We start from the raw sequence: 110701 nt of genomic DNA, 5'->3' as shown, positions 1-110701 counted from the left end.
TAAGAAGTTCCTGGATGGAAGTTATTCTTCCTAAACCTCTGACTACAAGGTCTCCCTCATTTGATATGTAAAATCCCCCCTCCACTATGAGGTTGTTTTTCTTTAAGGCTTCAAGCAGGTCCTCAAAGGTTATACCGTAATACAGGAACTTGTCGGGGTCCGGAATTATGAGGTAAGAGAGCTCGGGTCCGAACTGAACTATTTCCTCCACTCCTCCCACGCTCATGATAAGGGGTCTTATTATCCACCTCTGGTATATGGATTTTAGCTCCTCAAGGCTGTATTTTCCGCTCGTGTCTTTAATGGCATAGAGGAGTATGTTTCCGAGTCCCGTTGAGTTTGGTCCCATAACGGGAACGTATCCCTCGGGAAGTCTCGCTGTCGCGTCGGGAAGCTTTTCCATAACGAGCCTTCTTGCGAAGTAAACGTCCGTTCCCTCCTTGAAGTAAACGGATATGTAAGAGAGACCGGGAAGGGAGACGCTTCTGACGAGTGTAACATCCTTTATCCCGTTCATAACCGACTCTATGGGAATGGTTATCAGGGTTTCCACTTCCTCGGCGGAAAGCCCGGGAGCTTCCGTGTATATGTTCACCTGAACGGGGGTAGGGTCGGGGAATGCGTCTATGGGGAGTTCTCTGAAGCTTTTGACGCCGTAAAAAATAACAACTCCGAGGAGTATAAGGACGAGAAGTCTGTTTTTCAGGATAAATCTGAACATCTTTCCACCTCCTTTAGTGGGCGTGTCCTCCCTCTTCTATTCCGGTGATTTTTGTCTTGAGGAAGTTCGTCCCCTCAACTGCTATCACCTCACCTTCGTGAATACCTTCTATGAGAAGCTCCTTCCCGAGATTTTTAAGTATTACAACCTCTTTCGGAATGAACTTTCCTTCTTTAAAGAGAAAAACAACGTGCTTGCCCTCTATCTCCTTTACCGCGGATTTGGGAACGATTATCCCGTAATCCTTTCCAGTGTAAACCTTCACCTTTACGAACATTCCCGGGAGTAGCTTGTGGTCCTCGTTTCTCGCGGTGCACCTCACCTTAACCTTTCGTGTTTTCTCGTCTACCTCGTGTCCAACGTAATCGGGGGAGCATACAATTCTTTCCCCTTCAACTAATACCTCAAACCTCTTTGAGCTTCTCACTTCTTTTAGCTCCTCGGGAGAGACCCAGGCGTATACCCACACCCTTTCGTGGTTGTGAACCTCGTAAAGGAGTTTATCAATACCTACACCGCTCCCCACAAAGACCTTCTGGGATACGACATAACCCTCACCGGGGGATGTTATTAGTAAGTTCCTTCCCTTAATCTTTCCGAAGCTCCTCAGCTCACCGAGAAGAGCTTCGTAGGTTCCCTTTAAGCTCTCATACCTTGTCTTTGCGTCAAGGTATTCCCTATACCTTATCAGTTTTTGTCTGTATAGCTTTTCATACTCCTTAAAAACTTTTTCTGCAACTATTAGTTCCCCTTTTGTTCTCTCAAGTCTCGTTATAAGCTCCGTTATGTAGGGGGAAAAGACCTCAAGGAGTGGTTCATCTTTCCTCACGTAATCCCCCTCAAACTTGTAAACCTTCCTCACTATTCCCTCTATGGGGCTATAGACCTTATAGGCGGTTTTGGGATATTCCTCAACGGTTGCGGGAAACTCCATTATCTTGCTTGCGGGCTTTTTCTCAACCTTCATAAGCCTTATCCCGAGGAGTTCCATCTGCTCTTTCGTGAGAATTATCTCCTCTTCGTGATGCTCCTTTTCGCCTTCGTGGGCAATAAGTAAGCTTATGAAAACAAAGAGGAAAAGAAACCTCATCTCTCAACACCTCCTATTCTTATGAGCTCGGAGAAGGCTATATGAAACTCCCTGTAGAGGCGTGCTCTCTCCCTCAGGAGCTCAAAGTATCTTCTCTTTACGTCCGTGAGCTCAAGAAGGCTTATAACGTTCAGCCTGTAGCTTTTCAAAGCAAGGGACAGTTCCTTTTCCGCACGGGGAAGGAGAACACTCTCAACGAGCCTTATACTTTCCCTTAAGGTTTTCATACGTGTCAAGGCGTTTTTTACCGAGGTTGAGAGCCTGAGCTCTTCGTTCTTCATCTCGTATAGGACCGCCTCTTTCAACTTCATGTGCCTCAGTATTTCCCCCTGCCTTCTGTATAGGAGGGGAATTTCAAAAAAAAGGCTTACGCGAAAGCCGTAATAACCTTCTTCGCTGTCCTCCATGAGAATGCCGATACTCGGCTGGGGCTTTGAGAGTGCCTTCTCAAGTTCTATCCTTCCCTTCAGGAGTTTCTGAATTATTGCGTATCTGACGACTCTTGGGCTTTTCTTTATGTCGGGAACGTGAACCTCAGGCAGGGTGTAGAGGTTTCCCTTCACATTATCAACTTTCTTCCCCAAAAGTGCCCTTATCTCCTTAAGGGAGCGTTCGTAATCGTTCTCCGAGAGGGAAACACTTATCCTTGCCTCTTCGTAATTCCTCCTTGCCCTCAGAAGCTCAAGCTCGGTCCTCTCCCCTATTCTGTAGGCATTTTTTACAAACTCAAGAATTTCCTCAGATAGCTTCAGGTTCTCCCTCTCCACCTTTAATAGCTCTTTCCTGTATAGGGTCTCGTAAAACCTCCTGTAGAACTCCGAAAAGAGCTCATACCTCCTCGCTGTGTAGTCGTATAGGAAAACCTCCCTCTCGGTTTTCGCAACTCTCAACCTCTTTTCCCTTAATCCCCACAGGGGAACTTTCTGGGAAATTTCAAGAATGTATATGAACCTTCCCGCGGGCTTGAAGTCCTGAGTCGTTGAGAAAAATCCGCTCTCAAATCTGAGCTCCGGATTCGGGAAAGCCTTAGCGGAAATCTCAAGTCCCCTGTAGGACTCAAGGGCCTTCCTCATAGCCCTTAGTTCTGGATTGTTTTCCTCCAAAATTTTTAAGCCTTCCTCAAGGGTGATGCCAAAAGAAAGTCCGAAAACTATTAAAAATACCAAAAGCATGCCTTACCTCCTTAGGGGATTTGGAAACGGTTAAAGGGAGGGAAAAGAATCAGATTAATAGCCTGACGGTTTTATTGGGGTTTTCCCTGAAGGCTATTATTTCTATTGAGGGCTCGCGTTTAAAATTTTTTTTCTTTATTGAGAAACCTAAAAGTATAAGGGGAACTGAAAGATTTAAGGTTATATTCTTTTTGCTTATCAGGTCATCAATATCTATATGAACTTCGCTTTCCGTTAAATTTGTTCCCTCCTGACCGGAGAAATGTAAAAGCTCGTAATGAACTGAGTTCTCATTTTCGTGAACGCAGAGAACGTATAAACCCGAGAGCTTGGTTCCCACAAAAGTTAAAGCAACAAGAATTAATATCAGGGCCCTCAAGGGAAGAACCATTGTAAAAAAATTATATGCTTTCACCAAAGGATTTTGAGACTTTAAAAAGGAGGCTTGAGGAGGGTATTAAGACGGACCTCGGAAAGCTCAGCCTCAAAAGGTTTTCAAGGGGAAGGTTCGTTGAGGAGTTTAACCTTGACCTCTCGGTTGACGGGGAGAGTCTCCTGACCGTTAAGGTTTTCCTCGGGAGAAAGCCCCATTACGGTCCCTGGGCGGAGATATTCGGGATAAGACCGCAGGTTAAGGGAAAGTCTTTCTTTGGTTCCTCCTGCGAGAGGGAGGTTTATAAACTCTTTTCCTCATACTTTCCGAAGATTTTCGTTGAGTATTTTGAGGACAGGGAAACAGCGAAGGAGCTCCAGAGGGGCGTTCCTCCAGCTCTTTCCCGTATGGGATTTGAACTTCTGAAGCTCGGATACACCTACTTCAGGGACTGGTATATACCTGAGGGTCTCATGGAAGGGGGACACAAGATTCAGGCGGAAAAGCCGAGAGACGAAGAGACGAGGGAAAAGCACCTCAGCAGGCTTGAAGAGGAGCTAAAGGCTTTCCTTGAGGGTGAAGGGGACGAATCCCTAAAAGAGAAGGTTCTTGAGAGGTATAATCAATTCAAATGCTTGAGAGGGAAAAGCTAAAAGAGCTCATAAAGAAACGTTCCCTGAAGGTTGCGGACGAGCCCGTTTTCAAGCTCTCTTCGGGAAAGCTTAGCAGATACTACATAGACCTCAAGCGGATAACCTTTGACCCCGAGGGTGCTTACATACTTGGGAAGGTAATGTATGAGACGCTAAAGGAGTTTAATCCCGATGCCTGCGGGGGTCTTACCCTGGGTGCGGACCCCATAGCCTATGCGGTAAGCTTTGTTTCCTTCATGGACTCAAATCCCATAAAGCCCTTCGTTGTGAGGAAGGAGCCTAAAGGCCACGGGATGAAGAGACAGATTGAGGGGCTCCTGAATCCGGGGGAGAGAGTCGCGGTTCTTGAGGACGTGGTGACGACGGGAAGCTCCGCACTAAAGGCAGTAAAGGCTTGCAAAGAGTTCGGTCTTGAGGTTATAGGTGTCTTTGCGGTCGTTGACAGGGAAGAGGGGGGAAGGGAAAACATAGAGAAGGAAGGTGTTCCCCTATACGCACTTTTCAAAGTCTCGGAACTGCTTTAGCTTTTAGATAATGGGATACATATACCTCGTATCCTTCGGAGACGTTGAGGACAGGCTTCTCCTTGCGGATGCGGGAAACATAAAAGAGATATTTGAGCTTGAGGTTAGAGTCGCAACGGTAAAGGCGGACATAAGCGTAGCCTACAATCCCGAGAGGGGCCAGTATCACGCGGGAAGCATTCTCAAATACCTTTCCGGGATTGTTTACCCGAATATGGTTCGGCTCATAGCCCTCGTGGGATTTGACCTTTACGAGGAGGGGCTTAACTTCGTTTTTGGAGAAGCCCAGTATGGGGGAAAGTATGCGGTCGTGAGCACCTACAGGTTAAGGCATCCAGACGAGAAGGTTTTCTTTGAGAGAACCTTTAAGGAGACGAACCACGAACTCGGACACACCTTCGGACTTAAGCACTGCGAGGACCCTTACTGCGTTATGAGTTTTTCAAACAGCATTTATGAGGTTGACAGGAAATCACGGGATTTCTGTCCTAAGTGCAGGCGAAAACTTGATTACGTCCTATCTTATTACCGATGATAGGAAGAGTTTTCAGGATATTCAGGGAAAAGGGCGGTCTCCTCAAGGCATTAGACCTGTGGGAGTGGTATGAGAGCCTTCCCCATAAATACCAGAAGAAGGTTAAACATTACTACTCTGTGAAAACCATAAAGAGCCTGAACTTTCCCTTCAAGGCCAAGCATTTTGATACGGGCGAGATAGAAAACCCCATGTATACCAAGAGAACATTTCTCGGAACCCTTGCCCAGACAGCACTCCTTGAAGGGGATTACGAGTTTGCGGAGTGGCTGTATAACGAAGCCCTGAAGATGGAAGGAACCCCCTACGAGGCCCACCTCATACTGAACGACCTTATACTCCTTGCCCAGAAGCAGAAGGACCTTGAGAAGGTGAAGAAGTACGTCCTGAAGGACGTAGAGCTTTACGAGGAGTATAAAGATGAGCTGAGGGAAAGATGGGGAGGAACCCTACCCCAGATAATGGCCTTTGAGGTTTACGTTTACCTCCTTGAGAGGGAAGGCAAGATTAAGGAAGCCCTTGAGCTCGTGCAGTGGATAAAGAAGGAGGGGATAACCTACCCCTATTACGAACAGGTAAAGGAGAGGCTTCTCTCAAAGCTCAGGGATTCTGGGGAATAATACCCTCTATCTCAACGAGAAAGCTGAAGGGAACGCCGAGACCGCTCACGTAAGCGGTTCCAACCTTAAGGAAGGGAAGCCTTCTGTATATATCCTCCTTGGAGTGTTCAAAGAACTGGGAAACAGCTTCAAGGTCGTTTTTCGTTATGAGCTTGAATATCACCTGAGTGTTCATCTGAGAGAGAACGAACTTGCTTATGTTTGAAGGCCTCTGGGAAACCACAATAAGACCGAGGTTATACTTTCTCCCCTCCATAGCTATCTCGTGAAGAACTATCTGGGCAATGTTCTCCTTTCCGTAGGGGGCTATGCCGACACCCTTCTCGGGAGCAAAGTTATGGGCCTCTTCAACAACTATTAACCTTTTCCTTCTGTCCTCCCTCGCCCTTCTGAAAAGCTCCTTCAGAATGAGACCGACGAGGTTTAACCTGCTCTGGAGTATGTCAAGATTTTTCAGGTTAATAATTTTCAGTTTATTTTCCGAGTTCAGAAGTTCCTCTATCTCCTTTATAACCTGCGGTTGAGCGTTCACGGAATTGCCCCCATACTGGTTTATCAGATACTCAAGCATATTCCTCAGCTCGTCCTTCATGTTTACGGGAAGGAACTGGTAAGCGGTTTCTATAAGCTCCCTCAGGCTTTTATCCCTGTAGGCTATAAGCTTTATATCGGGAATGAGGGACTTCCTAAAGAAGGCAAAGAAGTTCTTTTCCTGTGCGGATTTCTCCTCAAGGACTATACCGCTCACCTTCAGGATTTCCTTAAAGTCATCAACGTCAACGGGAAAGAGAACATTATCAACCTCCGCTTCCTCAACCTCCCTTTTCTCCTTAAGGGGCTCTCCGTATTCTCCGTGAAGGTCCAGAACTACAACCTCAACCTCTTCGGAGAGGTTTCCGAGAAAGTTTCTTACGAAGGTTGTCTTTCCCGAGCCCGTTGTTCCGAGAAGAACCATATGTTGCGTTATCACCTTCTGGGCATCAAGGTAGGTATTTATATCCGAGCCGTAAAGCTTCCCTATGTAAACGGGAATGGACATCTTGTATCCTGCGTGGTTTCTTTTGAAAACCTCGTTTATATACTCCTTCTCCGTTGCGGGAAGTAAAGGCATACCGCTCTCAAGGGAGAATCCCTCGGTTCTGTAAACTTTTTCCTTTTTGTCGTATTCGCATATGAACTCAAGGTTTCCAACCTTGAGGGGAGGCTTTTCCCCCATGTATGCGTAAAGGCTTGCCCTCTTCCAATCCTCGTTCTCACTTCTCATTATCCTGTTTATCACCTCGTTGTTCAGTTCCCTTGACTCCTGAAGGGATACGAGCCTCAAGAGGTAAACCTTATCGTTCTTTTCGGTAGTAAAGTAGCTCTGCTCACTTACTTCTTCAAAGAATATGGCAGTTCCCTCTTTTGAGTTCTTAACGCTCAGCGTAAAACCCTTTATGCCCGTTATATCAAGGGAGGATTCTTTTATTCTCTCAAACTCCTCAAGGAGTTCCTTTACGCTCTCATCCTCTATGAGAACGTTCGTCTCCTCGTTCCCGTCCCTGTGTATTCCCCTAAGCGTTATATTTGAAGAGCCGACAACCCCTATCTTCTCGTCAACAACTAAAAACTTTGAGTGGAGTTTTCTGTTGAGGTAAATCTTTCCTCCCCTTTCCTTAACCGCTATAAAAAAGGAAACGTCCGTTATCTCAAGGTCGGAAAGCTCCCCCGCCCTTACAATAACCTCAATCTCAACCCCCTCCTTAAGGGAGGTAAGTAGCTCCTTAAACGCTTCACCCCTTATCCAGGCTGAGGCCACCTTCAGGCTCTTTTCCGCTTTCCCGAGAACCTCCCTCAGGGTCCCGTAGAGCTCCTCTTTCTTTATTACCTTTATGGTCATAATAAAATTTTATCCCTTATGTAAATAGCTCCAACTAACGCGGAACTAACGCCTCACTAACCCACCGCTAACCCTCACACCCTACCCTCAAAAACAGGAGGTGAGAAAGATGAGCAGGAAAAAACTTCTAACCGCAAGCATATTTTCCCTTGCACTTATTTATGGTTGCGGTGGAGGCGGTGGAGGCTCAATATCCTCTGAAAGCTCATTAACAACTTCTTCCCTTGACCTGTATGCGACCGATGCACCCGCAAACATAGCACGCTTTGAGGTAAAGCTCCACAAGATTGAGCTCTGTAGGGATGGAGCTTGCACGAACACGGAAGTTGTGTTTAACGACAATACTGGGATAACCCTTGACCTTGCGGAGCTTGAAGGTGTTTACCACTACCTCGGAACCGTTCAGGTCCCAAACGAGCGGTTCGTAGGGATGAGACTTGAGGTTTCAAACCAGGGAACCGTTGTTTATGAAGGCCAGCAAAAGAACCTCGTTCTTAAAAACACCCAAAACATAAACTGCGACCAGCAAACGGGAAGGTGTTCCATAGACATCAAAACAAACGTTGACCCGGCCCAGGGGCAGAACCTCGTTGTGGATTTTGAGCTTAATAACTTCCAGTTAGAGTGTAATGATGAATGTAGAGTTGTGCATGTGGAGGTTTCTGCGAGACACGAGGATGAGGAGAGAATAAGGACAAGGGGAAAGATAGAGGCTTACGTGGTAATAGACCCCCAAAGCTTTGATGGAACAATCTCGGTAAGTCCGGAGCTAACCGCAAACATTGAAAGCAACACCCTTTGTAAACTCCCGGACGGAAACTACTTCGGTCAGGACTGCATCCAGGCGATTCAAAACATGCAAGGTCCCGTATGTGCGGAGGTAAAGATTCATCCCGTAAACAGCAGAGTCATTAAACTTGAGCTTGAAGAAGGGGAAGACTGCGGAGAGAGATACGAAGAGGAACACAGAAGAAGGTTCGAAGAAGGTGAAGAGGAAGAACACAACAAAGGTATGATGGAAAGATACGAGATAAAAGTTCCCTTATCGGATATCCAGGTTGATACAACAAACAACACCGTAACGGTAAACGGGACAACCATACAGGTAAGCGATAGAACTTATTGCGAGTTTGACCTTCAGAATGAGCAAGACAGATATCTTGTAGGAACGGATTGCCTTTCAGAGCTCCAGAACCTTCAAGGTCAGAACCTTTACGTTGAGGTTGAATACGTTCAAGGAGAAAACGGAAACTACATAGCCCTTGAGATTGACGTAGATAACGAGGATTAATTCCTCATATCCTAATTTATGATGGTTTTCCTTTTTCTTTTCTTCTTACTTTTGTTCGCTTTTGGGAAAGAGGATATAAGGGAGCTCATAGAAAAGGTTAAGAAAGCTCCTTCCGAGGAGAGATACATACATATGAACAAGTTGAAAATGAAGTTAATGGAGATGTACGAGGAAAAAAGGGAGAAGATAATAAGAAGGCTCTACAGGGAGTTCGGTAGAGAACATCACGAGAGGGAAATCCCCGAAAGGGAAATGTATGAGCACGAAAGGGAAATGGAAAGGGAGATAGAAAGAGAGTATATGCACAGGGAGGAAAGGGAAGAACTTTATGAGGAAATTGAGGAGGAGATTGAGAAGGAAAGGGAGAGATACAAAGAGTTTGGAAGAGAGAGGAGAAAATACCCCCGTCATGAAGGAGAAGAAAGATGGGAGGATTAAAATAGTTTGCTAAAATGCTTTTAGCTTTGGTTTTCGCGGTTTTGGGCTTTGTGTTCGGTTTCACAGACTCAGACCTTGACGGTGTGGAAGACAGCCTTGATAAATGTCCAAATACTCCCTTTTTCGTTCTCGTTGACAGATACGGGTGTCCCGTAAAGGAACTAAGACCGAGGAGAAGGGTAAAGTTCTTCTTCAGAACTGGCTTTTCCCATGCTAAGGATAAAGATTACGAATCAAACAGCGTTTATTACTCCCTTTCCGCAAGTATAAAACCCTTTTACTTTTCCCTTTCCTCAAGGTATTACACCTATGTAAATGGTAAGAGCGGAATGGGAAATATATACCTTTCTGCAACTTACAGAAAATACTTCAAAAACCTCGGACTATATCCGGGGCTCAGGCTAAAGATACCCACCTCTGAAAAGTTCGGGGACAAATACCTTGCTATCGCCCCATCTCTCTACGCTGTATATATACTCAGAAGGAGTGATATATCCCTATACATTGAGAGAACTTTTCGTTCAAATTCTTCCCTGAGGGATACCTGGAGCTTTTCCGCAGGAGCGGGATACGAGTTGAGGAAGCTGTATCTCAATATCTCCCTTGACCTTACCGAATCCTCCGTGAGGAGCAGGTATTACCCATACCTTACCCTCTTCTCCCTTCTGGACCTCACCGATAAGCTTTTCCTCACGCTCACCTTCAGCAAAGGCTTGAGCGAGGAGGCAGTAGATAGAAGCCTTTCTCTGAAGCTTGGTATTAGATTCTGAATGATGAGCGGGAAGATACTTCTCGTTGAAGATGACAGACTTCTTGCGTTAAGCCTCAAGGAGTTCCTTGAAGAGAACGGATACGGGGTTGACCTCGCGTTCAGCTACGAAGAGGCGATAAACAGAATGGAAGAAAACAACTATACTGCCTACATTATAGACGTCAACCTCGGGAACGGAGATGGCATAGAGCTTATAAAGTTTCTCAGGGATATAAGAAACACAACCCCAGCATTAATAATAAGCGCCATGACTGACATACCGACGATAGCGAGGGGGTTTGAGTCGGGAGCGGACGATTACATAAAGAAACCCTTTGACCCCGAGGAGCTACTTGTAAGGCTAAGGGCACGCATAAAGGAGGACAACCTCTGCTACGGGGAACTCATTTACAAGAACGGAAGGTTTTTCCTGAGAGATGAAGAAATTGAGCTGGGGGAGGTAGAGAGATGCATACTCTTAAAACTCCTGAGGAATACGGGAAGAGCGGTTCACAGGGACGCACTCCTTGACTGCATGAAGAACCCATCACCCACGGGGCTGAGGGTGATAATAAACACCCTGAGAAAAAAAACGGGTCTGAATATAAGGTCCGTGAAGGGACTAGGTTATGTTCTTGAGTAGGCTCACGAGCTACGAGAGGGAATCCCTTTTAAAGTCCTTTATTCTCTTCTTTACCGCAATAGAGTTTTTGCTATGCGTTATAACCGCTCTTATGGTGAGCGTAAACCTGAAGGAGCTGAAACACAATATATACCTCAGATTAATCAATTACTCTTACACCTTTAAAGGAAAAGAGTTCCGCATAGAGATAGTAAAGAATGAGGGTAAGAGCTTTTACAGGTTATACGAGGATGAAAAAGGCCTTTACATACTCGTCCCCATACCTGACGTAAAGGAGGACGTTTTAAAGGTGATTTACCCCTCGGAGGAATTTAACGAGAAGAAAAGGGAAGTTTTTAAGAACCACTTGGTTTATCTCTCACTCTTCACGCTTATCAATCTTATTCTATCCCTCATTTTTTCCCTATACTCAATAGCTCCCTTGAGAAAGGCTGTGGAGGTGATGACGGAAATATCAAGGGACGTCGCTCACGATATGAAAACCCCTTTAACGAGCCTCTTAATAAACGTGAAGATATTAAAAAGAAAGTGCGGGGAGGAGTCCTTAAGGAGGATGGAGGAAGCGGTCAACCAGTTAATAGCCCTGAGCGATAACCTCTCCTCTCCCCAGCTTGTTCCCCTAAATACCGACCAATCCGTTAATATAAATGAGATTGTTGAGAGCGTTGTAAAGGACTTCAGGGAATTATACCCTGATATAAAGGCTGAGCTGAACCTGAAAAAGGTGAGTTTGAAGGGAGATTCTTCCGCGGTAAGAAGGATAGTGGATAACGTGGTCTCAAACGCATTTAAACACAACACGGGGAAATGGGTAAGGATAACTCTTGATGAGAAAAAGCTCCTCGTGGAAAACCCATCAAAACCTTTAAAAGATGTAGGGAAAATATTTGATAAGTTTTACAAGGAAACGGACAGGGGAACGGGAATAGGTTTATACGTCGTCAAAAAACTTGCGGAGCTTCACGGTTGGAAGATGAGAGCGGAGTATAAAAATGGGATTTTCAGAATTAGGATAAACTTCAGGTGAATAACCTTCCGAACTCCTCAAGGGGAATATTGGGTTGGGGGTTTATATCAAGGGGAGCGGTTATCCCCCTTTTGAACCTCTCCGCACCCGCGTAAGCTATCATAACCGCGTTATCCGTTGACAGCCTCGGGTGAGGGATGTATAGCTCAAAACCTTTCTCCTCGGAAGCCCTCCTGAAGACCTCCCTCAGCCTTGAGTTTGCGGAAACTCCTCCTACTACGACAACCCTTTTCACACCCGTTTTTTGAATTGCCTTTAAGGTTTTCTTAAGGAGAATCTCAACAACGGTTTCCTGAAAGGAGTAGGCAACGTCCTCTTTTCTCAAGCTTTTCTCCCTTTTCAGGAGGTTTAGAACAGCGGTTTTGAGTCCACTGAAGGAGAAGTTCAGGGAATCGTCGTTTAAAAGGGGCTTGGGAAGCTCGTAGAGTTTTTTACTCTCCTTTGCGAGCCTGTCTATTATAGGACCGCCTGGGTATCCAAGTCCGAGCATCTTAGCGACTTTGTCGTAAGCCTCACCCACTGCGTCGTCAAGGGTTCCTCCGAGAAACTCGTATCTCCCGAAATCCCGAACGAGATAGAGGTCCGTATGTCCCCCCGAAACAATCAGGGCGAGAAAGGGGTAATCAACCTTCCTCTCAAGGAAAACGGAGTAAATGTGACCTTCTAGGTGGTGAACGGGAACGAGGGGTTTGTTAAGCTCGTAAGCGAGGGCTTTCGCAAAGGCGACTCCTACGACGAGGGAGAGTATAAGACCGGGGGTGAGCGTGAAGGAAATAAAGTCTATCTTCTTTATATCAAAATTTGTTTCTTTAAGAAGTCTGTCAAAGAGGGGGAGAATGTTTCTCGTGTGCTCCCTTGCCGAGAGTTCGGGAACAACTCCCCCGAAAGGGGAGTGAACGACAGCTTGGGAGAGGATTATATCCCCTATTACACCCTTCTCGGTGTCGTAAAGGGCAAGGGCTGTCTCATCGCACGAGGTCTCAACCCCTAAGGTAATCATCCCGTTTTTTTAAGCTCTTCCCTTCTCTGGAGAATCTCAATGGCTTTCCTCAGCTGAACGTCTATCTCGGGGAGGAGTATCACCTTCTCCGTATGTCCTTCAAACCTCAGCTGTCTTATTCTCTTGAAGAGCTCGTCCCACGTCTTTTGGTCCATCTTAACGATGATGTCGGGCGTTATTCCCTTCTTGTGTATGAGCCTTCCTTTAGGTGTGTAGTAGTAGGCTATCGTTAGTTTTATTGCGGAACCGTCGTCAAGGGGTATTATGTTCTGAACCGATGCCTTTCCGAAGGTCTTCTCACCCACGAGGGTTGCGAGTTTGTAATCCTGGAGTGCACCGGCGACTATCTCCGAGGCGCTTGCGGAGCCTTTATTTACGAGAAGAACAACGGGGAGGTTATGGGTAAGGGGTTCCCTCTCGGCAAAGTATCTGTGGAGTTCTCCCCTTCTTCCCTTCGTGTAAACTATAAGCTTTCCTTTCGGAACGAAGAGGTCAGCAACGTCAACCGCTTCGGTGAGGAGTCCGCCGGGGTTATTCCTGAGGTCTATTATGAAGCCGTAAACACCTTGTTCCTCAAGGTCTTCCATAGCCCTCTCAAGGCTTCTCGCGGTTCCGCTTGTAAACTGGGATATCTTTATGTAGCCTATTCCCTTGTAGTTTGTAAACTTGACGCTCGGGACCTTTATCCTTGCCCTCGTTATTACAACCTCTATTGGTTTATCAACTCCTTTCCTCAGAATGGTGAGCTTCACCTTAGTTCCGGGCTTTCCCCTTATCTTCTTCACAACCTCCATTAGGGACATGTTAAAGGTGTCCTGGCCGTCTATAGCTATTATCACATCCCCGGGTCTTAGTCCTGCCTTCCATGCAGGCGTTCCCTCTATAGGGGCAACGACTATGGGCCTTCCTTTTTCCATCGTTATCTCAATACCTATTCCCCCGAACTCCCCTTCCGTCTCCTGCATGAACTCCTTATACTGCTCGGGAGGGAAGAAGTCCGAGAATGGGTCAAGGGAGGAGACCATCCCGTCTATAGCCCCGTATATGAGTTTCTTTATTGGGACCTCCTCAACGTATTCCCTTTCAACGATTTTCAGAACCTTTGAAAAGAGCTTGAGGTAAAAATACTTATCCTCTTCCTTGTCCGTATTCTGCCCCAGAATAAAGCCTGTAAAAAAAACGAGAACAATCAACGGGATAAAGGCAACCTTCCTCATTTCTCCTCCTTCCTGAACTGAATTTCTTTTACGTCTTTTATGGTAAAGGAAGCGTTTCCTATATCCGAAACAGCGCTGCAAAAGTAATTGGAAGGAAGCTCAAAAACCTCGGATTTTCCGTTTCTTAGGTGTATCTTCACTATAGCCTTATCCCCGCTAACGTTAATTATCTCCATTTTCTCAACGTTTGTGAGGGAAACCGCATACTCAATGTCCCCCTTCCTTACCTTTATGTAGGATAAACCCTCACAGGTCGGGCTCTTAAGGACGTGTTTAACACCCTTTTTATCCACGACGATTACGTTAAGGTTCTTTACCTCGGGGGGGCTTCCCGTAGGTTCTGCCATCGGAAAGACAAGGGAGAGGAACATAAGGCTTAAAAGTAAGATTCTTCTCATAAGATTTTAGTATATAAAATTTACATGCTGAAGCTTATAGTAAAGAACGGATACCTCGTTGACCCCTCCCAGAACCTTGAGGGAAAGTTTGACATTCTCATAGAGAACGGCGTCGTTAAGGAGATAGATAAAAACATTCTCGTTCCCGAGGCGGAGATTATAGACGCGGATGGGCTAATAGTCTCCCCGGGATTCGTTGATGTACACGTCCACCTTAGGGACCCAGGTCAGACCTATAAGGAGGACATAGAGAGCGGGAGCAGGTGTGCTGTTGCGGGCGGATTTACAACTATCGTATGCATGCCGAACACAAACCCACCCGTTGACAGCCCAAGCGTAGTTAAATACATACTCGGAAAGGCGGAAAAACTCGGGATTTGCCGAGTTCTCCCCGCAGGTGCTATAACGAAGGGGAGGAAGGGAAAGGAGCTTGCGGACCTTTATGCTCTCAAGGAAGCGGGTTGCGTTGCCTTTACGGACGACGGGAGTCCCGTGATGGACAACTCCCTTATGAGAAGGGCTATGGAGATAGCAGTAGAGCTTGATACGGTTATCCTTGACCACTGCGAGGACGATAAGCTCGCCTACGGTGCTGTTAACGAGGGCGAGATTTCCGCACTCCTCGGATTATCGGAAAGGGACCCCTCCGCGGAGGACATACAGATAGCACGGGACGGAATCCTCGCCCACTACACGGGTGCGAGGGTTCATATCCAGCACCTCACGACCTCTTTCGGCGTTGAGCTTATAAAGTATTTCAAGGATAAGGGGGTGAAGATAACCTGTGAAGTGAATCCCAATCATCTCACATTTACGGAAAAAGAAGTTTTAAGAAGCGGAGCTAACGCAAGGGTAAACCCTCCTCTCAGGAAGGAGGAGGACAGAAGGAAACTTCTGGAGGCGGTTAGGGAGGGATTTATAGACTGCTTTGCCACGGATCACGCTCCCCACGCACCCTTTGAGAAGGAGCTCGTTGAGTTCGCATCGCCGGGCATAATAGGGCTCCAGACCGCCCTCCCCATGGCCCTTAACCTTTATAGGGAGGGGGTTATAAGTCTAAAGAGACTTGTTGAGATGTTTACCATGAACCCTGCGAGAATACTCGGGCTTCCCTACGGAACGCTGAAAGTGGGAAGCCCTGCGGACATAACCATATTTGACGTGAACAAGGAGTGGGTTCTCAATGAGGAGACAAACCTCTCAAAAAGCAGGAATACACCCCTCTGGGGAAAGGTTCTGAAGGGTAAGGTGATATACACCATAAAAGAGGGAAGGGTTGTGTATAAAGATAATTAGTCATGGGAATATTTATAGAGGATTTGCTTCACTTCGGAAACCTCATAGACAACGAGGTTGAGGTAGAGATTGAAAAGGAAGCCTTCAAGAAAACCTTTCCCTCCCTTGATTTTGAGTTTGACGAGGGAGTTGTGAAGATAAAGGGAAAGAAGAGGTTTCTCATATTTCCGAAGAAATTTGAGTTCAGGGGAAGGGAGGAGAGCAATAAGGTTTTTAACGAGAGGGAAGGGGACGAGCTTAAGGACTTTGGCGTTTACCTTAAGATGCTCTCCCCGGACGGACTGGAGGAGCTTACAAAGGACAAACACTTTAAAAAAGAAGGAGAATACCTGAAGCTCAGCATTCTTGACGTGTTTAAGAACACTGAAATCTACCAGAAGGTTCCAAAGCAGTTCAGGGATAAGCTTGAGATAACGAAGTATAAGGTAAAGAGGGGAAAGTTTTCCATATTCCTCACAGTGGTAAAGTGATTAATGGGTTGTGCAAACAGAGCAGAGGTCAAAGCTCCTTAAAATCATCTCCGCTTTCAGGGAGCTGTCAAGACCGATTATAGCCTTCTCAGCCACACCCAGGTATTTCTCACACCTCGGGCCAAGATTCCACTGGGAGGGTGTTATTATTTCGTAACTCCTTATTCTTCCCTTCTCTATCTCAACCCTGTGTATGAGGGTTCCCCTTGCAGCCTCAACGATTCCTGTCCCGCTTCCGCTCCCTTCCTTTGGAATTTCTCCTACTGCGGAACGCTCGTTTATATGATTCAGAAGCTCCGTAAGGAGTTCCTCAACCTTCTCAATTATTTCCCACAGCTCAAGAACCCTTGCGGATACACGAACCGAAAAGGAGTCCCCGAAATCGGAAAACATTTTTTCAATCAGGGGATTTTTACAGAGAACTTGTCTTGCAAGGGGACCCGTTTCGTAGGGAAGACCCTTATACCTCACGGGTCTTGAAAGGGTATAAGATGGCGGATTTAAAACCTCAACGAACTTCGGAGAGAACTTAAACCTCCTTCCCCTTTCCCTCTTGTAAGATGGCTTCAGGGTATCTATAAAACCCCCACCGCTGATAAACCTTCCGTAGGACCTTCCCACTTCGTTTAAAGAAAAGTCCTCACAAAGCTCAAGGAATTTACCAAGGTCCCCCTTCAGATTCCCGTAATCTCCCCTTTTTCTGAGTTTTCTAAATTCCTCTTCGCTTACTCCCACTATGCGGGAGAGGAAGAATCTCCTAAAGTTTCTTATAAGAGACTTTGCTTTAAATACCTCTTCTTCCGAAGGCGTTGATGTTACCCCTCCGGGAATTGCGTAAGAGGAGTGGGGCCACTGCCCCGAAAAGAGGGCTATGACCTTTACAACCTCCGAGGATACCTTAACCGCTTCCCTCCATGCACTTCCCGAAAAGGGCTTATACTCGTTGAGATTTTCCTGAAGTTTTAGGAAGTCCGGCATTATGAATAGGTAAAACCACTTTACGTGGTTCTGGAGTATCTCGGTTAACCTCGTTATCCTCCTCAGTATTTCCGCTTTTTTCGGAACTTCCTTTATCCCGAGTGCGTCTTCAAGAGCCTTCACCGTTGCTATGAGGTGGGCGTGTCCGCATATACCGCAAACCCTTGGGTTTATAACCAAAGCATCCATAAAGGGCTTTCCCTTTAAAACCCTCTCTATACCCCTTACCTCGTTAAAAATAATTTTTGCGTCCTTAATCCTCCCCCTTTCCCACTCAAGCTTGAGGGACGCTTCCCCCTCAACCCTCGTCAATACTTTCTTCTCAATCTTCATCTTTCAGCCTTTCGGGTGCAAACATCTTCGCAACGCCCGAGAGCATAATATAACCCCTCTTTGATACACCGAGGGGGAGCTCCGCGGGTATGCCCGCATACTGCCTGGTTTCCCACAGATTCTCACGGGGAAAGTCATACTCCGTGCAACCGAAACAGGGGGTTCCAGCTCTCGTCTTTGAGTTAACTCCGTTCCAGAGGATTGTGTTACAGCTCGCGTGGGTCATGGGACCCCTGCAACCAAAATGGTAAAAGAGACAGCCCTTTTTCTTTCCGAGCTCCTTTGCCTCAACCTTCCACTCAAAGAACTCGTTCCTTGAACACCCCCAGTGGGTTAAGCTCCCGTAGTAATCCCTCGGTCTTCCAAGCTCATCAAGCTCAAGCTTTCCCCTCTTTATCTTGAGGAGAGTTCCCGTAATCCACTCGGGGTTTGCGGGACAACCCGAAAGGTTTATAACGGGATAACCCTTCTTGCTCCTGAACTCCTTACCGAGAAGTCCTCCCTTTTCCTTAAACCTGTATTGAAGACCAGAGATATTTTCTTTACCGAGTGCGGGTACGTTCCCGTAAACTGCACAGTTTCCAACCGCAACGACGTAATCAGCAATCTCGCAAAGCTTTTTTATTCTTTCATCGTCCTTTTTTACCGCTCCCTCAAGGACGAGAACCTCAAGTTTTCCCTTCTTCAAAACTTCATTTACCGCTTCTTCTTCCGAGCTTAGGGAAAAGGAAGGGTGAAACAGTAGGTTAAACTCCTCAAAGATAAGCTCCGCTTTATCGGAACTCAGGAGGGAATGGGTATTTCCGCAACAGGTGAGCCTTTGAATCCAGAGGAGTTCCATGAAAGGTAAGTGGTCGGGGTGACCGGACTCGAACCGGCGACCTCTGGCCCCCCATGCCAGCGCGCTACCACCTGCGCTACACCCCGTCCAGTATTTTTATTATATGCCCTTTTAACCTTTCTTAACAACTCCCTTGAGCTCTTCAAGCTTCCCTTTAAGCCTCTCAACCTCGTCCTCTTCGGATAGACCAAGATAATCAAGGAGTTTCTTAACGCTCACCCACTTCTTCAGAACCATTCCCTGGGTTATGAGCTTCTCAAAGGGCTCGCCGTCCCTTACAAGTCCGATATCCTTTAAGAACTTCTGGAAGAATCTCGCGTAAAGGAGGTGTAAAACAGCGTGTTCTATTCCTCCTATATAAACGTCAACGGGCATCCAGTAATCGGTTTTCGCCTTTGAGAAGGGCTCTTTATCGTTCTTGGGGTCGCAGAACCTGAGGAAATACCAGGAGCTGTCAAAGAAGGTGTCCATGGTATCCGTTTCTCTCCTTGCCTTCCCTCCGCACTTGGGACACTTCGTATTTACAAACTCCTCCGAGGTTTCAAGGGGATTTCCCTGTCCCGTAAACTTAACGTCAAGGGGGAGCTTTACGGGAAGTTCCTCCTCAGGAACGGGAACCATACCGCACCTTTCGCAGTAAACGACGGGAATAGGCGTTCCCCAGTACCTCTGCCTTGATATGTTCCAGTCCCTCAATCTGTAAGATACCTTAAAGTCTCCGAGACCTTTCTCCTTTAACCACGCGGTTATCTTTTTCTTCGCCTCTTCGCTCTCAAGTCCGTTAAAATCACCCGAGTTTATGAGGACCCCCCTTCCCTCGTAAGCTCCCTTATCAAAGTCCCACTCTTCTTCAGGCTTTACGACGGGTTTTATGGGAAGTCCGTACTTTTTTGCAAACTCCCAGTCCCTCTGGTCGTGGGCGGGAACGCACATTATCGCACCCGTTCCGTACTCGTAAAGGACGTAGTTAGCACTCCATACGGGTATCTTCTCCCCGTTTGCGGGGTTCGTAGCGTAAACTCCGAGAAATACCCCCTCCTTTTCCTCTTCCATAGTCCTCTCACGGGTGGACATCTTTTTCATCTTCTCAACGAAGGCCTCAACGTCTCCGTAGCAAACCTTTCCGAGCTTATCGCCTATGCAGGCAAGAACGGGAACGAGGGGGTGTTCGGGTGCAAGAACCATAAAGGTAGCACCGAAAACGGTATCGGGCCTCGTTGTGAACACATCTATGTAAATTCTTTTTTCCTTTAATGCGGTCTCTCTTAGCTCCTCGGGAATGCAGTCCATAAATTTTTCGGGTTCTTCAAGCTCAACGTAAAACCTGATTAAAGCTCCCTCGGAACGTCCTATCCAGTTTCTCTGCTGGGCTATAACCCTTTCGGGCCACTTTCCCTCAAGTTTCTTTAAATCCTCAAGGAGTCTATCCGCGTAAGCGGTAATCTTTAAAAACCAAGAGGGAACTTCCTTCTGAACTATCGGCGTTCCGCACCTCCAGCACTTTCCTTCTATTACCTGCTCGTTTGCTAAAACCGTCTGGTCGTGGGGACACCAGTTCACCTTTGCGGTCTTCCTGTAGGCTATTCCCCTCTCAAGCATCTTCAGGAATATCCATTGATTCCATTTGTAGTATTCGGGGTCACAGGTCGCTATCTCCCTCTCCCAGTCGTAGGAAAAACCGAGCATCTTTAACTGATTCTTCATGTAGGAGATATTCTCGTAGGTCCACTTTGCGGGGTGTATGCCGTGCTTTATCGCTGCATTTTCCGCAGGAAGTCCGAAGGCGTCCCAACCCATAGGGTGTAGAACATTTTTCCCCCTCATCCTCAAATATCTCGCTATGGCATCCCCTATGGTATAGTTCCTCACGTGTCCCATATGGATTCTTCCGGAGGGGTAGGGGAACATCTCAAGGACGTAAAACTTATTCGGCTTTCCCTCTTGGGCTTTAAATACTTTCGCTTCTTCCCAGCGTTTCTGCCACTTTTTTTCAATCTCTCTCGGATTGAAGGCTTTCATGGGTTTTTATGGGGAGGGTGACGGGACTCGAACCCGCGACACGGGGATCCACAGTCCCCCGCTCTACCAACTGAGCTACACCCTCCTCCAGATTTTTTAATTATAGAACTACTTGAACCACTTTTCAATGACCTTCTCCGCTACGTTCTCGGGAGTGAAACCGAAGTACTCAAACAGAACGCTTCCGGGGGCAGACTTACCGAATTCATTAAGACCTATTACAAGTCCATCTTCGCCCACGTATTTATACCAGCCCGTATCCCTTCCCGCTTCAACGACGACCCTTCTTTTTACCTCAGGAGGGAGAACGCTTTTCTTATAGTCTTCGGGCTGTTCATCAAAGAGCTCACAGCAGGCCATATTAACGACCCTCGTCTTTATACCCTTCTCCTCAAGGAGCTCCTTAGCACCAAGGGCGACCTGAACTTCGGATCCCGTCGCTATGATTATGACGTCAGGCTTTCCTTGGGTATCCGCTATTACGTAAGCCCCCCTTCTGACACCTTCGGGAGATGCGTACTTCTTCCTGTCTATGGTTTTTACCTTCTGCCTCGTGAGGATTATGGCGGTAGGTCCGTTTTTTCTCTTCAGGGCTATCTCCCAGGCGTATTTAACCTCGTTTGCGTCCGCGGGTCTCACGACCCAGAGGTTTGGAATGCTCCTTAAGCTCCAGAGCTGTTCAACGGGCTGGTGGGTTGGCCCGTCTTCGCCGAGTCCTATTGAGTCGTGGGAGTAAACGAATATAACTTGGAGGTTTGCGAGGGCTGCGGTTCTTATGGCAGGTCTCATGTATTCGGAGAATATTAGGAATGTTCCCCCGTAAGGGAGTATTCCCCCGTGGTAAGCCATGCCGTTCAGGATTGTTCCCATGGCGTGTTCTCTCACCCCGTAGTGGATATTCCTACCGTGGGGTGTATCCGCTTCAAAGTCGGGATACTTTTTAAGAATCGTATTTACGGACTCCGAGAGGTCCGCGGAACCCCCAATCAATGTGGGTATGTAATCCGCCATAACGTTTAAAACCTTTCCCGAGGCCTTTCTCGTTGGCATATCCTCCTTAAACTCTTCCACCTTATCAAGCCACTCAAGGCTCCATTCCTTATTCAATACCCTTTCAAAGGTCTCGGCAAGTTCTGGGAACTTCTCCTTATACTCTTCGTATAGCTTGTTCCACTCCTCTTCAAGCTTTGCCCCTTCAACTACCTTCCTTCTCGTGTGCTTTAATACCTCTTCGGGAACGTAAAACTCCTCAAGGGGCCAGCCGAAATTCTTCTTAGTTTCCTCAACGACATCCTTTCCCATGGGCTTTCCGTGAACTTCCGCGGTATCCTGGAGGGGAGTTCCGTATCCTATGTGGGTTCTCACGGAGATAAAGGTTGGCTTATCGGACTCCTTTGCGCTCTTTATCACCTCTTCAAGGAGTTCAAGGTTGTATCCATCCTCTATGTGGAAAACCTCCCATCCGAGAGCCTCAAACCTCTTTAAAACGTCCTCGCTCCAGGCGAGCTTAGTATCCCCGTCTATCGTTATATGGTTGTTATCCCATATGGCTATCAGCTTGTTCAGTTTGAAGTGTCCCGCAAGGGCTGCAGCCTCGTAAGATACGCCCTCCATGAGGTCTCCGTCGGATACGAGAACGTATGTATAGTGGTCAACGATGGGATAACCCTCTTTGTTGAAGATAGTTGAGAGGAACTTTTCCGCTATAGCCATTCCCACCGCATTACCGAATCCCTGTCCCAAGTTTCCAGTCGTCGCCTCAACGCCGGGAGTGAGCCCGTATTCGGGGTGTCCGGGGGTTTTGCTGTTGAGCTGTCTGAAGGCCTTTAGGTCGTCAAGGGTGAGGTCAAAACCGAACAGGTATAGAGCCGAATACAGCATCGCGCACCCGTGTCCCGCTGAAAGTATAAACCTGTCCCTGTTGAACCAGTTGGGGTTCTTGGGATTGTATCGCATTATCCTGTCGTAGAGGAGGTAGACTATGTGGGAAGCTCCGAGGGGCATGCCGGGGTGTCCCGACTTTGCCCTCTCAACCATATCAACGCTCAGAAAACGCATAGTATTAATGACGAGGCTGTCTATCTCGCTTTTGGTTTTAAAGAGCTGTGGCATAGTAAAAATATTTTAGGAAAATTTTAATAAAATAAAACTATGAGCCTCAGGATTTACAACACACTTTCGGGAAAGGTTGAGGAGTTTGTTCCGATAGACCCTCCAAAGGTTCTCATATACACCTGCGGTGTTACCGTTTACGACGACTCCCACGTGGGACACGGAAGGAGTCTCATAGTTTTTGACGTATTCAGGAGGTTCCTGGAACACCTCGGTTATAAGGTTAAGTTCGTAAGGAACTTCACGGACGTTGATGACAAGATAATAAACAGGGCAAAGCAGGAATGCACCGACTTCATGACAGTAGCGGACAGGTATATAGCCAGATACTACATAGATATGGAAAACATAAGGGTTAGACCCGCTGACGTTGAGCCGAGGGTAACGGAACACATAAAGGAGATAATAGAGGTTATACAGAAGTTGATAGATAAGGGATACGCTTACGTCGTTGAGGGGGACGTTTACTTTTCCGTAAAGAAGTTCAAGGATTACGGAAAGCTCTCAAAAAGGGATGTGGAGGAATTAATAGCGGGAGCACGTATAGAGCCTTCCGAAAAGAAGAGGGACCCCCTTGACTTTGCCCTATGGAAAGCATCAAAGGCGGGAGAACCCGCCTGGGACTCCCCCTGGGGAAAGGGAAGACCCGGATGGCATACCGAGTGCGTTGCGATGGTGTTCAAGCACCTCGGGGAGACAATAGACATTCACGGAGGAGGTCTTGACCTCGTTTTCCCCCACCACGAGAACGAGATTGCCCAGGCGGAAGCCATAACGGGAAAGCCCTTCGCCCGCTACTGGATGCATAACGGCCTCGTGACTGTCGGCGGTCAGAAGATGTCAAAATCCCTCGGGAATTACGTAACCTTAAGGGAGGTTTACACCAAGTATCACCCCGACGTTCTCAGACTCCTCGTTCTCTTCACCCATTACAGAAGCCCCCTTGACTTTTCCTGGGAGAAGATGGAGGAAACCCTTAAAGCTTACGAGAGACTCAAAGGAGCCATAGAGGATTACGAACTCCTTAAAAAGCTTAAGGTGGTTGAGGAAAGCGAGGGAGGAACTCATCCTCTTTACGACCACGTTAAGGATTTTGAAGAGAAGTTTTACGCATCCCTGAGCGATGACTTCAACACACCTGAAGCCCTCGCCCACGTTTTCGGACTCGTTACCGAGCTTAACAAGGTAAAGAATAAGGCTTTTTCTGAGGGGAAGATAACGAAGAGTGAGCTTGAGGCTTACGAGTTTGCCTCAAAATCCCTGCTTAACACTATGAAAAAGATATTCGGACTTCTTGAGGACCTATACCCCGAGTGCAAGGTTGAGAGGGTTGTTGAAAAAGAGCTTGAAGCGGGAAAGGTTTACGACGAAAAGTTAATAGAGATACTCATAGAAGCGAGAAACATAGCGCGAAAGGAAAAGGTTTTCAAGATTGCGGACTACATAAGGGATAAGTTAAAGGAGCTCGGCATTATTCTTGAGGATACACCCGCGGGAACTAAGTGGAAGGTGAAAAGGGAAGGGGGTTAGAAGCCGAAGGTCGTTGGTATATCCATGTTTACATCTTTCACTTCCTTTATCTGAGGGAATCTCTGCTTTAGAACCCTTTCTATACCCGCCTTCAGGGTTAATACGGACATTCCACATCCCGAACAAGCACCGACGAGCCTTACAAGAACCGTTCCGTCTTCCTGAACATCTACGAGCTCAACGTCTCCGCCGTCAAATCTCAGAGCGGGCCTAATCTCGTCAAGAACCTTCTCAATCTCTTCCCTGCTCGGCATCTTGGCTTCCTGTTGTTGGAGCTCTTCCTTTCTTTCTTCAGCCATACTCACTACCTCCTTTTTCAAGGAATTTAATTAAGATAACGTAATAAAGATATGCTAAAGGTCATCATTTTTCTAAGAGTGCGGAAAGGAAGAGGACCGTATCCCTCCTGTAGGCTTCCCTCTCGTTGGGAAAATCCCTCCTGTAATGGGTTCCCCTGCTTTCTTTCCTCTCAAGGGCTCCCTCAACGGTGGCAAGGGCAACGAGAAGTATATCAAAGAGCTGTCTGTTTTGAGGAGAAGGCTCCCAGGAACGGGCTTCTTCAATCCATCTGAGAATCCTGTTTTTTGCTTCCCTTAACTCCCCCTCTTCCCTCTCAAGACCTACCTTTTCCCACATTAATTTTTTCAGTTCTTCAACGCTGAAAGAGGGATTCTTATCACCGCTTCTCTCACTTTTGAAGTGTTTATTTTCCTTTTTTAAAAGCTTCAGCTCAAGGGCTACCTGGTATGCGGTCCTGCACCCGAAAACGATTCCCTCAAGCAGGGAGTTTGATGCTAGCCTGTTAGCCCCGTGAACGCCCGTGCACGAGCACTCGCCGACTGCATAAAGTCCCTCTACGCTGGTCCTTCCCCTGTCGTCAACCTCAACGCCCCCTATGTAGTAGTGGGCTGCGGGTATAACCGGGACGGGCTCCCTGTAGGGGTCGTATCCCCTCTCTCTCAGGAACTTGTAAATGGTTGGAAACCTCTCCTCAAGCTTTACTCCCTTTTTTACTATGGGCCTGAAGTCAAGGAATACCTTTCTTCCTTCCTTTAGCTCCCTGTATATGGCACGGGAAACCTGGTCCCTGGGAAGGAGCTCGTTTACGAACCTTTCTCCCCTTTCGTTTATCAGTATCGCACCCTCTCCCCTAACCGCTTCCGATATGAGGAGGTTTGAGTTCTTCAAAACGGTAGGGTGAAACTGAACAAACTCGGGATTTTTCACGTTTGCTCCGCTCCTCAGGGCAAGCCCTATTCCGTCTCCTCTCACCTTTGTAGGATTTGAAGTAAAGTAATACATTGATGCAGCACCGCCCGTTGCGAGAATCACGATAGGTGTTCTTATAAACTCAAGGGAGTTATCCCGCAGGAATACAAGTCCTTTAACGCTGTTTTCGGAAACTATTAACTCCTGGAGTTCCCCCTCAATTATGGGAATTCTTAGCTCCCTTACCCTCTTTAGGAGTTTTGTGTATATCTCCCTTCCCGTGAAGTCCCTTACCTTTAAAACCCTGGGTTTTGAGTGTCCCCCCTCAAGGGTTGTCTCGTAAAATCCGTTTTTCTTGTCAAAGTTAACGCCCCACCTCTCAAGGTCGAGTATCCTCATTATCCCCTCGTAAGTGAGTATCTTTGTGTTTATCTCATCGTTCAGGTATCTCCCTGCCCTCAATGTATCGCAGTAATGGAGATAAGGGCTATCGTCTGGAAGAACCGCTGCGGCAATTCCCCCCTGGGAGTAGTAGGTGTTCCCTATGCCCCTCGTGAGTATAAGGGGGTTTAGTCCGAGTTCCTTCAGATAAATGGCTGTCGTGAGTCCGCCTATTCCGCTCCCGCATACGACTACGTCCGCCTCATTTTCGGGCAGTCTCCTTGTATCAAACCTTAGAAAGTTCATTCTCAAGTATTTTAATAAGTAGGTTTGTGAGCTTATGGGGACAGTGCCTTACATAATCGCCTCCGTTTCCTATGAGGTCCTCCGCATAAACCTTTATCCCCTCCTTAGCTATTCTTGAGACGTCCGGAGTAACGGGCTCTTGATTTTCCTCAAGGTATTTCCTTAGGAGTCTGTCGGGGGGCATCTTTGTGTTCACAACCGCAACGTCAACTCTTTTAAGTCCGGAAAACTCCAAAAATGTTTTTATGTGTTCCCAGGCTGTCATATGGTCTGTTTCGCCGGGCTGGGTCATGGCGTTTACTACGAAAACCTTTAGGGCTTCGCTTTCCCTTACCGCCTCCCTTATCTCGGGAACGAGGAAGTTTGGAATTATGCTCGTAAAAAGGCTTCCTGGCCCTATCACTATGAGGTCCGCCTCCTTTATCTTCCTGAGGGCTTCCTCGGGGGCCTTTGGATTTTCGGGCTCAAGCCATATCCTTTTTATCCTGTTTCCCTTCTTTCCGTATTCCGTTATCTCCTCCTCTCCTTTTATCACCTCTCCGTTTTCAAACTCCGCAACGAGGTTCACGCTTTCGTCCGTTGAGGGAATTATCTTCCCCTTCGTTTTCAGGATTTCCGAGCTCATCCTTACCGCTTCAAGAAAGCTTCCCGTGAGTTCCGTCAGAGCGGTTAGGAATAAGTTTCCGAAGGCATGTCCCTCAAGCCCGTCTCCCTTAAACCTGTATTGGAAAAGCCTCTGCATAAGCTCTTCCGCATCCGATAAGGCAACTATGCAGTTCCTTATATCCCCGGGAGCAGGGATATTGTATATCTTCCTGAGCCTTCCCGTGCTTCCCCCGCTGTCCGCAACCGTAACTACAGCACTTAGCTCCTTTATACTTTTTCCAACCTCTTCCTTTAAACCTCTCAAAAGAGAAGATAAACCTGTTCCCCCACCGATAGCAACAACCTTAAATCTCATAACATAATCCCCTCTACGTAAATTTTAATAACTCCATCCCGTAAGCTTACATCAATTTCCTTAAAGTATCCCGCAGGCGCTTTTTCCCCGTAGAGTATCTCAACATTCCCGTATACGACCTTTTCTATTCTTCTATTTTTCACGTAAATTTTTAAGCCCTTTTCCGATTCGTAAACTCCGTATTCCGAGCACATAACCAGCTTATACCTTCCGGGGAAGTATCCGTAAATTACCTGGGAAGGTGTAAAGGGTAGCTCAAAACAGAAATCGTTCATGCAGAAGAGGGAATCGGTGAAAGTTAACCTGTTCTCGGGAGTTTTTACAACTTCCTTTTTACCTTCCTTTGACACTAAAAAGGGAAATCTGATGAATAAGGCCTTTGCGTAGCCGTATAGCTTAACTCTTTCGGGGGGTTTTTCCATAAGGGAGAGGACGTAATCCCCGGGAGGGCATTTTTTCACCTTAGGTGCACAGGAAAGGAGTATTAAAAGAAAAAGGAAAAGGAACTTCCTCACTTTCTTACCTTAACCGCAAGGGCGTGAGCGGTAAGCCCTTCCGCCTTTGCTATGGCCTCCGCATACTCGCTTACCCTCTTGAATCCTTCGGAGGACACGTAAAGAACCGATGAGCGTTTCACAAAGTCGTAAACTCCTAAGGGGGAGAAGAACCTTGCGGTCCTACCCGTGGGTAGAGTGTGGTTCGGTCCAAGAACGTAGTCCCCCAAGGGTTCGGTCGTGTAATCCCCGAGGAATATAGCTCCCGCGTGCTTGAGCTCGGGAAGTAAAGCCATAGGCTCCCTCGTCATAACCTCAAGGTGTTCGGGCGCTATGTGGTTTGCAACCTCGCAGGCGTGATACAGGTCCCTCACTATGAAGATTGTCCCGAAGTTCTTGAGGGATTTTTCCGCTATTTCCCTTCTTTCAAGCTGGGAAAGGAGTGTGTAAACCTCTTCCTTTACCTTATTTGCAAGCTCTTCGGAAGGGGTTAGGAGTATTGAGGCGGCGAGCTCGTCGTGTTCCGCCTGAGAGAGAAGGTCCGCAGCTATCCACCTGGGGTTTGCACCATCGTCCGCTATAACGAGTATTTCCGAAGGACCCGCAATCATGTCTATATCAACCGTTCCAAATACGAGTTTTTTTGCAAGGGCGACGTATATATTCCCGGGGCCCACAATCTTGTCAACCTTAGGTATAGTTTCCGTTCCGTAGGCAAGAGCACCTATCGCCTGAGCGCCCCCTATTTTAAATACTCTGTTCACTCCGGCTATGAATGCGGCAGCAAGCGTGTATTTATTTGGTTTCGGAGAAACCATAATTATTTCCTCAACCCCTGCAACAGATGCGGGAACCGCGTTCATTAGAACCGTTGATGGATAGGCTGCCTTCCCGCCGGGAACGTATATGCCTACCTTCTCAAGGGGTATAACCTTCTGGCCGAGAACTATTCCCTCCTCTTCCTTGAAAAAGGAGTTCTCAAGCTGTTTTTCGTGAAACACCCTTATCCTTTCCTCCGCAACCTCAAGGGCTTTTTTAACCTCGGGTTCTATCTCGTTGTAAGCCTTCTCAAGCTCCTCATAGGGAACTTCCATGCTTTCGGGAGTTAAGGTTATTCCATCAAACTTCTTTGTGAACTCTATTACCGCCTCATCTCCCTCTTCCTTTACCTTCTTCAGTATCTCCTTTACGGTTTTCTCGTATTCCTCTTCAAGGATTTCTCCCCTTTTTGCGAGGTATTCAAGCCTTTTATCAAGCTTCCAGTCCTCTTTTCTTAAGTCTACTATTTCCATAGTTGATATAATAAAATATTTTCTGAGCGGGCGTAGCTCAGGGGTAGAGCGGCGGCTTCCCATGCCGCAGGTCGCGGGTTCAAATCCCGTCGCCCGCTCCAAGAAGGTTATGAAGACGGTCGTTATAGACTACGGAATGGGAAACTTAAGGAGCGTATCCAAAGCCCTTGAGACCGTTGGTTTTCCCGAAGTTTTAGTTTCGGGAGATTACAGGGAGCTAGAAGAGGCGGACGTTCTCGTCCTTCCCGGTGTCGGTGCCTTTGGAGATGCTATGAAAAACCTTGAGGAGCTGAACCTGATAAGCCCCATAAAGAAACACATAGAGAGGGGAAAACCCTTCCTCGGTATATGCCTTGGTCTCCAGCTCTTATTTGAGAAGAGCTACGAACACGGGGAGCACAGAGGTCTCGGAATCCTTGAGGGGGAGGTAAAGCTTCTCCCCCTGGGTGTGAAGATTCCCCATATAGGCTGGAATCAGCTGTGGTTTAAAAAGAAAAGTGAAATCTTAAATGGTCTAAAGGAAGGGGACTTTTTTTATTTCGTTCACTCCTACAGGGTGATTCCGAAAGATGAAAATGTAGTTCTTACAACTACCGATTACGGGGAGTACTTCGTTTCTTCCGTTGAGGTTGATAACATTCTCGCGGTTCAGTTTCACCCCGAAAAGAGCCAGAAGAAGGGCTTGAAACTCCTTGAAAACTTCAGGAAGAAAGCGGAAAAATACATTTAAGAATGCTTATATTTAAACATCTCCCCCCTCTTAACGAGCCGAGGCTTTTTATGGCTGCGGAGAGAACCTACCTCTCCATCTTAAAGCTCTCCTTTCAGGCAAGCGCCGTAGGTCTCGTTTTGAACAAGGCAGCACTCCTTGATATCTTCTTTTTTGGTTATATTGATAAGTATCTCCTTAAGGCTTCCGTTGTCTTAATATCCCTTGCGGTTCTCACCGACGTTTACGCATTTCTGAAGTTCTTTTCCGATATCCGCTACATAGAAGGAGCTGAAGTTGTGGACAAAAAAGAAGTTGTTGACCCGAGAATTTACATGGCGGCTGAGAGAACCTTTCTCGCGTGGGTGAGAACGAGTATAGCCCTTATGATATTCGGTTTCGTGGTTGACAAGTTTGAGATATTTCTAACTGAGCTCCAGAAGAAACTCCACATAAAGTTTTCTCAGGACATAACGTCGCTGAAGGTTATAGGAATAACGATAATGGTATTGAGCCTCGTCGCCCTCAGCCTGGGGACATTAAACTTCTACAAAACGATAAAGGATATTGATAAAGGATACTACAGAACCCACACGGGCTTATACATAATGATTGGAATAATAATCTTTGCGATAAACTTTATACTCCTCTTTGACGTGCTGAAGCTTATCTAAAAGGCTTCCCTTGAGCGGAGCTCCTCAACAACCTCTTCCTTCTTGTCAAAAATCTTGAGAACGGCCTTCCTTCCCTTGGGACACCAGTCCTATTCCGTTGAGGCCATTGAGATGATTCCGAGAAATGCGGAAGCTATAAGTGCTTTCATAGCCTTAATTATATAAGAAATTCTTTAAGAAACATAAATAAGTAAATATTGATTTACGAAACTTTCGGACATAAAATTAAAAGCAAATGGGGACTCAGGAGAAGGATTTAGGAACCGCTTGGGAGTATCAAGGCTGTGTGATACCTAAGGATTTATACTACGACATAGAAAACCAGGTGTGGGTGAGGGTTAACGAGGACGGAACCGTTACCCTAGGTTTGACAGATGTCGGACAAACGAGGGCGGGAAGGCTTCTCCACATAAGAGTTAAGCCTGTGGGAACGAAGGTGAAGAAGGGAAAGCCTGTTGCAACCCTTGAAAGCGGAAAGTGGGCGGGACCGGTCCCTGCACTCGTTGAGGGAGAAATAGTTGAGGTAAACCCAAAGGTAGTGGAGGACCCCAACTACATAAACATAGACCCCTACGGGGATGCCTGGATAGTTAAGATAAAGCCCCTCAGTGAGGAGACCTTAAAGAGGGACTTGAGCGAGCTCGTTACGGGAGATAAGGCCTACGAGGAGATGAAGAAGCACATAGACGAGTGGGATATAGTTTGTATGAGGTGCGTGTGATGGGTGCAAAAGACAGGCACGTTATACTTCTCGTTTCCCAGTGGTGTCCTACCTGTCCCCATGCTGATGCCCTCTGGAGAAAGCTCCAGCAGGAGTATGGATTTAAGTATGATGTCCTTGATATATCAACACCCGAGGGAAGGTATTGGGTTACCAAATTAATGATAAGGAGCGTTCCCTCAAGCATAGTTGACGGGAAGCTTGCCTTCGTCGGAGTTCCGAGTGAGGAGGAGGCCCGTAAGGTTTTAGAGGAGGGGATATAACCCTTATAATTAACTACATGTATTTCCAAGACATAATAATGAAACTCCACAAGTTCTGGGCCGAGAAGGGCTGTCTCATATGGCAACCATACGACGTTGAAGTTGGCGCGGGGACAATGAACCCCGCAACCTTCCTTAAGGTCCTCGGAAAAAAGCCCTGGAACGTCGCATACGTTGAGCCCTCAAGAAGACCTCAGGACGGGAGATACGGGGAAAACCCTAACAGACTCCAGCATTACTACCAGTTTCAGGTAATACTGAAGCCCGCTCCCGAAAACCCCCAGGAGATATACCTTGAAAGCCTTGAGGCGCTCGGGATAAACCCCCTTGAGCACGACATAAGGTTTGTTGAAGATGACTGGGAAAGCCCTACACTCGGAGCTTGGGGTCTCGGATGGGAGGTATGGCTTGACGGGATGGAGATAACCCAGTTCACATATTTCCAGCAGGCGGGAGGCTTGGACCTTGAGTATATATCGGTTGAGATAACCTACGGGCTTGAGAGAATAGCTATGTATATACAGGACAAGGACAGCGTTTTTGATATAGAGTGGAAGGAGGGAATAACCTACGGCGATATATTCAAGCGTTCCGAGTGGGAGTGGAGCAAGTATAACTTTGAGCTTGCGGACACCGATATGCTATTTAAGGTTTACGAGTTCTTTGAAAGGGAATCAAAGAGATTGATAGAACATGAGCTCGTTATGCCGGCCTACGACTACCTCCTCAAGTGCTCCCACGTCTTTAATATACTTGATGCGAGGGGAGCTATATCCGTTCAGGAAAGGGCACGCTACATAAGGAGAATGAACAATCTGGCAAGGGAGATAGCGAAGCTATACCTTAAACTCTTTGAGAATGCTTGAGGAGCTTGAAAGGAAGCTGGGATACACCTTTAAGGACAGGACCCTCCTTGAGAAAGCCCTCACCCATATATCCGTATCAAGAAGAGAGCATTACGAAACCCTTGAGTTTCTCGGGGATGCACTCGTTAACTTCTTCATCGTTGACCTCCTCGTTCAGCTATACCCCCAGAAAAGGGAAGGGTATCTCTCCCCCTTAAAGGCATACCTGATAAGTGAGGAGTTCTTTAACCAGCTTGCGAGAAAGCTTGAGCTTGAAAAGTTCATAAAAATAAAGAGGGGTAAGATAAACGAGACCGTCATAGGAGATGTGTTTGAGGCAATATGGGCTGCGGTTTACATAGATAGCGGGAGGGATGCAAACTTCACGAGGGAGCTCTTTTACAAGCACTTCCGTGAGGAAATCTTGAAAGCCATAAAGGAGGGAAGAACCAGAAAGAACTTCAAGTCCATACTCCAGGAGATAACCCAGAAACACTGGAAGGTAAGACCCTCCTACAGGCTCATTAGCGTTGAGGGACCGAGCCACGAAAAGAAGTTCATCGTTGAGGCGAGCGTAAAGGATTTCAGAAGCATAGGGGAGGGAAGAACGAAGAAGGAAGCGGAGCAGGAAGCTGCAAAAAACCTTATAGAAGTTTTAAAGGAGGCAAACATTGAGTAAGAAAGGGGTTTTATTGATAAACCTCGGGGGACCCGACTCCCTTGAAGCCGTGGAGCCATTCTTATACAACCTCTTTTCGGACCCCGACATCTTCAGGCTACCCTTTCAGAAACTCCTTGCAAAATTAATAGCGAAGGTGAGGGCAAAGAAGACGAGGGAGTATTACGAGATGATGGGAGGGAAATCCCCCCAGCTTGAACAGACCTTTGAGCAGGCAAGGGCACTCCAGGAGAGACTCGGGAAAAACTACAGAGTTGAAGTCGGAATGAGATACTGGAAGCCTTTCATCAAGGATGCCTTAAAAAGACTCTTTGAGGAGGGGATAGAGGAGCTCATAGCCCTTCCCCTTTATCCCCAGTTCAGCGTAACGACTACTGGCTCAGCCTTTAACGAGCTCCAGAGAGCTTTAAAAGAGCTAAAAGCGGAAAACCTGAAGGTAAAGAAGATTTCCCACTTTTACGATAATCCCCTATTTATAAGGGCGTGGGTTGAGAGAATAAAGGAAAGGGTAAAAAATCCCGAGGATTACCACTTTTTATTTTCCGCTCACAGCCTGCCAAAAAAGATTGTTGAGAGGGGGGACCCCTACCAGAGACAGACCCAAGAGACTGTGGAGCTCATAATGAAACACTTTCCCGAAATCCCTTACACTGTCGCCTACCAGAGTAAAGTGGGTTTCGGAAAGTGGCTTGAGCCTTCAACGGAAGAAGCACTCAGGAATTTAATAAAGAATGGTGTCAAAAGACTTGTAGTCATTCCCATATCCTTTGTATCGGAACACAGTGAGACTCTTTACGAGCTTGACTACGTTTATAAGAGCCTCGCTGAGGAGCTCGGTTATGAGGAGTTCATACGCATTCCCACCCTCCAGAGCCACCCAACATTTATAAAAGCCCTTGAGGAGATTGTGAGAAGAACATAAGTTAATGCTATGAACAAAAATCAGGAACTTGCAAAAATCTTTGAGAGGATGGCGGACATCCTTGAGTTCCTCGGGGAAAATCCCTACAGGATAAGAACTTACAGAAAGGTTGCAAACCTCATAGCGGAGCTTCCCGAAGACGTTGAGAAGGCATTTTACGAGAGAAAGCTCCACAAGATGCAGGGAATAGGGGAATCAACGCTCTTAAAGATAGAGGAGTTTTTAAAGACGGGAACTATAAAGAAGTATGAGGAGCTCAGGCGTATGGTTCCCGAGGGACTCCTTGAGCTCATGGACGCCCCCGGAGTTGGACCGAAAACACTGAAGGTAGCCTACGAAGTTCTCGGGATAAGAACGAAGGAGGAGTTTATAGAAGCCCTGAGGAAGGGAAAGTTTAACAGGATTAGGGGATTTGGACCCGTAAAGGCCTTGAGGATTTTAAAGGGAATAGAGATATGGGAAAAAAGTAAGGAAAGGATACCCCTCATAGAAGCCTACAACATGGCCCAAGAGGTTCTGAAGCATATGGAGAAGGCAAAGGAGTTTTACGAAAACATATCCGTTGCGGGAAGCCTCAGGAGGAGGAAGGAAACGATAGGGGATATAGACATACTCGTTTCGGCAAAGAAGGAAAACTGGAAGAAGATTCACGAACACTTTACAAAATATCCCGGAATTATGGAGGTTCTCGCAAAGGGAGAGACAAAGTCAAGCATAATCCTTGAAACGGGCAGGCAGGTTGACCTCAGAACCGTTGAGCCCTACCAGTGGGGATCTGCCCTCCAGTACTTCACGGGCTCAAAACAGCACAACATAAGAATTAGAGACATAGCAAAGGAAAAGGGATTAAAGGTGAACGAGTACGGCGTCTTTAAAGCGGATACGGGCGAAAGGATAGGGGGTGAGACGGAGGAGGAGGTTTACAACCTTCTCGGTATGGAGTGGATTCCCCCAGAGATAAGGGAAGACTGGGGAGAGATAGAGTTAGCCCTTGAGCATAAACTTCCGAGACTCGTTGAGCTCAAAGATATAAAGGGAGACCTTCACATGCATACTAACTGGAGCGACGGCGTGAACACCCTTGAGGAGATGGTTGAAACCGCCTATAAACTCGGATACCAGTACATAGTCATAGGGGACCACTCCCAGAGCGCGAGGGTAGCAAACGGCTTAACTCCCGAGAGATACGAAAAGCAGTGGAAGGAGATAGAGAGGCTAAACAGGGAATACAACCCTAAGGGTTTTTACATACTGAAGGGTGCGGAGGTTGATATCCTTCCCGACGGCTCCCTTGACCTTCCCGACGACTTCCTTGAAAAGTTTGACTTTATAGTGGCGTCCATACACTCAAGGTTTGAGCAGGATAACACGGAAAGGATACTCAAGGCTATAGAAAACCCCTACGTTAATATGATTGGACACCCAACGGGAAAGCAATACGGATACAGGGAGGGATATCCCGTTGATATGAAGAGGGTTATAAAGCTTGCGAAAGAGACCGGAACGGCCCTTGAGCTCAACACCCAGAGAATGGATTTATCTCCCGAGAACGTGAGAAAGTGCATGGAAGAGGGGGCTTACATAGGAATAGTCACGGATGCCCACTCCGCAAGGCAGCTCGGGCTCATGCACCTGGGTGTGGGGCTTGCGAGAAGGGGATGGGCCACACCCGACAAGGTTATAAACACTTTTGACCTTGATGAGCTCAGAAAGTTCGTTTACGAAAAGAGGAAGAAGTTTGCGAAGGCTTAGGACTGTCTCACTTCCTGAAACTGCCTTTCCTCTATTCCCGTGAGGTCCATTATTGAGGTGTTCTTGAAGAAGTTAACTATCGTGGATTTTAGCTCTTCCCACTTGTGGTGAACAACGCAGGGGTTGTCGTTAAACTCGCTGCACTTGTGGGCGTGAAGGAGACACATCTGGTATTTGTATTCCTCTCCGAATACCTTTATCACGTCCCATATGGTGATTTCGTCGGGTTCTTTCGTTAGCGTGAAGCCTCCCCTCGGACCCTTTACCGAGTAAACGAGCCCCCTCTTTGAGAGCTCGTGCATAACCTTTGCGAGGAAGGGCTTAGGTATTCTGTGAACCTTCGCAATCTCCTCAACTTTAACGAGCCTGTCCCTGTTCAAAGCCAGGTAAGAGAGTGCAATAAGAGCGTACCTTACCGTGTCTGAGAATATCATGATATTATAATAATATATTCATCTACTCCACTTGTATGTGAGCCATACCCAGTATTTCGTAACGTCCTTATCCCCTAAACCGGCGTTTTTTGCCTCCGAGTCCGCATCGTAGAAGGCAGCTTTTGCACCGAAATGGAGGTTCTTAAATATCTTTCTTTTATATATTACGTCAAGTTCATTCCCGAACTTATCTCCGCCTCCGGGGAAGGATTTGTCAGCCTTGAAGTTGTGGTAAACCGCCTTTATAACTCCTATTTTCCCGTGTTTAAAGCCGATACCTATTCTCGCATCCTCAAGACCGTATTGATTGCTCGTTCCCGTGTATTTAAGGAATACGTCCGCCCATCCGTTGTGGGCATGGAGCGTAGCCCAGGGAGTTGTAAATCCGTGAGTCTCATCCCCGTCTTTTCCTTCCATAAACTCATACTCCGCTATGAGGAAAACCTTTCCTCCGGAGAACTTGTATCCCGGCTTCAGGCTTACAAAGTAGTAGGAAGCACCTATATTCTTTTTTCCGTTTTCGTGACTCGTGAGGGTCGGGTCCTTCTGGTATGCGAATTCAAGCCAGTAGGAGAGGAAGAAGCTCCTTTGGAATGCCATCTTCCCGTTGAGTTTAAGGCCATAGGTGTCGTGCATTCCGTTCAGTAGGTAGGCGTAAGGTGTGATGTTTAAGCTCAGGGGCTTGTAGGTGTAGTTCGCGTGGAAAAGAATGGAATCGTTTCCTGCAACATCATCGCCTATGTTCGTGTTATCGGGAGCGAAAGCCCAGCTTGCCCCGTCCCCCAGCTCTTTTTCCGTGACTCCGGTTTTTGCAGCCACGTAAGCGAGCGTTATTGTGGTATCCTTAAAGGGCTTCAGGTCAAGCCTTACCGCGTCAAAGGTCTGGGCCATCTGCCTCCAGCCGACGTTACCTATAAACCTGTGGTTGTCAAAGGTTATAATCTGTCTTCCCACCTTAAGGTTAAAAGCTTTTCCCCCGTAGGAAAGGAAAACCTGATTAATTCTCACCTGTTCGGGGTCGGGAACGAGCTCGTAATTACTCCTTTCGGGTGCGTAATCCCTAACGAGAGCAGTAACAACCCAAGGCTCAAAGGTGAGGTCAAGGCCCTTTAAGCTAAAGAGCTCCTTAAAGGTTATTCCCGTTCTTATCCTTACGGTGAGGGCGTTTGCCTCCTTTTTACCGCTTTGGTCCACGTCAACGTATTCGTATCGGGGTCTGAGCTCCAGGTTTACCTTTGCCTCCTTAGAAAAATCAATTGCAAAAAGGGAAGAAAAGAGGGCCAGGCTCAAGAGGGAAACTCTCCTCATGATTCACCTCCTCAATTCATATTTTACGATAAAATAATCATCAATCCATAAATAAAATCCGGAGGTTGAAACATGAGGTCGTTTTTGTCCCTAATTGACGAGTTTCTGAAGAAAGGGGAGGTAGCGAGGCATAACGCAAATTACGTTTACTCTCTTCCCGCCCTTGCCAACAACTTATCGGGAGAGGTTATGAGGCAGTACACCTTAAGGAGGCTTCTGACGGAAGAGGAGAGACTTATGCACGAGGAGGGGTGGTGGTATCAGCATCAGCTTTCCCTTCTCGGGCCTTACTGCGTTGGTTTCTCGGCCAGGGATATAGCTTCATGGGGTCTTCGCTCAAGGAGCAGGGTGGTCCCCGTCTCAAAGCCGCCGAAGAGCTTGAGAACACTCCTTGACCAATGTGCGAACTTTATATGTCTCATCTCCCAGGAAGTTGCGGGAGCGGTTGCGTTGAATGACCTCATAACCGTTGCAGCTTCCTACCTCTGGTACGAGGAGAGGAAAGGAAAGAGGTATTCCGAAAGGGAATTGATGAAAGTCTTTCAGAGCTTCCTTTACAACATAAACCTGCCTTTCAGGAGCGGAAACAGCCCCTTTACGAACGTAACCCTTGATTTTGGAAAGCCCAATCCATCTCTTAAGGACGAATACGTAGTTATAGGGGGAAAGCCCCTGAACGTTAAATATGACGAAATTCCGGAGGATTTTTACAACCGTGCAGTCAGGGGATTTCTTAGTGCCCTGTGGGAGGGAGATGGGGAAGGAAAGCCCTGGACCTTTCCGCTCATAACCGTTCCCATAACGGAAGACTTTGACTTTGAGAACGCGGTTTTTAACGAGTTTCTTGAAAATCTTGATAAACACGGAGGCGCATACTTTGAGAACTTCTTATCAAAGCCTTTTCGGGAGAGGGGACTTCCCGAGAGAAATCCAGCACTTCAGAAAAGCTTTTGTTGCAGGTTCCAGGTAAACCTTGAGGAGGTTCTTAAGGTATCAAACAGGGGCTCAATATTCGGGAACGCTTCGGGAGTGGGTTCCGTTGGCGTAATCTCCATAAACTTTAACCGCCTGGGGTGGGTTCACAGGGGGAATAAGAGGAGTTTATTCAAACATCTTGAGGAAATACTCCTAATGGCGAGGAATGTGTTGAACAAGAAGAGGGAGTTCATAGAAGAGCATAAGGAGCTTTATCCCACGTTTTTCTTTTACATAAGGGATTTATCAACGCTCTTTAACACGATATCAATACAGGGAGGACACGAGGGGCTTATAAACTTCGGTTTTGCGGTTTACGACGGGAAGGGAAATATCGTGGAGGAGGAGTCAGGGATTTTGAGCGAGGAGGGGCTTGAGTTCGCAAAGGAGGTTTCCCAGTTCATACTTGACAGGCTCTCGGACTTCATGAGGGAGGACGGAGTTCCATGGAACTTTGAGTATGCACCCGGGGAAACGGCGGGCCCCTACCTGGCCCTCAAGGATTTGGAGTTCTACAGGAACATCAACAGGAAAAAGTTCAAACTCTTCAGGGAGTACTGGGAGAAAAGGAAAGACAGGCCCATATACGTTAAGGGAAATCCGAAGGGCTCCGGTGTGTTCCTAACCTCGGGATTTCAGCCTCCATACGATTGTGAGTCCCTGTCAAAGCAGCTTTACGTCTCTTCAGAGATGCAAAACATGGCAACCGGGGGAAGCGTTCAGCATATATTCCTGAACGAAAAGGTTGAAGCGGAACTTCTGAAGAGCTTTATAAAGAGAGTATTTGAAAGCCTGCCGGTTATATACATAACTCTTACCCCCACGCTCTCGGTATGTAACGAATGCGGCGGAAAGGTTGTAGGCGAGAAGGAGGTTTGTGCTTTTTGCGGCTCGGACGACATCACGGTTTACTCAAGGGTAATAGGTTATTACAGGCCCATAGCGAGAAGGGTTAAAAGAAAGAGTAAAGAGGAATTTATTTACGAAGGTGAGGAAAACTACTGGCAGGGAGGAAGGAGGGCTGACTGGGTCTCAAGGAAGAAGTTTACCTTCTCGGATATGGGGGTAAGACCTTGGGACTGAGTTTTTACTCCTTCACCTATTCAACGGTTGACGTTCCGGGAAGGTGGTCCCTCGTCTTATTCCTCCCCTCTTGCAACTTCAGGTGCAGACACTGCCACAACTGGAGAATAGTCCTTAAAAGCAAAGGAAAGATATCAGAAGAGGAAGCCCTTAAAGAGGTAAGAAGAGCGGTATTTATAGATACGGTCGTGATATCCGGAGGCGAGCCGACCGTTCATAAAACGGAGGAGTTGAAAGAGTTCATTAAAAAGGTTAAGAGCCTGAGGAAAGATTTATCAGTTAGGATTGATACAAACGGATACTATCCCGAAAAGCTTGAGGAACTAAGACCCTTCGTTGACGGCTTTGCGGTTGATATAAAGGCTCCCCTTGAAAACGAGGAGCTTTACGCCTACACGACAAACGTAAACGTTGACACAAAAAGGATAAAAGAAAGCCTGAAAATTGCCGAAGGACTGCCCCTTACACTCTACAGAACGCCGAAATACCCCTGGCTCAAAGAGAGGGAGATAAAAGCCATAAAAAGCTTTACGAAAAGCTTAAAGGCTCCTTGGTATCTCAACCCCTTTTACGAGGTCCCTGACTGCCCTTTTAACAAAGGGATTTTTAGCTCCCTGCCTCGTTCCCCTTCTCTTTAGCGTTTCCTCAATTGCCTTTATCACCTCAAGCTTCCTTTCGTAAACGCAGTAATCGGGGGAGAGGAGTTTATCCCTTTCCGCTTCCGCCGTAAGTCTGTGAACCACCACATTCTCGGGAATAATCTCAAGCATATCCGCCGCGTAGTTAACATACTCCTCAAAAGAAAGTGTTCTAAACGCACCCGAAAGGTATAGCTTTGCAAGACCAGTGTGTTTCATAACGTATATGGGATGTATCTTTATGCCGTCAACGGGAAGGGAAGCAATAAGCTTAGCGGTTTCTATAAAGTCATCCCTCCCTTCCCCGGGAAGCCCCACAATTGTGTGAACGCAAACAAGGAGTTTTTTTGCCTTGCTTCTCAGAACAGCGTCAACGAGGTCGGAAACACCATGCTGTCTGTTTATACGCTTAAGCGTCTCAAAGTTCGCACTCTGGAGTCCGAACTCAACCCACACCTCAAGCCCTAGATTCCTGTATGAGGAAAGTAGCTCAAGAACCTCCTCGGGAACACAGTCGGGACGCGTCCCCACATCAAGGCCTACAACCTCCTCAAATTCCAATACGGTATTGTAAACCTCTTTCAGGTAGGATAACTTCCCATATGTGTTTGTGTAGGACTGGAAGTAAACGAAGAACTTAGTCTTCTTTCCATATCTCTCCTTTGCATGAAGTATCCCCTCTTCAATCTGCTTTCTCACGTTCTTTGAAGGCTCAAGATGTGCAGGTCTTGAGCCCCTGTAGCAGTAAATACACCCACCTCTTCCTTTGCTTCCGTCAATGTTCGGACAGGTGAAGGGAAGGGCAACGGGAATCTTCTTCACCCTAGTTCCGAAGCGTTCCCTGGCGTAGTACCTAAAGAACCTTATCCTGTGCATATATCTTAATTTATTACCTTAAACTCATCTTTTAAGTCTTCCTAATAATTACCATAAGTTAAATGAATGAAAATTCATTTTTGAAAGGTTATACTTAGTAAAAGGGAGGTCTGGTATGGAAACATTCTGGGAAGTTTTTAAAAGACACGGCGTCAGCAGACGGGATTTCCTGAAGTTTGCAACCACGATAACGGGACTCATGGGGCTTGCCCCCTCAATGGTTCCCCAGGTGGTTAAGGCTATGGAAACTAAGCCCTGTGTTCCCGTTTTATGGGTACATGGACTTGAGTGCACGTGCTGTTCTGAGAGCTTCATACGTTCCGCGACACCCCTCGCTTCCGACGTCGTTCTTAGCATGATTTCCCTTGAATACGACGACACCCTTTCCGCTGCAGCGGGAGAAGCAATAGAGAAACACAGAGAAAGGATAATAAAGGAGTATTGGGGCAACTACATACTCGCTGTTGAGGGAAATCCTCCTCTCGGAGAGGACGGAATGTACTGCATAATAGGGGGAAGACCCTTCGTAGAGATACTTAAGGAAAGCGCGGAAGGGGCAAAGGCGGTAATAGCGTGGGGAAGCTGTGCGTCCTGGGGATGCGTTCAGGCGGCAAAGCCTAATCCGACCCATGCGGTTTCAATAGATAAGGTCATTAAGGATAAACCCATAATAAAGGTTCCCGGATGTCCTCCTATAGCGGAAGTTATGACGGGAGTGATAATGTATATGGTTCTCTTTGACAGAATCCCTCCCCTTGACAGCCAGGGAAGGCCAAAGATGTTCTACGGAAACAGGATTCACGATACCTGCTACAGAAGGTCCTTCTTTAACACAGGTCAGTTCGTTGAGCAGTTTGACGACGAAGGGGCCAAGAAGGGATGGTGTCTATACAAGGTTGGATGCAGGGGGCCGACAACTTACAACTCCTGCGGAAATCTCAGGTGGTATAACGGACTTTCCTACCCCATACAGTCGGGACACGGTTGCATAGGTTGTGCGGAAAACAACTTCTGGGATAACGGACCCTTCTACGAGAGAATCGGAGGAATACCCGTTCCCGGCATTGAGAGCAAGGCGGATAAGGTTGGAGCGGTTGCAGCTGCGGCGGCAGCGGGCGGAGCTATCCTCCACGGTATAGCAACGAAGATAAGAAAGGCTTCACAAGAAAAGAAGGAAGAATAAGGAGGTGAGATAGATGAAGAGAGTTGTTGTTGACCCCGTCACAAGAATAGAAGGACACCTGAGAATTGAGATAATGGTTGACGAGGAAACGGGAAGGGTGAAGGATGCCCTCTCCGCGGGAACCATGTGGAGGGGGATTGAGCTCATCGTGAGAAACAGGGACCCAAGGGATGTATGGGCATTCACCCAGAGAATATGCGGAGTCTGCACCTCCATACACGCACTCGCTTCCCTCAGGGCGGTTGAGGACGCCCTCGGCATAACCATACCCAAGAACGCGAACTACATAAGGAACATAATGTACGGCTCCCTCCAGGTTCACGACCACGTTGTTCACTTTTACCACCTTCACGCCCTTGACTGGGTATCTCCCGTAGAAGCCCTGAAAGCGGACCCCGTTCAGACCGCAGCACTCGCGAACGTTATACTTGAGAAGTACGGAGTCCTGAACGAGCTTATGCCCGATTTCCTCGGACACAGGGCATACCCCAGGAAGTTTCCAAAGGCAACACCCGGATACTTCAGGGAATTTCAGAATAAGATTAAGAAGCTCGTTGAGAGCGGACAGCTCGGTATATTTGCAGCCCACTGGTGGGACCACCCCGATTACCAGATGCTACCACCCGAGGTTCACCTTCTCGCAATAGCCCACTACCTCAACATGCTTGACGTCCAGATGGAGCTCTTCATACCCCAGGTTGTCTTCGGTGGAAAGAATCCCCACCCCCACTACATAGTAGGAGGTGTTAACTGCTCCATATCCATGGACGATATGAACGCACCCGTGAACGCGGAAAGACTTGCGGTAGTTGAGGATGCGATATACACCCAGGTTGAGTCAACGGACTACTTCTACATTCCCGACATACTCGCAATAGCGGACATATACCTCAATAAACACAACTGGTTCTACGGAGGAGGGCTCTCAAAGAAGAGGGTTATAGGATACGGGGACTATCCCGATGAGCCCTACACGGGCATAACTAACGGGGATTACCACAAAAAGATACTCTGGCACTCAAACGGCGTTGTTGAGGACTTCTACAAGGGCGTTGATAAGGCAAAGTTCTACAACCTTGAGGGTAAAGACTTCGCTGACCCCGAACAGATACAGGAGTTCGTAACCCACTCCTGGTATAAGTATCCCGACGAGACGAAGGGACTCCACCCCTGGGAGGGAATAACGGAGCCCAACTACACCGGACCAAAGGAAGGAACAAAGACCCACATTAAATACCTCGACGAGAACGGAAAGTATTCCTGGATAAAAGCTCCCAGGTGGAGAGGAAAAGCTTGTGAGGTTGGTCCCCTGGCGAGATACATAATCGTTTACACGAAGGTCAAACAGGGACACATAAAACCCACGTGGGTTGATGAGCTCATAGTCAACCAGATAGACACCGTATCAAAGCTCCTCGGACTTCCCCCCGAAAAGTGGCTCCCCACAACGGTTGGAAGAACCATAGCGAGAGCTCTTGAGGCACAGATGGCTGCACACGTAAACACCTACTGGATGAAAAAGCTCTACGACAACATAAAGGCGGGGGACACGAGCGTGGCAAACATGGAAAAGTGGGACCCCTCAACCTGGCCCAAAGAGGCTAAGGGTATAGGAATAACGGAAGCACCGAGGGGCTCTCTGGGACACTGGTGCATAATCAAGGACGGAAAGGTTGCAAACTACCAGTGTGTAGTTCCTACAACCTGGAACGGCTCACCGAAAGACCCCAAGGGACAGCACGGAGCCTTTGAGGAGTGCATGATAGACACGGTTGTTAAGGTTCCCGAAAAGTCCCTGGAAGTTCTTAGGGGAATACACTCCTTTGACCCCTGTCTCGCATGCTCAACGCACCTGTACAACGAGAAAGGAGAGGAGATAACGAGCGTAAGGGTTCAGGGTGCTTGCATTTAAGGAGGATTTGCTATGTTGAGGAGAATTTTCGTATTCAGTGCCTCCCTCAGGATATGGCACTGGATAAACTTCCTCGCCATTATGGTTCTCTTCTTTACGGGGCTCTACATAGGAACTCCCTACTTCACGACATCTTCGGGATACGAGGCAACATACGCTTACGAGAAAAACATAACGATGGGATTCATAAGATTCCTTCACTTCTCCGCGGGATACGTCCTCCTCTTTTCTTTCCTCTTCAGGATATTCATAGCCTTCTTCAGGAAGGGGGACAGGCTCTTTATACCCAAGTTCTGGACCATAGAATACTGGCAAGGTTTAAAGGAAACGGTTATGGAGTACCTCTTCATAAAGGAACACAGGCCCATGATTAGAAATCCCCTCGCGAGAACCGCATACTTCTTCGTTTACCTGATGATTTTCTTCATGATAGCGACGGGATTCGGTATGTACGGGCTTTCCGACCCCGACGGGTTCTGGGCTTCCCTCTTCGGATGGGTTGTCTGGAGCCTCGGAGGGGAGTTTGAGGCCCACTACTGGCACCACATAGTCGCATGGCTCATAATACTCTTCTTCATACTTCACGTTTACTTCGTATCAAGGGAGGACTTTACCCACAAAAACGGAGAAGTATCTTCTATGTTTAGCGGTGTTAAGTTCTTTGAGAAAGAACCCGTTGATATTGACGATGTAAAGTAGGAGGTGTAATAATGAAAAAGTATCTCGGTGCTCTTCTCGGTGTCTTCGGTTTTGCCTTTGCCCATCCCGGGCACCTTTTACCTCATACAGATGCCTTCACCTCAGGGCTTCTCCACCCCATAACGGGGATTGACCACCTCGCGGTAATGGTTGCGGTCGGAATGCTCGGAGCTTACCTCTTCGGAAAGAAAGCTTTTATTCCTCCCGCGGTGTTCGTGAGCTCCATGGCACTCGGATTTGTGCTCGGATACTACGGAGTTAATATACCCTTCGTTGAGAACGGAATACTCCTTTCGGTTGCACTTTCGGGACTTCTCCTGATTCTCGGAAACTCAAGGCTCTCGTTCATACTTCCCGCACTAATGATTTTCGGACTTTTCCACGGAATTGCACACGGCTATGAAGCTCCCCAAGGAAATCCCCATCTATTCGCACTCGGATTTATACTTTCAACCTCTACACTTCATGTGAGCGGAATACTCATAGGAAAGCTCGGAAGGGAAAGACTCGTAAGGGTGAGCGGACTGGCTCTCTTAGCTCTCGCTTTCCTGCTTTAATACCTTCTTCCCATGATTACGGTTCTCGGCGTCGGGAACATACTCTTATCGGACGAAGGACTCGGCGTTAGGGCGGTTGAGGAGTTTAAGAAAAGGTATAAATACCCCGAAGAGGTTAAGGTTCTTGACGGGGGAACGCTCGGAATAGACCTCATGTATTTCATAGAAGGCTCCGAGAAGCTTTTAATAGTTGATGCGGTTCTCGGAGGTAAAAAACCGGGAACCTTTTACAGAATAGAAAGCGAAAACGTAAAAAAGTATTTTAAAAACAAGGTTTCCATGCACGAGCTCGGCATTCAGGAGGTTCTGGCACTCCTTGAGCTTATGGGAAAGCCCGTAAAGGAGATAGTAATTCTCGGGCTTGAACCAAAGAGCCTTGAGGTTTCAACGAGCTTAACGCCGGAAATTGAGGAAAAAATACCTCTTCTCGTTGAGGAGATAGCTAACCAGTTGAGAAAGTGGGGTGTAAAGCTGGAGGAGAGAAATGGAAAGCGTTAGGTTTCTTGAGAAACTTGAGAGAGTTGATAAAGAAAAGCTTAGGGATTTAATAAATAACGGAGAGACCTTCGTTCTATACGTGAGGAGTCAGAGGCTTTACGACAAGATAAAGGAGATTTTTGACGTTGACGTTATATTTCCCGAGCTTGCAAAGAGCTTTAACGGGATAAAGTTCGTGTGGGGAGACATGGACGAGCTGAAAACTGGAGGTATGGTTCCCCTCATAGTTGTATTCAGGGAAGGGAAAGAAGTTAAGAGAATAGAGGGCATAAAGAACTGGGCGGAATACGTGAGTGCCCTAAGGGAGGCCTTATCATGCTGATGAACTCAATCCCCATACTCAAGGAGATTCTTCAGGCCCTTAAGGACCTATACGAGAAGGGAGAGGAACACATTATTTATATAAACAAGCTCCCCATAACCCCCGAGGACAGAGAGCTCCTCCTTGATGTCCTCGGAGAGGGCCAGGTTAAGATAACCTACTCCTCAAAAACCCAGCCCGCGGAGTGGAAGGAGACGGGAATATACGGCGTTTGGATAGGTGTGATAAAAAACAGGGACGATAAACCCGTTCTTGAAACGATAGAGATAACCCACTTCCCCAAGCTCGCAAGTGCCCAGAAAGAGGATATAGAAGAAAGCATAAAATACCTTGAGGAGAAGATAAGGGAGATTGAGGAAAAACAAAAGGAGGTGAGAGATGTGTAAGGATTGCGGATGCTCAATAACTGAACATCACGAACACCACCATGAACACCATCATACAAATCCTACGCTCGGGGATAAAAAGACCCTGGAAGTTTTAACGAAAATACTTGATGCTAACGATAAACAGGCACAGAGCAACAGAAAGCACTTTGAGGAGCACGGAATTCTTGCGGTTAACCTAATGAGCTCTCCGGGAGCTGGAAAGACAACGCTCCTTGAGAAGACGATAGAGCTCCTGAGCGGTGAGCTGAAAATAGGAGTTATAGAGGGAGACCTTGAGACTAACAGGGATGCGGAAAGGATAAAGCGAAAGGGAGCACCCGCATACCAGATAACAACGGGACAGGCCTGCCACCTTGACGCCTTCATGGTTCACGAGGGCATACACCACCTTCCCCTTGAGGAGCTTGATATAGTCTTTATTGAGAACGTGGGAAATCTCGTCTGTCCCGCTTCCTACGACGTGGGAGCCCATCTCAACGTCGTTTTACTCTCAACCACCGAAGGTGAGGACAAGCCGGAAAAGTATCCTGTTATGTTCAAAAACTCGGAGCTTACGCTCATAACCAAGGTTGACCTTCTTCCCTATATGGATTTCAACGTTGATTATGCAATAGAGTCCGCAAAGAGAGTAAATCCCAAGATTGACGTTCTTAAGGTTTCCGCAAAGACGGGAGAGGGACTTGACCTCTGGCTTGATTATCTGAGATTTAAGCTGAAGGTTCTTAGAAGTTCCTTAAATGAGAAGAGCAAGAGTAAAGCTTAAGGGTGCGGTTCAGGGTGTCGGCTTTCGTCCCTTCGTTTACAGAATAGCGAAGGAACTCGGTCTTAAGGGATACGTAATAAACGACTCAAGGGGCGTTGAGATAGAGGTCGAGGGAGAGGAGGAGCTTCTTCACAAGTTCTTACTAAGGCTTTCCAAGGAAAAACCGCCCCTTGCGAGGATATACTCCCGAGAGGTCTTATTCTTAGAACCGATAGGTTATAAGGATTTTGAGATAAGGAAGAGCAACGAAGAGGGGGAGAAGGAAGTTCTCATACTTCCCGATATCTCAACCTGTGAGGACTGCCTCAGGGAGCTCTTTGACCCCAAAGACAGAAGATACAGGTATCCCTTTATAAACTGCACGAACTGCGGTCCCCGTTTCACAATTATAGAAAAGCTCCCCTACGACAGGAAGAACACAACGATGAAAGTCTTCAAGATGTGCGAGGAGTGCGAGAGGGAGTATAAAAACCCCCTTGACAGGAGATTCCACGCCCAGCCCAACGCCTGCCCCAAATGCGGTCCCCACGTAACCCTTTACGATAATGAGGGAAACCTCATAGCCCGAAGGGAAGAAGCCCTTGAGAAGCTCGTAAGACTCATAAGAGAAGGAAAGATAGTAGCGGTAAAGGGGATAGGGGGCTTTCACCTAGTTTGCGATGCGACGAACGAAGAAGCGGTAAGGGAGCTCAGGAAGAGAAAGAGGAGAAAGGAAAAACCCTTTGCGGTTATGTTCAGGGATCTGAAACAGGTGGAGGAGTACGCAAACCCCACGGAGCTTGAGAAGGCCCTGCTCCTATCTCCCGAAAGACCTATCGTTCTCATAGAAAAGAAAAAGGAGCTTGCCCCGTCGGTAGCCCCTTATCTCAGAAGAGTCGGGGCTTTCCTTCCCTACTCTCCCCTTCACCACCTTATACTGAGTTCCCTTGACTTTCCCGTTGTTGCAACCTCGGGAAACCTGTCCGATGAGCCCATAGTCAAGGACAACGAAGAGGCCTTTGAGAAGCTCTCGGAGCTTTCCGACTTCATACTCCTTCACAACAGGGATATAAAAAGAAGGTGCGACGACAGCGTTGTGAAAGTCGTGGGAGGAATTCCGACCTTTATAAGACGTTCAAGGGGATACGCGCCCCTTCCCGTTGAGCTCCCCCTTTCTTCAGACAGGAAGGTTCTTGCGGTGGGAGGTATGCTCAAGAACACCTTTGCGATAGCCTTCGGGAATAAAGCTTTCCCAAGCCAGCATATAGGAGACATAGACAGCATAACGAACCTGAAGGCCTTTGAGAGAGAGGTTTACGATTTTATGAAACTCTACGAGTTTGAACCCGACGTTATCGTTTGCGACATGCACCCGAGGTATGAAACAACGAGGTGGGCGGTAGAGTTTGCAAGAGAAAGGGGAATAAAGCTTGTTAAGGTTCAGCACCACTACGCTCATATCCTTTCCTGCATGGCAGAGAATAAGGTTAAGGAAAAGGTTCTCGGTATAGCCTGGGACGGGACGGGATACGGGGAGGACGGAACCCTCTGGGGAGGCGAGTTTCTCGTATGCGACTACAGAGATTATGAAAGAGCTTTTTACTTCAAACCTTTCAGGTTAATAGGAGGAGAAAAAGCGGTAAAAGAACCGAGAAGAGTTGCCCTCTCCTTACTTTTTGAGCTTTTCGGAGATAAAGCCCTCGGTATGGAATTGCCAACATTAAAGGCTTTCAGCGAGAAGGAGCTTGAGAACCTCTTTAAGGTGTGGAAAAGGGGAATAAACTCCCCCTTGAGCTCTTCGGTCGGGAGACTCTTTGATGCGGTCTCCTCACTTCTCGGCATAAGACAGGTTCTCTCTTATGAAGGACAGGGAGCAATGATGATAGAGGATTTATACGACCACACCGAAAGGGGCTTTTATCCTTACACAATAAAGGAAGGAAAGATATTCTGGGAGGAGATAATTTCAGCATTGATTGAAGAAAGGGACCCCCGAAGGGCATCAACGAGGTTCATAAACACCCTTGCCCGCATATGCCTTGATATAGCAAAAGAGATTGGAATACCGAAGGTATGCCTTTCAGGGGGAGTTATGCAGAACGACCCTCTGGTATCAAAGATAAAGGAACTCCTTGAAGAGGAAGGATTTAAGGTTTTCACTCATCAGAAGGTTTCACCGAACGACAGCGGTTTATGCGTAGGTCAGGCGGTTTACGGGATGGTAATGAGTTTGTAAAAATGTTTTTCAAGCTGTTTTTTGTTTCTTTTTCTTTTTCTTTTCCTGCCAGATAACAAAAAGGGAGAGTCCCCATAACGCTAAAGAGCCGAGGAAAGCCAAAAGAACTACGTCACTATTCAATATTCTTTTAAGAACATCCATACTATTCCTCCACTACTAAATATAAAGCGCATATAACGTTTATTATTCCCAGGGACAACACGCTTAACATCTCGCTTAACTCAATCCTTTTGGAAATCTTAAGCAAAAAAGCTCCCACCATTAAGCCCGTTCCGAAGTTCCTTATAGTTTCCGCTCAGAACCTTCTTCTCATGCAGTTATTTAATAACATCCGTTCCCACGTAATCCCTAAGGACCTCTGGAACTTCAACGCTTCCGTCTTCCCTCTGATAGTTTTCAAGGATTGCTGCAAGGGTTCTTCCTACCGCAAGTCCCGAGCCGTTTAGCGTATGAACGAACCTGTTTTTTCCGGTCTTTGAGTCTTTAAATCGCGTGTTCATTCTTCTTGCCTGAAAGTCCTCGCAGTTTGAGCAGGAGGATATCTCCCTGTATCTGTTCTGGGAGGGAAGCCATACCTCTATGTCGTAAGTTTTTGCAGCGGAAAAGCCGAGGTCTCCCGTGCATAGTTCAACAACTCTGTAAGGGAGTCCGAGTAGCTGGAGAACTTCCTCCGCATCCCTTACGAGCTTCTCAAGCTCCTCATAAGAGTTATCGGGATGAACAATCTTCACAAGCTCAACCTTATCAAACTGGTGCTGTCTTATTATTCCCCTTATATCCTTCCCGTAAGCCCCCGCTTCTCTTCTGTAGCAGGGGGTGTAAGCGGTGAGATATATGGGCAGGTCTTCCTCCCTCAGTATCTCTTCCCTGTATAGGTTTGTTAGGGGAACTTCCGCGGTGGGTATAAGGTATAGATTATCCCGCTCACACTTGTATAAATCCTCTTCAAACTTAGGGAGCTGTCCAGTCCCTACAAGAATTTCGGGTTTCACAAGGTGGGGAGGGCATACCTCTTTGTATCCCTTACTTGTATGTAAATCAAGCATAAAGTTTATCAAAGCCCTTTCAAGCCTTGCCCCCCATCCCTTTATCACGGTGAACCTGCTTCCCGAGAGTTTTGCTCCCCTTTTGAAATCAAGTATTCCGAGCCTTTCCCCTATCTCCCAGTGGGGCTTTGGCTCAAAGTTAAACTTTCTGGGTTCTCCCCATCTTCTTACCTCAACGTTATCGTTCTCATCTTCGCCCACGGGAACACTTTCGTGGGGAAGGTTTGGTATCCAGAGAAGCGTATTCTTAAGCTCCTCCTCAACTTTTCTTAACTCCTCTTCAAGTTTTTCTATCCTTACTTTAAGCTCCTTAACTTTTGCCTGAATGTCCGATACGTCCTTCCCTTCCCTCTTTAGCTTTCCTATCTCCTTGCTGAGCTTATTCCTCTCACTTCTTAGATTCTCAAGCTCTTTTATTATCTCCCTTCTCTTTATATCAAGTTCAAGAACCTTATCAACGAGCTTAACGAGTTCCCTGTCCCTCGTTGCGAGCCTTTCTTTCACAAAATCGGGATTATTCCTTATCAGGTTAATGTCTATCATAAGGAAGTATATTATTACATCCATGTTCGTTGATGCACACACACATATGGAACTCCTTGCCCTATCAAGCGTTCCATTTCACAGATTCAAGGAAAAGGGGGAATTGATTGAATACCTGAGAGGTTTGAAAAAGGATAAGCTCGTAGCTTACGGGCTTGATTACTCCTTAGGTATAACTCCCGAAGATATAAACTCCCTTGATTATCCCGTTCTTCTCCTTTACAAGGACGGGCACAAGGGAATACTGAACGATGGTATGAAGAAACTCCTCGGGAAGAGGGAGAACTTCTTAACGGAAAAGGAGCTTTGGGAAGCGGTAAGTCTCCTGAAACCGAGAGGTAAGGAGCTAAGGGAATACATCTTTGAGGGGCTTGAAAGGGCAAAGGAGATGGGCATTTCGGAAGTTCACGACTACGTTGACCACAAGGTTGCAAAAATCTACTTTGAAAACGAGCCTCCGTTAAACGTTGTTCTCATGCCCTACTACGAGGATTACAGGGAAGTCCTTAAGCTCTTTGAGAGATACGGGGATAGGAAGAAATTAAAACTCGGCTGGGTGAAGGTTTACGTTGACGGCTCTATCTCCGCAAGAACTGCATACCTGAAAGAGCCTTACGAGGATACGGAAACGAGGGGAGAGCTCTCAATCTCCGAGGAAAGGCTTGTAGAAATAATTAAAGAGCTTGAGAGGGAAAACCTGAGGATTTCCCTGCATGCCATAGGGGACGGAGCTATTGAGGTCGCATTAAATGCCCTTGAGAAGGCAAATGTGTCCCTTAAATACCACAGAATAGAACACGCGGAGCTTATAACGGAAAAACAAATAGAAAGGGCTAAGGAGCTTAACGTTCTTCTTTGCATGCAACCAAACTTTAACTGCTACTACGGGGACATATACGTAAAGGCACTCGGGGAGGAAAGGGCAAAGAGGATAAATCCCATTGACTTGGTTGACCGTTTGGGTGCTGAGCTCATCTTCGGGACCGACATGATGCCCTTTGATATTAATTACGCGGTTGAGTGTGCAAAGAAAAGACTTACCGAGGAAAAGGTAATTTATTACTTCGGGGGTTGGAAAAGTGATAAAAGTTATTTAACTTAATAAATATGGTAATAGGAATATTGAGCAGGTGGAACGCAACCTGCGGTGTTTCCCTCCACGGGGAGATGATAGGGAGGGAGCTCCTGAGAAGGGGTCACAAGATTAAGGTCTTTGCCCCCTACCTTGAGAGTGCAAACCGCTGGTGGCATCACAAACTCATAAGACCAGATGAGGAATACGTAATAAGGTGCTACGAAGAAACCTCTCCCGATGGAAAGGAAGGAAGGCTTGATATTGAGAAGGTCCTGAACGAGGATATAGACTTCCTTATAGTTGAGAGCTACGAAAAACTGCCCTACAGGGACGTTGAAAGGCTTGTGAGGATACTGAGGGATAGGGGTATCCCCTCAATAGCGGTAATCCACGAGGCCACGTATGAGGACCTGAAGTATGGGGATATGAACCTCTTTGAAAAGGTCGTCGTCTTTGACGAGAGATATGTGAAGGAAGTCCTAAAAGACAGGGTAAAGGAGGATAAGGTGGAGATAATTCCCTATCCCTGTTATCCCGTGAGAGAAGGAAAGAGAAGGTTTGCGGAGGATGGGGTAGTCAGGTTCTTTTCCTTCGGAAGACAGCCTAAAGAGGAATACTGCCCTTATATAGAAACGCTGAAGGTTCTCAGAAAGAGGTTTGATAATTTTACTTACAGGGTTGTGAGGGCTATTGAGCCCCTGAGGGTTCAGGAGGATTGGATAACGCAGGAGGAGAGGGTTCTTGATTACGAGGACATAGTTAAGGAGCTCCACAGCTCGGACATACACCTTCTTCCGAAAGGAAACACGAAGAAGGTCGTTGTATCCTCAACCATTTACCAGGTTCTCGGGACGCTGACGCTTACCGTAGTTCCCGACAACAGGTTCTTTGAGACATTGCCCCACGGTGAAGATGCTCCCGTCATATTTTACAGGGACGTTGAGGACCTGAACGCGAAGCTCCTTGAGGTAATTAAAAAGGAAGAGCTGAGGGAGAGAATAAGGGAAAACGCAAGGAAGTTTGTTGAGGAGAACAGCGTTGAGAAGATTACCGACAAGTACGAGGAGTTAATAAACTCTGTTGTCCTCAAGGATATTCATTAAGGTCTCAAGCTCTATCTCACCTATGACTACCGTTGTGTCCGCACCTCCGTAAGAGATTAGGAGTTTATCTCCGAGCTTCTGGATACCGCAGGGGAATACTACAAAAGGTCTGTCCCCGTATTTTTCATATATCTCTCTCGGCTCAAGTATGTAAAAGGGTGTTACCGCGGTGAACCTTCCCTCATCGTCCATAAGAACCGCAAAGACTCTGTAGGCCTGAAGTTCCTTATCAACGCCGTGTATTAAAACGAGGAACTCATCGTTAACCTTTACGGGAGGTGTAGCCCATCCAATCTTCTCCTCAAAGGGAGCACTCTCCATAACCGTAAGGTTTTCCCCTATCTCAACCTCCCTGAGCGCTTCCGACTCAAGAACGCTTTGAGGAATTTCACAAACCGCAAGGTAAAATTTATCGTTGAGCATATGAAGCCTGTGGTAAAGCATTAGTCTCTTTCCCTTAACGAGAAATGCGTTCTTATCGCTCTCAACAAAGGTTCTTATCTCCTCAGGCATCCTGAAAACCGCAATCTTCTTCCACTCTCCGTTTTTATAAACCGCCGTTACGGGTAGCGTTCTCTCACTTTTTACCTCAACGTTGAAGTAATTAACCGTTCTTCCGCAGTAGGTCATAAAAAGCTTTCCGTCTATCTCATAAACTCTCGGGTCCTCAACGCCCCAGAGGTCATACTTCGTATCGGGAATTACCGTAATCTCAGCCTCATATTCTCTCCTTTCGGGAGAGCCGAGCTCCTCAAGGCCGAGTTCAAACTCCGCAACAGCACTCGCGTAGGTGTAGTATCCCATTATCACTCTTGCGTAAACGCGAAGTTTATCACCGAAAAGGTGTATTGAGGGATTGAAGGCAACCCTCGGAGTTCTTACGGGATAGTTCTTCATTATAAGGTCGTGTCCCGTAATTACCTTTAGTCTCTTTACTATATCCCTTGTCTCAAATCTTCTTTTATCAATAATCTTTCTCGAAATCTCTTTCCAGGCGCTCTTCAGCGTAACCATAGCTCAATAATTTTAATCCGTTATACTTGTAATAAAAAGGAGGAAAAGATAATGTTAAGGAGGAAAAGATAATGTTTAAAGGCTCTATAGTTGCCTTAATAACGCCTTTTAAAAACGGAGAGGTGGATTACGAGGCTCTCGGAAACCTGATAGAGTTCCACATTGAAAACGGAACCGATGCTGTGCTCGTTTGCGGAACAACGGGTGAGTCCCCCACCTTAACCTTTGAGGAGCACGAACAGGTTATTGAGTTTGCGGTAAAGAAGGCTAACGGAAGGATAAAAGTAATAGCGGGAACGGGTGGAAACGCAACCCACGAGGCGGTTCACCTAACCGCTCACGCAAAAGAGGTGGGGGCTGACGGAGCTCTAGTAGTGGTTCCCTACTACAACAAACCAACCCATAGGGGGCTTTACGAGCATTTCAAGACCGTGGCAAAGGAGGTAGATATACCCATAATCATTTACAACATTCCCTCAAGGACCTGCACCGAGATATCGGTTGATACCCTTTATAAGCTTGCGAGCGAGTGCGAAAACATAGTGGGTTCAAAGGAGTCTACTCCCAACATGGACAGGATTTCCGAGATAGTAAAGAGGCTCGGTGAGAACTTTGCGGTTCTTTCGGGAGATGACAGCCTCACCCTCCCTATGATGTCCCTCGGGGCAAAAGGTGTTATATCGGTAGCTAATAATATCATGCCCAAGGAAGTTAAGGAGCTTACCCATTACGCCCTTGAGGGGGACTTCAAGAGAGCTAAAGAAATACATTACTACCTTCACGACCTCTTTAAGGTTTTATTCATAGAAACGAATCCCATTCCCGTAAAGACAGCCTGCTGGATGCTCGGAATGTGCGAAAAGGAGTTCAGGCTTCCCCTTACCGAGATGTCTCCTGAAAATGAGAAAAAACTGAGGGGAGTTCTTGAGAGATACGGGCTACCCCTTAAGAACTGAAGTTCTTTCTCCCGCTCTTCTGAAAGCTTCCCTCTTTAGATGCATCTCCTCTTTCTCCCTTTCGGGAACGGAGTCCCACACGATACCGCAACCCGCAAAGTAGCTCAGGTTTTCTCCCTCTCCTACCGCCGTTCTTATAAGAACGGATAGCTTAAAGTCCCCATCAGGAAATAAAATGCCCGCACTTCCGCAGTAATAACCCCTCGCAAAGGGCTCAAGCTCGTCTATTATTTCAACAGCCCTTTTCTTGGGTGCCCCCGTAACAGATGCGGGAGGGAAGGTGTTAAGAAGGATTTCCTTAAAGTCTTTATCGGTCTCGCCCCTAACTTCCGAAACGAGGTGGTAAAGGGTTTTGAACTTCTCAACCTTAAAAAGCTCCTTAACGTAAACGCTTCCCATTCTGCAAACTCTCCCGAGGTCGTTCCTCATCATGTCGGTAATCATGAGGTTTTCCGCTCTTTCCTTCTGACTTTCTTTCAAGTATTTCTGCTCTCTTGAGGTTCCCTTTATCGGTTTACTCCTTAAGATGTTTCCCCTTTTCTCAAGAAATAGCTCCATGGAACCGCTGATAACGTAAAAATCGTTCAGGTTCAGGAAAAAGCCAAAGGGAACGGGCTGGGATATGTAAAAGTTTAGGAATAAATCAAGGGGGCTTCCCTCAAGGTAGTAATCAAACCTGTTTGTGAGGTTTATCTGGTAAACGTCTCCCCTCTTTATGTATTCTTTTACCTTACTTACTCTCTCCATAAACTCCTCGTCCGTAAGGGCTGAACCCTTCGGGTATAAGCTTACATTCCTTGAGAATACCTTTCCGAAAGGGATTAACTCTCCGAGCTCCAGATAAACAACCTTAGGTTTATCGGAGATTTTTACCTTCACGTTAAGGATTTCTGAAGAAAGCTCGTAGGAAAGAAGGATAAAAGCGAGGGAGTTTTTAGGTTCTATATATTCAAGACTTTCGTAAAACTCAGCCCTTTTTATCTCCGCCTTCAGGAGTTTTCTTTTCCCGAACCAAGCTCCCGAGAGTATGAGCTCCATACTTTAGAGCTTTCCCTCGTAAGCTCTTTCGTAAAGCTCATAAACCGCGTCCATATCAACCTCAACGGGATTAACCGCGAAGGCTGTCCTTCCGCACATATAGACATCTTCCGCAAGTCTTTCAAGCTTTTCCTTCTCCACACCGAGTTCTTCAAGAGTTTTGGGAAGATTAAAACGCTCTATGAACTTGACAAGTGCGTCAACCGCCCTGTGGGGTTTTTCCTCTTCGCCCATGAGCTTTGCAAAAAGGGCATACTTCTCGGGATTTCCCTTGTAGTTAAAGGCGGTTATGTAGGTTGATAATGCGGAAAGTCCTTCCGCGTGAGCTACATCGGGGTAGTGTCCCGAAACGGGGTGCTCCATAGCGTGTATGAGGGCCACACCAAGATGGTCTATAGCTATTCCCGCGAGCATCGCTGCATAACTCATATACCTCCTTGCTTTTTTGTTTTCGGGTTCTTCGTAGGCAACGGGAAGCCATTTAGCTATAAGCTCCGCCGCTTTTATAGCATATTCTTCCGCTATGAAGTTTTCCCTTTTGTTCGTAAGGCTCTCAAGGGCGTGCATGAGTGCGTCAAATCCTGTTATGGCGGTGAGCTCCGGGGACATGGTGTAGGTGAGTTCGGGGTCAACGAGAGCAACCTTAGGATAGTTAAGACTGTGGGATATTACCATCTTCTCTTTTGTCATAGGATTCGTTAGAACCGAGTATCTGTTTACCTCGCTACCCGTTCCAGCGGTTGTGGGTATCGTTATAACGGGACGGTTCAGGTAAGGGATTAGCCTGCTTCCTTCGGGATACCTCACGTAATCCCAGGCGTATCCCTCGTTTGAGGAAACTATAGAAATTGCCTTTGCCGCATCAAGAACGCTTCCCCCTCCGATACCTATTATGAAGTCAACTTTTTCCCTTACAGCTATGTCAGCCCCCTTGTTCACCTGCTTATCGGTGGGATTGGGTGTTATCTCGTCGTAAATTACATACCTTATTCCGTGTTCATCAAGGCTTTTTGTGAGCTTATCAAGAGCACCGGATACTTTAGTGCTTTTTCTTCCTGTAACAATTAGGGCTTTAAAACCGAACCTTCTTCCTACCTCTCCCGCTTTCTTTACAGCCCCTTCACCGAAGTATATCTCAACGGGTCTGTACTCGTTAACTATTGTCATGAGTATAAAATATAAGCTGTTATAATAATCTCTTCTGAACGACGGAGGATTTAAAGATGAAAAGGGTTAAGGTAAAGCTTTATCCAAGGAAACCGGGAAGGAAGAGTGAGCTCAAGAGAAAGAGAAGGGAAGGATGGCTTCCCGTGGAGATATACGGAAAGGGCGTTGAGAACAGACATGCCTGGATAAGCGTTAAGGATTTTGCATCCCTTCCCCACGGAGAGGCTTTCCTGATTGAGGGTGAGCTTGACGGAGAGACAAAGGTTTACATACTTAAGGATATCCAGTTCGGGTGGCTCGGAAATAATCCCATTCACGTAGACCTTTACGACCTATCTAACGTTCAGGAGATTGAGGTTGAGGTTCCCATTGAGTTTGTAGGCACACCTCAGGGTGTTGAGGCTGGAGGAACCTTTGAGCCCGTTATGCACACCTTAACCGTAAAAGCACCTCCCGCGCAGATTCCCGAGAAGATAGTTGTTGACGTGAGCGGGTTGGGACTCGGTGAAGCCCTTCACGTGAGGGATATAAAGCCACCCGAAGGATGTGTAATCCTTGATAATCCAGATGAAACCGTGGCGGTAGTTTACGAGCCCGAAGAAGAGGTAACGGAAGAAACTGAAGAACAGACGGAAGAGCAAACCTCCTAAATGGATATACGGCTCGTAGTAGGTCTGGGAAATCCGGGAAAGGAGTATGAGAAAACGAGGCACAACGTTGGATTTATGGTTATAGACGAGCTCGTAAAAGCCCTGAGGGCTAAGGGCCCCTTTGAGGAAGCCCTCTCCCTCACTTACCGCGTTCGCCTCCCCCACAAGGAAGTAATTCTCGCAAAGCCCATGACCTATATGAACAACTCAGGTGCGGCTGTTTATAACCTCCTTGAAGAGTATAAGCTTTCCCCCGAGGAGATGATAATCGTTTACGACGACCTTGACCTTCCCCTCGGAAGTATGAGGCTACGCCTTAAGGGAAGCTCGGGAGGACACAAAGGTGTTGAATCAATAATAAAATACATAGGAACTCAGAACTTCCCGAGGCTACGCATAGGAATAGGAAGACCCAAAAAGAAGGAAGACGTAGTTAAATACGTGCTTTCCCCTTTTCCTCCCGAAGAGGAGAAGGTAATATCAAACGTCATAAAGAAAGCGGTAAGATGCCTTATAAGGGCAATAGAGACCTCCCCCGAGCATGCTATGGAATACTGCAACAGACAGGATGTTATTTAAAGGAGGCTTTTATGGAAGAACAGAAGAAAAATCAAGGATATTATTACGAGGAAGATGAGATAGACTTATTTGAGCTTCTTGAGGTTCTGTATAAAAAACGCGTAATTATACTGGCTACCACTCTACTTTTTACTCTTACAGCTGCTTTAGCTTCATTCATAATGCCAAGGACATATAAGGCTGAGGTTTATTTTGAGATAGTTGATTATGTATATAAAATAATTACTTCAGATTTTCAAAGATCAAGCGATATAGAATTTATAAACGTATCTATGCTAAAAACCAGTTTTGAATCTTACATAAAAAGTAAAAACCTTGGAATAGATGTAAATATTTCAAGTATAAAAAGGAATGAGAACCTTGGAAAAATAGAAGCATTTGGCTATTCAAAGGAAGAAGCAAAAAAGAATTTAAGGGAAGTTATCAAAATAATTAATAACATTGTTCTTAAGGAAAAGATAAAGACTCTGCGGGAACTCGTGAAGACGAAAATTGAGATTATAGATGAAACCCTTAAAAACTTCGGGAAGATACTTCCCGACAAAACGAGTATATCCGAAAACTTCATATCAACGCTTATAAGCATATCAACCCAGAAAAGAATACTAAAGAACTGGTTGGAAAATCCTAAGCTTATAGAATTTACGAGCGATATTATAGTTTACGATAAACCTGTAAAACCGAAACCTATACTCATAACTTCTGTTGCCTTTGTTAGTGGATTGTTTTTAGGTATATTCCTTGCTCTGTTTAAACATGCTTGGGAAAACAGAAAGTCAAGACAAACTTAACTGCTGTTTTTCAGTAAGTTCGTAGAGTTTTTCTGCAAGCTCCCTTAGTTTTTTTGAGTTCTCAACGTTTTCCCTGAGGTGGTAGGGAATGGCTTCTTCCCCCCAATAGGCTCCCACCATGCTTCCTACGAGGAAACCAACGGCATCCGTATCCCCGCCGAACTCCCCGTATGAGTTAACAGCCTGATATAGGGCCTCTTCTGGATTATCAAGGTTTGATAGGAATATGTATATAGCGAGGGGAAGGGCTTCAAGGGCAAAAGTTCCGTTTCCCAGGGTCATTATAGCGGTATCAAGGTCCGCACTCTCCATAAGAAGCTCAGAAACCTTGTCAAGAACCTTCTTCACCTTTTCGTCCTTAACGTATTCCTTCAGTTTTTCTATCAGCCTTATTCTCTCCCTGAAGTCCTCAAGGAGGAAGTCTCCCCTCACGAGATGGGCTATAAGTGCGGAAAGAATTGCGGAGGTTTCGGAAATTACGTTTCCCCTGTGGGTTAAGAGGGAGACAACCTTTCCCCCTTCCGCCGCAAGTTCGGGATTGTAGTAGTGGAAGAGTCCCATCGCAACACTTCTTAAGATACCCTCAACGGAGGAGGAAACGAGCCCGTGAGAGGAAGGATTTATTCCCCTTGAGAGGAGGTCTATCGCTGTGAGAAGCATGGGGTCAGGATACCTGTGGGTTTCCTCCCTGTTATACCAGTCAATCAGTCTGTTTAAGAAATCCTTTATATCAAGACCCTTGCTCTCAACGAGGCTCTCAAGCAGTATCCTGAAAATCGTCGTCTCGTCGGAAGTCTCCTCGGGAAGCTGTCCATAAGCGGGGCTTGAGGGATGCGGGGATACGAAGTCCCTTATCCTGTCCCCGTAAAACTCTATCACCTCTTCCTCGGTTAGGTCCTCAACCGCCTTCCCTAAAGCGTCCCCGACGGCAGCACCGAGGACAGCACCTACAAACTTACTTTTCAGGTAATCATCCATGAGTTTTAATTTAGTTTCTGAAAAGCGGTAAGGAAATATAATTTTAAGCTTATGGAACTCCCGAGGCTTTACGCCATAACGGACAGGAAGAAATACGGTGAGGACTTCCTGAAAACCCTTGAGTCCATTCTAAAGAGTGGTGTAAAGATGGTTCAGCTGAGGGAGAAAGACCTGAAGGATAAAGAGCTTTACGAGCTTGCAAAAGAAGTAAGGGAGCTAACAAGAAGGTATGATGCTCTCCTTCTTATAAACGAGCGTTTTGATATAGCCCTTGCGGTGGGAGCTGACGGGGTTCACCTGCCCGAAAAGAGCTTTCCCCCCTCAGTTGTGAAAAGGATAAATCCCAACTTCATAGTGGGCTTTTCCGCTCACTCCCTTGAGAGTGCAAGGTATGCTGAAAGAGAGGGTGCGGACTTCATAACCCTCAGTCCTATCTTCAGGACCTCCTCTCACCCGGAGGCTGAGCCCATAGGACTGAAGACCTTAAAGGAGGTATCCGAAAAGGTAAACATTCCCGTTTATGCCCTTGGCGGAATAACCTGGGAAAAAATAAAAGTGTGCTACAAGAACGGGGCTTACGGAATTGCAGGAATAACGATGTTCGCTGAGAAGGCTAATGTTTGAAGTGCCTTAGCCCCGTGAACACCATTGCTATGCCGTGCTCGTTGCAGGCCTCAATTACTTCCTTATCCCTTATTGAGCCCCCGGGCTGGATTACCGCGGTTATTCCCTCCTTCGCCATAATGTCTATGCTGTCCCTGAAGGGGAAGAACGCCTCCGATGCGACAACCGCACCCCTCAGGTCAAATCCGAACTCCTTTGCCTTATTTATGGCGCACTTCAGGCTGTCAACCCTTGAGACGTTTCCGGAACCTATGCCTAAAGTTCTCCCTCCCTTTGCTATCACAACCGCATTTGATTTTGTGTGTTTCACTACCTTGTAAGCGAATATGAGGTCGTCCATTTCTTCGGCTGTAGGCTCCCTCTTTGTTACGACCTCAAGCCTCTCGTAGAGAACGGTGTCCTCATCCTGAAGGAGATAGCCACCGCTAACTTTCTTCACGTCAAAGCTGTTCTGAAGCCCGTAAAACCTGAGAACCCTAAAGTTCTTCTTCTTAGAAAGCTCCCTCAGAGCTTCCTCCTCGTACTCTGGAGCTATTACAACCTCAAGGAACATTGAGGTGAGTTCCTTTGCGGTTTCGGCATCAACCCTGTCGTTGAAGGCAACTATGCCCCCGAAAGCGGAGACGGGGTCCGACTCCTTAGCCCTTAAAAAGGCGTCCCTAACATTGTTTCCAACCGCTACACCACAGGGGTTGTTGTGCTTTATAATCGCACAAACCGTCTGGTTCGGAAACTCAAGAACGAGCCTTACCGCGGAATCCGCATCCAGGTAGTTGTTAAAGGACATCTCCTTTCCCTGAAGAACGTCCGCCTTCGTTATCCCTATATCCTCAAGGGGATTCTCGTAAAGAAATCCCCTCTGGTGAGGGTTCTCCCCATATCTGAGCTTTTTCTTGAGCCTTAGTGGGAGAGCTTCCTCTTTGTTAAAGCTCTCTATTGAGTATAGCTTCTTAAATGCCTGGGATATGACGCCGTCGTAATACGCCGTGTGGGAAAAGGCCTTCCACGCAAGGTATGCCCTGTCCTGAAGGGAAAGAGTTCCCTTCTTTAACTTCTCAATGACCCAGTCGTAGTCTTCAGGGTCAACGAGAACGACAACCCTGAAGAAGTTCTTTGCGGAAGCCCTTATTAACGTAGGACCTCCTATATCTACAAACTCCATTAATTCTTTTTCTTCAAGCCCTTCCTTTAATTTCTCCTCAAAGGGATAGAGGTTGACAACGACAACGTCTATGGTCTCTATCCCCAGCCTTTCTATCTCTTCTTTGTCCTTTTCAACCCAGTCCCTGTAAAGTATTCCCCCGTGAATTCTGGGATGGAGCGTTTTCACCCTTCCCTCAAGAATCTCGGGAAACTCGGTAATCTCCGAGACCTCCTTAACCTCAATTCCCTTTTCCTTTAAATATCTTGCGGTTCCTCCCGTTGATATGATTTCGTATCCGAGCTCCCTGAGTTCCCTCGCGAGCTTTTCTATTCCCTCTTTTCTGTAAACTGATATTAACGCTTTCATTTAAACAATTTTAAAAATAAAATCATAAAAGCTATGCTTTACAAAGAGTTTGAAGGAATGAAACTTTCCGAGATGGGAGTGGGAACTTACCTCGGTGAGCTTGACGAAGATACCGACAGAAGGTATTACGAAACCATAAAGCTCGCTGTGGAGAAGGGCATAAACGTAGTGGACACAGCCATTAACTACAGGTATATGAAGAGCGAGAGAGTGGTCGGAAAGGTTTTAAAAGACGTTGGAAGGGAGAAGGTTATAGTTTCAACGAAGGGAGGATATATACCCTACGACGTTGAGAGCGGTGAGGACCCAAAGGAGTATTTTGAGAAGAACTTCGTAAGGACGGGAATAATAAACCTCTCCGAGATGACACCCCAGGGGCATTACCTGGGAAGGGAGTTTATAAACTGGTGCTTTAACAAAAGCCTTGAGAACATGCAAACCGAGTATATAGACGTTTACTTCCTGCACAACCCCGAAGAACAGCTCCTTTACGTTGACAGGGAAAAGTTCAACGAGAAGATAGGGGAGTGCTTTGAACTCCTTGAGGAAAAGGTTCAGGAGGGAAAGCTCAGGTATTACGGACTTGCCACGTGGCACGGCTTCAGGCTCACTCCCGCATCAAGGCAGTATCTCAACCTCCCCGAGCTCGTTGAGATAGCGAAAAGCGTTGCGGGGGACAATAACCACTTTAAGTTTATCCAGCTTCCCTACAACCTCGGAATGCCAGAGGCATTTACCTTAAAAAACCAGAAGGTTAACGGGAAGGAGCTTTCAACCCTTGAGGCTTCCCAGGAGCTTGGCATATACACATACATAAGCGCAACCATATACCAGGGAAACGTTATAGGGAGAGTTCCCCAGTCACTCAAGGCGTTCTTCGGACTTGATAACGACGTTCACGTCGCCATTCAGTTCGTAAGGAGCACACCAGGAGTAGGGACCTTCCTTATAGGAATGAGCAGGAAGGAACACCTTCTTGAAAATCTCAAGGTCCTTGAAATACCGCCTGTTGAAAGGGATAAATTTTTAAAGCTCTTTAAATAACTTAGGCTTGCGTATAAAAAGTATTTGAGCGACTCGGCAAACTCATCTCCCCTTTCCCCCTTTCCTCCCCCATAATCATTTCCCTACGAATGGAACTAAAGGAACTGATAAAGAAAATTGAAGACATAGACGAATACGCGAGGGAGTTCCTCAAGAACTTTGAGATTAAAAAGGAGGGAAACTTCTTCGTATTCGTAGCCCCCGACGAGGAATACAAGAGCTGGCTTCACACGATAGTTGAGAACTTCCTTGATGAGGAATACAGAAAAGCGGTAAGGATTGAGAACAAGAAAGAGAGGAAAAAAGAAGAGATAAAGGACTTCTTAAACCCCCGATACACCTTTGATAACTTCATCGTCGGGAAGGGGAACAGATTTGCCTACGAGGTTGTGAAGGAAGCCCTTGAAAATCTGGGATACTTATACAACCCAGTATTCATTTACGGGAGCGTCGGAACGGGAAAGACCCACCTCCTTCAGGCAATAGGCAACGAAGCCAAAAAGAGGGGCTACCGCGTAATATATTCATCGGCAAACGATTTTGCGGACGAGATGGTAAACTACATGAAGGAAGGAAGGATTAACGAGTTCAGGAACAGGTATAAGAGCGTTGACCTCCTCCTTCTTGACGACGTTCAGTTCCTTTCTGGAAAGGAGAGAACCCAGCTTGAGTTCTTCCACATATTTAACACCCTGTACATCCTTGAGAAGCAGATAATACTCGCATCCGACAGGCATCCCCAGAAGCTAAACGGCGTATCCGACAGACTCGTGAGCAGGTTTGAAGGGGGAATACTCGTTGAGATAGAACTTGATACGGAAACGAAGCTCAAAATAATAAGGGAGAAGCTAAAAGAATTCGGCTTAGAACCCAAAAGCGAAGTGGTGAAATACCTTCTGGAAAACACGAAAAACGTAAGGGAGATAGAGGGAAGGATAAAACTCATAAAGCTGAAGGGACTCAGTGCGGTTCCCGAAAGGAAAGAGGAAAAAAGCAAGGTTGATAAGATTATTGAATTCGTTGCCAACTACTACGCCCTGAAGACGGAGGAGCTTCTCTCGGACAAAAGGAGCAAGCGAATAAGCGAGGCAAAGCACGTAGCCATGTATTTATGCAGGAAGGTATGCTGGGCAAGCCTCATAGAGATAGCAAGGGCATTCAGGAGAAAGGACCACACGACGGTAATACACGCCATAAGGAAGGTTGAGGAGAGAAAGAAGAAGGACAGGAAGTTCAGACACCTTCTCGCCTTTCTTGAGAAACAGGCGATGGAAAAACTATAGAGCTTAAATATCTTTATTTAAGATGAAGCTGGAAACCCAAAAAAGGCTTTACTACTCCCTGAAGGATTACTTTAAAGAGAGATACGGAAAGAGAGTTCAAAAGATTACGGTAGCCCTCCCCTTCACGTGTCCAAACAGGGACGGAACGAAGGGAAAGGGAGGTTGTACTTATTGTTATGACGGCTCAAAACCCTCTATGCTAAGCCCCATAGTTCCCCTTGAGGTTCAGATAAAAGAAGGCATAGAGAGGGCAAAGAAGAAGTACGGAGAGGATATATACTTCACCGTTTACTTCCAGTCCTATACAAACACATACGGAGACCTTGAAACCCTAAAGAGATATTACGATACCGCCCTTAAGTTTGAGAACGTTGTCGGCATAGACGTTGGAACGCGCCCCGACTGCGTTCCCGAGGAAGTTCTTGACCTCCTTGAGGAATACGCTAAAAAAGGTCTTGAGGTGTGGGTTGAATACGGACTCCAGAGTGCGAACTTTGAGACGCTTAAGCGTATAAACAGACAGCACGGGGTTTCCGACTTCGTTGATGCGGTTCTAAGAACCAAGAGGAGAAACCTCAAGGTATGCGCCCACATGATAATAGGGCTTCCCGGGGAAACAAGGGAGGACTTCATAGAAACCGCAAAGCTCATAGCATCCCTTCCCGTTGACGGCATAAAAATACACCCCCTTCACGTCATAAGGGGAACGGTTATGGAGAAGCAGTATATGAACGGTGAGTTTAATGTTCTCTCCTTGGAGGAGTATGCGGAATACTGCGCGGACGTTATAGAGCTTCTCCCACCCAACATGGTTGTTCACAGAATTACGGGAGAGACGGACGAAGAAAGGCTTATCGCTCCCGAGTGGTGCACTTACAAGCATAAAAACAGGGTAATCCAAGCGGTAAGGAATGAGCTTGAGAAAAGAAATAGCTATCAGGGGAAGAAGTATCCTTTTTACAATTATTTCCAATCATGAAAATTTACCTTATGGGTTCGGACCAGAGGGTTGTAAGGTGTGCAAGGGTATCCTTTGCCAAGGATACCTATTCCGATGAACTGAGGGACAAAAGGCTTATAAGGTATCTCTTCAGACATAGGCATGCCTCGCCCTTTGAGCATAACGTTATAGCATACGAGGGAACAAAGGAAGACTGGCTGAACCTCCTCCGGAAGGTTGAGAATCCAACCTTTCAGGCTTACTTCTCGGAGGGATACATCTTCCTGAACCTGAGAAACGCCATAAATGCCTGGGATTTTCTCCCCGAGGATGTTAAGGAAAAGGTCAAAGAACGTTTTCCCACCGTTTACTTCATAGTTGAGAGAAGGGGAGAAGTAGGAGACGAGGAGCTCAAAAACATTCCCTATACGAGGGATACAGCTTACGTTAAGGAAAGAAGGGAAACGTCATCGGGATGGATAGGACTAGTTGATAAGCTTGAGCTCGGCACCGAAATGGATTTTTACACCTTCGTAGTTGAGTGTCCCCTCTTTGTTGCAAGGCAATGGATGAGGCACAGGTTTGGCTCCTACAACGAGATATCCAAGAGGTATGTAGGGACGGAGTTTCTTGAGTTTTACCTTCCCGAGTATATAAGAAAGCAGGCGGAAAAAAATAAACAGGCTTCCGTTGATGAGCCTATTCCCGAAAGTGAGAAATTTATAAATGAGATTAAAAAGTTAATAACCGAGTCAATAGGCCTTTACGAGAGGATAATAAGTTCCGGCGGGGCTAAGGAGCTTGCAAGAGGTGTTTTGCCCCAGTTTATGAAAACGAGGTTTTACTGGACCGTCCCAAGGATAAGCCTTGATAACTTCATAACCCTTAGAACCCACGAAGGGGCCCAGAAGGAGATAAGGGAGTTCGCAAACGCAATAAAGAAGATGGTGGGATACAGGAGGACGGACAAAAAAAACGTCATTTAACGCTTATAATTTTTTCTTTCTCGTTTACCTCAAATATCTTTCCGAAAAACTGCTCACAAACCCATATATTCGTAAGAAGGTGTCCCGTAAAACGGGGAACCTTAATGCTTCCACCGAATATAGCCATAAGGGGAACGAGATGGTCCGCAAGGTGTGTGTCAACTGTTGCACCCGTTGAGTAATCCTCGTGGAGCTTCTTCACCGCTTCCGCTCCCACAACCTCCGCCAGCTTCCCCTTCTTCCCGAGGTTATCCGCTCCCAGAATATTACCCATTGTGTCCTCAAGCCATACGGTTATACTCGTTCCTATTGAGCTTGCCTGTGCATACTGCCTGTAAACTTCGGGCTCGGGATAACCGAGCTCCTTCAAGGCTTCAACCGCTCCCTTTGCCTGTCTTTCCGCAACCTTTCTCTCTCTCAGCTCCTCGTGAGCCACCGAAAATACGTGAATCTTCTTTATATCACCCCTCTCGGTTCTTTTCAGGTTTATCCTCTCTCCGAACAGCTCCCTTATCTTTGAAACCTCATTTACTTCTTCCTCCAGGGAACTCCTTACGCTCAGCTGAACCGCTCCCCCTCCTTTGGGATAAAAGCCCCTCTTTAGGACCTCAATCCTTATAAACTCGGGAATGTTCATAACGTACGGAAGGAAGACGAACCTCAGCCAGTCTATAGTCGGGCTTTTTGGAACGTCTGTCCCCCCTATTACCTTTATTACCGTCTCGCCGGGAATGAAGAGGGAAAGGGGAAGTATAGTCTGGAAGAAGAGTGTTATAGAACCTGCGGTATCAAAATTCACCTCGTAGTATCCGGGTTTAAGCCTTTTTGGTATGTATTCAAGTTCCGTTGAGCCGAGCTCATCCCCCTTTACCTTAGCCTTTGCGAGCCTCTTTAAAAGTTTTACGATGTTTAGATGCTGTCTCTTCAAGCCGGGCTTTTCCCTTTTTGCCCTTATGTTGTATATCCTTACTGGAATCTTGAGGAGCGTGCTTAAAAAAAGTGCGGTTCGGACTATCTGACCTCCGCCCTCTCCGTAAGAGCCGTCAAGCTCCAGAAACTCCATTTTAAATGTATTTACCTTCTCCCCTCATAACCACCTTTATAAGGTTTCCTTCCTCCCTTACGTCCTCAACCTTGTAATCGTAGAAGTTTATTTTATCAAGGTTCTCCAGGTTTACGTTCCACTCCGCTATATAACGGAGCGTGTAAGCCCGGTGGGGCATTGGGTTTACAACTTTCTTGTCCTTTCTTATGTATTCAAACCTAACCACTTTGGCATTCTCGGGAAAGCTCACCGTTTCCCTCTGGTCCGTGGTCAAGAAATCAAAAACGACCGCCTCGTTTAAGAGGTTTTCGGTAATTTCTTTCAGAACCTCCTTCCAGAAGGTTTTTACCTTTTTCCCCCCGTATACGTCCCCGTAAGATACGTGGTATTTGGGTATGTAGTCCTCAACACCGAGCATACCGAAGAGGGGAGAGAGAATAATACCCTTGTCTTTTATATCTTGCTGAACCTTGGGGGGCAGGCACCAAAACTCAAGGCTGTCCCAGAACTTTCCCTTATACCTCCTCCAGGCAGGAGCGAGGGGAGAGGTGCTCACGTTAAAGTGTTTTATGAGCTCCTCCCTGTAGGGGTTAAGCTGGGGAAATCTGTTGTGCTCCTTTGATTCCCAGAGGGAGAAGAGGTCTTCCTTGACCAGGTCCATAGAGGATTGTTTTCCCTCCGAAGGAAGCAGGTAAAAAATCATAAGAAAGATTATATTAAATTCTCCTAAGAGCGGGATTGGGTGTTATCGTTGCTTCAACCACGGAATCCTCAAGGGCTCTAAAGCCGTGAAGCTCTTCAGGTTTGTAAAAAACCGTTGAGCCCTGAGAAACCTCCGCCTCTTCCTTTTCCGAGATGAATATTAGCCTCCCCTTCAGAACGGTTATGAAAACGCTTGAGGGTGAGGTGTGGGGCTTTATCTCCTGTCCCCCTTTCAGGTAAAACCTTATTACTCTTGCGTTTGCGTCTTCATAAACGAGCTCACTTATCGGCTTTTCTCCGAACTTTTCCTCAAGAACCTTTATCTCCGCCATAAGAATAATATAAGTGGTTGTTTACATACTTTCCTTTACAACTTCCGTCCCGACCCCCTCTTTGGTGAATACTTCAAGGAGTATTGAGTGTTTAACCCTTCCGTCTATTATGTGAACTTTTTTCACGCCTTTCTCAAGGGCCTTGAGTGCGGACTTCACTTTCGGTATCATTCCCTCTTTTATCACCCCTTCCCTTATGAGTTTTTCCGCCTTCTCCTTTGTGAGCGTTGATATAAGCTCTCCCCTCTCGTCCTTAACACCCTTTGTGTCCGTAAGGTAGATGAGTTTTTCCGCCTTCAGTTCTCCCGCTATCTCAGCAGCAGCTATGTCCGCGTTTATGTTGTAAGCCTCTCCCTTTTCCCCAACACCTATCGGTGCTATAACGGGAATGAAGTTATGACTGAGAAGTGTATGAATCAGCTCTTCGTTCACGTCCGTAATCTCACCAACGTATCCTATATCCTCTTCCGGAACGGGAAGACCCAGCTCGGAGAAATACCTCTCCTTATCAAGCTTTTTAGCTTTCAGAAGTCTTCCGTCCCTTCCCGAAAGACCCACCGCGTATATGTTCTTTCCGCTGAACCTGTTTATGAGGGCGACTATGTCCTTGTTTATATCACCCGATAGAACCATCTCAACTATGTGCATAGTGAGCTCGTCCGTTTTCCTTATGCCGTTTATGAACCTCGGTTTTATGCCGAAAACTTCCAATGTCTTGCTTATCTGGGGCCCTCCCCCGTGAACTATTACGGGATTTATACCCACGTATTTTAAAAGGACAACGTCCTTGGCGAAGGACTCCCTCAGCTCCTCCTCGTGCATAGCGGAGCCGCCGTATTTTATGACGAATATCTTCCCGTGGAACTCCCTTATGTAGGGCAGGGCTTCCTGAAGTATTCTTGCCTTCTCTATCGCATCGTTCATTTCTCTTCCTGAATGGTCGCTATATTTATATCCCTTCCCAGCTTCTCCTGAACGGATTTAACCTTTTGGACAAGCCTTCCCTTCTTTCCCTTCCTGTAGTCTATCTTCATGGTTATGGAAATCCTGTCGCAGTCCTCCTTGAGGGCCTCAAATCCCTTCTTCAGGACGTTCATCACCTCGTCCCAGTCCTCACCCTCTATTATCGTTCCCATCGGTGTTAGAACGTAGGGAAGTCCTGATTTATCAACTATATCAACTACTCTCGCAACGTATTTGCTAACGCTCTCTCCTTTTCCTAAGGGTGTCATGCTCACAAAAACGAGGAAGCTCATGTATATAAATTTTAGTAGGCTTCTTCCTCCACGCGAATTAAAATGGGCTTGTCAACAACCACAGGAAGTTTCTCTATATCCGATAGGGCCCTCTGAACGTCGTTCTCGTAAGCCTTGTGGGTAAGGATAACGAGGGGAACAATGGGCTCCCCTTCTCTTCCCGCTATCTTACAAACCATCTCCTTCTGAAGAACGGAAGCTATGCTTATGTTGTAATTCGCAAGGACGTTGGCTATTTTTGCGAGAACACCGGGTTTGTCTGGAACGTCAAAACGGAGGTAATAACGGGAGTAAAAGTTCCTCCTTACCTTCAGCCTATCCCTGTCCCAGTTTATTAGGAGTCTTTCCCTTCCACCGCAAAGGATAAACCTTCCCGCGTCTATTATGTCAGAAACAACCGCGGAAGCTGTGGGGTGAGAACCTGCCCCTTGCCCGTAGAACATTGTCTTCCCTACGAAGTCCCCCTCTATCATAACTGCGTTGTAAACGCCCGAAACCTTCGCAAGAGCTTCCTCCGAGTGTATAAAGGTGGGATGAACCCTTATCTCAACCTCCGAGTCAACTTTTTTGGCTATTGCAAGGAGCTTTAAGGTGTATCCGAGCTCTTTTCCGAGCTCAACGTCCAGCCTCTCAACGTTCGTTATTCCTTCAACGTATATCTCATTAAAATCAAGGTATCCCCCGTATGCGAGCATGGAGAGTATGGCTATCTTGTGGGCCGCGTCCCATCCCCCCACGTCAAGTGTCGGGTCCGCTTCGGCATATCCCTTCTTCTTTGCCTCCTCAAGGGCTTCGTTAAAATCAAGGTTTTCCTCAAACATTCTCGTAAGTATGTAGTTCGTTGTTCCGTTCAGTATGCCGAGGATTGATAAAATCCTGTTTCCCGAAAGTCCTTCCCTAAGTGCTTTTATAACGGGAATACCTCCTCCCACCGAGGCCTCAAAGCCCAGGTAAAGGTTATTCTTTTGAGCCTTTTCAAATATCTCCCTTCCCTCCTCCGCAAGGAGGTGCTTATTGGCCGTAACCACACACTTTCCCCTATCAAGGGCTTCAAGAATGAGCTTCTTTGCAAACTCCTTTCCTCCAACAAGCTCAACCACTATGTCCGAGCTCTCAAGAACTTCTCGGTAATCGGTAGTTCTGAGCTCCTTAGGAACCTCAAACTCCCTCTCCCTCTCCCAGTCTAGGTCCGCAACCTTAACGAGTTCAAAATCAATCCCCGTTTTCTTCCTTATTACTTCCCTGTTTTGTATAAGGAGCTTTACCGTTCCCGTTCCCACAGTTCCGCAACCGACTATGCCCACCTTAAGGCTTTGCATAAGAGAATTATCCCCCATTTTTCGGAATGCAACAACACGGGGGTTTTAAAATATTGAGTGTGATAAAGATATACGTAAACACCTTCAAGGGTTTTGAGGAAATAGACAGGGAAGAACTGCCTGAATATGAGGGAAAGTTTATAGTATGGTTTGACCTCTTCAACCCAACCGAGGAGGAGATTAACTTTATCCGAGAAAAAATAGGATTCAGCATGCCCCCGAAAGAGATACTCGGAGACATAGAGATAAGCTCCAAATACATAGAGGGAAACAACTTCCTTGAGATAACCTTATCCTTCGTAATCCTCCAGAAGGAGGAGATAGCGGTTGAACCCGTCGTTTTCTACATAAAGGAGAAATACTTCGTAACCGTTAGGTACAGGGATATACCCTCAATAATGCTTTTTAAGAACAGGGTTAACTTCCACAAGGAGTTTTACCAGTTTCCCGAGAGCCTTTTTGCGGAAATACTCGGCATAGAGGTTGACAGGCTCGGGGACAGACTTGAGGTTCTCGGAAACAAGATAAAGGACATATGGAGACAGATGTTTATAGAGCAGTCCGAAGAGATGATAAGGGACCTTGCCTTTTACGACGAGTTAAACATAACCATAAGGGAAAGCATAAACGAGAAGTTAAGGGTGATAAGCAAAGCCCTCAAAAGCTCTATAATAAACGCCCACACTAAGAAGGACCTAAGGGTCATATACGACGACCTTACCACACTGCTCGATTACACATCCTTTTACATGGAAAAGATTGACAGCATACAGAACTCCCTCCTCGGACTCATAACTATAAGGCAGAACGAGGCTGTAAAAGTCTTTACCGTTCTCGCAACAATCTTCCTCCCCGCAACGCTCATAGCGAGCATATTCGGTATGAACTTCAAGTATATGCCCGAGCTTGACTGGAAGTACGGATACCCCTACTCCCTCTTTTTGATGGTTTTCACAACAGCGGTTCTTCTCTTCTGGGTGAGGAGAAAGGGATGGCTCTGAAAAGAAAAATAGCCCTTGAGGACTTCGTTCTCGCCTTCACAATTCTTCTCACCTTCTCCTATCCCTTCATAATTACCTTCTTCATACTTTACAAGGAACACGAAAAAAGGTTTTACGCAAAGAGCGTTATGGAAAAAGTTCTTAAGGTTCTCGTATCCGAAAACTGTGAGGAGATGTTCGTTGAGGTAATTCCCCACATACATAAGGGCTTGCTCGGTAAAGTTCTTGAGTTTGAAGAAATTTGCTCAAAAACCGCGGGTAAAAATGTGATAGCGAAGGAGTTCATCCCGAAAGACGGGGAGTTTATATACAGGATAAAGCTGAGCGAGGGAAGGCTGAGCCTCGTGGGCATATGGGAAGGGGAGACCTTTAGGGTTATCCTTATAGATTATGATTAAGGGAATAGATATCGGGGGAACGTTCATAAAGGTTCTCTGGGAAGACGGAAGGAGTGAGAAGCACTACATAAGGGACATTAAGAACGACAAGGAAAAGCTCCTCAATAAGATTAAAGAGGTTGTTAAAGAAGGGAATCCTGCGGGTGTCGGCATAGCGGTTGCGGGCTTTACCTCCCTTGAGGGGAAGGTTTACAAATCCCCCAACATACCGAACCTTGACGGAGTTGATTTCAGGGAGCTTCTGGGGGAAACGAGTATTCCCTTCGTCGTCGGGAACGACGTTAGCCTCGGGGCTTTCGGGGAGTGGTATTACGACAACAGGGACAGCGATATACTTCTCCTCGTTGCGGTGGGAACGGGACTCGGAGGAGGACTTGTTTACAAGGGTGAGGTTTTTTTCGGTGTCTGCGGGAGTGCCCTTGAGATAGGACACCACATAATCAGGAAGGACGGGGAGGTATGTAACTGCGGAAGAAAGGGGTGCTGGGAGGCTTACTGCTCTTCCTACGGAATTGAAAGGGAGTATAAGAAACTAAAGGGTGAGGAGCTGAAAGATTACGAGATAATAGAGAGGGCAAAGGAGGGGGAAAAAGAAGCCCTTGAGGTTGTCAGGCTCTTTAAGGATTACCTGAGCGTCGGTCTTATGAGCATGGTTCATATATTTAATCCCGACAGGATAGTCCTTGCGGGAGGGGTTGTTCAAACCATGGGAGAACTCCTTAAGGATATTCCCAAAAGAGTTAAGGAAATCTCGGAAAGCCTTCCCTCCTCCTGTGTTGAGATACGGTTTTCAAAAGCCGGTGAGTTCATGGGAGCGAGGGGAGCCCTTGCTTACGCATTGAAAAAACTTAAGGAGTAGTGTAAATTTTTTCTTAGAAAACCAGGGAGGTGGAAAGATGATTATTGAGTATAGGAAGAAGAAGGGAAGCGATGAGTGGCATTTTTGCACGAAATGCCCAAACTATCCCACGGAGGATTACGAAACCTGGTGCGGAGCGACAAGACCGCCCGGCGGTAAGATGTGTGAGGAATGCATACTCCTTGAGGAGTCCGACCAGCACGACTGCGAGCCCAAGATATGTTAAAACAGCTCTCACCCCTTCCCTCTCGCTCTTAATCCTTGTCTCAAAAAAGGTAATAAGAACGGAAGTTGTAAAGGAAAAAAATAACACGGTTCTTGAGGAGTTTAAGAACTACTTCCTCGGAAAGGGTGATATAGATATACCCCTTGACCATCTTGATATCAGTCCCGACAACCGATGTTATAGAGTTTACCTTTTCCTAAAGGAAAAGGTTGTGTTTGGAAACGTTATAACTTACGGGGAGCTTGGAAGGACTCTCGGCGTTCACCCGAGATTTGTTGCCTTCTGCATGAAAATAAACCCCTTTCCCGTAATAATTCCCTGCCACAGGGTTTTATCAAAAAAAGGATTGGGCGGTTATTCCGCAGGAGTGGATATAAAGAGAGAACTTCTGAGACACGAGGGTCATAGAATAGTCTTTTAACCTTCTTAGAGCTCTCTTAACTTCTTAAGAAGTCTTTCTTTCTGTCCCCTTTCTCCTTCCTTTCCTTTCTCAAGGAGCTTCAGAGCCTTCTCGTAATACCTCTTTGCCTCTTTTTTGAACCCCATCTTGAGGAGGACGTCCCCCACGTGCTCGTTAACGACGGGGTCGTCGTAAACCATCCTGAGGGCTTTAAGGAGGTAAAACATAGCCCTCTCGTAATCGCCCCTGTGGTAGTAAACCCATCCCAAGCTGTCAAGGTATGCGGGGTTGTCAGGGTCTTTCTCAAGGGCTTTCCTTATCAGTCTTTCCGCTTCATCAACTCTTTCCTTTCCATACCAGAGGAGGAGGGAATAACCGAGATAGTTGTAGTAATCGGGGTTTTCCGGGTCCCTCTTTATCGCTTCCCTCAAGCTCTTTTCCGCATTCTCGTAATCCCCGAGGTTGTCATAGGCTATAGCCTTCAGGAAATAGACTCTCGGATTTTCCGGGTCAATCTTTTCAAGTTCCTTTAAAACCTCAAGAGCTTTTCTGTATTTCTTTCTCTCTATGTAATACTCCGCTTCCAGGAGAAGAAAGGGCTTCTTATCAAGGGATATTATCTTTCCCTTATCTATCAGCCTTTTTGCTTCATCAAATCTTCCGAGCTCAATATATACACCTGCAAGTCTTTCTATTACCTTCGGATTGTTCGGGAACTTGTTCAGCAGACTCTCGTAAATTTTTTCCGCTTTCTCAAACTCCCCGTTTGCCTCAAGGGATATCCCATAGGAAAAGGCAACGTTCGGGTTGTCGGGATAGGTGTAGTAAAGGTTCTCAAGAATCTCTTTAGCTTTTTTATACTCCCCCGTTGAGAGGAGTATTAGGGCATACTCAAGCCTGTAGTTCGGGTTCTGGGGTGAGAGCCTCAGGAGTTTCTCGTATATCCTTTTAGCCTCAAGGAGTTTCCCGGATGCGGTGTATAGCTTTGCGAGTTTCTCAAGGATGGTCTTGTTATTGGGATTCTGTTTCAGGGCTTCCCTGTATAGTTCCTCCGCTTCCTTAAACCTCCTCTCCCTTTCGTATATCTTCCCAAGGGATATTACCGCGGGTGTGTAGTTTTTCTGAATCTCAAGGGCTTTCTCAAAATACTCAACACCTTTTAAGGTGTTTCCCTCCATCAGGTATATCCTTCCGAGGAGGTAGTAGGGAAGAGGGGTGTCCGGGTTCAGCTTTATGTAATCAAGGAGGAGCTTCTTTGCCTTTCTCCTGTCCTTTCCCTTCAGGTATTCGTCTATGAGGAAGAGGAGTATTCGGGAGTCATACGGAAAGGATTTGTAAGCTTCCTCTATAACCTTTAGGGCTTCCTTATCCTTTCCGAGGATTTTATAGACGTTGTAAAGATACAGGTATGCGTCCTCTTCGTTTGGGAAGTGCCTTAAGAACTCCCTTGCGAGCCTTTGGGCTTCCCCGTAATTCTTCTCCTTTATGAGTATCCTTATTAAATCCTTATAAAGCTCGGGTGAGTTAAACTCCTCAAGGGCTTTGTAGCAGTATTCCTTTGCCTCCTTCGGACGCTCAAGGAGGTAAGAACACATAAGGGCATCGTAATAGGGATTTGAGAAGCTAAGGCCAAACACCGAGAGAAGAATTACCAGCTTATTCATTGACCTTATATATTAAAACAGGTTTATTGAGTTTTCCGAGGAGTTTTGTTGCGGTGTTCCCGAGGATTATCCTCTTGAGTCCCGAAAGCCCCTTGGAACCTATGATTAGGAGCTCAACTTCTTCATCTCCGTTCACGTATCCCGCTATCTCATCAACGGGGTTCTTGCCTTCGGTGTAAATAACTTCGGTTTTAAGTCCTTCCCTCTCAAACCTATCCTTCAGCTCCTGAAGGAGCTTCTTCTTCTCCTCCCTGAACTTCTCTTCAAATTTCTTTTTCAGGGTATCAACGACGGGCAGGTTAAAGGGCTCTTCCACGTGAATTATCTTGACGTTAACACCGAAGGGCTTAAGGAACTTTAGGGAGAACTCAACCGCTTTCTGGCTCGTTTCTGAAAAATCGTAGGCTATAACCACGCTTTTATTAAACTCAACCTCGCTTCCCTTGATTACGAAGTCGCTAACTTTCCCGTGCTTCACAACCTTCTCGGTTGTAGAACCTATGAGAATTTTCTCAACGAGGCTCTTTTTATGCCCCCCGAGAAACACGAGGTCGGGCTTTATCCTGTCCTCATACTCAAGTATCGTATCCGCAGGGTCTCCGAGCTCAACGTGTGTATATACGCTTTCCTTTCCGAGGAAATCCTTTAACGCATGAAGTTTTTCCTCCGCTTCCCTCCTTTTCTCCTCTTCAATTCTCTCAAGGGTTTCTATATCTATCACGCTTACTCCCATCGTCTCGGGATAGGGGAGGTAAACGATGGGTGGTATTACGTGGAGGAGGTGAATTTCTGAGCTTATCTTTTCCTTTACTCTCTTCACCGTTCGGAGGAGCGGGTTTGTTATATCCGAGAAGTCAACTGGAACGAGGAGTCTCATTTAAAGTATATGTTAATAGATTATGGACAAGCTTGGTTTACTTTTCTTGAGCGGTGTTCTCTCGTGCTCGGGGGCTTACAAGGATGTTGTTATAGAGAAGCCCTCCCCCTGTTATTTTGTGAAGAGCGTAGAAAGGAAGGGAAATGAGGCATACGTTTACCTTGAGAGGGAGAGGGGAAAGATATGCACTCAGGTTATAGTGAAGGACAGGGTAAGGGTTGAGAGGGACGTTGAAAAAATACGAGTAATCGTTGATAATAGAGTTTGGAAAGAATATAAGGAGGAGAAAAGATGAACATAGAGTATAGGGGTGTTGACGTTCATATCAGCGACGCTATGAAGGCTATTATTGAAAGTAAGTTAAACAGGTTTAAGAGATATTTGAAGGAGGTGGGTGAGGACGAGGTTGAGGCTATAGTTGCCATATCCTCAACGAGGGCAAGACAGAAGGACTTTGCCGGAGATAGCATCCCCACCTTTTACAGGGTTGATATGCACCTTTATCTGAAGAACCTCCCCCACGGGGCAATACACGCCTGGGAGGAGGATACCGACGTCTTTACCGCAATAGATAAAGCCCTTGACGAGCTTGAAAAACAGCTCGTAAAGCTGAAGCAGAGAAGGCATGAGTGGATTAGGGAAGCGAGAAAGTTCAAGGAACAGCTCCACGAAGCGGTAACCGCTCCCGAAGAGAGGGAAAGACCTGAGATAGTTGAGGAGGAGCTCGTAGTTGATAAGCCGATGAGCGTTGAGGATGCAAAGGCGGAACTTGAGGAACAGCACGCTTACTTCATTCCCTTCGTGGACATAGCGGACGGACAGCTGAAGATACTATACAGAAAAAGGGGCGGAAACTACGGCCTCATCTCAACGGGATGTAAGTATCTATGAAGGAAATAAATTTCCTGAAGTTCAGGAAGCTCGCTTACCTCGTGTCCTCTCTCATAATACTACTGAGCGTTCTTTCCCTCGGCTTCAGGGGCTTGAACCTCGGCCTTGACTTCACTGGCGGGATTCTCTACGAGGTGAGGTTTGAGAAAAGAATTGATATTTCAGAACTGAGAAAGTTTTTAAAGGAAAAGGGATTAAAGGGTTTTCTCCTTCAGGAAACGAAGGAAGGGAACTTCATAATCAAGGTTAAAAAAGAAGAAGGTATTGAGAAGCTTCTTTCTGAGCTCGGTAAATACGAACTCATAAGGAAGGAAAAAATAAGCGGCGTTGTTAGCGAGGAACTGAGAAGAAAGGCCGTCTTTGCCATACTTACAGCCCTCGGAGGCATACTCCTATACCTCGGTCTCAGATTTCAGCCCCTTTGGGGAGTGGGTGCGATACTTGCCCTCGCCCACGACGTCATAGCGGTTGTGGGCGCCTACTCAATAACTCAGAGGGAGGTTAACCTTGAGGTTGTATCCGCCATTCTCATAGTTGCGGGTTATTCCGTTGCGGACACAGTCGTTATATTTGACAGGATTAGGGAAAACCTGAGAAAGAGAAAGGGCTTCACCCTTGAAGAGGTTATGAACCTCTCGGTAAATCAAACCCTCTCAAGAACGATAATGACCTCTCTAACCACGCTAGCCACAGCCCTTGCATTGTTTATTCTGGGAGGTCATGCCCTATCAAACATTATGTTTGCCTTCGTTGTTGGCGTAATCGTTGGAACCTATTCCTCGGTGTTTGTCGCCTCTTCCTTTGTCCTTGATATAACAAAAATTCTGAAGAGAGAGGTTCAGCCCGCTTGATGGAGGAAGCTTTAATATACCTTTCCCTTTTTGTCGTGGGCCTGATACTTGGAAGTTTTTACAATGTCCTCATTTACAGGCTTCCGAGAAACGTATCCATACTTTACCCCCCTTCCCACTGCCCCCATTGTAAACAGCGAATAAGGTGGTATGACAACATTCCCCTCCTTTCCTTCTTTCTGCTAAGGGGAAGGTGCAGGTACTGCGGTGAGAAGATATCTATAAGGTATCCGCTGGTTGAACTCTCCTCGGGACTTCTTGCGGTTCTTTCTTACTACAGGTGGGGGCTGACCCTTGAGGGAGTTTTTTATTACTTCTTCTTTTCCGCACTTCTCGTTATATCCCTGATAGACTGGTTCCACTTCATAATTCCCCCTCAGATAAGCATAGGAGGAACGATAATCTCTCTTGCTCTCTCCCCATTCAGAAAGGATATAACGCCTCTTGAAAGCTTTGTCGGGGTAGGTGTTGGCGTTATCATCCCTCTTCTCATATACCTTTACTACGTGAAGATAAGAAAGATTGAGGGTATAGGGCTGGGAGACGTTATCCTTCTCGGATTTATAGGAAGTGCGACGGGCATTTACGGGGTGTTCAGCGCCCTCTTTATAGGGAGCTTTATCGGACTTCTTTACGTTATCCCCCTCGTAATTAAACACAGGTCCTTTAACTTTGCTGTTCCCTTCGGCCCTTTCCTTTCCCTCGGAGCTTTCATCGGTGTTCTCTTTAAGGAAGAAATCCTGAGCTTTTTAGGATATGCAAATATAGTGATATAATTAGTAATTGATAACTTACGGGAGGTGGAAAGATGAGGAAGTATGTAGCTTCCGTACTGCTTGTTCTCGGATTTGTGGGATTTTCCCAGGCGGTTGACCAGGAACTCGTAAAGAAGTATGACAGGATGTTCAGCCAGTTTACTCAGGAAAACCTTGCAAAATCCCCCTGCAGGGTAACGCCAAAGCAGGTCGTTGAGATGATTAAGAAGGGAGAGGATGTTGTTCTCCTCGATATAAGGACTGACGCTGAGGCTTCCATAGTTGGACTCACTTACAAAAACAGCATGCACATACCCATGGACAAGCTCTTCAATCCCGAAAACCTGAAGAAGATACCGAGGGATAAGAAGGTTATCGTTATATGCCACTCAGGGGCAAGGGCGATAGCGGCAACCTTTGCTCTCAGGAGTGCGGGATTTGACAACGTTTACGCACTAAAAGGTGGTATAGCAGGCCTTGCGGACTACGTAACACCCAAAACAACCTTAGGTATAAAGTAATTCTTTTTCCTTTTCCTTTGCCTCTTCTAACCTCTTTAATAGCTCCTTGCAGTTTTCCGCCCTAACGATGTAGGTCTTGAGCTCCCTTGAGTTGGGAACTCCTTTTAGTATCTGAACGATTTGGGATTTAATCTCCGCACAGGCCTTTTCCCTACTCATGTATTCGGTCATCATGGATAGCTCTTCAAGGATAAAATCTATTCTCTCTTTTAAACCTATCTTTAGGTCCCTTTTCTCCTTGAACTCTTTAAATATCCATGGGTTTGAGAGGGCTGCCCTTCCTACCATAACACCGTCGCAATCGGTTTCCTCAAACATAGCTTCAATATCCCTCCAGTTCTTAACGTCCCCGCTCCCGATTATGGGGACGCTTGAGAGTTTTTTTGCTTCCTTTATCCTCTTCCAGTTTGCTTTCCCGCTGAAGCCCTGCTTTGCGGTTCTTGCGTGAATGGCTATGAGGGAAACTCCCCCTTTCTGAAGCTCCTCAACAATTTTCTCAAGCTGGTCCTCTTCAAATCCGAGCCTTATCTTTGCGGATACGGGAATGCCGTAAGGTTTTAAGGCCTCAACGGTTTCCCTTACCACCTCACCCATAAGGGGAGGGCACTTAAGCATATACCCGGCAGCCTTGTTCCTGAGAACCTTAGGAACGGAACACCCGAAATTTATGTCTATAAAGTCGGGCTTAAGCTCCCTTGCCACAATTTCGGAAGCCCTCGCTATCTCTTCGGGATTGCTTCCGAATATCTGGACGTGTATGGGTCTCTCCTCATCGGTGAAATAAGCGTATTTAATGGGAATTCCGTTTCTGAGTATGCCGACCGCACTTATAAGCTCGGTGTAGGTTCTGTCCGCTCCAAGTCTTCTGCAAAGCCTCCTGAAGGCGGAATGGGTGTAAGAGGCCATCGGAGCTAAGATGACCTCTCCCTTCCTGAACCTCATACCTCTTCTTTAATGTATCCCCATAGCTCGTTCATGAACCTTTTAAACTCTTCAAAGTTCTTCTCATCGAGCTTTTTCCTGAGCTCCTCCTCGTTAAAGAGGAGCTCCCCCGTCACGGGGTCGTAGTCTATATACTGGAGGTCCGCCTCATGGAGGTCAAAGATACACATATACTGCTGGGCTTCCTTCTTGAAGTGAACGAACTCCGCCTCGTAGGGCTCCGATACCTTCGTATCCCACTGGTAAGCCCCTCCGTAAGGGTTCAGCCAGAACTGTTCGTTCTCCTCCATGCAGAACTGAGCCCTCTTCACCGATACTATGTCGTAGAAAAGCTCCCCGTCGGGTGTCATAACAGCCCATACCTTCTTGTTCTTTAGCGGATTCAGCAAAAAGGTAGCCATCTGTTCCATCTTTCCACCTCCTTAATCCTTCAGTATTTCTATGAGTCCATTCCTTCCCTTTGCTATTATCTCAAGAACCTTTATTATGTCCTCCTCAAGGATGCTTGAGAGCCTGAGAAGTGCGTCTTTCAGCTCAGTCGTTGATATGCCCTGGGTTCTCGGAAGGTAAACGACCTCGCAGTATTCTTTTAGGTAATCAAACTTTCCCTTCCAGTCATCGCCCATCACGAATACGTCAACGTTATACTTCTTAATGTCCTCTACCTTCTGTTCCCAGTTTCTCTCGGGTATTACGAGGTCAACGTATTTAATTGAGCGGACAATCTCAGCCCTGTGCTCGTAGGGATAAACGGATTTCTTTCCCTTTATCTCGTTAAACTCGTCCGTTGAGACGCCCACTATCAGGTAGTCTCCCAGTGCCTTTGCCCTCTTGAGGAGGTTAAGGTGTCCTATATGGAATAAATCAAAAGTTCCGTAAGTTATAACCACCTTTCCCTTTTTCATTCTTTTGGAATTATAAAACCTAAATTCTAAGGTTCAACTACCACGCAGTGGTGATGGTTTATATACTTTTCTACAGCCCTCCTCACGTCCTCCGCACTCACTGAGTTTATCCTCTCGGGATACTCTTCGTCCATCTTCCAGCCGAATCCCATAACCTCAAAAAATCCCATATACCAGGCCTGCCTTAGCCTCGTCTCGTGGTCAAGGAGGTAATCCCCTATTATCTTCCTCTTCGCAAGCTCAACGTCCTCCTCGTTTACGTTTTTGTCGGATACGGTTTCTATCAAGTCCTTAAGGGCTTCCTCTTTCTTTTCAGGAGAAGTACCTATATACGCAAAAAGCCTGGGTGATGAGTATCTCGTGGGATAAAAGGAGTAAGTCGCATATGCATAGCCCTTTTCCTCCCTCAGCCTCCTGAAGAGCTTTGAGGTCATTCCCTCACCCAGAAGGCTGTTGAAAACCTTAAAGCTGAAGTAATCCTCAGAGTCCTTGGGAGGTGCGTTAAAGGCGCATAAAATCGTAGCCTGTGAGCCCTCCCTCTTTACCCTTAGAATCTCGTCCTCTTTTATTTCCTTATTCTCCTTGTAAAGCTCAAACTCACCTTTAGGTATATCGGAGAAGCTCTCCTCAAGGAGGGGAAGAACATCCTCCTTCTTGAAGTCTCCTACGAGGACTACGACAACGTTTTCCCCCTTCTTTATCTCCTCAAACCTTCTTAGGAGGTCCTCCCTCGTTATGGATTTAAGGTCTTCTTCCTTTCCCAAGGGGGAGTATTCGTAAGGAGTTCCCCTGTAGGTGAGCTTTCTCAGCTCCTCGTATGCGTAAGACATTCCCCTTTCCCTCTTAGACCTTATGGCAACTATCTGATTTCTCTTCTCAATCTCAAGTATCTCCTCCTTAAAGAGGGGCTCCGAGAGTATATCCTTTATGACTTCCAGGCCTTCTTTAAGTCCCTCCACCTTTGTTGAGAAACCTATTTCCGAGAAGTCGTCCTCGGAGGAGGAGTATATATATCCCCCGTAATTTTCAAAGGGTTCCGAAACGGCCGAAGAAGAGGGATACTTTTTAGAACCTTTGAGAAGCATGGTAAAGAGTAGTGCTGTCTCTCCCCTCTTCTTCTCCCCGTGAACGCCTCCTTTGAAAAAGATAACGCCCGAGACTATTCCCTTTCCCTTCGTCTCCTTCAGTATAATTTTCACCCCGTTACCAAGCTTTTTCTCATACACTTCGGAACCTCCGAATAGGGGAAGGAATAAAAAAAGTAAAAGTATTAGGAGCCTCACTTCTTTTCCTCTTTTTCTCCGTTTTTCTCCTTTTCTATCTTCACCTTGTAGCCTTCTTTCCCCGCATAATACCCCGCTGCACCGCCGAGAGCTGCACCAATCATTACCTCGCAGGAGGTTAAAAACAGGCTTAAGGAAGCTATAAGAATAACTAATCTCATAAGAATAAAATTATACCTAACATTAAAGGTAGATGGTTTCCCTCCTGATAGTTGAGGATGACAGAAACCTGAAGAGGTTAATGGAAAAGAAACTGGGCGAAAGATACTCGGTTGATTCCGCGGAGAAGGGAGAGGAAGCGGAAAAGAAGCTAAGGGAAAGGTATTATGACGTTGTTCTTCTTGACATAAGGCTTCCCGATATGGACGGCCTTGAGCTGATAGAGCGCTTTAGCGGTGATGGAACAAAGTTCATAGTAATAACGGGATACGGAGACATAAGAACCGCTATAGAGGCCATAAAAAAGGGGGCTTACGACTTCATTCAGAAGCCCTTTAACTTTGACCTCCTTGAGGTAAGCATAGAAAAGGCTCTCAAAGAGAAAAACCTTGAGGAGGAAAATAAAACCCTGAAGAACTTTCTCTTCGGTGAGGGAAAGGGGGAGTACATACTCGAGACCAGGAATGAGAAGTTTAAGAAAATCCTTGAGCTAATAAAGAAAGCTTCAAGTGTTGACTCCCCCGTTCTGATAAGGGGCGAGACAGGAGTAGGTAAGGAAGTTCTTGCGAGATACCTTCACAGCGTCTCGGAAAGGAGGGATAAACCCTTCATAGTCGTTGACTGCACCTCCATACCCGAACACCTCTTTGAGAGCGAGCTCTTTGGATACGAGAAGGGAGCATTTACGGGGGCGAGCCACAGGAAATTGGGACTCGTTGAGCTTGCAAACGGGGGAACGCTTTTCTTTGACGAGATAGGGGACCTCCCTCCCTCAATACAGCCTAAGCTCCTCAGGTTTGTTGAGACGAGGAGCTTCAGAAGGGTAGGAGGGCTCAAGGACATAAAGGTTGAGGTGAAACTCGTTTTCGCAACCAACAGAAACATAGAGGAACTCATATCCGAGGGAAAGTTCAGGGAGGATTTATACTACAGGATAAACACCATAGAGGTGGAGATACCTCCCCTTAGAGAAAGAAAGGAAGATATACCCCTTCTCGTTGATTTCTTCTTAAGAAGATACGGAAAGAAGATAAGGGAGGAAATCTTGAAGGAGCTTATAAATTACCCCTGGGAGGGGAATGTAAGGGAGCTTAGAAACGTTATAGAGAGAGCCTGCGTTCTCTCTCAGGGGGAGTATATAGACGAGAACGTATGCCTGAAGAGAAAAAGCGTGAGCTGTGTTGAGAAACTCATGGAAAAGCTTCCGAGTCTGGAGGAGCTTGAGCTTATGTATATATCCTTTCTCTACAAGAGATTTGAGGGGGACGTTAACAAGATAGCGGAGGTTCTCGGTTGTAGCAGGAGGACCGTTTTCAGGAAGCTAAAGGCTTTAAGGGAGAGGAATGTGAACCTCAAAAATGCTACCCTTTCCCTCTGAGCTGTTAACCTTTATATACCCCCCGTAGTCTTTAACTATCTCGTTAACTATTGCAAGTCCGAGCCCGCTCCCTTCTCTTTTATTCTTCCCCTGATAAAAGGGTATGAATATCTTGTCCATATCTTCGGGAGGGATACCTTCTCCGTAATCCCTCACAATTAGAACAAGTTCATTCTCGTATCCTTTCAGTTCAACCTCAACCTTTTGCCCCTCAGGGCTTACCTGAATTGCGTTAAGAACGAGGTTCAGGATAACGTGTCTTATATCCGACTCATCACCGAGCATGTAAAGGCTATCAAGGCGTGTCTCAATCTTTACCTTTCTTTCCTTTGCGTAAACCTTTAAGAGCTCAACGACATCCTCAACCGCTTTTTTTAGGTCAACGAGGTCCGAGCCCTGTCTCTTCCTCGCAAAGAGGAGCAGTTTATCTATAGTATCTTTGCAGGTTTTTACCGCGTTCCTTATGGTTTCGGTCTCTTCAGTTTTCCCGAGTTTCCTTTCAAGCTCGTCAAGGGCGAGGTTTATCGTTGCGAGGGGTGTGTTAATCTGGTGGGCTATACCAAGGGCAAGGAAACCTATTGAGCTGAGCTTCTGGGAAAGGCTGAATAGATAAAACTTCTCCTTGTCGTTTTTAATGTTCTTTATTATCTGGAGTATCCTCTCTCCCTTGTTTATGGGGAAGGCACATATCTCAACGGGTGTTTCCCTGTTGTCGTGGGTGTAGTGGGTGTGTATCACGTTAACCGCCCCCTTCCTCTTCTCTATCTCCTTTAAGGGACAGGGATGACACTCACCCTCGCAGGGGCTTTCCCTCTTGTGAGATATGAGATAACAGGGCTTTCCTATAACTTCCTCTTTGCTCCCGTATCCGTTTTCCTTTATATACCTCTCGTTTGCGTAAACTATCCTGTAGTTCCTGTCTATAATAACAACCTGTTCTTCAATCTCTTCAAAGATGGAAAACTCCTCCATACTGAAAAGATACTCCCCTTTTGGTGTCATAGGTGTCACTAAGGTGTGCCAATTTTGACACTCCCAGAAAGTATTTTTGTTGAAAAGTAAGGAGTTTCTTTTGGCACGGAAATTGCAAATAAAAAGGAAAAGTTAGGGAGGTAATGGTATGGGTGTGAACAGGAGAGATATGTTTAAGCTTGCGGGGTTGGGAGTAGTTCTTGGAGCTACTTCTTTTCCCGGCATAGCATGTGCAGCTACTACCGCAAATAGATTGCTTCCCCCTTCAAAGGGTAAGAGGGTTGTAATAGTCGGCGGGGGATGGGCTGGGGTTACCGCTGCTAAGTATTTAAAGAAGGAAATACCCAGTGTTGATGTTGTTCTTATAGAACAGCGTAAGATGTTTATGTCCTGCCCCATAAGTAACGTCTGGCTGGGTGGGCTCGTAGATTTAGAGTTCCTCATTCACGATTTCTTAACACCCGCAGCGAAATACGGATATACCTTCATAAACGCAACCGTTACAGATATAGACAGGGATAAAAGGAGGGTTTACACCGAGGACGGATACGTTGAGTACGACTACTTAATACTTGCTCCGGGAATAAGGTATAACTACGATGCGTGGTTTGACGGCGATAAAGACATGGCGAGGTATACTCAAACCCACTTTCCTTCCGCATTTATACCCGGTTCGGAACACTTAAGACTAAAGAAGAAGGTTGAAAACTTTGAGGGTGGAACCTTTGTTCTCGTAGTTCCCCCACCGCCCCACAGATGTCCGCCTGCACCTTACGAGAGAGCTGCGATGATTGCCCACGTCTTTAAGCAGAACGAGGTTGACGGCAAAATTATAATCCTTGACCCTAAAGGAAAGATAGCTCCCAAAGGGCCCGGTTTCAGAATGGCTTACGAACAGCTATACCTGGGTATGGTTGAATACGTTCCAAACGCAAAGATAAAGGAAGTTGACCCCGTCAAGAAAGTAATAAAGACGACCGCAGGGGACTTTAAGTTTGACGATGCGAACCTTAACCCTCCTCACCAAGCCGCGGATATAGCCTGGAAGGCAGGACTGGTTAACCCGAAAACGGGATGGTGTGAGGTTGACCCGGTAACGCTTCAATCTAAAGTTGACCCGAGGGTGTTCATACCGGGAGATGCGAATTCCGTAAAAGGCTTTCCAAAGAGCGGAGACATGGCTAACAACCAAACTAAGTATATGCTTGTAAAGGCCATAAAGGCCATGATTGAAGGAAAGGACCCCCTGGAATACGTTAAAGCTCCTACGAACACCTGTTACTCAATGGTAAACGGAGCCCCCAAAGAGGCTATAGTCATAAACGTTATTTACGAGATAGATAAAAACAAGAGAATGCCCGTTAAGAAGAAGGTAAACGTTGAAAACGAACGTTCCACTGCCCTTGCACGTGCAACCTTTGAATGGGCAAAGGCTATGTACAGGGATATGTTCTCGTGAGGTGAAAAATGGACAGAAGGGGTTTTATAAGAACCTGCGGGTCAGCTGCTGCCCTCTCCTTCTTGTCTCCTCTCTTTTTAACCGAAACCCTGAAAGCCCAGACGAATAAACTTAAGAAGTATAAAAAAGCAATCTTACTTAATAAGAGCGGAAATCCTTTGAACCCCGAAAAGCTTGAGGTCGGGAGACAGTATCTATTTTTTTACCCCTACAGGGCTACACCCGCTTTCTTAATAAACCTTGGTGAGGAAGTAAAACCCGTAGAGGTTAAGCTCTCCGATGGAAGTTCATACCTCTGGCCGGGAGGTGTGGGACCTAAGAAAAGCATAATAGCCTTCTGTGCCATATGCCCACACCAGCTCAGCTTCCCCACGCCCGAATACTCATTCATAAACTACTACCCGAAGGACAAGCCCTCAAAGGCCGCAAAGAGGGGAAACGTAATACAGTGCTGTGCTCATATGTCAATCTTTGACCCGACAAAGGGAGGAGTTGTTCTGGATGGACCATCGGAGTACCCGCTCCTGACCATAGTTCTCTCCTACGAAGGGGGAAAGCTGTACGCTGTTGGAACTCTCGGCGTTGAGAGGTTCAGTGATTTTTTTGATGCTTTTCGTTCGGACCTCAAGAAGATGTATAAATCCTTCAGGAAGGCCAAGAAGAAAGTTGATAAATCGGTAGTTCTTCCCGTGGAGGAGTATGTAAATGAGGTCATCTACTGTTAGCAGAAGGGACTTAATTCTTGCGGGAGGTCTTGGACTTCTCGCGGTAAGCGTTCCGAGGGGTTTTGTTCTCGGTGAGCCTAAGGGAAACAGGGTTGTGGTAGTTGGGGGAGGATACGGGGGTGTCACGACCGCAAAGTACGTTAAGAAGCTTTCCCCGGAGGCTGAGGTTGTTCTCATAGAGAAGAACCCCCTCTTTGTATCCTGTCCACTCAGCAACCATTATCTTGCAGGACTCATAGACTACGGAACGCTCTGTTTTCCTTACAACACCTTGGTTGTTAAATACGGGGTTAAGTTCATAAACGATGAGGTGATAGATATAGACCTCTCAAAAAGGGAGGTGGTAACGGGGAGCGGAAAGATAAAGTATGACTACCTCGTTCTATCCCTCGGTATAGAGTATGACTACGAAGAGAATCCCGCATTTAAGGAGGTTTACTGGAGCTATCCACCTGCATTTAGGCCCGGAAGCGAACACCTATACCTCAGGAGAATGCTTGAAAGCTTTGAAGGGGATAAGTTCGTTATAACCGTCCCAAAGATGCCTTTCCGTTGTCCGCCTGCACCTTATGAGAGAGCAGCGATGCTCCTTTCATACGCAAGGAAAGAGGGGCTGAAGATTCACCTCTACTTTATAGACGAGAACGCCTACCCTCCCGTTATGACGAAGGGATTCCTCAAGGCTTACGAGGACTTTTACAAGAATGAGGCAACATATCTGACCGAGACTAAGGTTCTTGAGATAGACCCGAAGAAAAAGGTTGTGAAGACGAACAGGGGTAACGTGAAGTTTGACATGGCTAACTTCATACCTCCCATGAGGGCTCCAAAACTCCTTGAGAAGATAGGGCTTATCCAGAAAGGGAGAAAGTGGGTTATCGTGGACCCCATGACCTACGAGACAAGCGTGAAAAACGTCTTCGTAATAGGGGATAGCTGTGAGACCTACCTTCCGAAAAGCGGATACGCGGCACACTCGGAGGGAAAGGTCGTTGCAAAGATTATATCCTCAAGGATAAAAGGGAAGGAGTGGGAAGGTGAGATAATCCAGCACGGCATATGCTACGCGATGGTTAACCTAAAACAAGCTATAATGATGGAGGTTGAGTATAAATACGACCTCAAGACGAAGAAGGTTAAAAAAGTCGTTTACGAGGACAACGTCTGGAAGGTCTCAACCGCAAAGAGGTATTACGAGTGGGCAAGGGGACTCTGGAGGGATATGTTCACCTGAAGCATTTTACACTTTCTTCTACGTTCAATAAAACAACGAATATATCGTTCTCCATAGATTTCTTAAAGCTTTTTAAAAGTTCCCTTTCCCTTTTGAACAACCTTTTCACAATGTCCTTATCCGATTTTTTATTAAAAACAATCCAGTTTGTAAACAAACTCGGATTAGATAAAACGGTATAAAACTCATTTCTGTAGGGAAGAATGAATTTCTTTATATCCTTGCTGAAATAAACAACCGGGAAACTATCCGCATCATCCATAAGAACACACCTGTTATCCACATCCAGTAAGCTTGCAACCTCCATATAAGGAACAAGGTTTCTCTCCGATTTCTCAAAGAGAAGAATTTTTGCAAAATTTTTCTCATAAAAGTTAGGAGAGTATTTGGGGGCAAAAACTAAAGAGAGGAAATTAATTAAAACCAGGAGAATAATTTTCCTATCAAGTCTCATAAGGTCGTTAAAGAATAGGAAAAAAAGTAAAAATAAAACTGAGTTCACCAAAAATCCATCAATTAAGTTCCACTTTATAGAAATTAATTGAAAAATTATCGGTATGAAATAAAGGAAATATACGGGTAATGAATACAAATCCCTAAAGTTTTTGAGATAAAGGAAACCGGCAAAGTAAATAAGCCCCGACAGTGTATTTAGTGTCACAAAAATCAAGAGTTTCCCGCCACCATCCAGCGGAGCTAAGGTTTTGAAGTAAGAGTAGGGCGATTCCACAAAATGGAAGGGATTTCCAGTAAATACCCAGTTCAGGTAAATCCACATAAGCAGAAAAGCTATAACAGGTGTCAGATAAACTACGAGAACAGATTTAACAATTTCCCAATCTTTTAACCTCCTGTAGAAAAAGAAAGTAGATAAGAGAAAGAAGGGTAGTAAAAGTATCACACGAAAATCGGTGAAGAAGGATAATCCTAAAAGCAGACCTGAAATAAAAAGGTAAACGGATAACCTCTTTATGAAATAAGAAACGAGCATTCGTGTTGATAAAGTTATTAGGAAAAAGGATACGTATAAATCTGGCCTTTGAGTAGCTATATAAATAAGAAGAGGGGAAAAGAAAAGTAATGTAAAAAGGGATGAAATACTTTGTCTTGCGGTAAACATAAAGATTAACAAACTTACAACCGCGGATAATGTTGATACAGACAGAGGTACATCTCTGAACACCAAAAAAGGCGTGAATACGAGGGGAGGATAAACAAAACCTATATACTCCAATCTCGGACTTACACCTTCCAGTGCTATTCTTGCTTTTTCCGCAAAGAAAATAGGTTTTAAGTGAAAGAAATCCTTATCTTCTAGAATAAATACACTTATCCAGTAATAGATTGAGAAAAAAATAAAGAAGATTCCGATGTAATATACAACCTCCCCGAACCTCTTCAAGCCTTATCCTCCATTGGTTTATACCTCGTTATCCCGTGTTGCGTTTTTTGCCAGTAAAATGGTCTTGTAAATAGTTCATAAAGGGCAAAGTAAGCGGCAACAGAGTGAAGTATCCAGTAAAATGGATTAAGAAAAGCGTAAGGCAGTAGTTCGTAATACTTTCTTTTAAAGACCGCAAGCATATTGAGGTAAATACCTATGAAGTTTCCAAAAAGAAAGTTAAATAAACTTATGTAAAGTATAGGTGGAGGGAATAAAGGCTCTATAAGCTTAGTCTTCGTAAGAACCCATACGATAAAAATTGCCCACATTACTGGATTAACGAGGAAAACGAAGGGTGTTCCACCTATAAGGAGGTGGAAAGCTATAAAGCCCCTCAGTCCTACCATTTTGTAAAGTCTTCTCGTATTCCTTGCGTAAACTAACCACGTCTGCATATAACCTTTAATCCATCTTGAACGCTGTCTTATCCAGTTCCAGAGCTTAGAGTTCGCCTCTTCGTAAGTGGTAGAGTTTATCACGCCAACCTTATAACCTCTTGCAAAAGCCCTCACACCTAAGTCCGCATCTTCCGTAGTGTTGAACGGGTCCCAACCCCCTATCTCTTCAAGCTTCTTCCTATCAAAATGATTACTCGTTCCCCCAAGGGGAATGGGAAGGTTAAGCTTAAACAGCCCAGGAAGTAGGTAATCAAACCAGTAGGAGTACTCAAGGGTGAACATCTTCGTTAAAAAGTTCTCATCTCTGTTGAAATAGTTAAGTTGTGCTTGGAAACATATGTATTTATCCCCGCCTTTTTTAAAGGCTATTACCGCCTTCTTTAACTGGTCAGGTTCGGGAATATCCTCTGCGTCGTAAATGGTTAAGTATTCTCCCCTTGCAAAGAAAAGGCCGTAATTGCACGCCTTAGGCTTAGTTTTCGGTTGACTGCTCGGGACTATTATAAAGCGCCAGTTTGCCGGAGGACGCTCTTTCTTTGCAGCTTCAAGTGTCTCCTTATCATCCTCCTCAAGTAATAGAAGAATATCGAGCTTGTTCTGGGGATAATCGAGCTTTTTTAGGCTTTTTATTAACGTACCTATTACCTCCGGTTCCTTATAAACTGGGATAAGAATGGTGTAAACGGGTAGATTTCTTTCTTCTAAGGCTTTTACCTCCTCCTCGGATACGTATTCCTCCATCTCAGTCATAGCACCTGCTATGCTTATTATGAACTTAAAAAGGATGGAAACTAAGTAAAATATTTGAACAAATCCCAAAATAAATATGAAATAAGTAACGGGACTATAGTATAACCAGACCAGGGAAAGGAAGATTAAGAACCCCAGCAGGATAACCTGTCCCTTTGAAAATACACGTGATGCGGAAAACTGAGGAGTCATGTAAAACAAGCCGTGAACAGCCCTATCAATAAATCTATCCTTAAAAGCCCACTCCAGGATTCTTATTAGGTCTAAATCTGTTACAAGTTTAACTACCGCTTTCTTACCCTTGAAATACTTTTCAATAAAATCCTCAAGTTTTTTTGAACAGGGATAGGATGTGTATATATATACGGTTTCCCCTTCTATTTTCGCCGGGATACTTTCGTAGTTTGCAAGTTCTTCCGGGTCAAAAGATTTCAATAAGTCAAGGTCTATACTCTTCTTCAGCTTTTCTAAATCCGTAACAAGCTCAAGGTCGCAGTGTTCCGCAAGGGATTTGTAAAAATCCAAACGATTAACGTAACCGAGAGTAGCAAGAATCCATCCTATTCTTCCGCCGAACTTGTTCTGATACTCAAGGGCTTCCTTTAACTGTTCTTCCGTTATTAACTTCTTTTCTAAAAGAACTTCTCCAATCTTCTTCATTCTTCTCTTTTTAGAAAGATTTCCATAAACCGATGTAGTAGCCCGTCCCATCACCCGTCTTTCTACCGAAAATTACCCTCTGAAAGCCCACGTTTATAGAAAATGTTCCAAAACGAAGTCTCGGACCTGCGTAAATCTGTATAAGCTTATAGTCGGGCTCTAGGGTTATATTTTTCCCTACCCTTTTCTTGTCTCCATCTCCGAGTCCTATTTGTGCATCAAGGAGGAAAATTATTTGAAGTTCCCGAAGGACATCGTAGCCTCCAAGGATGTAGGCCCTTACCTGACTTGAGGGATATCCGAAGTAATATCTATATCCTATTCCGCTGTCCACAAATCCCCAACTAAAACCCCTTCCGTATAAAATTCCCCCTTCCAGGCCAACCCTTCCGTATCCGAGCCTCAGGTCATCCTTTATTGAGTATCCGGTGGGTATAATCGCAACGCCGTATAAAGATAGGGAACCTCTTTCACTTTTTAGGTTCCTTATAAATCCAAGCTCCAAGTCAGCCACACCTGTTGTTTTTGAAGAACCGCACTCAAGTTCCTGGTAAGGGAGCTTAAAGGTTAAAGTAGTCTTAGGAGTAAGTCCGTACTCACCGTATAACTCCAGCTCTCTTTTCTTGAACGTACAGCCAATAGGTTTTTTATCACCGTCTTCGTCAAAGTATTTATCCGCGGTGTAATACCTTCCCGTTATAGCGGTAAACAGTTCTCCCTTTTCCCTCACCCACGAGCTTCCAAAGGTTAAAGAAAAGACCATTAATAATACAAAGATTATCATCCTTCCCTCCTTGTTAATTTTGTGTAAACGTAACGCAGGAAAATAAGAGAAATCAATCCTATCAGGATAAGTACTATTAGCTTGTACTTGTTCCAGTAATAGGCTATTCCTTTTTCGAGTTCGTAACTCACTTTTAGCTTATCACCTATAGAAAAGGCCAGTTCATATTCCGCTGTGAGTATTCCAACATTTGCAAATAGCTTGTACAGACTCTCAAAGGAAAACCTTCCAAGTACTCTATTGCAAGAGCCATTACAAACAATATTTAAAAGAGGTATGTTTTTATAGCTTCCCGTTTGAATAAGTATAAAATCATTCTCATAGGAAGATGAGAATATTAGATTTCCCGTTAGTGGGTCGTAAATTCTAAACTCTCCTTTCTCAGTTGAAACGGGCAGTTCAGCTCTTGCTTTTCCGAAAAATACTATAAAATCGTAATCCTTTATAGGTTCTACTACTTTCTTCGTAACGTCAACCCTTTCCACATTTTTGTTTCTCTTTCCCAATTCGGATAAAAACTTTACAAGAAATGGGTCGTATAAATCGTTATCTGTGACAAAAAGCACCCTACCGCTCAGAAGTTTTATAAAATCCGATACGTTACTTACCTCCCTACTTATACCTTCCCAATAAATGTAAGAATCCGCAAACAATGTAAGTTCATCTCTCGGTACGTTGCCGTAGCATTCATCGGAGCTTATAAAGTCGTTAAGGATTATGCTTACCGTATTATCCCCGAAAATGGTTCCATAAAGGGGAATATCGTAAGATTTTTCCCCAGCCCCCCTTACTTCAAAGCTGTTTATCATCCTACCGTTTACGTATACGTTTACGCTTGCGTTCTTTTCAACGGGGGTATGAGCTATATGCAATCTTAACCTGGGTTTTTTTGGAATACCTTTTACATAGGTGTAATTAAATGTAAAAGTTAAAGGAACGTAACCTATTCCCGAAGCCGTGAATGTTTCGTACCCCATATCTTTGAGTGTTAAAAGCTCCCTTTCTTCTTTCTTTGTATAGCTTTTTACCATTCTTAGCTTAACTTTTTTGCCTACGTTAAGCAAAGGAAAGTATCCTTCCTTAAGGCTATTTATAAATTCATCCGATACATAAAGCTTATTTTCATCTCTAATAATTCCTTTTGCCTTCTGGTCGTATACAAGTATGAATCCCTCTTTGCCGTTGAAAATTATTTTGGGAGAAAGATTAACGTATTTGGACAGGTAAAAAGCGAGGGAGTAAAAATCTTTGTTTTGGGATGCTTTTATGGAATAAACGGGGTTGTAATTGTGAAATGCATTGTAAAGTTCGCCCCTATCTTCGTACTTTACGTATAGCTTGCTCTCATCTTCTACGATTAGATAAACACGGTTTTCGTAAATATCCTCACATATGGTTTTAGCGTGTCTCAGGTAGCCTTTTACACCTATCTCTATAAAGTCCCTGTCTGTCTTTTCAGGAAGTTTTAGGTTCACAGGATAAGGAAGCGTTGAGGGAGAAAATCTTCTTATTGGTTTTCCGTTTAAAGTTATTTCTACATAGGAATTTTCTGAAAGTTCTGGTGAGAGCCTTAAATATAGCTCTACGTTTCCGCCTTTATAACCGTCGTAAACGGGAATGTAAAAGTAATACGACGGGTAAACTCCCCTTAGTATCACATCATCTGTTAGAAAGCCTATATCCTTAAAGCTTCTTACAATAACTTCTTCTTCCTTAACCGCTGTTCCTCTTTCTTCCTTTTTATTCTCACGAATTAGGACAATTCTTTCTTTGTTAAACTTGCATTTTCTCACAAACGCGGTTGGAAAAATCCTTCTCACTTCTCTTAAGGCGTGTAAGGCTTTTTTTTTATCCTCATAGAGCCCAACCCTTAAAACGTAAAATCTTCCTATTTTCTCTACCCTCGCCAGAGGAAAATCCTTAACTTTTTCAAACTCCCTCTTTGCCTCTTCAAGATTTCCGAGTGTAGAAAGCTGGATACAGTACTTATCTACTGAATATGCAAAGGTAAAAAGTAAGAGTATAAGTATGAGATACATCCTACCCCCACTTCCCATTATGTTTTTATAATTTTAAACCAAGCATGCTGAAAAAACTATTTTCCCTATTCAAGAAGGGAGAGGAAAAAGAAGAAAAAAGAGAGGAGATAAAAGAAGAGATTTTGGAAGAAGTAAAGGAAGAAGTTAAAGAGGAGAAAAAGGTAAGGGAGCTCACCCTTCAGGAGCTTGAGCTATTCAAAAGGGCAATGGGAATAACGCCCCACAACTACTGGCAGTGGGCAAGCAGGACGAGAAACTTCAAGCTTTTGACTGACGGAGAGTGGGTATGGGTAGAGGGATTTGAGGAGCATATAGGAAAACAGCTACCTCTCACTCAGGCAAAAGCCTGGAGCTGGGAGTTTATACACAAGCGTATCAAAGAGCTAAACTTATAATAAATGCCCGTTAACCTAAAAACACTCTTTAAGAAGAAGGAAAAGGGAGAGAAGATAACAATAGTATCCACTTATGACTACTGGAGTGCAAAACTCTGCGATGAGGTCGGGATTGATTGTATCCTCGTCGGCGATTCTCTGGGAACGGTAATAAAAGGGGAGAAGCATACCTTATCCGTAACCCTTGAAGAGGTTATTTACCACACGAAATGCGTTATGAGGGGAGTGAAAGAAGCCTTCGTTATAGCGGACATGCCTTTTATGAGTTATCAGGTTTCTTTGGAAAAAGCAGTTGAGAACTGCGGAAGAGTTATAAAGGAAACGGGAGCGAACGCGGTAAAGCTTGAGGGTGGGGAGGAGATAGCGGAAATCGTTTACCGGTTGAGGAGTATTGGCATTCCCGTTGTCGGACATATAGGATTTACTCCCCAGAGTATAAACGTATTCGGGAAACCCGCTGTGGTTGGGAAGAGGGCGGAAGAGGCGGAGAAACTAAGAAGGGATTTTAAGGCTCTTGAAGATGCGGGGGCCTTTATGATAGTTCTTGAGAGCGTTCCAACATCCCTTACAAAGGAGCTTTGGGAAAAGAGCAGGTCAATAGTTATAGGCATAGGGGCGGGAAAGTTTACGGACGGGCAGGTTCTCGTATTTCACGATATCGTGGGACTATTTGAGGATTTCAAACCAAAGTTCGTGAGAAGGTATCTTGAAGGTGCTAAACTCATTAAGGAAGCATTGAAAAACTTTAAACAAGACGTTCTGAGCGGAAAATTCCCCTCGGAAGAGGAGAGTTATGGATAGTGAAAAGGTGTACAGGTTCTTAACGCTCCTTTCAAGGGCGGGATTTATTAGAGAAAAGGATATAGAAAAGGTTTTAAAAAGTATCAAGGAAGATGAGGACCCCATTGAGGCACTCATAAGGCTTGGTATACTCACGGAGGAACAGATAACCTCCTTTTTCAAACAGCAGATGCCCACAAGAGTTGTGGAAAACATTGACGTTTCAAAGATACCCGCGGATGTTCTCAATCTAGTTCCCAGAAACGTAATAGAGAAGTATAAGGTAATACCCTTTAAAGTGGAGCGAGACAGACTTTACGTTTACACCTTTGACCCCTATAACCAGGATATGATAAACGAGCTCAGGTTCATAACGAAAATGCAGGTTGTTCCTTACTACGCTCCTCCTTCCGCCATAAATAAAGCCCTTGATGAGCTTTTTCCCAAGATTTCGGAAATACTTGAAGAGATACCTCCTACGGAGATAACCATAATAAACGAGGAGATTTCCCTTGAGGAAGCCCTCGCAAGTGCGGAAGCGGCACCCATAGTAAAGCTTACAAATCTTATCATTTACGAGGCCGTAAAAAGGGGAGCTTCGGACATACACATAGAGCCCCAGGAGAAGAAGGTTGTTGTCAGGTTCCGTATAGACGGGGTTCTAAGGATATTCAGGGAGTTTCCCTCAAGTATAAAGGATGGACTCGTTACGAGGATAAAGATAATGGCGAATATGGATATATCCGAGAAAAGGAAACCCCAGGACGGGAGAATAAGGGTAAACGTAAGCGGAAAGAAGATAGACCTTAGAGTTAATACCGTTCCAGTCGTATACGGCGAAAAGGTCGTTATGAGAATACAGGATGCGGAAAAGTATCTGAAGGTGAGGCTTGAGGACCTCGGATTCGAGCCAGATAACCTGGAAAAATACAGAAGGGCTATATGGAAGCCCTGGGGCATGATTCTCGTATCGGGACCAACGGGTTCGGGAAAAACGACAACTCTTTACGCCTCCATTATGGAAAGGAACAGGCCCGATGTGAACATAATGACCGTTGAGGACCCAGTTGAGGTTGCAATTCCCGGTGTGAATCAGGTTCAGGTAAACGAAAGGATTGGTCTCACCTTTGCCGAAGTTCTAAGGGCTTTCCTGAGGCAGGACCCCGACATCATACTCGTGGGAGAGATTAGGGACAAGGAAACCGCGGAGATAGCGGTGAGGGCCTCCCTCACGGGACACCTTGTTTTCTCAACGGTTCATGCAAACGACGCTCCCACAACCGTTACGAGGCTCGTTGATATGGGTATAGAGCCTTTTCTCGTTGGAAGCTCACTCATAATAGTCGTAGCCCAGAGGCTGATAAGGAAGCTGTGTCCTAAATGCAAGGAAAAGGCTGATATTCCGAAAGACGTTCTCCTGAGACTCGGAATAATAGAGGACCCTTCGGAGAACGTTGTTATATACAGGGCACACGAAGGGGGATGTGATTTTTGCAACTACACGGGATACAAGGGAAGAACAGCGGTTCACGAAGTTTTAGAGGTGGATGACGATATAAAAACCTTGATAGTAAGGGGTGCAAATCACGACGAGATTAGGAAAAAAGCTGTTGAAAGGGGAATGAGAACCCTTTACAAGGACGGACTCATGAAGGTAAAGAGGGGTATAACCTCAATAGAGGAGGTCAATAGAGTCCTAGCTGTTTAATAAATAGCTCAAAAACTTTAAGGAAGTCGTAAAGGTGGTTAACGATAACGAGCGTTATTACGGGAAGGGAGAGAAGGAGGACAATCAATCCCACCAATACCTGAAGGGGGAGGCCCACCATAAAGACGTTCATCTGGGGAATGAACCTGTTAACAACGGCGAGAATTAAGTTAAGAATAAGGGCGGAAAGGAGAACGGGAAGGGAGACCTTAACTCCCAGCTTAAAACTCTCGTAAAAGAACTCAAGGAAAACCTCGGGATTTAAGAAAAAAAGGTTAAAGCTCCCTATGGGAACCTTCTTGAAACTCTCCGAGAGAGCGAGCAAAACTATTTCAGCTCCTCCTACGGAGAGAAATAAAAGGATTCCGTAAAGGTAGAAGAAAGCCCCGAAAAGGCTCATGGGTGCCTGACCCGGTAGAAAGAGCTGGAGGAAACCGAGACCCGTATGTAGGGCTATTATCTCCCCCGCAATAGCAAGGGCTTCTATAAAGAACCTGAGGATTAAACCCGCGGTAAATCCGAAGAGAAACTCATTAAGGGCTTTAAGGATAAACTCCTCAAAGGTATTAACGCTCACGGTTTTTATGTCAAAAAAGGAAAGGGCTATGAAGGAAACCGCGAAGGAGAGGTATAACCTTACGTTCAGGGGAACGTAGTTTGAAGAGAAGAAGGGAAAAAGAGAGAAAAAGGATACAACCCTGAAGTAAGAGAGGAGAAGGGTAAGGAGAAACTCCTCACGAAGAAATTCCATTTAGAGCTTCCCTTAGGTTGTCACTCATCATAAAAACTCTCCCTTTAACTATTAATTCTAAATATTATGAAAAAGCGTATTATAAGCCCGACGGTGAAGAGAGATAAGGACAGGCTTCCTCCCGGCCAGAAGTGGATAAAAGCTCCGATAGTTTATGACATCGTTGACGAGATTCCCGACTGGGACATGGAAAAATACAGGTTCAAGGTGTGGGGAGAGGTTGAGAATCCCATAGAGCTCACCTACGAAGAGCTTTTAAAGCTTCCTTCCGCGGAAGTTGTTGCGGACTTTCACTGCGTTACCCGCTGGAGCGTTCCCGAAATCGTGTGGGAAGGGGTTCTTACCAAAGACCTCCTTGAGATAGTAAAGCCGAAGCCGACAGCTCAATACGTTCTCGTTCACTGTCTTGAGGGATACACGACGAACGTCCCCGTTGAATACCTTGAGAAGGAGGACAGCATACTCGCTTACAAGATGTTCGGAAAGCCCCTCCCAAAAAGACACGGATACCCCTTAAGGCTCGTAATACCCCAGCTTTACGCTTGGAAGAGTGCAAAATACGTATGGGGACTTGAGTTTCTTGACCACCTGGTTCCCGGATACTGGGAAGTGAGGGGATATCACCACATAGGAGACCCCTGGAAGGAAGAGAGGTTCTGGGGAGATTAAAATTAAAATTATGATTGTAGGAAGATTCCCCTCTTCAAGACCGAGAAGGCTCAGGAGGAACGAGAACATAAGGAGACTCGTAAGGGAAACGAAGCTCACCCTTGACGACCTTATATACCCCATATTCGTGAGGTTCGGGGAGAATATCGTTGAGGAAGTGCCCTCAATGCCCGGAGTTTACAGGTATTCCGTTGATAAGGTCGTTGATGCGGTGAAGGAGGTAAGGGACCTCGGTATTCCCGCGATTATCCTTTTCGGCATACCCGAGCACAAGGACGAGGTCGGTTCGGACACCTGGAGCGAGGAGGGAATAATCCAGAGAGCTTTAAGAAAGATAAAGAGGGAGGTTCCCGATATATACGTGATAACGGACGTTTGTTTCTGTGAGTACACGTCCCACGGGCACTGCGGTGTTCTCCACGAACAGGACGTTGATAACGACCTGACCCTTGAGAACTTAAAGAAACAGGTTGTCTCCCACGCGGAAAACGGGGCGGACATGGTAGCACCCTCGGGGATGATGGACGGGATGGTTAAAGCCATAAGGGAAGCCCTTGATGATGCGGGATTTAAGCACATACCCATAATGGCTTACTCCGCAAAGTTCGCTTCGGCCTTTTACGGACCCTTCAGGGAGGCTGCCCAGAGCGCTCCCGCCTTCGGGGACAGGAGAACCTACCAGATGGACCCCGCAAACTCAAGGGAAGCCCTAAAGGAGGTTTTCATGGACATTGAAGAGGGCGCGGACGTCGTTATGGTGAAGCCCGCACTCGCATACCTTGACGTTATATCAAAGGTGAAAGAGAATGTTCTCGTGCCCGTTTGTGCTTACAACGTTAGCGGGGAGTACTCGCTCATAAAGGCAGCGGGAAAGATGGGATGGATTGACGAGAAAAAGGTCATGTGGGAAACCCTCCTCTCCATAAAGAGGGCGGGGGCGGATATGATAATAACTTACTTCGCAAAAGATGTCGCACAGATGATAAACAGGGGAGAGGTATGATGAGACTTTACGGCATTCCTTCCGAAGACAGAGCGGAGGAGATAGCGAATAACATAAAGGAAGGGGAATGGATACTTGAGGACATGAAAGAGGGAAAAAAAGAGGTATTGAGTGCGGACGAAGCGAGGGAAAAATTCAAAGAGCTGATAAACCAGGTGAGGAAGTGGAAGTCCGAGATGAGCACCCTCACCCAGTACACCGTTTTTATATTCGTTGATGACTCCCAGAACCCGAAAGTCATAAAGGTTTACGATACCTCCTCCCTCGGTTGCGGGACAAACATCATTCCCGAGAGATGGAGGCTCTACAGGAAGGAGCTGGAGGGAGCCTTTAAATGATACTGAAGGTTATTCCCGTTGGTCCCATATCTGTAAACTGCTCAATAGTGGCGGACGAGGAAACGGGAGAGGCTATAATCGTTGACCCGGGAGCGGAGGCGGATAAAATTCTTGAAAACCTTGAAGGTTATAAAGTTGTCGGAATCGTTGCAACCCACGGGCATATAGACCACGTCGGTCAGGTGGGAAAGCTTAAGGAGATATTTGACGTTCCCTTTTACATGAATCCCCTTGACGAGTTTCTAACAAACGACGAGATATGGAGCGGTTTCGGTTCCTACATAGGCGCCGTTCCCTGTCCGAAGCCCGATATACCGATAGGTGAAGGAAGCGAGATAAAAGTGGGAAGACATACCTTTAAGGTTTTACACACCCCCGGGCACACGCCGGGACTCTGCTGTCTTTACAACGAAGAGGAAAGGGTTCTTATAGCGGGAGATCTCCTATTTAAGGGAAGTGTGGGAAGGTGGGACCTCCCCGGGGGAAACCTTGAAGCCCTTAAGAAATCCGTAAAGAGGGTTTTAACGGAGCTCCCGGAGGATACCATTGTGGTATGCGGACATTACGACGAGACGAAAATAGGATTTGAGAAGGCCTTTAATCCCTTTGCGGGGGAGCTTCTCGTTGAGTGAAATCGTCGTAAAGCTTGAGAACGTTTACAAGGAAATTGGGGGAAGAATTATTTTGAACAATATAAGCTTTGAGGTGAAGAAGGGGGAGATATTCTCAATAATAGGGGGGAGCGGAAGCGGTAAAACTTCCATAACGAAGCTCATAGTTGGTCTCTGGAAGCCTACAAAAGGAAGAGTTCTCGTTTTTGGGAAAGACGTTGCGAGGCTAAACAAGTTTGAGCTGAACGAGGTTAGAAGAAAGATAGGATACGTTTTCCAGGAGGGGGCACTCTTTGACAGCTACAAGGTGTGGGAAAACGTCGTCTTTTACTACCTTGAGAAGGAAAGCAGACCGGAAAAGGAGCTAAGGGAGCTTGCCCTTGAGAAGTTAAAGATGGTTAACCTGAAGGAAGAGGTCCTTGACCTTTATCCCTCTGACCTCTCGGGTGGAATGAGAAAGAGAGTCGCTATAGCAAGGGCTCTCGCAACGAACCCCGAACTCGTTATTTACGACGAGCCGACCTCGGGGCTTGACCCCATAACGAGCAGGAGGATAGACGAACTCGTCGTAGAGCTTAGGGATAAAACGGGAAGCACAGCCCTGATAGTTACCCACGATATGATATCCGCCTTCACAATATCGGACAGGGTTCTCGTAATAAAGGAAGGAAATATAATAGCGATAGGAAGACCCTTTGAGGTTATGGAATATCCCGACCCCTACATTCAGTCCTTTGTGGGGGATATCAAGTCTTGCCTCAAGGCCCTTCACGTCTAAAATAAAGCTTTATGCTGAAAAACCCCCTTTTTATCCACGGCTGGGGATTTTCCTCAAAGGTTTTCAGGAACTTCAGAGGAATAAAGTACGACCTTCCCGCACACGGAAGTAATAGAAAGCCCTACAGGGGGTTCGGAGAGATACTGAAGGAGCTTGCCTCATTGACCTGGAAGGGACACGACGTTATAGGCTGGTCCCTCGGGGGAAGCGTAGCCCTTCTCTTTGCATATTTCTATCCACATAAGGTAAACAGATTAATCCTGATAGGAACAACTCCTTTCTTCGGCGGAGCCTGGGAGGAGAAGAACATAAGGGCTATGAAGGTGAATATAAGGAGAAAGGGCATCTCCTTTTTCAGGAAATTGGCATACGGAGAGTTTGAGGACTTCTTTGATTACGATGAAGGATTTAAGCTACTTGAGGACTACGTTAATTTAAATCTCTATCCCATTCTCCGCTTTATAGATAAAGAGGTTTTCATAATTCAGGGAACGGAGGACAAGATAGTTCCTCCCTCGGAAGCCTACAGGCTTTATAAATCCCTCAAGAATGCTAAATTAATCTTTTTTAAAGGAGGTCACTTTCCTGTCGGAAATGAGGCAGATATTGAGCTCTCGCTTCTCAAGGGCGGCAAGCACATACGAGGAGTGGGCGGTCCCCCAAAGGGAGACAGCAAAAAAACTCGTTGAGTTTATAAAACCGAGGGGTTTAATCCTTGACCTCGGCTGCGGAACGGGCTTTGTATCGGAGCACATAAAGGGCACAACCGTAGGGCTTGATATATCGGAAGAAATGGTAAGGGTGTATGTAGAGAAGTTCGGGAAAGGTATTCTCGGGGATGCGGAAAACCTGCCCTTCAAGGACAAGAGCTTTGACTATGTCCTAAGCAATTTCGCCCTTCACTGGACCGACTGGAGAAGGAGCATAAAGGAGGCCCTGAGGGTAGCAAGGAAAGGGGTCGGCGTATCCATTCCCGTTGAGGGTAGCGTGAGCTTTTCGGAGTTTCCCTTTCCGCGAGAGGAAGAAATACTTAAGCTCTTCAATCCCACCGATTACCTTATACTTGAGGTGGATATACCTTTCACCGGTTTTGAGCTCGTTAAGTTCTTCCACTTCACGGGAACGAGCCTTTATAAGGGGAAGAGCAAGGTAAAAACTAAAAGGGAGCTTGAAAGACTTGCAAAGCACTCCGGTAGGGAGAAGTTCAGGGTTTTACTCCTGAAGCTTTTAAAATGAACTTAAATGCTGAAGTTCTTTGAAGAAGTCGGAAAGGCTACACTTCTCACTTTTTGGTCCATTATCTTTCTCTTTAAGGAACCGCCAAAGCTTAAGCACTTCATACAACAACTTACCTATGTTGCCGCTGAAACCACGCCCGTTGTCGTTATAACGTCCCTCTTTAGCGGTGGTGTTATAGCGCTCCAGACCTACTCAACCTTTCACAAGTTTAACGCGGAATACCTCATAGGTGCGGTGGTTGCCCTCTCAATGGGAAGGGAGCTTGCCCCCGTTCTCACTTCCTTGATGGTTGTTGCCAGGGTCGGTTCCGCGATGACCGCAAGTATAGGGACGATGAGGATAACCCAGCAGATAGACGCCCTTGAGGTTATGGCTATAAATCCTGTAAGCTTCCTCGTAACACCCCGTATATTCGCGACAACGCTCGGCGTTCCCATGCTCACCGTCTTATCGGACATTGCGGGCATATTCGGGGGGTGGTTTGTGGCGACGAAGCTTTTCGGCGTGAACGAATACCTTTACTGGAGAAAGATGGTGGACTTAACGGAGTTTCATGACATAATGGGAGGCATATACAAGGCGGTATTCTTCGGCTTCATAATAGGAGCGGTGAGCTGTTATTACGGCTTTTACACAACAGGAGGAACAAAAGGAGTAGGAAGGGCAACGACAAATTCGGTTGTCACGTCCTCAATGCTCGTTCTTATTTCCGACTACTTCCTGACCGCTTTAATCTTTTAAAGCTAATTCCCTGGTTCCTACCTCAACTATCTTCTCAACGAGCTTCTCTATTCCCCACCTATTTTGAGCGGATATGATTACCGCATCTCCCTCAACGAATGCTGTGTGAGGAAGGTGGTTCATCTCCTCCTCCGTCTCAACTATGCGGTCCGCCTTGTTAAGGACGTATATAACGGGCTTCTCTTCAGCGTTTAACTCCTTCAAAACCTCGTTTACGGTGTTTATGTAATCGAGCCAGCCGTCATCTGACACATCAACAACGTGGAGTATAATATCCGCCTCCTGAACCTCTTCAAGGGTAGCCTTAAAGCTCTCTATGAGTTCGGGGGGAAGCTTCCTTATAAAACCAACCGTATCGGTAAAGAGTATCTTAAGGTCCGGCATAACCTTTCTTGCGGAGGTCTTAGTGTCAAGGGTGGCAAAGAGCATGTCCGCAACTGTTGTTCCCTTCTTCGTGAGTGCGTTCATTAAGGTTGATTTTCCCGCATTCGTGTATCCCACTATGGCTACTCTGAGTATTCTCTCTCCCTTTTCTCCCCTCTCCCTTCTCTTCCTCTGCTCCCTTCTTCTTCTCTTTATTTCCTCAAGCTCCTGCTTTATCTTATGGATCCTCTTCTTTATGAGCCTCTTCCTTATCTCCGTTTCCTGCTCACCGGGTCCCCTCGTTCCGACTCCACCTCCGAGCCTTGAGAGTGCCTTACCCTTTCCGTGGAGTCTCGGAAGCTCGTGCATGAGTTTGGCAAGCTCTACCTGAAGTTTCGCCTCTTTCGTCTTTGCCCTTCTTGAGAATATCTCAAGAACGAGGTCTGTTCTGTCAAGAACCCTGACGCCTATGAGGTTCTCAAGGTTTGAAACCTGAGCAGGAGTGAGAAAGTCGTCAAAAACGACGGTGTCCGCCTTCGTTCCCCTTACTATCTCCTTTATCTCCTTCGCCTTTCCCGCACCGACGTAATACCTCTGGTCGGGATAATCCCTCTTCTGGAGGAGGTATCCGAGACTCTTTCCACCTACCGCTTCAACGAGACCTTTTAGTTCCCTGATAGACTCCCTTGAAAACTCCTTTGATAAATCCTTTCCCCAGACGCCTACTAAGACAGCCCTCATTCAAAGAATTAATTTAAGAAGGAGTTAAGAACCTTCAACTATCGTGCTTATAGCGTGCTTATATATGAGGTAGGGGTGCCCTTCAACCTCAAGAAGAATCGTATATCTATCGTGGTTCAAAACCTTTCCGACTATCCTGTTTCCCCTCGTCAGGAAAACTGTTATAGTGCTTCCCTTTTCCTTGAACCTATTCAGCATCTCGTCCTGTATGTTAGTTTCCCTTTCTTCCATCGGAAACATCTCAAACCTCCGTTTTTTAAGATTATACTGATTTTAGATGAAGTTCAAGGTGTTATTTTTCCTTCTCATTCCCCTCCTCCTTTACGGAAAGACATACCTCATTAAGAGCGAAACACCTCCTTCCGGATTTATAAAGAGGATTTCTGAAAACGTTTATCTCGTCGGGGAGAACCTTATCGTTCAGAGCATCAACGCTATCGTGGAAGAGAATTATAAACTCAGGAAGCTCGCAATCCCCAACGACCCCTGTATAAACCTCAGGTGGGACCTCACCGCGGTGGAAGCCTATGCCGCATGGGACTACACAACGGGAAGCGAGGAAATTTACATATTCCTGCCCGATACGGGGGTTGATTACAACAACCCGGACCTCAGGGGAAACCTCTGGAGAAATCCCGACGAGGTCTGTTACGATGGTCTTGACAACGATAACAACGGATACGTTGATGATTGCTACGGTGTTAACGTTCTCTGCTATCCCAGAGGTGTTTACGAGCCGAACGCAAAGGGGTGCAACGCTCCCGACGCACTTGACAACGACGGACACGGAACCCACATAGCTGGGATAATAGGAGCTGTAGGGAACAACGGCCTACTCGTTCCGGGAATTAACTGGAGGATTAAGATAATCCCCTGTAAGTTTCTTGACGCCTCGGGTTTCGGGGATATAGCGGGAGAGTTATCCTGCTTTGAGTACTTAAAGAAACTCATAAGGGATAAAAACATTAAGGTGGTTGCGGTAAACGCGAGCTACGGAAATTATTATCCCGAATCTCAAATACAGAAGGAGGAGATAAGATACCTGGGAAGCCTCGGAATATTCTACGTAACCGCTTCAGGAAACAACGGAGAGAATAACGACCTTTTCAGCTTTTATCCGTGCAATTACGAGCTTGACAACGTCCTGTGCGTAGGCTCCTTTTCAAGGGACCTGAAGCGTTCCCACTTCTCAAACTACGGATGGAAAAACGTTGATATGCTCGCCCCAGGAGAGGAGATATTTAGCCTTAAACTAAACGGGGGAGGAACTTGTGAAAGCGGACTTATAGGCTATTCGGGAACATCAATGGCCGCCCCATTCGTGACGGGAGGGGTTGCACTTCTCAAAGCCTTGGGCTTTCAAAATGTAAAGGAGAGGATTCTCTTTTCCGGGGATAACTCAGCGGAGCTTGACGGAGAAGTTAATACCTGCAACAGGCTAAACCTCAGGAAAGCCATTAAAGGGGATACAGAGCCCAAGATATGCCTTTCGGCAAAGACTTTGGAGTTCGGGACACTTAATGTGGGAGATAGCTCAAAAAGGAGTTTCAGAGTTAAGAATTCGGGGCTCGTTTCCCTTCGAGTGAGCGGTATAACACTTTCGGGAAGGGATTTTTACCTTTCGCGTGATGGGTGTTCGGGAAGGGAGCTGAGGAGCGGTGAGGAGTGTATAGTTGAAATCGGATTTTCTCCTTTGTCGGGAGGACAAAAGAGAGGTGAGCTTAAGGTTCTATACGAGGGGAAGGAGAGAATTTTGAGTCTTTACGGAGAGGGTATTTCCTCGGGAAGCGGAAACTCAGGAGGCGGAGGAGGTTGTAATACAAACAGTTATACCCTCTGGTTAATTCCTCTCGCATTAATACTGAGAAAACTCATTGAAAGTGTGTAAATCTTCACTTACATTAATCTTATGTTGATAAAGCCAGGGGATATACAGAAGGTGGGAAACTTACTTATGGATGCGGTTCACGAAGAGGAGATAAGGGTTCTGAACGAGCTTTACGAGGCCCTAACAAAGGGAGACATTGAGGCTTCAGATAGGCTCATGGATGAGCTTCTCGTTGACCTTGAGGACCACTTCACAACGGAAGAGGAGCTTATGAGGGAGTTTGAGTTCTTCGCCTACCCCATGCACAAAGCTGAACACGACCAGATGAGACAGAGGTTTAAGGAGGTTTACGATAAATGGAAGAAAGAGAAAAATCCTGAAAGTGTCATAAGGTTTCTAAAGGAGGAAATGGTTCCCTGGCTGAGAAGTCACGTTGCAAGGTGGGACTCAACGACCGCGGCACAGCTCGGGGACTAAAATAAATTTCTATGGACTTCCTTGAGGTGTTAAAGGCCTTATTCTGGCTTATACTCTCGGAGATTACCGCATTTTTTATAGCCATAATCGTAGGTTTTCCCTTGCTTGTCGTAATAATCCTTATATCCAACTGGATTTATAAGAAGTTCGCTAAACGCTTTGAGGAGGAGATTAAGAAGAGGTATCAGGACAACATCAAGCAGGAGTAAGGGCTTTCTCTTTTAAGAACTTCTCCGCCTTCTTCAGGTTCTTCGGATGTCCGAAGAGAATGAGCGTGTCTCCGGGCTCTATTACCGTATCTCCCGATATCGTTACGTTCAGCCTTCCGTCAGGCTTTCTTATGGCTATTACCGTGACGCTGAGGGTTCTCCTCAGGTCAATATCTTTTAGCTTCTTCCCGACGAGGGGAGAGTCTTCGGGAATGGGAACCTCGCTTATGTCTATTTCCGCCTCCTCTCCGAAGGCTATCCTATCAAAGAGGTCCGATATGTAAGCGGAGCTCGTGTGGAATATGTATGCTGCGAGCCTTGTAGCGAGAAGCCTGTGGGGGACTATCGCCTTGTTCGTTCCGAGCTCCTCAAGTTTCTGGGCTGTTTCGGGCGTTGAGGCAAAGGAGAATATAAAGAAGTCGTCTTTATCGGGTCTCATGAGCCTTGCGGTAACTATTACCGCTATATTCCTTGCATCGTCTCCGAGGTTAACAACCATACCCCTTGCTCTATGTATTCCCGCAGCGTCAAGAACAACCCTCTTGTAGGGCTCCTCAATTATGTAAAACTTTATACCCGCTTCCTTTATCTGCCTTTCTACCTCCCTCCTGCTGTCTATAACGACGAAGGGAATTTTCCTCTTCCTGAGGAGGGAAGTTAACTCTATTGTGGTTCTGTTAAAGCCCGCTATTATGTAGTGTCCCTTTAACTTCTCTATATCCTTCAGCATCTTCCAGGCTCTTAAGGCACCTATAAAGTCCTCTTCAAAGAATATTCTAACGAGAATTGTTACCGAAGTTGTGAATACACCGATTCCCCCGAGGGCCAAAAAGGTTGTAAATATTCTACCGATAAGCGTATCGCTTCCCCTAACAACTTCCCCGTATCCTATCGTCCCGACGGTTATTATAGTCATGTAGAGGGAGTTAATGAAATCCCCGTCCGAGAGAATCATATAACCGAAGGTTCCCACGGTTATAACCGTGTGGAGCATAAGAAGGGGGAGTCGGAAGAGGGAGAGAATCTGAAAGAGCCTCTCCTCGTACAGGTCTATTAACCTCTTTTCTCTTTTCCTCTTCTTTAGTTTCTTAACCTTCACCCGTCTTCACACCGATAGCCGAAAGTGCCTCCGCACAACGCCTGCAAACATCGCCAACGAACTCGTTTTGGGGGTAGTATATCCAGCATCTTGGACACTTCTCTCCTTCAGCTCTCGAAACTCCGACGACAACGGGGAGCTCTTCTCCCTTCTCCACGACCTCTCCCCCCTCACCCAGCTCAAACTGGCTCACCGTGAGGAAGAAGTTCATGTAATCCATATACCTCTCAACGACCTTCTTTACTTCCCCTTCCGCCTTCAGGTAAACCTTAGCCTCGTAGGGGTGCCTTATGAGACCCTTTTCCTTTCTCGCTATCTCTATAACCCTCAGGACCTCGTCCCTCACCTTCATGAGAAGCTCGTAATCCTTTAAAACCTCCTCGTCTATTAGTTTTTTATCGGGCTTCGGCATCTCGTATAGGAATACGCTCTCGGGAAGGGAGGGGTTTATCTTCCTAACGTATTCCCATATCTCCTCCGCGGTAAAGCTGAGGTAGGGTGCAGTTGCGGTCGTCAAGGAAATAAGAAGATGCCATAAAGCTGTCTGGGCAGAACGTCTTTCTTTTGAGCTCGGAGCGTAAACGTAAAGTCTGTCCTTCAGGACATCAAGGTAAACCGCGGAAAGGTCAACGATTATGAAGTTCTTTATCGTGTTGTGAACCCTGTAAAAGAGGTAGTTCTCGTAGTTTTCGTGAACCTTCTCAAGGATTTTCTGGAGTTTTGAAACTATCCATCTGTCAAAGTGATGAATTTCCTCAAACTTCAGGGCATCCTTTTCGGGGTTAAAGTCGTAAAGATTTCCGAGTATGAACCTGAGGGTGTTTCTTATCTTCCTGTAGTCTTCAGCTATCTTCTTGAGTAGGTTTTTCCCGAGTTTTACGTCCTCGGTGTAGTCCTCGCTAACGACCCATAGCCTGAGGATATCCGCACCGAACTCCTTTATTACATCCTGTGGAGAGATTACGTTTCCGAGGGATTTCGACATCTTCCTTCCCTGTTCGTCAACGATAAAGCCGTGAGTGAGAACGGACCTGTATGGAGCTTCCCCGTATGAGCCTACCGACTCAAGGAGCGAGGCCTGGAACCACCCCCTGTGCTGGTCCGAACCCTCAAGGTAGAGGTCCGCCTTTTCAAAGCCGAGGGGTCTTATAACCGAAGCGTGGGAACATCCAGAGTCAAACCATACATCAAGGATATCCTCCTCCTTCCTGAAGGAAGTTCCTCCGCACTTTGGGCATTTATAACCTTCGGGGAGTATCTCCTCGGGTGATTTCTCAAACCAGACGTCAGTTCCGCCGGGGTGCTTCTCAACGAGGCTCGCAATCCTCTCAAAAACCTCCTTATCCTTTATAACCTCACCGCAGTTCTCGCAGTAAAAGACCGTTATGGGAACGCCCCAGAACCTCTGCCTTGATATGCACCAGTCTGGCCTGTTTTCAACCATGCTCTTTATCCTGTTCTTCCCGTATTCGGGTATCCACTTCACTTTTTCTATCTCCTCAAGGGCTTTCTCCCTCAGGGTCTTCCCCTCATACTCTATGTCCATACCTATGAACCACTGGGGTGTTGCCCTGAATATTACGGGATTCTTACACCTCCAGCAGTGGGGGTAAGAGTGTCTTATTCTCGCCTCGTGAACGAGATAGCCCTTCTCCTTTAGGAGGGCTATGATGAGTTTATTGGCGTCAAACACCCTAACACCCCTTATAAACTCGGGTGCGGGCTCCACAAACCTTCCCGAGTCGTCAAGGGGAGCGTAGGGCTCAAGGTTGTATCTCTTTCCTACCGTGTAGTCCTCCTGACCGTGTCCGGGTGCCATGTGAACGAGACCCGTTCCCGTATCAAGGCTCACAAACTCGGAGGGGTAAATCCTCCACATATTTTTTAGGGTTTCCTCGGAGAGGTATCCCTTCAGTTCGTCCCTATCAACGAAGGGGTGCTCATACTCAAGTCCAACGAGATCTCTTCCCTTTACGTCTTTCAGAACTCTTGTGTAGGTTTTTCCTATATTTTTAAAGAAGTTCTCAAGGAGCTCCTTTGCAACTATCCAGACCTCTCCCTCAACCTCAACGAGGGAGTAATCGGCATCCTCCTTTACCATAATGCCGAGGTTTGCGGGAAGTGTCCAGGGGGTTGTGGTCCATATAACCGCATATGCCTTCTTTCCTTCTATCTCCTTTTTGAGGGGAAACTTCACGTATATGGAGGGGTCCTCCTTTTCGTAATACTCAACCTCCGCCTCCGCTTCCGCGGTTTTGTCGTATATACACCAGTAAACGGGCTTCTTGCTTCTGTATGCGAGTCCCTTCTCAAAGAACTTGCCGAGCTCCCTTATCTCGGTTGCCTCATACTCGGGGCTCATCGTGAGGTAAGGATTTTCCCAGTCCCCCAGAACGCCGAGCCTTATGAACTCTTCCTTTTGTATGTTCACATACCTGTTT

The 110701-nt window shown here is 46.2% G+C and carries 120 protein-coding genes and 3 tRNA genes (2 of these 123 running past the window's edge); 71 read left to right on the top strand and 52 right to left on the bottom strand.

Going from position 1 to position 110701, the window contains the following annotated elements:
- The 4 genes in view from ACYQZ0_RS04485 to ACYQZ0_RS04470 are tightly spaced (at most 49 nt apart) and all read right to left on the bottom strand, a layout consistent with a single transcriptional unit that may run on beyond the window.
- Positions 1-721, bottom strand: partial view of an efflux RND transporter permease subunit gene (locus ACYQZ0_RS04485; protein WP_459775403.1) — the 5' end (the start) only. It extends 2336 nt beyond the left edge of the window; 721 of the gene's 3057 nt are visible here — the first part of the coding sequence; its start codon is at positions 719-721; its stop codon lies off the left edge, out of view.
- A gap of 13 nt (positions 722-734) precedes the next feature.
- Entirely contained in the window at positions 735-1811 is a 1077-nt protein-coding gene (locus ACYQZ0_RS04480) for an efflux RND transporter periplasmic adaptor subunit (protein ID WP_459775402.1), read from the bottom strand.
- Positions 1808-2983 (bottom strand): TolC family protein, encoded by a 1176-nt coding sequence (locus ACYQZ0_RS04475; RefSeq protein WP_459775401.1) that lies wholly within the window; start codon positions 2981-2983, stop codon positions 1808-1810. Before ACYQZ0_RS04475 ends, ACYQZ0_RS04480 begins: the two co-directional genes overlap by 4 nt.
- A gap of 49 nt (positions 2984-3032) precedes the next feature.
- Positions 3033-3374: a hypothetical protein gene (locus ACYQZ0_RS04470; protein WP_459775400.1), complete on the bottom strand. Its 342-nt coding sequence runs from the start codon at positions 3372-3374 to the stop codon at positions 3033-3035.
- 14 nt (positions 3375-3388) lie between these two features.
- Between ACYQZ0_RS04470 and ACYQZ0_RS04465 the strand changes: the two genes are divergently transcribed.
- The 4 genes from ACYQZ0_RS04465 to ACYQZ0_RS04450 are packed head-to-tail and all read left to right on the top strand — an operon-like array spanning position 3389 to position 5688.
- A complete protein-coding gene (locus ACYQZ0_RS04465) occupies positions 3389-4009 on the top strand; it encodes a DUF1122 family protein (RefSeq protein WP_459775399.1) in 621 nt (206 codons plus the stop codon).
- Positions 3988-4533, top strand: coding sequence for an orotate phosphoribosyltransferase (gene pyrE / locus ACYQZ0_RS04460; protein WP_459775398.1), 546 nt, complete (start codon positions 3988-3990; stop codon positions 4531-4533). Before ACYQZ0_RS04465 ends, pyrE begins: the two co-directional genes overlap by 22 nt.
- Positions 4534-4543: 10 nt before the next feature.
- On the top strand, positions 4544-5068 hold the full coding sequence (locus tag ACYQZ0_RS04455) for an archaemetzincin family Zn-dependent metalloprotease (RefSeq protein ID WP_459775397.1): 525 nt from the start codon (positions 4544-4546) through the stop codon (positions 5066-5068).
- Positions 5065-5688 (top strand): hypothetical protein, encoded by a 624-nt coding sequence (locus tag ACYQZ0_RS04450; protein ID WP_459775396.1) that lies wholly within the window; start codon positions 5065-5067, stop codon positions 5686-5688. The genes ACYQZ0_RS04455 and ACYQZ0_RS04450 overlap by 4 nt, the downstream gene beginning before the upstream one ends.
- On the opposite strand, the gene ACYQZ0_RS04445 is transcribed toward ACYQZ0_RS04450, so the two are convergent.
- Positions 5669-7567 (bottom strand): helicase HerA domain-containing protein, encoded by a 1899-nt coding sequence (locus ACYQZ0_RS04445; protein ID WP_459775395.1) that lies wholly within the window; start codon positions 7565-7567, stop codon positions 5669-5671. The genes ACYQZ0_RS04450 and ACYQZ0_RS04445 overlap by 20 nt on opposite strands.
- 109 nt (positions 7568-7676) lie before the next feature.
- Between ACYQZ0_RS04445 and ACYQZ0_RS04440 the strand changes: the two genes are divergently transcribed.
- From ACYQZ0_RS04440 to ACYQZ0_RS04420, 5 genes are read left to right on the top strand one after another with little or no spacing between them, the layout of a single operon-like run.
- The gene (locus ACYQZ0_RS04440; RefSeq protein ID WP_459775394.1) at positions 7677-8858 is read left to right on the top strand and encodes a DUF4382 domain-containing protein; all 1182 of its coding nucleotides are present in this window, start codon (positions 7677-7679) and stop codon (positions 8856-8858) included.
- 18 nt (positions 8859-8876) lie between these two features.
- Positions 8877-9296, top strand: a complete 420-nt coding sequence (locus ACYQZ0_RS04435) for a hypothetical protein (protein ID WP_459775393.1) — start codon at positions 8877-8879, stop codon at positions 9294-9296.
- A 14-nt stretch (positions 9297-9310) separates the two neighbouring features.
- Positions 9311-10066, top strand: coding sequence for a thrombospondin type 3 repeat-containing protein (locus ACYQZ0_RS04430; RefSeq protein ID WP_459775392.1), 756 nt, complete (start codon positions 9311-9313; stop codon positions 10064-10066).
- A 3-nt stretch (positions 10067-10069) separates the two neighbouring features.
- A complete protein-coding gene (locus tag ACYQZ0_RS04425) occupies positions 10070-10690 on the top strand; it encodes a response regulator transcription factor (RefSeq protein ID WP_459775391.1) in 621 nt (206 codons plus the stop codon).
- Positions 10677-11717: a sensor histidine kinase gene (locus ACYQZ0_RS04420; RefSeq protein ID WP_459775390.1), complete on the top strand. Its 1041-nt coding sequence runs from the start codon at positions 10677-10679 to the stop codon at positions 11715-11717. The genes ACYQZ0_RS04425 and ACYQZ0_RS04420 overlap by 14 nt, the downstream gene beginning before the upstream one ends.
- Here ACYQZ0_RS04420 and tsaD read toward each other — a convergent pair.
- From tsaD to ACYQZ0_RS04405, 3 genes are read right to left on the bottom strand one after another with little or no spacing between them, the layout of a single operon-like run.
- On the bottom strand, positions 11710-12717 hold the full coding sequence (gene tsaD / locus ACYQZ0_RS04415; protein WP_459775389.1) for a tRNA (adenosine(37)-N6)-threonylcarbamoyltransferase complex transferase subunit TsaD: 1008 nt from the start codon (positions 12715-12717) through the stop codon (positions 11710-11712). The genes ACYQZ0_RS04420 and tsaD overlap by 8 nt on opposite strands.
- Positions 12714-13934 carry a S41 family peptidase gene (locus ACYQZ0_RS04410; protein WP_459775388.1) on the bottom strand — a complete coding sequence of 407 codons (1221 nt, stop codon included), beginning with the start codon at positions 13932-13934 and terminating at the stop codon, positions 12714-12716. The genes tsaD and ACYQZ0_RS04410 overlap by 4 nt, the downstream gene beginning before the upstream one ends.
- The gene (locus ACYQZ0_RS04405; RefSeq protein ID WP_459775387.1) at positions 13931-14332 is read right to left on the bottom strand and encodes a hypothetical protein; all 402 of its coding nucleotides are present in this window, start codon (positions 14330-14332) and stop codon (positions 13931-13933) included. Before ACYQZ0_RS04405 ends, ACYQZ0_RS04410 begins: the two co-directional genes overlap by 4 nt.
- Before the next feature lie 24 nt (positions 14333-14356).
- On the opposite strand from ACYQZ0_RS04405, the gene ACYQZ0_RS04400 reads away from it, so the two are divergent.
- Positions 14357-15628: a dihydroorotase gene (locus ACYQZ0_RS04400; RefSeq protein WP_459775386.1), complete on the top strand. Its 1272-nt coding sequence runs from the start codon at positions 14357-14359 to the stop codon at positions 15626-15628.
- A 2-nt stretch (positions 15629-15630) separates the two neighbouring features.
- Positions 15631-16098: a hypothetical protein gene (locus ACYQZ0_RS04395; protein WP_459775385.1), complete on the top strand. Its 468-nt coding sequence runs from the start codon at positions 15631-15633 to the stop codon at positions 16096-16098.
- On the opposite strand, the gene ACYQZ0_RS04390 is transcribed toward ACYQZ0_RS04395, so the two are convergent.
- The 6 genes from ACYQZ0_RS04390 to tkt all read right to left on the bottom strand — a co-directional run bounded on the left by ACYQZ0_RS04390 (position 16099) and on the right by tkt (position 22381).
- Complete coding sequence (locus ACYQZ0_RS04390) at positions 16099-17409, bottom strand: nickel-dependent hydrogenase large subunit (RefSeq protein ID WP_459775384.1); 1311 nt, start codon at positions 17407-17409, stop codon at positions 16099-16101.
- Positions 17399-18250 carry an NADH-quinone oxidoreductase subunit B family protein gene (locus ACYQZ0_RS04385; RefSeq protein ID WP_459775383.1) on the bottom strand — a complete coding sequence of 284 codons (852 nt, stop codon included), beginning with the start codon at positions 18248-18250 and terminating at the stop codon, positions 17399-17401. Before ACYQZ0_RS04385 ends, ACYQZ0_RS04390 begins: the two co-directional genes overlap by 11 nt.
- A gap of 10 nt (positions 18251-18260) precedes the next feature.
- Positions 18261-18336, bottom strand: a tRNA-Pro gene (locus ACYQZ0_RS04380).
- Between the two features lie 25 nt (positions 18337-18361).
- Positions 18362-20269 (bottom strand): leucine--tRNA ligase, encoded by a 1908-nt coding sequence (gene leuS, locus ACYQZ0_RS04375; protein WP_459775382.1) that lies wholly within the window; start codon positions 20267-20269, stop codon positions 18362-18364.
- A 9-nt stretch (positions 20270-20278) separates the two neighbouring features.
- Positions 20279-20354: transfer RNA gene (locus ACYQZ0_RS04370), tRNA-His, on the bottom strand.
- A gap of 23 nt (positions 20355-20377) precedes the next feature.
- Positions 20378-22381, bottom strand: coding sequence for a transketolase (gene tkt, locus ACYQZ0_RS04365; protein ID WP_459775381.1), 2004 nt, complete (start codon positions 22379-22381; stop codon positions 20378-20380).
- 39 nt (positions 22382-22420) lie between these two features.
- Here tkt and cysS point away from each other — a divergent pair, with 39 nt between their 5' ends.
- Positions 22421-23911 (top strand): cysteine--tRNA ligase, encoded by a 1491-nt coding sequence (gene cysS, locus ACYQZ0_RS04360; protein WP_459775380.1) that lies wholly within the window; start codon positions 22421-22423, stop codon positions 23909-23911.
- Here cysS and ACYQZ0_RS04355 read toward each other — a convergent pair.
- The 5 genes from ACYQZ0_RS04355 to hisD all read right to left on the bottom strand — a co-directional run bounded on the left by ACYQZ0_RS04355 (position 23908) and on the right by hisD (position 28554).
- Positions 23908-24210, bottom strand: a complete 303-nt coding sequence (locus ACYQZ0_RS04355) for a NifU family protein (protein WP_487247136.1) — start codon at positions 24208-24210, stop codon at positions 23908-23910. The genes cysS and ACYQZ0_RS04355 overlap by 4 nt on opposite strands.
- 64 nt (positions 24211-24274) lie before the next feature.
- Complete coding sequence (nadB, locus tag ACYQZ0_RS04350; RefSeq protein WP_459775379.1) at positions 24275-25807, bottom strand: L-aspartate oxidase; 1533 nt, start codon at positions 25805-25807, stop codon at positions 24275-24277.
- The gene (locus ACYQZ0_RS04345) at positions 25788-26768 is read right to left on the bottom strand and encodes a gluconeogenesis factor YvcK family protein (protein ID WP_459775378.1); all 981 of its coding nucleotides are present in this window, start codon (positions 26766-26768) and stop codon (positions 25788-25790) included. The genes nadB and ACYQZ0_RS04345 overlap by 20 nt, the downstream gene beginning before the upstream one ends.
- Positions 26765-27283, bottom strand: a complete 519-nt coding sequence (locus tag ACYQZ0_RS04340) for a hypothetical protein (RefSeq protein WP_459775377.1) — start codon at positions 27281-27283, stop codon at positions 26765-26767. The genes ACYQZ0_RS04345 and ACYQZ0_RS04340 overlap by 4 nt, the downstream gene beginning before the upstream one ends.
- Complete coding sequence (gene hisD / locus ACYQZ0_RS04335; RefSeq protein ID WP_459775376.1) at positions 27280-28554, bottom strand: histidinol dehydrogenase; 1275 nt, start codon at positions 28552-28554, stop codon at positions 27280-27282. Before hisD ends, ACYQZ0_RS04340 begins: the two co-directional genes overlap by 4 nt.
- A 26-nt stretch (positions 28555-28580) precedes the next feature.
- On the opposite strand from hisD, the gene ACYQZ0_RS04330 reads away from it, so the two are divergent.
- The 9 genes from ACYQZ0_RS04330 (at position 28581) to polX (ending at position 35119) form a co-directional block, all read left to right on the top strand.
- Positions 28581-28655 (top strand) — tRNA-Gly (locus tag ACYQZ0_RS04330).
- 8 nt (positions 28656-28663) lie between these two features.
- Entirely contained in the window at positions 28664-29284 is a 621-nt protein-coding gene (hisH, locus tag ACYQZ0_RS04325) for an imidazole glycerol phosphate synthase subunit HisH (RefSeq protein ID WP_459775375.1), read from the top strand.
- A gap of 50 nt (positions 29285-29334) precedes the next feature.
- A complete protein-coding gene (locus ACYQZ0_RS04320; RefSeq protein WP_459775374.1) occupies positions 29335-29937 on the top strand; it encodes a YidH family protein in 603 nt (200 codons plus the stop codon).
- Between the two features lie 235 nt (positions 29938-30172).
- On the top strand, positions 30173-30658 hold the full coding sequence (gcvH, locus tag ACYQZ0_RS04315; RefSeq protein WP_459775373.1) for a glycine cleavage system protein H: 486 nt from the start codon (positions 30173-30175) through the stop codon (positions 30656-30658).
- On the top strand, positions 30658-30921 hold the full coding sequence (locus ACYQZ0_RS04310) for a thioredoxin family protein (RefSeq protein WP_459775372.1): 264 nt from the start codon (positions 30658-30660) through the stop codon (positions 30919-30921). The genes gcvH and ACYQZ0_RS04310 overlap by 1 nt, the downstream gene beginning before the upstream one ends.
- 17 nt (positions 30922-30938) lie before the next feature.
- Positions 30939-31787, top strand: coding sequence for a glycine--tRNA ligase subunit alpha (locus tag ACYQZ0_RS04305; protein WP_459775371.1), 849 nt, complete (start codon positions 30939-30941; stop codon positions 31785-31787).
- Positions 31774-32445, top strand: a complete 672-nt coding sequence (gene rnc, locus ACYQZ0_RS04300) for a ribonuclease III (RefSeq protein ID WP_459775370.1) — start codon at positions 31774-31776, stop codon at positions 32443-32445. Before ACYQZ0_RS04305 ends, rnc begins: the two co-directional genes overlap by 14 nt.
- Entirely contained in the window at positions 32438-33367 is a 930-nt protein-coding gene (gene hemH, locus ACYQZ0_RS04295; protein WP_459775369.1) for a ferrochelatase, read from the top strand. The genes rnc and hemH overlap by 8 nt, the downstream gene beginning before the upstream one ends.
- Before the next feature lie 9 nt (positions 33368-33376).
- Positions 33377-35119: a DNA polymerase/3'-5' exonuclease PolX gene (gene polX, locus ACYQZ0_RS04290; protein WP_459775368.1), complete on the top strand. Its 1743-nt coding sequence runs from the start codon at positions 33377-33379 to the stop codon at positions 35117-35119.
- Here the strand turns inward: polX and ACYQZ0_RS04285 are convergent.
- Complete coding sequence (locus ACYQZ0_RS04285) at positions 35116-35553, bottom strand: Rrf2 family transcriptional regulator (RefSeq protein ID WP_459775367.1); 438 nt, start codon at positions 35551-35553, stop codon at positions 35116-35118. The two genes, polX and ACYQZ0_RS04285, sit on opposite strands and share 4 nt — an antisense overlap.
- 18 nt (positions 35554-35571) lie before the next feature.
- Complete coding sequence (locus ACYQZ0_RS04280) at positions 35572-36861, bottom strand: alginate export family protein (protein WP_459775366.1); 1290 nt, start codon at positions 36859-36861, stop codon at positions 35572-35574.
- Positions 36862-36933: 72 nt separating this feature from the next.
- On the opposite strand from ACYQZ0_RS04280, the gene nrdD reads away from it, so the two are divergent.
- Together nrdD and ACYQZ0_RS04270 are read left to right on the top strand one after the other, a co-directional pair.
- Positions 36934-38919 (top strand): anaerobic ribonucleoside-triphosphate reductase, encoded by a 1986-nt coding sequence (gene nrdD, locus ACYQZ0_RS04275; RefSeq protein ID WP_459775365.1) that lies wholly within the window; start codon positions 36934-36936, stop codon positions 38917-38919.
- Positions 38910-39557, top strand: a complete 648-nt coding sequence (locus tag ACYQZ0_RS04270; protein WP_459775364.1) for a radical SAM protein — start codon at positions 38910-38912, stop codon at positions 39555-39557. The genes nrdD and ACYQZ0_RS04270 overlap by 10 nt, the downstream gene beginning before the upstream one ends.
- On the opposite strand, the gene mnmL (ACYQZ0_RS04265) is transcribed toward ACYQZ0_RS04270, so the two are convergent.
- Positions 39459-40433: a tRNA modification radical SAM protein MnmL/YtqA gene (gene mnmL / locus ACYQZ0_RS04265; protein WP_459775363.1), complete on the bottom strand. Its 975-nt coding sequence runs from the start codon at positions 40431-40433 to the stop codon at positions 39459-39461. The genes ACYQZ0_RS04270 and mnmL (ACYQZ0_RS04265) overlap by 99 nt on opposite strands.
- Positions 40434-40548: 115 nt before the next feature.
- Between mnmL (ACYQZ0_RS04265) and ACYQZ0_RS04260 the strand changes: the two genes are divergently transcribed.
- From ACYQZ0_RS04260 to hypF, 9 genes are read left to right on the top strand one after another with little or no spacing between them, the layout of a single operon-like run.
- A complete protein-coding gene (locus ACYQZ0_RS04260; protein WP_459775362.1) occupies positions 40549-41616 on the top strand; it encodes a hydrogenase small subunit in 1068 nt (355 codons plus the stop codon).
- Positions 41617-41629: 13 nt separating this feature from the next.
- Positions 41630-43528: a nickel-dependent hydrogenase large subunit gene (locus ACYQZ0_RS04255; RefSeq protein WP_459775361.1), complete on the top strand. Its 1899-nt coding sequence runs from the start codon at positions 41630-41632 to the stop codon at positions 43526-43528.
- A 12-nt stretch (positions 43529-43540) separates the two neighbouring features.
- Positions 43541-44227, top strand: coding sequence for a Ni/Fe-hydrogenase, b-type cytochrome subunit (gene cybH, locus ACYQZ0_RS04250; RefSeq protein WP_459775360.1), 687 nt, complete (start codon positions 43541-43543; stop codon positions 44225-44227).
- A gap of 11 nt (positions 44228-44238) precedes the next feature.
- The gene (locus ACYQZ0_RS04245) at positions 44239-44784 is read left to right on the top strand and encodes a HupE/UreJ family protein (protein ID WP_459775359.1); all 546 of its coding nucleotides are present in this window, start codon (positions 44239-44241) and stop codon (positions 44782-44784) included.
- 12 nt (positions 44785-44796) lie between these two features.
- Positions 44797-45282, top strand: coding sequence for a HyaD/HybD family hydrogenase maturation endopeptidase (locus tag ACYQZ0_RS04240; protein WP_459775358.1), 486 nt, complete (start codon positions 44797-44799; stop codon positions 45280-45282).
- A complete protein-coding gene (locus ACYQZ0_RS04235; protein ID WP_459775357.1) occupies positions 45269-45604 on the top strand; it encodes a thioredoxin domain-containing protein in 336 nt (111 codons plus the stop codon). The genes ACYQZ0_RS04240 and ACYQZ0_RS04235 overlap by 14 nt, the downstream gene beginning before the upstream one ends.
- On the top strand, positions 45598-45990 hold the full coding sequence (locus tag ACYQZ0_RS04230; RefSeq protein ID WP_459775356.1) for a hydrogenase expression/formation protein: 393 nt from the start codon (positions 45598-45600) through the stop codon (positions 45988-45990). Before ACYQZ0_RS04235 ends, ACYQZ0_RS04230 begins: the two co-directional genes overlap by 7 nt.
- Entirely contained in the window at positions 45983-46756 is a 774-nt protein-coding gene (gene hypB, locus ACYQZ0_RS04225; protein WP_459775355.1) for a hydrogenase nickel incorporation protein HypB, read from the top strand. The genes ACYQZ0_RS04230 and hypB overlap by 8 nt, the downstream gene beginning before the upstream one ends.
- Entirely contained in the window at positions 46731-48971 is a 2241-nt protein-coding gene (hypF, locus tag ACYQZ0_RS04220) for a carbamoyltransferase HypF (RefSeq protein WP_459775354.1), read from the top strand. The genes hypB and hypF overlap by 26 nt, the downstream gene beginning before the upstream one ends.
- Before the next feature lie 9 nt (positions 48972-48980).
- On the opposite strand, the gene ACYQZ0_RS04215 is transcribed toward hypF, so the two are convergent.
- Both ACYQZ0_RS04215 and serS read right to left on the bottom strand, forming a co-directional pair.
- Positions 48981-49115: a hypothetical protein gene (locus ACYQZ0_RS04215; protein ID WP_459775353.1), complete on the bottom strand. Its 135-nt coding sequence runs from the start codon at positions 49113-49115 to the stop codon at positions 48981-48983.
- A gap of 176 nt (positions 49116-49291) precedes the next feature.
- Positions 49292-50563, bottom strand: coding sequence for a serine--tRNA ligase (gene serS, locus ACYQZ0_RS04210; RefSeq protein WP_459775848.1), 1272 nt, complete (start codon positions 50561-50563; stop codon positions 49292-49294).
- A gap of 22 nt (positions 50564-50585) precedes the next feature.
- Here serS and ACYQZ0_RS04205 point away from each other — a divergent pair, with 22 nt between their 5' ends.
- Together ACYQZ0_RS04205 and ACYQZ0_RS04200 are read left to right on the top strand one after the other, a co-directional pair.
- Positions 50586-51665, top strand: coding sequence for an amidohydrolase family protein (locus tag ACYQZ0_RS04205; protein WP_459775352.1), 1080 nt, complete (start codon positions 50586-50588; stop codon positions 51663-51665).
- A 5-nt stretch (positions 51666-51670) separates the two neighbouring features.
- Positions 51671-52741, top strand: coding sequence for a glycosyltransferase family protein (locus ACYQZ0_RS04200; protein WP_459775351.1), 1071 nt, complete (start codon positions 51671-51673; stop codon positions 52739-52741).
- On the opposite strand, the gene ACYQZ0_RS04195 is transcribed toward ACYQZ0_RS04200, so the two are convergent.
- Positions 52706-53755 (bottom strand): glycoside hydrolase family 130 protein, encoded by a 1050-nt coding sequence (locus ACYQZ0_RS04195; RefSeq protein ID WP_459775350.1) that lies wholly within the window; start codon positions 53753-53755, stop codon positions 52706-52708. The two genes, ACYQZ0_RS04200 and ACYQZ0_RS04195, sit on opposite strands and share 36 nt — an antisense overlap.
- 71 nt (positions 53756-53826) lie before the next feature.
- Between ACYQZ0_RS04195 and dapA the strand changes: the two genes are divergently transcribed.
- Positions 53827-54711, top strand: a complete 885-nt coding sequence (dapA, locus tag ACYQZ0_RS04190; RefSeq protein ID WP_459775349.1) for a 4-hydroxy-tetrahydrodipicolinate synthase — start codon at positions 53827-53829, stop codon at positions 54709-54711.
- Here dapA and ACYQZ0_RS04185 read toward each other — a convergent pair.
- On the bottom strand, positions 54694-55749 hold the full coding sequence (locus ACYQZ0_RS04185; protein WP_459775348.1) for a chorismate-binding protein: 1056 nt from the start codon (positions 55747-55749) through the stop codon (positions 54694-54696). The two genes, dapA and ACYQZ0_RS04185, sit on opposite strands and share 18 nt — an antisense overlap.
- 3 nt (positions 55750-55752) lie before the next feature.
- Complete coding sequence (locus tag ACYQZ0_RS04180; RefSeq protein ID WP_459775347.1) at positions 55753-56916, bottom strand: iron-containing alcohol dehydrogenase; 1164 nt, start codon at positions 56914-56916, stop codon at positions 55753-55755.
- A gap of 56 nt (positions 56917-56972) precedes the next feature.
- Between ACYQZ0_RS04180 and ACYQZ0_RS04175 the strand changes: the two genes are divergently transcribed.
- Genes ACYQZ0_RS04175 through ACYQZ0_RS04165 form a run of 3 tightly spaced genes read left to right on the top strand, consistent with a single transcriptional unit; the run spans position 56973 to position 58936 of the window.
- Entirely contained in the window at positions 56973-57566 is a 594-nt protein-coding gene (locus ACYQZ0_RS04175; protein WP_459775346.1) for a 50S ribosomal protein L25/general stress protein Ctc, read from the top strand.
- Positions 57567-58145, top strand: a complete 579-nt coding sequence (gene pth, locus ACYQZ0_RS04170; RefSeq protein WP_459775345.1) for an aminoacyl-tRNA hydrolase — start codon at positions 57567-57569, stop codon at positions 58143-58145.
- Positions 58146-58156: 11 nt separating this feature from the next.
- Entirely contained in the window at positions 58157-58936 is a 780-nt protein-coding gene (locus ACYQZ0_RS04165; protein WP_459775344.1) for a Wzz/FepE/Etk N-terminal domain-containing protein, read from the top strand.
- Here ACYQZ0_RS04165 and ACYQZ0_RS04160 read toward each other — a convergent pair.
- Positions 58922-59914, bottom strand: coding sequence for an ADP-ribosylglycohydrolase family protein (locus ACYQZ0_RS04160; RefSeq protein WP_459775343.1), 993 nt, complete (start codon positions 59912-59914; stop codon positions 58922-58924). The genes ACYQZ0_RS04165 and ACYQZ0_RS04160 overlap by 15 nt on opposite strands.
- 51 nt (positions 59915-59965) lie before the next feature.
- Here ACYQZ0_RS04160 and thiE point away from each other — a divergent pair, with 51 nt between their 5' ends.
- Positions 59966-60538 carry a thiamine phosphate synthase gene (gene thiE / locus ACYQZ0_RS04155; protein WP_459775342.1) on the top strand — a complete coding sequence of 191 codons (573 nt, stop codon included), beginning with the start codon at positions 59966-59968 and terminating at the stop codon, positions 60536-60538.
- Here thiE and purH read toward each other — a convergent pair.
- Positions 60528-62048 carry a bifunctional phosphoribosylaminoimidazolecarboxamide formyltransferase/IMP cyclohydrolase gene (gene purH / locus ACYQZ0_RS04150; protein ID WP_459775341.1) on the bottom strand — a complete coding sequence of 507 codons (1521 nt, stop codon included), beginning with the start codon at positions 62046-62048 and terminating at the stop codon, positions 60528-60530. The genes thiE and purH overlap by 11 nt on opposite strands.
- 33 nt (positions 62049-62081) lie before the next feature.
- Here purH and ACYQZ0_RS04145 point away from each other — a divergent pair, with 33 nt between their 5' ends.
- From ACYQZ0_RS04145 to thyX, 4 genes are all read left to right on the top strand, one after another.
- Positions 62082-63092, top strand: a complete 1011-nt coding sequence (locus ACYQZ0_RS04145; RefSeq protein ID WP_459775340.1) for an aldo/keto reductase — start codon at positions 62082-62084, stop codon at positions 63090-63092.
- Between the two features lie 89 nt (positions 63093-63181).
- The gene (dnaA, locus tag ACYQZ0_RS04140; protein ID WP_459775339.1) at positions 63182-64375 is read left to right on the top strand and encodes a chromosomal replication initiator protein DnaA; all 1194 of its coding nucleotides are present in this window, start codon (positions 63182-63184) and stop codon (positions 64373-64375) included.
- A 22-nt stretch (positions 64376-64397) separates the two neighbouring features.
- A complete protein-coding gene (mnmL, locus tag ACYQZ0_RS04135; protein ID WP_459775338.1) occupies positions 64398-65354 on the top strand; it encodes a tRNA modification radical SAM protein MnmL/YtqA in 957 nt (318 codons plus the stop codon).
- A complete protein-coding gene (gene thyX / locus ACYQZ0_RS04130; protein ID WP_459775337.1) occupies positions 65351-66301 on the top strand; it encodes an FAD-dependent thymidylate synthase in 951 nt (316 codons plus the stop codon). Before mnmL (ACYQZ0_RS04135) ends, thyX begins: the two co-directional genes overlap by 4 nt.
- Here thyX and rtcA read toward each other — a convergent pair.
- The 6 genes from rtcA to ACYQZ0_RS04100 are packed head-to-tail and all read right to left on the bottom strand — an operon-like array spanning position 66294 to position 70955.
- Positions 66294-67364 carry an RNA 3'-terminal phosphate cyclase gene (gene rtcA, locus ACYQZ0_RS04125; protein WP_459775336.1) on the bottom strand — a complete coding sequence of 357 codons (1071 nt, stop codon included), beginning with the start codon at positions 67362-67364 and terminating at the stop codon, positions 66294-66296. The genes thyX and rtcA overlap by 8 nt on opposite strands.
- 1 nt (position 67365) lies before the next feature.
- Positions 67366-68007, bottom strand: a complete 642-nt coding sequence (yaaA, locus tag ACYQZ0_RS04120) for a peroxide stress protein YaaA (protein WP_459775335.1) — start codon at positions 68005-68007, stop codon at positions 67366-67368.
- A gap of 55 nt (positions 68008-68062) precedes the next feature.
- Entirely contained in the window at positions 68063-68380 is a 318-nt protein-coding gene (locus ACYQZ0_RS04115; RefSeq protein ID WP_459775334.1) for a cupin domain-containing protein, read from the bottom strand.
- Positions 68381-68401: 21 nt separating this feature from the next.
- Positions 68402-69304: an acetylglutamate kinase gene (argB, locus tag ACYQZ0_RS04110; RefSeq protein WP_459775333.1), complete on the bottom strand. Its 903-nt coding sequence runs from the start codon at positions 69302-69304 to the stop codon at positions 68402-68404.
- The gene (locus ACYQZ0_RS04105; protein ID WP_459775332.1) at positions 69301-69636 is read right to left on the bottom strand and encodes an MTH1187 family thiamine-binding protein; all 336 of its coding nucleotides are present in this window, start codon (positions 69634-69636) and stop codon (positions 69301-69303) included. The genes argB and ACYQZ0_RS04105 overlap by 4 nt, the downstream gene beginning before the upstream one ends.
- 11 nt (positions 69637-69647) lie before the next feature.
- Positions 69648-70955: a homoserine dehydrogenase gene (locus ACYQZ0_RS04100; protein ID WP_459775331.1), complete on the bottom strand. Its 1308-nt coding sequence runs from the start codon at positions 70953-70955 to the stop codon at positions 69648-69650.
- Positions 70956-71014: 59 nt separating this feature from the next.
- On the opposite strand from ACYQZ0_RS04100, the gene ACYQZ0_RS04095 reads away from it, so the two are divergent.
- The 5 genes from ACYQZ0_RS04095 to ACYQZ0_RS04075 are packed head-to-tail and all read left to right on the top strand — an operon-like array spanning position 71015 to position 73860.
- Complete coding sequence (locus ACYQZ0_RS04095; RefSeq protein WP_459775330.1) at positions 71015-71956, top strand: magnesium transporter CorA family protein; 942 nt, start codon at positions 71015-71017, stop codon at positions 71954-71956.
- Complete coding sequence (locus tag ACYQZ0_RS04090) at positions 71947-72354, top strand: hypothetical protein (protein WP_459775329.1); 408 nt, start codon at positions 71947-71949, stop codon at positions 72352-72354. Before ACYQZ0_RS04095 ends, ACYQZ0_RS04090 begins: the two co-directional genes overlap by 10 nt.
- Positions 72347-73213, top strand: a complete 867-nt coding sequence (locus tag ACYQZ0_RS04085) for an ROK family protein (RefSeq protein WP_459775328.1) — start codon at positions 72347-72349, stop codon at positions 73211-73213. The genes ACYQZ0_RS04090 and ACYQZ0_RS04085 overlap by 8 nt, the downstream gene beginning before the upstream one ends.
- A gap of 37 nt (positions 73214-73250) precedes the next feature.
- The gene (locus ACYQZ0_RS04080; protein ID WP_459775327.1) at positions 73251-73439 is read left to right on the top strand and encodes a hypothetical protein; all 189 of its coding nucleotides are present in this window, start codon (positions 73251-73253) and stop codon (positions 73437-73439) included.
- Complete coding sequence (locus tag ACYQZ0_RS04075) at positions 73396-73860, top strand: methylated-DNA--[protein]-cysteine S-methyltransferase (RefSeq protein ID WP_459775326.1); 465 nt, start codon at positions 73396-73398, stop codon at positions 73858-73860. Before ACYQZ0_RS04080 ends, ACYQZ0_RS04075 begins: the two co-directional genes overlap by 44 nt.
- Before the next feature lie 5 nt (positions 73861-73865).
- On the opposite strand, the gene ACYQZ0_RS04070 is transcribed toward ACYQZ0_RS04075, so the two are convergent.
- Both ACYQZ0_RS04070 and ACYQZ0_RS04065 read right to left on the bottom strand, forming a co-directional pair.
- Complete coding sequence (locus ACYQZ0_RS04070; protein ID WP_459775325.1) at positions 73866-75503, bottom strand: tetratricopeptide repeat protein; 1638 nt, start codon at positions 75501-75503, stop codon at positions 73866-73868.
- A complete protein-coding gene (locus ACYQZ0_RS04065) occupies positions 75496-76380 on the bottom strand; it encodes a universal stress protein (protein WP_459775324.1) in 885 nt (294 codons plus the stop codon). Before ACYQZ0_RS04065 ends, ACYQZ0_RS04070 begins: the two co-directional genes overlap by 8 nt.
- A gap of 22 nt (positions 76381-76402) precedes the next feature.
- Between ACYQZ0_RS04065 and ACYQZ0_RS04060 the strand changes: the two genes are divergently transcribed.
- Genes ACYQZ0_RS04060 through ACYQZ0_RS04040 form a run of 5 tightly spaced genes read left to right on the top strand, consistent with a single transcriptional unit; the run spans position 76403 to position 79398 of the window.
- Complete coding sequence (locus tag ACYQZ0_RS04060) at positions 76403-76675, top strand: hypothetical protein (RefSeq protein WP_459775323.1); 273 nt, start codon at positions 76403-76405, stop codon at positions 76673-76675.
- On the top strand, positions 76672-77271 hold the full coding sequence (gene hpf / locus ACYQZ0_RS04055) for a ribosome hibernation-promoting factor, HPF/YfiA family (protein WP_459775322.1): 600 nt from the start codon (positions 76672-76674) through the stop codon (positions 77269-77271). The genes ACYQZ0_RS04060 and hpf overlap by 4 nt, the downstream gene beginning before the upstream one ends.
- Entirely contained in the window at positions 77268-78122 is an 855-nt protein-coding gene (gene secF, locus ACYQZ0_RS04050; protein WP_459775321.1) for a protein translocase subunit SecF, read from the top strand. Before hpf ends, secF begins: the two co-directional genes overlap by 4 nt.
- Positions 78122-78898, top strand: a complete 777-nt coding sequence (locus ACYQZ0_RS04045) for a prepilin peptidase (protein ID WP_459775320.1) — start codon at positions 78122-78124, stop codon at positions 78896-78898. Before secF ends, ACYQZ0_RS04045 begins: the two co-directional genes overlap by 1 nt.
- 32 nt (positions 78899-78930) lie before the next feature.
- Positions 78931-79398, top strand: a complete 468-nt coding sequence (locus tag ACYQZ0_RS04040; RefSeq protein WP_459775319.1) for a rhodanese-like domain-containing protein — start codon at positions 78931-78933, stop codon at positions 79396-79398.
- Here ACYQZ0_RS04040 and ACYQZ0_RS04035 read toward each other — a convergent pair.
- From ACYQZ0_RS04035 to ACYQZ0_RS04015, 5 genes are read right to left on the bottom strand one after another with little or no spacing between them, the layout of a single operon-like run.
- Positions 79384-80340, bottom strand: coding sequence for a tRNA dihydrouridine synthase (locus ACYQZ0_RS04035; protein WP_459775318.1), 957 nt, complete (start codon positions 80338-80340; stop codon positions 79384-79386). The two genes, ACYQZ0_RS04040 and ACYQZ0_RS04035, sit on opposite strands and share 15 nt — an antisense overlap.
- A complete protein-coding gene (locus tag ACYQZ0_RS04030) occupies positions 80337-80741 on the bottom strand; it encodes a hypothetical protein (RefSeq protein WP_459775317.1) in 405 nt (134 codons plus the stop codon). The genes ACYQZ0_RS04035 and ACYQZ0_RS04030 overlap by 4 nt, the downstream gene beginning before the upstream one ends.
- A gap of 21 nt (positions 80742-80762) precedes the next feature.
- Positions 80763-81245, bottom strand: coding sequence for a glycerol-3-phosphate cytidylyltransferase (tagD, locus tag ACYQZ0_RS04025; RefSeq protein ID WP_459775316.1), 483 nt, complete (start codon positions 81243-81245; stop codon positions 80763-80765).
- A 26-nt stretch (positions 81246-81271) separates the two neighbouring features.
- Positions 81272-82528 carry a M16 family metallopeptidase gene (locus ACYQZ0_RS04020; protein ID WP_459775315.1) on the bottom strand — a complete coding sequence of 419 codons (1257 nt, stop codon included), beginning with the start codon at positions 82526-82528 and terminating at the stop codon, positions 81272-81274.
- A complete protein-coding gene (locus tag ACYQZ0_RS04015; RefSeq protein ID WP_459775314.1) occupies positions 82525-82689 on the bottom strand; it encodes a hypothetical protein in 165 nt (54 codons plus the stop codon). The genes ACYQZ0_RS04020 and ACYQZ0_RS04015 overlap by 4 nt, the downstream gene beginning before the upstream one ends.
- Before the next feature lie 32 nt (positions 82690-82721).
- On the opposite strand from ACYQZ0_RS04015, the gene ACYQZ0_RS04010 reads away from it, so the two are divergent.
- Positions 82722-84065: a sigma-54-dependent transcriptional regulator gene (locus tag ACYQZ0_RS04010; protein ID WP_459775313.1), complete on the top strand. Its 1344-nt coding sequence runs from the start codon at positions 82722-82724 to the stop codon at positions 84063-84065.
- Here the strand turns inward: ACYQZ0_RS04010 and ACYQZ0_RS04005 are convergent.
- Positions 84018-85067 carry a two-component system sensor histidine kinase NtrB gene (locus ACYQZ0_RS04005; RefSeq protein WP_459775312.1) on the bottom strand — a complete coding sequence of 350 codons (1050 nt, stop codon included), beginning with the start codon at positions 85065-85067 and terminating at the stop codon, positions 84018-84020. The two genes, ACYQZ0_RS04010 and ACYQZ0_RS04005, sit on opposite strands and share 48 nt — an antisense overlap.
- Positions 85068-85185: 118 nt before the next feature.
- Here ACYQZ0_RS04005 and ACYQZ0_RS04000 point away from each other — a divergent pair, with 118 nt between their 5' ends.
- From ACYQZ0_RS04000 to ACYQZ0_RS03990, 3 genes are read left to right on the top strand one after another with little or no spacing between them, the layout of a single operon-like run.
- Positions 85186-86496, top strand: a complete 1311-nt coding sequence (locus tag ACYQZ0_RS04000) for an FAD-dependent oxidoreductase (protein WP_459775311.1) — start codon at positions 85186-85188, stop codon at positions 86494-86496.
- Between the two features lie 8 nt (positions 86497-86504).
- Positions 86505-87221 (top strand): Rieske 2Fe-2S domain-containing protein, encoded by a 717-nt coding sequence (locus ACYQZ0_RS03995; protein ID WP_459775310.1) that lies wholly within the window; start codon positions 86505-86507, stop codon positions 87219-87221.
- Positions 87202-88455 (top strand): NAD(P)/FAD-dependent oxidoreductase, encoded by a 1254-nt coding sequence (locus ACYQZ0_RS03990; RefSeq protein ID WP_459775309.1) that lies wholly within the window; start codon positions 87202-87204, stop codon positions 88453-88455. Before ACYQZ0_RS03995 ends, ACYQZ0_RS03990 begins: the two co-directional genes overlap by 20 nt.
- On the opposite strand, the gene ACYQZ0_RS03985 is transcribed toward ACYQZ0_RS03990, so the two are convergent.
- Genes ACYQZ0_RS03985 through ACYQZ0_RS03970 form a run of 4 tightly spaced genes read right to left on the bottom strand, consistent with a single transcriptional unit; the run spans position 88448 to position 94530 of the window.
- Complete coding sequence (locus tag ACYQZ0_RS03985; RefSeq protein WP_459775308.1) at positions 88448-89857, bottom strand: hypothetical protein; 1410 nt, start codon at positions 89855-89857, stop codon at positions 88448-88450. The two genes, ACYQZ0_RS03990 and ACYQZ0_RS03985, sit on opposite strands and share 8 nt — an antisense overlap.
- Entirely contained in the window at positions 89854-91707 is a 1854-nt protein-coding gene (locus tag ACYQZ0_RS03980; RefSeq protein ID WP_459775307.1) for a glycosyltransferase family 2 protein, read from the bottom strand. Before ACYQZ0_RS03980 ends, ACYQZ0_RS03985 begins: the two co-directional genes overlap by 4 nt.
- A 10-nt stretch (positions 91708-91717) precedes the next feature.
- Positions 91718-92491, bottom strand: coding sequence for a hypothetical protein (locus tag ACYQZ0_RS03975; protein ID WP_459775306.1), 774 nt, complete (start codon positions 92489-92491; stop codon positions 91718-91720).
- The gene (locus tag ACYQZ0_RS03970; protein ID WP_459775305.1) at positions 92488-94530 is read right to left on the bottom strand and encodes an SPOR domain-containing protein; all 2043 of its coding nucleotides are present in this window, start codon (positions 94528-94530) and stop codon (positions 92488-92490) included. Before ACYQZ0_RS03970 ends, ACYQZ0_RS03975 begins: the two co-directional genes overlap by 4 nt.
- A 44-nt stretch (positions 94531-94574) precedes the next feature.
- Here ACYQZ0_RS03970 and ACYQZ0_RS03965 point away from each other — a divergent pair, with 44 nt between their 5' ends.
- From ACYQZ0_RS03965 to ACYQZ0_RS03955, 3 genes are read left to right on the top strand one after another with little or no spacing between them, the layout of a single operon-like run.
- Positions 94575-94925: a hypothetical protein gene (locus tag ACYQZ0_RS03965; RefSeq protein ID WP_459775304.1), complete on the top strand. Its 351-nt coding sequence runs from the start codon at positions 94575-94577 to the stop codon at positions 94923-94925.
- 3 nt (positions 94926-94928) lie between these two features.
- Positions 94929-95726, top strand: coding sequence for a 3-methyl-2-oxobutanoate hydroxymethyltransferase (panB, locus tag ACYQZ0_RS03960; protein ID WP_459775303.1), 798 nt, complete (start codon positions 94929-94931; stop codon positions 95724-95726).
- A complete protein-coding gene (locus ACYQZ0_RS03955; RefSeq protein WP_459775302.1) occupies positions 95719-97413 on the top strand; it encodes a GspE/PulE family protein in 1695 nt (564 codons plus the stop codon). Before panB ends, ACYQZ0_RS03955 begins: the two co-directional genes overlap by 8 nt.
- Here ACYQZ0_RS03955 and fliR read toward each other — a convergent pair.
- The gene (gene fliR, locus ACYQZ0_RS03950) at positions 97391-98164 is read right to left on the bottom strand and encodes a flagellar biosynthetic protein FliR (RefSeq protein ID WP_459775301.1); all 774 of its coding nucleotides are present in this window, start codon (positions 98162-98164) and stop codon (positions 97391-97393) included. The two genes, ACYQZ0_RS03955 and fliR, sit on opposite strands and share 23 nt — an antisense overlap.
- A gap of 66 nt (positions 98165-98230) precedes the next feature.
- On the opposite strand from fliR, the gene ACYQZ0_RS03945 reads away from it, so the two are divergent.
- Genes ACYQZ0_RS03945 through ACYQZ0_RS03910 form a run of 8 tightly spaced genes read left to right on the top strand, consistent with a single transcriptional unit; the run spans position 98231 to position 103543 of the window.
- Positions 98231-98833 carry a sulfite oxidase-like oxidoreductase gene (locus ACYQZ0_RS03945; protein ID WP_459775300.1) on the top strand — a complete coding sequence of 201 codons (603 nt, stop codon included), beginning with the start codon at positions 98231-98233 and terminating at the stop codon, positions 98831-98833.
- A 10-nt stretch (positions 98834-98843) separates the two neighbouring features.
- A complete protein-coding gene (hemB, locus tag ACYQZ0_RS03940) occupies positions 98844-99836 on the top strand; it encodes a porphobilinogen synthase (RefSeq protein ID WP_459775299.1) in 993 nt (330 codons plus the stop codon).
- The gene (locus ACYQZ0_RS03935) at positions 99833-100174 is read left to right on the top strand and encodes a hypothetical protein (RefSeq protein WP_459775298.1); all 342 of its coding nucleotides are present in this window, start codon (positions 99833-99835) and stop codon (positions 100172-100174) included. The genes hemB and ACYQZ0_RS03935 overlap by 4 nt, the downstream gene beginning before the upstream one ends.
- Positions 100171-100806 (top strand): MBL fold metallo-hydrolase, encoded by a 636-nt coding sequence (locus ACYQZ0_RS03930; protein WP_459775297.1) that lies wholly within the window; start codon positions 100171-100173, stop codon positions 100804-100806. Before ACYQZ0_RS03935 ends, ACYQZ0_RS03930 begins: the two co-directional genes overlap by 4 nt.
- Positions 100799-101563: an ABC transporter ATP-binding protein gene (locus tag ACYQZ0_RS03925; protein ID WP_459775296.1), complete on the top strand. Its 765-nt coding sequence runs from the start codon at positions 100799-100801 to the stop codon at positions 101561-101563. The genes ACYQZ0_RS03930 and ACYQZ0_RS03925 overlap by 8 nt, the downstream gene beginning before the upstream one ends.
- A gap of 11 nt (positions 101564-101574) precedes the next feature.
- Positions 101575-102252: an alpha/beta fold hydrolase gene (locus tag ACYQZ0_RS03920; protein WP_459775295.1), complete on the top strand. Its 678-nt coding sequence runs from the start codon at positions 101575-101577 to the stop codon at positions 102250-102252.
- The gene (locus tag ACYQZ0_RS03915) at positions 102170-102799 is read left to right on the top strand and encodes a class I SAM-dependent methyltransferase (RefSeq protein ID WP_459775294.1); all 630 of its coding nucleotides are present in this window, start codon (positions 102170-102172) and stop codon (positions 102797-102799) included. The genes ACYQZ0_RS03920 and ACYQZ0_RS03915 overlap by 83 nt, the downstream gene beginning before the upstream one ends.
- 6 nt (positions 102800-102805) lie before the next feature.
- Positions 102806-103543, top strand: a complete 738-nt coding sequence (locus ACYQZ0_RS03910; protein ID WP_459775293.1) for an ABC transporter permease — start codon at positions 102806-102808, stop codon at positions 103541-103543.
- On the opposite strand, the gene hflX is transcribed toward ACYQZ0_RS03910, so the two are convergent.
- Positions 103532-104647 (bottom strand): GTPase HflX, encoded by a 1116-nt coding sequence (gene hflX, locus ACYQZ0_RS03905; protein WP_459775292.1) that lies wholly within the window; start codon positions 104645-104647, stop codon positions 103532-103534. The two genes, ACYQZ0_RS03910 and hflX, sit on opposite strands and share 12 nt — an antisense overlap.
- Positions 104648-104671: 24 nt before the next feature.
- The gene (hfq, locus tag ACYQZ0_RS03900; protein WP_459775291.1) at positions 104672-104887 is read right to left on the bottom strand and encodes an RNA chaperone Hfq; all 216 of its coding nucleotides are present in this window, start codon (positions 104885-104887) and stop codon (positions 104672-104674) included.
- 37 nt (positions 104888-104924) lie between these two features.
- On the opposite strand from hfq, the gene ACYQZ0_RS03895 reads away from it, so the two are divergent.
- From ACYQZ0_RS03895 to ACYQZ0_RS03885, 3 genes are read left to right on the top strand one after another with little or no spacing between them, the layout of a single operon-like run.
- On the top strand, positions 104925-106535 hold the full coding sequence (locus ACYQZ0_RS03895) for a S8 family serine peptidase (protein ID WP_459775290.1): 1611 nt from the start codon (positions 104925-104927) through the stop codon (positions 106533-106535).
- Between the two features lie 21 nt (positions 106536-106556).
- Positions 106557-106952, top strand: a complete 396-nt coding sequence (locus ACYQZ0_RS03890; protein WP_459775289.1) for a bacteriohemerythrin — start codon at positions 106557-106559, stop codon at positions 106950-106952.
- An 11-nt stretch (positions 106953-106963) separates the two neighbouring features.
- On the top strand, positions 106964-107161 hold the full coding sequence (locus ACYQZ0_RS03885; RefSeq protein ID WP_459775288.1) for a hypothetical protein: 198 nt from the start codon (positions 106964-106966) through the stop codon (positions 107159-107161).
- On the opposite strand, the gene ACYQZ0_RS03880 is transcribed toward ACYQZ0_RS03885, so the two are convergent.
- Together ACYQZ0_RS03880 and ileS are read right to left on the bottom strand one after the other, a co-directional pair.
- Positions 107148-108260, bottom strand: coding sequence for a potassium channel family protein (locus ACYQZ0_RS03880; RefSeq protein ID WP_459775287.1), 1113 nt, complete (start codon positions 108258-108260; stop codon positions 107148-107150). The genes ACYQZ0_RS03885 and ACYQZ0_RS03880 overlap by 14 nt on opposite strands.
- Positions 108250-110701, bottom strand: partial view of an isoleucine--tRNA ligase gene (gene ileS / locus ACYQZ0_RS03875; RefSeq protein ID WP_459775286.1) — the 3' portion only. 404 nt of this gene lie beyond the right edge of the window; the window shows 2452 of its 2856 coding nt (coding positions 405-2856); the start codon falls outside the window, past its right edge; its stop codon occupies positions 108250-108252. The genes ACYQZ0_RS03880 and ileS overlap by 11 nt, the downstream gene beginning before the upstream one ends.

This window comes from Aquifex pyrophilus, assembly GCF_054656935.1.
The sequence above is the reverse complement of the archived record's forward strand: the minus strand, read 5'-3'. Positions and strand labels throughout refer to the sequence as shown.

Coding starts and splice junctions, on each gene's coding strand:
- ACYQZ0_RS03980 (WP_459775307.1), bottom strand. CDS start 91,707: ATGAAGAAGATTGGAGAAGTTCTTTTAGAAAAGAAGTTAATAACGGAA.
- ACYQZ0_RS04010 (WP_459775313.1), top strand. CDS start 82,722: ATGGTTTCCCTCCTGATAGTTGAGGATGACAGAAACCTGAAGAGGTTA.
- ACYQZ0_RS04200 (WP_459775351.1), top strand. CDS start 51,671: ATGGTAATAGGAATATTGAGCAGGTGGAACGCAACCTGCGGTGTTTCC.
- ACYQZ0_RS04100 (WP_459775331.1), bottom strand. CDS start 70,955: ATGCAAAGCCTTAAGGTGGGCATAGTCGGTTGCGGAACTGTGGGAACG.
- rtcA (WP_459775336.1), bottom strand. CDS start 67,364: ATGGAGTTTCTGGAGCTTGACGGCTCTTACGGAGAGGGCGGAGGTCAG.
- ACYQZ0_RS04070 (WP_459775325.1), bottom strand. CDS start 75,503: ATGAATAAGCTGGTAATTCTTCTCTCGGTGTTTGGCCTTAGCTTCTCA.
- ACYQZ0_RS04080 (WP_459775327.1), top strand. CDS start 73,251: ATGATTATTGAGTATAGGAAGAAGAAGGGAAGCGATGAGTGGCATTTT.
- tsaD (WP_459775389.1), bottom strand. CDS start 12,717: ATGATTACCTTAGGGGTTGAGACCTCGTGCGATGAGACAGCCCTTGCC.
- ACYQZ0_RS03920 (WP_459775295.1), top strand. CDS start 101,575: ATGCTGAAAAACCCCCTTTTTATCCACGGCTGGGGATTTTCCTCAAAG.
- nrdD (WP_459775365.1), top strand. CDS start 36,934: ATGAGGTCGTTTTTGTCCCTAATTGACGAGTTTCTGAAGAAAGGGGAG.
- ACYQZ0_RS04180 (WP_459775347.1), bottom strand. CDS start 56,916: ATGACAATAGTTAACGAGTACAGACCCGTTGAGATATACTTCGGTGAA.
- ACYQZ0_RS03895 (WP_459775290.1), top strand. CDS start 104,925: ATGAAGTTCAAGGTGTTATTTTTCCTTCTCATTCCCCTCCTCCTTTAC.
- ACYQZ0_RS03890 (WP_459775289.1), top strand. CDS start 106,557: ATGTTGATAAAGCCAGGGGATATACAGAAGGTGGGAAACTTACTTATG.
- ACYQZ0_RS04235 (WP_459775357.1), top strand. CDS start 45,269: ATGGAAAGCGTTAGGTTTCTTGAGAAACTTGAGAGAGTTGATAAAGAA.
- fliR (WP_459775301.1), bottom strand. CDS start 98,164: ATGGAATTTCTTCGTGAGGAGTTTCTCCTTACCCTTCTCCTCTCTTAC.
- ACYQZ0_RS04465 (WP_459775399.1), top strand. CDS start 3,389: ATGCTTTCACCAAAGGATTTTGAGACTTTAAAAAGGAGGCTTGAGGAG.
- ACYQZ0_RS04385 (WP_459775383.1), bottom strand. CDS start 18,250: ATGGAACTCCTCTGGATTCAAAGGCTCACCTGTTGCGGAAATACCCAT.
- ACYQZ0_RS04450 (WP_459775396.1), top strand. CDS start 5,065: ATGATAGGAAGAGTTTTCAGGATATTCAGGGAAAAGGGCGGTCTCCTC.
- ACYQZ0_RS04470 (WP_459775400.1), bottom strand. CDS start 3,374: ATGGTTCTTCCCTTGAGGGCCCTGATATTAATTCTTGTTGCTTTAACT.
- hisD (WP_459775376.1), bottom strand. CDS start 28,554: ATGGAAATAGTAGACTTAAGAAAAGAGGACTGGAAGCTTGATAAAAGG.
- ACYQZ0_RS03965 (WP_459775304.1), top strand. CDS start 94,575: ATGCTGAAAAAACTATTTTCCCTATTCAAGAAGGGAGAGGAAAAAGAA.
- ACYQZ0_RS04480 (WP_459775402.1), bottom strand. CDS start 1,811: ATGAGGTTTCTTTTCCTCTTTGTTTTCATAAGCTTACTTATTGCCCAC.
- argB (WP_459775333.1), bottom strand. CDS start 69,304: ATGAACGATGCGATAGAGAAGGCAAGAATACTTCAGGAAGCCCTGCCC.
- yaaA (WP_459775335.1), bottom strand. CDS start 68,007: ATGGACCTGGTCAAGGAAGACCTCTTCTCCCTCTGGGAATCAAAGGAG.
- ACYQZ0_RS04430 (WP_459775392.1), top strand. CDS start 9,311: ATGCTTTTAGCTTTGGTTTTCGCGGTTTTGGGCTTTGTGTTCGGTTTC.
- ACYQZ0_RS03955 (WP_459775302.1), top strand. CDS start 95,719: ATGGATAGTGAAAAGGTGTACAGGTTCTTAACGCTCCTTTCAAGGGCG.
- ACYQZ0_RS04280 (WP_459775366.1), bottom strand. CDS start 36,861: ATGAGGAGAGTTTCCCTCTTGAGCCTGGCCCTCTTTTCTTCCCTTTTT.
- ACYQZ0_RS04260 (WP_459775362.1), top strand. CDS start 40,549: ATGGAAACATTCTGGGAAGTTTTTAAAAGACACGGCGTCAGCAGACGG.
- ACYQZ0_RS03945 (WP_459775300.1), top strand. CDS start 98,231: ATGAAAAAGCGTATTATAAGCCCGACGGTGAAGAGAGATAAGGACAGG.
- ACYQZ0_RS04400 (WP_459775386.1), top strand. CDS start 14,357: ATGCTGAAGCTTATAGTAAAGAACGGATACCTCGTTGACCCCTCCCAG.
- hemB (WP_459775299.1), top strand. CDS start 98,844: ATGATTGTAGGAAGATTCCCCTCTTCAAGACCGAGAAGGCTCAGGAGG.
- ACYQZ0_RS03995 (WP_459775310.1), top strand. CDS start 86,505: ATGGACAGAAGGGGTTTTATAAGAACCTGCGGGTCAGCTGCTGCCCTC.
- ACYQZ0_RS04065 (WP_459775324.1), bottom strand. CDS start 76,380: ATGAGACTCCTCGTTCCAGTTGACTTCTCGGATATAACAAACCCGCTC.
- ACYQZ0_RS04195 (WP_459775350.1), bottom strand. CDS start 53,755: ATGGTTACGCTGAAGAGCGCCTGGAAAGAGATTTCGAGAAAGATTATT.
- mnmL (WP_459775338.1), top strand. CDS start 64,398: ATGAAGCTGGAAACCCAAAAAAGGCTTTACTACTCCCTGAAGGATTAC.
- ACYQZ0_RS04085 (WP_459775328.1), top strand. CDS start 72,347: ATGATTAAGGGAATAGATATCGGGGGAACGTTCATAAAGGTTCTCTGG.
- ACYQZ0_RS04185 (WP_459775348.1), bottom strand. CDS start 55,749: ATGGAGCTCATACTCTCGGGAGCTTGGTTCGGGAAAAGAAAACTCCTG.
- ACYQZ0_RS04175 (WP_459775346.1), top strand. CDS start 56,973: ATGAAAAGGGTTAAGGTAAAGCTTTATCCAAGGAAACCGGGAAGGAAG.
- nadB (WP_459775379.1), bottom strand. CDS start 25,807: ATGAACTTTCTAAGGTTTGATACAAGGAGACTGCCCGAAAATGAGGCG.
- ACYQZ0_RS03935 (WP_459775298.1), top strand. CDS start 99,833: ATGATGAGACTTTACGGCATTCCTTCCGAAGACAGAGCGGAGGAGATA.
- ACYQZ0_RS03990 (WP_459775309.1), top strand. CDS start 87,202: ATGAGGTCATCTACTGTTAGCAGAAGGGACTTAATTCTTGCGGGAGGT.
- ACYQZ0_RS04425 (WP_459775391.1), top strand. CDS start 10,070: ATGAGCGGGAAGATACTTCTCGTTGAAGATGACAGACTTCTTGCGTTA.
- ACYQZ0_RS04320 (WP_459775374.1), top strand. CDS start 29,335: ATGGCTGCGGAGAGAACCTACCTCTCCATCTTAAAGCTCTCCTTTCAG.
- ACYQZ0_RS04090 (WP_459775329.1), top strand. CDS start 71,947: ATGGCTCTGAAAAGAAAAATAGCCCTTGAGGACTTCGTTCTCGCCTTC.
- ACYQZ0_RS04355 (WP_487247136.1), bottom strand. CDS start 24,210: ATGGCTGAAGAAAGAAAGGAAGAGCTCCAACAACAGGAAGCCAAGATG.
- hypF (WP_459775354.1), top strand. CDS start 46,731: ATGAGAAGAGCAAGAGTAAAGCTTAAGGGTGCGGTTCAGGGTGTCGGC.
- ACYQZ0_RS04060 (WP_459775323.1), top strand. CDS start 76,403: ATGGACAAGCTTGGTTTACTTTTCTTGAGCGGTGTTCTCTCGTGCTCG.
- ACYQZ0_RS04455 (WP_459775397.1), top strand. CDS start 4,544: ATGGGATACATATACCTCGTATCCTTCGGAGACGTTGAGGACAGGCTT.
- ACYQZ0_RS04310 (WP_459775372.1), top strand. CDS start 30,658: ATGGGTGCAAAAGACAGGCACGTTATACTTCTCGTTTCCCAGTGGTGT.
- ACYQZ0_RS04435 (WP_459775393.1), top strand. CDS start 8,877: ATGATGGTTTTCCTTTTTCTTTTCTTCTTACTTTTGTTCGCTTTTGGG.
- pth (WP_459775345.1), top strand. CDS start 57,567: ATGGATATACGGCTCGTAGTAGGTCTGGGAAATCCGGGAAAGGAGTAT.
- cybH (WP_459775360.1), top strand. CDS start 43,541: ATGTTGAGGAGAATTTTCGTATTCAGTGCCTCCCTCAGGATATGGCAC.
- ACYQZ0_RS03910 (WP_459775293.1), top strand. CDS start 102,806: ATGCTGAAGTTCTTTGAAGAAGTCGGAAAGGCTACACTTCTCACTTTT.
- ACYQZ0_RS04145 (WP_459775340.1), top strand. CDS start 62,082: ATGCTTTACAAAGAGTTTGAAGGAATGAAACTTTCCGAGATGGGAGTG.
- ACYQZ0_RS04405 (WP_459775387.1), bottom strand. CDS start 14,332: ATGAGAAGAATCTTACTTTTAAGCCTTATGTTCCTCTCCCTTGTCTTT.
- ACYQZ0_RS04005 (WP_459775312.1), bottom strand. CDS start 85,067: ATGACACCAAAAGGGGAGTATCTTTTCAGTATGGAGGAGTTTTCCATC.
- purH (WP_459775341.1), bottom strand. CDS start 62,048: ATGAAAGCGTTAATATCAGTTTACAGAAAAGAGGGAATAGAAAAGCTC.
- hflX (WP_459775292.1), bottom strand. CDS start 104,647: ATGAGGGCTGTCTTAGTAGGCGTCTGGGGAAAGGATTTATCAAAGGAG.
- hpf (WP_459775322.1), top strand. CDS start 76,672: ATGAACATAGAGTATAGGGGTGTTGACGTTCATATCAGCGACGCTATG.
- ACYQZ0_RS04285 (WP_459775367.1), bottom strand. CDS start 35,553: ATGATATTCTCAGACACGGTAAGGTACGCTCTTATTGCACTCTCTTAC.
- ACYQZ0_RS04305 (WP_459775371.1), top strand. CDS start 30,939: ATGTATTTCCAAGACATAATAATGAAACTCCACAAGTTCTGGGCCGAG.
- ACYQZ0_RS04440 (WP_459775394.1), top strand. CDS start 7,677: ATGAGCAGGAAAAAACTTCTAACCGCAAGCATATTTTCCCTTGCACTT.
- mnmL (WP_459775363.1), bottom strand. CDS start 40,433: ATGCACAGGATAAGGTTCTTTAGGTACTACGCCAGGGAACGCTTCGGA.
- secF (WP_459775321.1), top strand. CDS start 77,268: ATGAAGGAAATAAATTTCCTGAAGTTCAGGAAGCTCGCTTACCTCGTG.
- ACYQZ0_RS04420 (WP_459775390.1), top strand. CDS start 10,677: ATGTTCTTGAGTAGGCTCACGAGCTACGAGAGGGAATCCCTTTTAAAG.
- ACYQZ0_RS04390 (WP_459775384.1), bottom strand. CDS start 17,409: ATGAAGATTGAGAAGAAAGTATTGACGAGGGTTGAGGGGGAAGCGTCC.
- ACYQZ0_RS04040 (WP_459775319.1), top strand. CDS start 78,931: ATGAGGAAGTATGTAGCTTCCGTACTGCTTGTTCTCGGATTTGTGGGA.
- polX (WP_459775368.1), top strand. CDS start 33,377: ATGAACAAAAATCAGGAACTTGCAAAAATCTTTGAGAGGATGGCGGAC.
- ACYQZ0_RS04345 (WP_459775378.1), bottom strand. CDS start 26,768: ATGAGATTTAAGGTTGTTGCTATCGGTGGGGGAACAGGTTTATCTTCT.
- ACYQZ0_RS04475 (WP_459775401.1), bottom strand. CDS start 2,983: ATGCTTTTGGTATTTTTAATAGTTTTCGGACTTTCTTTTGGCATCACC.
- ACYQZ0_RS04045 (WP_459775320.1), top strand. CDS start 78,122: ATGGAGGAAGCTTTAATATACCTTTCCCTTTTTGTCGTGGGCCTGATA.
- ACYQZ0_RS04215 (WP_459775353.1), bottom strand. CDS start 49,115: ATGGATGTTCTTAAAAGAATATTGAATAGTGACGTAGTTCTTTTGGCT.
- panB (WP_459775303.1), top strand. CDS start 94,929: ATGCCCGTTAACCTAAAAACACTCTTTAAGAAGAAGGAAAAGGGAGAG.
- pyrE (WP_459775398.1), top strand. CDS start 3,988: ATGCTTGAGAGGGAAAAGCTAAAAGAGCTCATAAAGAAACGTTCCCTG.
- ACYQZ0_RS04160 (WP_459775343.1), bottom strand. CDS start 59,914: ATGGATGATTACCTGAAAAGTAAGTTTGTAGGTGCTGTCCTCGGTGCT.
- tkt (WP_459775381.1), bottom strand. CDS start 22,381: ATGCCACAGCTCTTTAAAACCAAAAGCGAGATAGACAGCCTCGTCATT.
- tagD (WP_459775316.1), bottom strand. CDS start 81,245: ATGAAAAAGGGAAAGGTGGTTATAACTTACGGAACTTTTGATTTATTC.
- ACYQZ0_RS03970 (WP_459775305.1), bottom strand. CDS start 94,530: ATGTATCTCATACTTATACTCTTACTTTTTACCTTTGCATATTCAGTA.
- ACYQZ0_RS04165 (WP_459775344.1), top strand. CDS start 58,157: ATGGAAGAACAGAAGAAAAATCAAGGATATTATTACGAGGAAGATGAG.
- ACYQZ0_RS03975 (WP_459775306.1), bottom strand. CDS start 92,491: ATGATAATCTTTGTATTATTAATGGTCTTTTCTTTAACCTTTGGAAGC.
- ACYQZ0_RS04245 (WP_459775359.1), top strand. CDS start 44,239: ATGAAAAAGTATCTCGGTGCTCTTCTCGGTGTCTTCGGTTTTGCCTTT.
- ACYQZ0_RS04410 (WP_459775388.1), bottom strand. CDS start 13,934: ATGAGGAAGGTTGCCTTTATCCCGTTGATTGTTCTCGTTTTTTTTACA.
- hypB (WP_459775355.1), top strand. CDS start 45,983: ATGTGTAAGGATTGCGGATGCTCAATAACTGAACATCACGAACACCAC.
- gcvH (WP_459775373.1), top strand. CDS start 30,173: ATGGGGACTCAGGAGAAGGATTTAGGAACCGCTTGGGAGTATCAAGGC.
- ACYQZ0_RS04230 (WP_459775356.1), top strand. CDS start 45,598: ATGCTGATGAACTCAATCCCCATACTCAAGGAGATTCTTCAGGCCCTT.
- ACYQZ0_RS04035 (WP_459775318.1), bottom strand. CDS start 80,340: ATGAGGTTCAGGAAGGGAGAGGTCATCTTAGCTCCGATGGCCTCTTAC.
- hfq (WP_459775291.1), bottom strand. CDS start 104,887: ATGTTTCCGATGGAAGAAAGGGAAACTAACATACAGGACGAGATGCTG.
- ACYQZ0_RS04240 (WP_459775358.1), top strand. CDS start 44,797: ATGATTACGGTTCTCGGCGTCGGGAACATACTCTTATCGGACGAAGGA.
- dnaA (WP_459775339.1), top strand. CDS start 63,182: ATGGAACTAAAGGAACTGATAAAGAAAATTGAAGACATAGACGAATAC.
- cysS (WP_459775380.1), top strand. CDS start 22,421: ATGAGCCTCAGGATTTACAACACACTTTCGGGAAAGGTTGAGGAGTTT.
- dapA (WP_459775349.1), top strand. CDS start 53,827: ATGTTTAAAGGCTCTATAGTTGCCTTAATAACGCCTTTTAAAAACGGA.
- ACYQZ0_RS04030 (WP_459775317.1), bottom strand. CDS start 80,741: ATGGCTACCTTTTTGCTGAATCCGCTAAAGAACAAGAAGGTATGGGCT.
- thyX (WP_459775337.1), top strand. CDS start 65,351: ATGAAAATTTACCTTATGGGTTCGGACCAGAGGGTTGTAAGGTGTGCA.
- ACYQZ0_RS04205 (WP_459775352.1), top strand. CDS start 50,586: ATGTTCGTTGATGCACACACACATATGGAACTCCTTGCCCTATCAAGC.
- leuS (WP_459775382.1), bottom strand. CDS start 20,269: ATGAAAGCCTTCAATCCGAGAGAGATTGAAAAAAAGTGGCAGAAACGC.
- thiE (WP_459775342.1), top strand. CDS start 59,966: ATGGAACTCCCGAGGCTTTACGCCATAACGGACAGGAAGAAATACGGT.
- serS (WP_459775848.1), bottom strand. CDS start 50,563: ATGATAGACATTAACCTGATAAGGAATAATCCCGATTTTGTGAAAGAA.
- hisH (WP_459775375.1), top strand. CDS start 28,664: ATGAAGACGGTCGTTATAGACTACGGAATGGGAAACTTAAGGAGCGTA.
- ACYQZ0_RS03930 (WP_459775297.1), top strand. CDS start 100,171: ATGATACTGAAGGTTATTCCCGTTGGTCCCATATCTGTAAACTGCTCA.
- ACYQZ0_RS04015 (WP_459775314.1), bottom strand. CDS start 82,689: ATGAGATTAGTTATTCTTATAGCTTCCTTAAGCCTGTTTTTAACCTCC.
- ACYQZ0_RS04255 (WP_459775361.1), top strand. CDS start 41,630: ATGAAGAGAGTTGTTGTTGACCCCGTCACAAGAATAGAAGGACACCTG.
- ACYQZ0_RS04445 (WP_459775395.1), bottom strand. CDS start 7,567: ATGACCATAAAGGTAATAAAGAAAGAGGAGCTCTACGGGACCCTGAGG.
- ACYQZ0_RS04115 (WP_459775334.1), bottom strand. CDS start 68,380: ATGGCGGAGATAAAGGTTCTTGAGGAAAAGTTCGGAGAAAAGCCGATA.
- ACYQZ0_RS04105 (WP_459775332.1), bottom strand. CDS start 69,636: ATGAGCTTCCTCGTTTTTGTGAGCATGACACCCTTAGGAAAAGGAGAG.
- ACYQZ0_RS03885 (WP_459775288.1), top strand. CDS start 106,964: ATGGACTTCCTTGAGGTGTTAAAGGCCTTATTCTGGCTTATACTCTCG.
- ACYQZ0_RS04000 (WP_459775311.1), top strand. CDS start 85,186: ATGGGTGTGAACAGGAGAGATATGTTTAAGCTTGCGGGGTTGGGAGTA.
- ACYQZ0_RS04395 (WP_459775385.1), top strand. CDS start 15,631: ATGGGAATATTTATAGAGGATTTGCTTCACTTCGGAAACCTCATAGAC.